The 115,343-nt window shown below is 73.0% G+C and carries 85 protein-coding genes, 4 pseudogenes and 1 CRISPR repeat array (1 of these 90 running past the window's edge); of the genes and pseudogenes, 34 read left to right on the top strand and 55 right to left on the bottom strand.

The genetic code is table 11. The annotated features are described in order from the left end of the window. Positions 1-8 precede the first annotated feature (8 nt). Positions 9-4,160 (bottom strand): hypothetical protein, encoded by a 4,152-nt coding sequence (locus AC3ERT_RS14725; protein ID WP_435174456.1) that lies wholly within the window; start codon positions 4,158-4,160, stop codon positions 9-11. A gap of 125 nt (positions 4,161-4,285) precedes the next feature. Here AC3ERT_RS14725 and AC3ERT_RS14730 point away from each other — a divergent pair, with 125 nt between their 5' ends. Beyond that, positions 4,286-5,431 (top strand): helix-turn-helix domain-containing protein, encoded by a 1,146-nt coding sequence (locus AC3ERT_RS14730; RefSeq protein ID WP_488180734.1) that lies wholly within the window; start codon positions 4,286-4,288, stop codon positions 5,429-5,431. A 34-nt stretch (positions 5,432-5,465) separates the two neighbouring features. Here AC3ERT_RS14730 and AC3ERT_RS14735 read toward each other — a convergent pair whose 3' ends face one another. The 7 genes from AC3ERT_RS14735 to AC3ERT_RS14765 form a co-directional block, all read right to left on the bottom strand. Beyond that, positions 5,466-6,515 (bottom strand): SDR family oxidoreductase, encoded by a 1,050-nt coding sequence (locus tag AC3ERT_RS14735; RefSeq protein ID WP_435174461.1) that lies wholly within the window; start codon positions 6,513-6,515, stop codon positions 5,466-5,468. Next, entirely contained in the window at positions 6,512-7,882 is a 1,371-nt protein-coding gene (locus tag AC3ERT_RS14740) for a cytochrome P450 (RefSeq protein WP_435135508.1), read from the bottom strand. Before AC3ERT_RS14740 ends, AC3ERT_RS14735 begins: the two co-directional genes overlap by 4 nt. 98 nt (positions 7,883-7,980) lie before the next feature. After that, positions 7,981-9,132: an alpha/beta hydrolase gene (locus AC3ERT_RS14745; protein WP_435174464.1), complete on the bottom strand. Its 1,152-nt coding sequence runs from the start codon at positions 9,130-9,132 to the stop codon at positions 7,981-7,983. Further along, a complete protein-coding gene (locus AC3ERT_RS14750; RefSeq protein ID WP_435174467.1) occupies positions 9,129-11,489 on the bottom strand; it encodes a thioester reductase domain-containing protein in 2,361 nt (786 codons plus the stop codon). The genes AC3ERT_RS14745 and AC3ERT_RS14750 overlap by 4 nt, the downstream gene beginning before the upstream one ends. Before the next feature lie 9 nt (positions 11,490-11,498). Beyond that, positions 11,499-26,054: an SDR family NAD(P)-dependent oxidoreductase gene (locus tag AC3ERT_RS14755; protein WP_435174469.1), complete on the bottom strand. Its 14,556-nt coding sequence runs from the start codon at positions 26,052-26,054 to the stop codon at positions 11,499-11,501. Positions 26,055-26,204: 150 nt separating this feature from the next. Further along, complete coding sequence (locus tag AC3ERT_RS14760; protein ID WP_435174471.1) at positions 26,205-27,908, bottom strand: fatty acyl-AMP ligase; 1,704 nt, start codon at positions 27,906-27,908, stop codon at positions 26,205-26,207. Positions 27,909-28,351: 443 nt separating this feature from the next. Continuing rightward, complete coding sequence (locus tag AC3ERT_RS14765; protein ID WP_335980577.1) at positions 28,352-28,972, bottom strand: L-threonylcarbamoyladenylate synthase; 621 nt, start codon at positions 28,970-28,972, stop codon at positions 28,352-28,354. 195 nt (positions 28,973-29,167) lie between these two features. Between AC3ERT_RS14765 and AC3ERT_RS14770 the strand changes: the two genes are divergently transcribed. Continuing rightward, positions 29,168-30,505 carry a hypothetical protein gene (locus tag AC3ERT_RS14770; RefSeq protein WP_435174473.1) on the top strand — a complete coding sequence of 446 codons (1,338 nt, stop codon included), beginning with the start codon at positions 29,168-29,170 and terminating at the stop codon, positions 30,503-30,505. Between the two features lie 86 nt (positions 30,506-30,591). Here the strand turns inward: AC3ERT_RS14770 and AC3ERT_RS14775 are convergent, their stop codons facing one another. The 5 genes and pseudogenes from AC3ERT_RS14775 to AC3ERT_RS14795 all read right to left on the bottom strand — a co-directional run. Beyond that, entirely contained in the window at positions 30,592-32,397 is a 1,806-nt protein-coding gene (locus AC3ERT_RS14775) for an adenylyl cyclase (RefSeq protein ID WP_435174668.1), read from the bottom strand. A 227-nt stretch (positions 32,398-32,624) separates the two neighbouring features. After that, on the bottom strand, positions 32,625-33,944 hold the full coding sequence (locus AC3ERT_RS14780) for a PP2C family protein-serine/threonine phosphatase (RefSeq protein ID WP_435174477.1): 1,320 nt from the start codon (positions 33,942-33,944) through the stop codon (positions 32,625-32,627). A 192-nt stretch (positions 33,945-34,136) separates the two neighbouring features. Further along, the gene (locus AC3ERT_RS14785; protein WP_335980585.1) at positions 34,137-38,120 is read right to left on the bottom strand and encodes a GH92 family glycosyl hydrolase; all 3,984 of its coding nucleotides are present in this window, start codon (positions 38,118-38,120) and stop codon (positions 34,137-34,139) included. 194 nt (positions 38,121-38,314) lie between these two features. After that, on the bottom strand, positions 38,315-39,220 hold the full coding sequence (locus tag AC3ERT_RS14790) for a hypothetical protein (RefSeq protein WP_488179835.1): 906 nt from the start codon (positions 39,218-39,220) through the stop codon (positions 38,315-38,317). A gap of 6 nt (positions 39,221-39,226) precedes the next feature. Further along, positions 39,227-41,575: pseudogene (locus tag AC3ERT_RS14795) on the bottom strand (GH92 family glycosyl hydrolase); the annotation flags it as partial. 437 nt (positions 41,576-42,012) lie between these two features. On the opposite strand from AC3ERT_RS14795, the gene AC3ERT_RS14800 reads away from it, so the two are divergent. Further along, a complete protein-coding gene (locus AC3ERT_RS14800) occupies positions 42,013-42,408 on the top strand; it encodes a RidA family protein (protein WP_435135523.1) in 396 nt (131 codons plus the stop codon). Positions 42,409-42,533: 125 nt separating this feature from the next. Here AC3ERT_RS14800 and AC3ERT_RS14805 read toward each other — a convergent pair whose 3' ends face one another. The 7 genes and pseudogenes from AC3ERT_RS14805 to AC3ERT_RS14835 form a co-directional block, all read right to left on the bottom strand. Continuing rightward, positions 42,534-43,142, bottom strand: a complete 609-nt coding sequence (locus AC3ERT_RS14805; protein ID WP_435174480.1) for a YdcF family protein — start codon at positions 43,140-43,142, stop codon at positions 42,534-42,536. Between the two features lie 220 nt (positions 43,143-43,362). Next, positions 43,363-43,782, bottom strand: a pseudogene (locus AC3ERT_RS14810) (transposase); the annotation flags it as partial. A 16-nt stretch (positions 43,783-43,798) separates the two neighbouring features. Further along, complete coding sequence (locus tag AC3ERT_RS14815; protein ID WP_435174483.1) at positions 43,799-44,365, bottom strand: DUF6924 domain-containing protein; 567 nt, start codon at positions 44,363-44,365, stop codon at positions 43,799-43,801. A 75-nt stretch (positions 44,366-44,440) separates the two neighbouring features. Beyond that, positions 44,441-44,617: pseudogene (locus AC3ERT_RS14820) on the bottom strand (IS5/IS1182 family transposase); the annotation flags it as partial. A gap of 150 nt (positions 44,618-44,767) precedes the next feature. Then, entirely contained in the window at positions 44,768-45,427 is a 660-nt protein-coding gene (locus tag AC3ERT_RS14825; protein WP_435174671.1) for an NADPH-dependent F420 reductase, read from the bottom strand. An 80-nt stretch (positions 45,428-45,507) separates the two neighbouring features. Then, positions 45,508-46,446, bottom strand: a complete 939-nt coding sequence (locus AC3ERT_RS14830; RefSeq protein WP_435174486.1) for an SDR family oxidoreductase — start codon at positions 46,444-46,446, stop codon at positions 45,508-45,510. Between the two features lie 60 nt (positions 46,447-46,506). Next, complete coding sequence (locus AC3ERT_RS14835; RefSeq protein WP_435174489.1) at positions 46,507-47,127, bottom strand: NADPH-dependent F420 reductase; 621 nt, start codon at positions 47,125-47,127, stop codon at positions 46,507-46,509. A gap of 232 nt (positions 47,128-47,359) precedes the next feature. On the opposite strand from AC3ERT_RS14835, the gene AC3ERT_RS14840 reads away from it, so the two are divergent. Further along, positions 47,360-48,271, top strand: coding sequence for a LysR family transcriptional regulator (locus AC3ERT_RS14840; RefSeq protein ID WP_435174492.1), 912 nt, complete (start codon positions 47,360-47,362; stop codon positions 48,269-48,271). Between the two features lie 152 nt (positions 48,272-48,423). On the opposite strand, the gene AC3ERT_RS14845 is transcribed toward AC3ERT_RS14840, so the two are convergent. Continuing rightward, positions 48,424-49,104, bottom strand: coding sequence for a TetR/AcrR family transcriptional regulator (locus tag AC3ERT_RS14845; protein ID WP_335980597.1), 681 nt, complete (start codon positions 49,102-49,104; stop codon positions 48,424-48,426). Between the two features lie 101 nt (positions 49,105-49,205). Between AC3ERT_RS14845 and AC3ERT_RS14850 the strand changes: the two genes are divergently transcribed. After that, positions 49,206-50,171, top strand: coding sequence for an NAD(P)-dependent alcohol dehydrogenase (locus AC3ERT_RS14850; RefSeq protein WP_435174495.1), 966 nt, complete (start codon positions 49,206-49,208; stop codon positions 50,169-50,171). A gap of 77 nt (positions 50,172-50,248) precedes the next feature. Here AC3ERT_RS14850 and AC3ERT_RS14855 read toward each other — a convergent pair whose 3' ends face one another. After that, a complete protein-coding gene (locus AC3ERT_RS14855; RefSeq protein ID WP_335980600.1) occupies positions 50,249-50,662 on the bottom strand; it encodes a DUF2267 domain-containing protein in 414 nt (137 codons plus the stop codon). A gap of 468 nt (positions 50,663-51,130) precedes the next feature. Between AC3ERT_RS14855 and AC3ERT_RS14860 the strand changes: the two genes are divergently transcribed. The 6 genes from AC3ERT_RS14860 (at position 51,131) to iolE (ending at position 57,251) form a co-directional block, all read left to right on the top strand. Next, positions 51,131-51,721 (top strand): DUF421 domain-containing protein, encoded by a 591-nt coding sequence (locus AC3ERT_RS14860; RefSeq protein WP_435174498.1) that lies wholly within the window; start codon positions 51,131-51,133, stop codon positions 51,719-51,721. Between the two features lie 157 nt (positions 51,722-51,878). After that, positions 51,879-52,256, top strand: a complete 378-nt coding sequence (locus tag AC3ERT_RS14865) for a nuclear transport factor 2 family protein (protein WP_335980605.1) — start codon at positions 51,879-51,881, stop codon at positions 52,254-52,256. A 430-nt stretch (positions 52,257-52,686) separates the two neighbouring features. Further along, positions 52,687-54,612, top strand: a complete 1,926-nt coding sequence (locus AC3ERT_RS14870) for a GMC family oxidoreductase (protein ID WP_435135540.1) — start codon at positions 52,687-52,689, stop codon at positions 54,610-54,612. Between the two features lie 58 nt (positions 54,613-54,670). Next, positions 54,671-55,813: a ferritin-like domain-containing protein gene (locus tag AC3ERT_RS14875; protein WP_435174501.1), complete on the top strand. Its 1,143-nt coding sequence runs from the start codon at positions 54,671-54,673 to the stop codon at positions 55,811-55,813. Positions 55,814-55,836: 23 nt separating this feature from the next. Then, positions 55,837-56,334 carry a hypothetical protein gene (locus AC3ERT_RS14880; protein WP_435135544.1) on the top strand — a complete coding sequence of 166 codons (498 nt, stop codon included), beginning with the start codon at positions 55,837-55,839 and terminating at the stop codon, positions 56,332-56,334. Next, the gene (iolE, locus tag AC3ERT_RS14885) at positions 56,331-57,251 is read left to right on the top strand and encodes a myo-inosose-2 dehydratase (protein ID WP_435174504.1); all 921 of its coding nucleotides are present in this window, start codon (positions 56,331-56,333) and stop codon (positions 57,249-57,251) included. The genes AC3ERT_RS14880 and iolE overlap by 4 nt, the downstream gene beginning before the upstream one ends. Before the next feature lie 268 nt (positions 57,252-57,519). Here iolE and AC3ERT_RS14890 read toward each other — a convergent pair whose 3' ends face one another. From AC3ERT_RS14890 to AC3ERT_RS14935, 10 genes are read right to left on the bottom strand one after another with little or no spacing between them, the layout of a single operon-like run. After that, entirely contained in the window at positions 57,520-58,797 is a 1,278-nt protein-coding gene (locus AC3ERT_RS14890; RefSeq protein ID WP_435174507.1) for a 2-hydroxyacyl-CoA dehydratase, read from the bottom strand. After that, positions 58,794-59,918, bottom strand: coding sequence for a 2-hydroxyacyl-CoA dehydratase (locus AC3ERT_RS14895; protein ID WP_435174510.1), 1,125 nt, complete (start codon positions 59,916-59,918; stop codon positions 58,794-58,796). Before AC3ERT_RS14895 ends, AC3ERT_RS14890 begins: the two co-directional genes overlap by 4 nt. Continuing rightward, entirely contained in the window at positions 59,918-61,165 is a 1,248-nt protein-coding gene (locus AC3ERT_RS14900) for a CaiB/BaiF CoA transferase family protein (protein ID WP_435174674.1), read from the bottom strand. Before AC3ERT_RS14900 ends, AC3ERT_RS14895 begins: the two co-directional genes overlap by 1 nt. A gap of 5 nt (positions 61,166-61,170) precedes the next feature. Further along, the gene (locus AC3ERT_RS14905; RefSeq protein WP_435135552.1) at positions 61,171-62,307 is read right to left on the bottom strand and encodes a CapA family protein; all 1,137 of its coding nucleotides are present in this window, start codon (positions 62,305-62,307) and stop codon (positions 61,171-61,173) included. Then, entirely contained in the window at positions 62,304-63,152 is an 849-nt protein-coding gene (locus tag AC3ERT_RS14910) for an alpha/beta fold hydrolase (RefSeq protein WP_435135554.1), read from the bottom strand. The genes AC3ERT_RS14905 and AC3ERT_RS14910 overlap by 4 nt, the downstream gene beginning before the upstream one ends. Next, positions 63,149-64,663, bottom strand: a complete 1,515-nt coding sequence (locus AC3ERT_RS14915; protein WP_435174512.1) for an alpha/beta hydrolase domain-containing protein — start codon at positions 64,661-64,663, stop codon at positions 63,149-63,151. Before AC3ERT_RS14915 ends, AC3ERT_RS14910 begins: the two co-directional genes overlap by 4 nt. After that, positions 64,660-65,712, bottom strand: a complete 1,053-nt coding sequence (locus tag AC3ERT_RS14920) for an oligopeptide/dipeptide ABC transporter ATP-binding protein (protein ID WP_435135558.1) — start codon at positions 65,710-65,712, stop codon at positions 64,660-64,662. Before AC3ERT_RS14920 ends, AC3ERT_RS14915 begins: the two co-directional genes overlap by 4 nt. Next, positions 65,709-67,625, bottom strand: a complete 1,917-nt coding sequence (locus AC3ERT_RS14925; protein ID WP_435135560.1) for a dipeptide/oligopeptide/nickel ABC transporter permease/ATP-binding protein — start codon at positions 67,623-67,625, stop codon at positions 65,709-65,711. The genes AC3ERT_RS14920 and AC3ERT_RS14925 overlap by 4 nt, the downstream gene beginning before the upstream one ends. Beyond that, a complete protein-coding gene (locus AC3ERT_RS14930; protein ID WP_335981848.1) occupies positions 67,622-68,563 on the bottom strand; it encodes an ABC transporter permease in 942 nt (313 codons plus the stop codon). The genes AC3ERT_RS14925 and AC3ERT_RS14930 overlap by 4 nt, the downstream gene beginning before the upstream one ends. Positions 68,564-68,603: 40 nt before the next feature. Beyond that, positions 68,604-70,187: an ABC transporter substrate-binding protein gene (locus AC3ERT_RS14935; RefSeq protein ID WP_435174514.1), complete on the bottom strand. Its 1,584-nt coding sequence runs from the start codon at positions 70,185-70,187 to the stop codon at positions 68,604-68,606. A 310-nt stretch (positions 70,188-70,497) separates the two neighbouring features. Here AC3ERT_RS14935 and AC3ERT_RS14940 point away from each other — a divergent pair, with 310 nt between their 5' ends. Then, on the top strand, positions 70,498-71,361 hold the full coding sequence (locus tag AC3ERT_RS14940; protein WP_488180735.1) for a PaaX family transcriptional regulator: 864 nt from the start codon (positions 70,498-70,500) through the stop codon (positions 71,359-71,361). Here AC3ERT_RS14940 and AC3ERT_RS14945 read toward each other — a convergent pair. Continuing rightward, the gene (locus tag AC3ERT_RS14945) at positions 71,355-72,290 is read right to left on the bottom strand and encodes a PaaX family transcriptional regulator (protein ID WP_435135567.1); all 936 of its coding nucleotides are present in this window, start codon (positions 72,288-72,290) and stop codon (positions 71,355-71,357) included. The two genes, AC3ERT_RS14940 and AC3ERT_RS14945, sit on opposite strands and share 7 nt — an antisense overlap. 271 nt (positions 72,291-72,561) lie before the next feature. Between AC3ERT_RS14945 and AC3ERT_RS14950 the strand changes: the two genes are divergently transcribed. Then, positions 72,562-73,764 (top strand): 4-hydroxybenzoate 3-monooxygenase, encoded by a 1,203-nt coding sequence (locus AC3ERT_RS14950; RefSeq protein WP_435174520.1) that lies wholly within the window; start codon positions 72,562-72,564, stop codon positions 73,762-73,764. Between the two features lie 19 nt (positions 73,765-73,783). On the opposite strand, the gene AC3ERT_RS14955 is transcribed toward AC3ERT_RS14950, so the two are convergent. From AC3ERT_RS14955 to AC3ERT_RS14975, 5 genes are read right to left on the bottom strand one after another with little or no spacing between them, the layout of a single operon-like run. Continuing rightward, positions 73,784-74,719 (bottom strand): PDR/VanB family oxidoreductase, encoded by a 936-nt coding sequence (locus AC3ERT_RS14955; protein WP_435174523.1) that lies wholly within the window; start codon positions 74,717-74,719, stop codon positions 73,784-73,786. Beyond that, a complete protein-coding gene (locus AC3ERT_RS14960; RefSeq protein ID WP_435174526.1) occupies positions 74,716-74,865 on the bottom strand; it encodes a hypothetical protein in 150 nt (49 codons plus the stop codon). Before AC3ERT_RS14960 ends, AC3ERT_RS14955 begins: the two co-directional genes overlap by 4 nt. 29 nt (positions 74,866-74,894) lie before the next feature. Further along, on the bottom strand, positions 74,895-75,908 hold the full coding sequence (locus AC3ERT_RS14965) for an aromatic ring-hydroxylating dioxygenase subunit alpha (RefSeq protein WP_335981863.1): 1,014 nt from the start codon (positions 75,906-75,908) through the stop codon (positions 74,895-74,897). 18 nt (positions 75,909-75,926) lie between these two features. Continuing rightward, the gene (locus tag AC3ERT_RS14970; RefSeq protein WP_435174529.1) at positions 75,927-76,784 is read right to left on the bottom strand and encodes an IclR family transcriptional regulator; all 858 of its coding nucleotides are present in this window, start codon (positions 76,782-76,784) and stop codon (positions 75,927-75,929) included. A gap of 17 nt (positions 76,785-76,801) precedes the next feature. Further along, entirely contained in the window at positions 76,802-77,260 is a 459-nt protein-coding gene (locus AC3ERT_RS14975; RefSeq protein ID WP_435174532.1) for a MarR family winged helix-turn-helix transcriptional regulator, read from the bottom strand. Positions 77,261-77,336: 76 nt separating this feature from the next. Between AC3ERT_RS14975 and AC3ERT_RS14980 the strand changes: the two genes are divergently transcribed. From AC3ERT_RS14980 to AC3ERT_RS14995, 4 genes are read left to right on the top strand one after another with little or no spacing between them, the layout of a single operon-like run. After that, positions 77,337-78,284, top strand: a complete 948-nt coding sequence (locus tag AC3ERT_RS14980) for an SDR family NAD(P)-dependent oxidoreductase (protein ID WP_435174534.1) — start codon at positions 77,337-77,339, stop codon at positions 78,282-78,284. Beyond that, positions 78,281-79,168 carry an amidohydrolase family protein gene (locus tag AC3ERT_RS14985; protein ID WP_435174537.1) on the top strand — a complete coding sequence of 296 codons (888 nt, stop codon included), beginning with the start codon at positions 78,281-78,283 and terminating at the stop codon, positions 79,166-79,168. Before AC3ERT_RS14980 ends, AC3ERT_RS14985 begins: the two co-directional genes overlap by 4 nt. A gap of 11 nt (positions 79,169-79,179) precedes the next feature. After that, complete coding sequence (locus tag AC3ERT_RS14990; RefSeq protein WP_435174539.1) at positions 79,180-80,661, top strand: acyl-CoA synthetase; 1,482 nt, start codon at positions 79,180-79,182, stop codon at positions 80,659-80,661. Positions 80,662-80,713: 52 nt separating this feature from the next. Next, entirely contained in the window at positions 80,714-81,175 is a 462-nt protein-coding gene (locus AC3ERT_RS14995) for a MaoC family dehydratase (protein WP_435174677.1), read from the top strand. 134 nt (positions 81,176-81,309) lie between these two features. Here the strand turns inward: AC3ERT_RS14995 and AC3ERT_RS15000 are convergent, their stop codons facing one another. Genes AC3ERT_RS15000 through AC3ERT_RS15010 form a run of 3 tightly spaced genes read right to left on the bottom strand, consistent with a single transcriptional unit; the run spans position 81,310 to position 83,613 of the window. Further along, positions 81,310-82,230 carry an NAD-dependent epimerase/dehydratase family protein gene (locus AC3ERT_RS15000; protein ID WP_435174541.1) on the bottom strand — a complete coding sequence of 307 codons (921 nt, stop codon included), beginning with the start codon at positions 82,228-82,230 and terminating at the stop codon, positions 81,310-81,312. A 52-nt stretch (positions 82,231-82,282) separates the two neighbouring features. Next, a complete protein-coding gene (locus AC3ERT_RS15005; protein ID WP_435174544.1) occupies positions 82,283-82,969 on the bottom strand; it encodes a type 1 glutamine amidotransferase domain-containing protein in 687 nt (228 codons plus the stop codon). Further along, positions 82,966-83,613, bottom strand: coding sequence for a TetR/AcrR family transcriptional regulator (locus AC3ERT_RS15010; RefSeq protein WP_435174547.1), 648 nt, complete (start codon positions 83,611-83,613; stop codon positions 82,966-82,968). Before AC3ERT_RS15010 ends, AC3ERT_RS15005 begins: the two co-directional genes overlap by 4 nt. A 200-nt stretch (positions 83,614-83,813) precedes the next feature. Between AC3ERT_RS15010 and AC3ERT_RS15015 the strand changes: the two genes are divergently transcribed. Then, positions 83,814-84,635: a MerR family transcriptional regulator gene (locus AC3ERT_RS15015; protein WP_435174549.1), complete on the top strand. Its 822-nt coding sequence runs from the start codon at positions 83,814-83,816 to the stop codon at positions 84,633-84,635. Positions 84,636-84,773: 138 nt separating this feature from the next. On the opposite strand, the gene AC3ERT_RS15020 is transcribed toward AC3ERT_RS15015, so the two are convergent. Beyond that, complete coding sequence (locus tag AC3ERT_RS15020) at positions 84,774-85,151, bottom strand: DUF2255 family protein (RefSeq protein ID WP_435174552.1); 378 nt, start codon at positions 85,149-85,151, stop codon at positions 84,774-84,776. A 155-nt stretch (positions 85,152-85,306) separates the two neighbouring features. After that, positions 85,307-85,882, bottom strand: coding sequence for a TetR/AcrR family transcriptional regulator (locus AC3ERT_RS15025; protein WP_435174554.1), 576 nt, complete (start codon positions 85,880-85,882; stop codon positions 85,307-85,309). Positions 85,883-85,945: 63 nt separating this feature from the next. Between AC3ERT_RS15025 and AC3ERT_RS15030 the strand changes: the two genes are divergently transcribed. Further along, positions 85,946-86,974, top strand: coding sequence for an SDR family NAD(P)-dependent oxidoreductase (locus tag AC3ERT_RS15030; RefSeq protein WP_435174557.1), 1,029 nt, complete (start codon positions 85,946-85,948; stop codon positions 86,972-86,974). A gap of 50 nt (positions 86,975-87,024) precedes the next feature. On the opposite strand, the gene AC3ERT_RS15035 is transcribed toward AC3ERT_RS15030, so the two are convergent. Continuing rightward, positions 87,025-88,518, bottom strand: coding sequence for an MFS transporter (locus tag AC3ERT_RS15035; protein WP_435174560.1), 1,494 nt, complete (start codon positions 88,516-88,518; stop codon positions 87,025-87,027). Next, positions 88,515-89,360, bottom strand: coding sequence for an alpha/beta fold hydrolase (locus tag AC3ERT_RS15040; RefSeq protein WP_435174562.1), 846 nt, complete (start codon positions 89,358-89,360; stop codon positions 88,515-88,517). Before AC3ERT_RS15040 ends, AC3ERT_RS15035 begins: the two co-directional genes overlap by 4 nt. 118 nt (positions 89,361-89,478) lie before the next feature. Between AC3ERT_RS15040 and AC3ERT_RS15045 the strand changes: the two genes are divergently transcribed. Both AC3ERT_RS15045 and AC3ERT_RS15050 read left to right on the top strand, forming a co-directional pair. Continuing rightward, positions 89,479-90,447, top strand: coding sequence for a LysR family transcriptional regulator (locus AC3ERT_RS15045; RefSeq protein ID WP_435174565.1), 969 nt, complete (start codon positions 89,479-89,481; stop codon positions 90,445-90,447). A 12-nt stretch (positions 90,448-90,459) separates the two neighbouring features. After that, positions 90,460-91,005, top strand: a complete 546-nt coding sequence (locus tag AC3ERT_RS15050; RefSeq protein WP_435174568.1) for a 2'-5' RNA ligase family protein — start codon at positions 90,460-90,462, stop codon at positions 91,003-91,005. A 33-nt stretch (positions 91,006-91,038) separates the two neighbouring features. Here the strand turns inward: AC3ERT_RS15050 and AC3ERT_RS15055 are convergent, their stop codons facing one another. The 3 genes from AC3ERT_RS15055 to AC3ERT_RS15065 form a co-directional block, all read right to left on the bottom strand. Beyond that, the gene (locus tag AC3ERT_RS15055; protein ID WP_435174571.1) at positions 91,039-91,944 is read right to left on the bottom strand and encodes an NADP-dependent oxidoreductase; all 906 of its coding nucleotides are present in this window, start codon (positions 91,942-91,944) and stop codon (positions 91,039-91,041) included. 198 nt (positions 91,945-92,142) lie between these two features. After that, complete coding sequence (locus tag AC3ERT_RS15060) at positions 92,143-93,075, bottom strand: P-loop nucleotide/nucleoside kinase family protein (RefSeq protein WP_435174574.1); 933 nt, start codon at positions 93,073-93,075, stop codon at positions 92,143-92,145. Between the two features lie 16 nt (positions 93,076-93,091). Further along, positions 93,092-93,301, bottom strand: coding sequence for a DUF397 domain-containing protein (locus tag AC3ERT_RS15065; RefSeq protein ID WP_435174577.1), 210 nt, complete (start codon positions 93,299-93,301; stop codon positions 93,092-93,094). 127 nt (positions 93,302-93,428) lie between these two features. Between AC3ERT_RS15065 and AC3ERT_RS15070 the strand changes: the two are divergent. Next, positions 93,429-93,919 (top strand): annotated as a pseudogene (locus AC3ERT_RS15070) (GNAT family N-acetyltransferase). Here AC3ERT_RS15070 and AC3ERT_RS15075 read toward each other — a convergent pair. The 3 genes from AC3ERT_RS15075 to AC3ERT_RS15085 form a co-directional block, all read right to left on the bottom strand. Continuing rightward, positions 93,909-94,124, bottom strand: coding sequence for a DUF397 domain-containing protein (locus tag AC3ERT_RS15075; protein ID WP_435174579.1), 216 nt, complete (start codon positions 94,122-94,124; stop codon positions 93,909-93,911). The pseudogene AC3ERT_RS15070 and the gene AC3ERT_RS15075 overlap by 11 nt on opposite strands. A gap of 67 nt (positions 94,125-94,191) precedes the next feature. Then, complete coding sequence (locus tag AC3ERT_RS15080) at positions 94,192-94,401, bottom strand: DUF397 domain-containing protein (protein WP_435174581.1); 210 nt, start codon at positions 94,399-94,401, stop codon at positions 94,192-94,194. Beyond that, a complete protein-coding gene (locus tag AC3ERT_RS15085; protein WP_435174583.1) occupies positions 94,398-95,231 on the bottom strand; it encodes a helix-turn-helix domain-containing protein in 834 nt (277 codons plus the stop codon). Before AC3ERT_RS15085 ends, AC3ERT_RS15080 begins: the two co-directional genes overlap by 4 nt. Positions 95,232-95,621: 390 nt before the next feature. Here AC3ERT_RS15085 and AC3ERT_RS15090 point away from each other — a divergent pair, with 390 nt between their 5' ends. From AC3ERT_RS15090 to AC3ERT_RS15125, 8 genes are all read left to right on the top strand, one after another. Continuing rightward, positions 95,622-96,473 (top strand): helix-turn-helix domain-containing protein, encoded by an 852-nt coding sequence (locus AC3ERT_RS15090; RefSeq protein ID WP_435174585.1) that lies wholly within the window; start codon positions 95,622-95,624, stop codon positions 96,471-96,473. Next, positions 96,470-98,053: a S9 family peptidase gene (locus tag AC3ERT_RS15095; RefSeq protein WP_435174587.1), complete on the top strand. Its 1,584-nt coding sequence runs from the start codon at positions 96,470-96,472 to the stop codon at positions 98,051-98,053. The genes AC3ERT_RS15090 and AC3ERT_RS15095 overlap by 4 nt, the downstream gene beginning before the upstream one ends. Positions 98,054-98,399: 346 nt before the next feature. Further along, entirely contained in the window at positions 98,400-99,131 is a 732-nt protein-coding gene (locus tag AC3ERT_RS15100) for a DUF1684 domain-containing protein (RefSeq protein WP_435174589.1), read from the top strand. A gap of 55 nt (positions 99,132-99,186) precedes the next feature. After that, entirely contained in the window at positions 99,187-100,704 is a 1,518-nt protein-coding gene (locus tag AC3ERT_RS15105) for an ABC transporter substrate-binding protein (RefSeq protein ID WP_435134811.1), read from the top strand. Next, positions 100,704-101,669 carry an ABC transporter permease gene (locus tag AC3ERT_RS15110; protein WP_435134809.1) on the top strand — a complete coding sequence of 322 codons (966 nt, stop codon included), beginning with the start codon at positions 100,704-100,706 and terminating at the stop codon, positions 101,667-101,669. Before AC3ERT_RS15105 ends, AC3ERT_RS15110 begins: the two co-directional genes overlap by 1 nt. Continuing rightward, the gene (locus AC3ERT_RS15115) at positions 101,666-102,535 is read left to right on the top strand and encodes an ABC transporter permease (RefSeq protein ID WP_435134806.1); all 870 of its coding nucleotides are present in this window, start codon (positions 101,666-101,668) and stop codon (positions 102,533-102,535) included. The genes AC3ERT_RS15110 and AC3ERT_RS15115 overlap by 4 nt, the downstream gene beginning before the upstream one ends. Beyond that, positions 102,532-103,332, top strand: a complete 801-nt coding sequence (locus AC3ERT_RS15120) for an ATP-binding cassette domain-containing protein (RefSeq protein ID WP_335981917.1) — start codon at positions 102,532-102,534, stop codon at positions 103,330-103,332. The genes AC3ERT_RS15115 and AC3ERT_RS15120 overlap by 4 nt, the downstream gene beginning before the upstream one ends. Further along, complete coding sequence (locus AC3ERT_RS15125) at positions 103,329-104,135, top strand: ABC transporter ATP-binding protein (RefSeq protein ID WP_435174591.1); 807 nt, start codon at positions 103,329-103,331, stop codon at positions 104,133-104,135. Before AC3ERT_RS15120 ends, AC3ERT_RS15125 begins: the two co-directional genes overlap by 4 nt. Positions 104,136-104,163: 28 nt before the next feature. Here AC3ERT_RS15125 and AC3ERT_RS15130 read toward each other — a convergent pair whose 3' ends face one another. Beyond that, positions 104,164-104,457 (bottom strand): hypothetical protein, encoded by a 294-nt coding sequence (locus AC3ERT_RS15130; protein WP_435134799.1) that lies wholly within the window; start codon positions 104,455-104,457, stop codon positions 104,164-104,166. Between the two features lie 134 nt (positions 104,458-104,591). Here AC3ERT_RS15130 and AC3ERT_RS15135 point away from each other — a divergent pair, with 134 nt between their 5' ends. Then, a complete protein-coding gene (locus tag AC3ERT_RS15135) occupies positions 104,592-107,252 on the top strand; it encodes an alpha-L-rhamnosidase-related protein (RefSeq protein WP_435174594.1) in 2,661 nt (886 codons plus the stop codon). Positions 107,253-107,339: 87 nt separating this feature from the next. Here AC3ERT_RS15135 and AC3ERT_RS15140 read toward each other — a convergent pair whose 3' ends face one another. Continuing rightward, complete coding sequence (locus AC3ERT_RS15140; RefSeq protein WP_435174596.1) at positions 107,340-110,729, bottom strand: GH92 family glycosyl hydrolase; 3,390 nt, start codon at positions 110,727-110,729, stop codon at positions 107,340-107,342. A gap of 416 nt (positions 110,730-111,145) precedes the next feature. Between AC3ERT_RS15140 and AC3ERT_RS15145 the strand changes: the two genes are divergently transcribed. After that, positions 111,146-111,493, top strand: a complete 348-nt coding sequence (locus AC3ERT_RS15145) for a hypothetical protein (protein WP_435174597.1) — start codon at positions 111,146-111,148, stop codon at positions 111,491-111,493. Positions 111,494-111,566: 73 nt separating this feature from the next. On the opposite strand, the gene AC3ERT_RS15150 is transcribed toward AC3ERT_RS15145, so the two are convergent. Further along, complete coding sequence (locus AC3ERT_RS15150; protein WP_435174599.1) at positions 111,567-112,484, bottom strand: LLM class flavin-dependent oxidoreductase; 918 nt, start codon at positions 112,482-112,484, stop codon at positions 111,567-111,569. Positions 112,485-112,540: 56 nt separating this feature from the next. Here AC3ERT_RS15150 and AC3ERT_RS15155 point away from each other — a divergent pair, with 56 nt between their 5' ends. Continuing rightward, on the top strand, positions 112,541-113,002 hold the full coding sequence (locus tag AC3ERT_RS15155; RefSeq protein WP_435174601.1) for a MarR family winged helix-turn-helix transcriptional regulator: 462 nt from the start codon (positions 112,541-112,543) through the stop codon (positions 113,000-113,002). Between the two features lie 102 nt (positions 113,003-113,104). Here AC3ERT_RS15155 and AC3ERT_RS15160 read toward each other — a convergent pair whose 3' ends face one another. Beyond that, a complete protein-coding gene (locus tag AC3ERT_RS15160) occupies positions 113,105-113,986 on the bottom strand; it encodes an NAD(P)H-binding protein (RefSeq protein ID WP_435174603.1) in 882 nt (293 codons plus the stop codon). 79 nt (positions 113,987-114,065) lie between these two features. Here AC3ERT_RS15160 and AC3ERT_RS15165 point away from each other — a divergent pair, with 79 nt between their 5' ends. Continuing rightward, positions 114,066-114,683 (top strand): TetR/AcrR family transcriptional regulator, encoded by a 618-nt coding sequence (locus AC3ERT_RS15165; RefSeq protein WP_435174605.1) that lies wholly within the window; start codon positions 114,066-114,068, stop codon positions 114,681-114,683. Between the two features lie 55 nt (positions 114,684-114,738). Next, positions 114,739-115,343: direct repeats of the CRISPR family, unit length 29 nt; unit sequence GGGACCAACCCCGCACGCGCGGGGAGCAC (it continues 37 nt past the right edge of the window).

Consider the following 115,343-nt stretch of genomic DNA (forward strand, 5'->3'; position numbering starts at 1 on the left):
GCCCCGGGTCAGTACGAGAACTGCTGGATCTGCTCGTCGTACGCCCCGTAGGTCCAGCCGGTCCGGGTGGCCGGGTCGAGCTGGATCGTGTCGTTCGGCGCGGAGTGCCCGCCGAGCGTGACGCCGGTGACGGTGCGCAGCACCTTGCCGGTGGTCAGGTCCACCACGACCAGTTGCCCGGTCGCGTTGTTGTCCGGCACGTACATGCCCGCGCCGAAGTACGCGGTGCCCGCGGGTGAGGCGTAGGAGACCACGGCGATCTTGAGGGTGCCGTCGACCGCGAGGGAGGCCGGCTTGCCCAGGCGTACGCTCGCCGAGCCGTCGGTGCCGACGGCGGCGCTCGCGCCGGTGGCCTCGTCGATGCCGGAGATGACGCCGGTGGGCACGATGTTCACGCTGATCTCGGTGGCCGACAGGTTGTACAGGGTGCCGGCGCCGTCGGAGGCGATGCCGTGGCTGCACGCCGAGGTGCTGCCGTCCGCGGTGACCGTGCGTGCGGTCAGGTCGACGCGGGCGACGGTGGCGCTGCCCAGGCAGTTGAACGCGCCGGCCTGGCGGGCGAGCAGCACCGCGCCGGTGGAGCGGTCCACGGTCAGCAGCCCGTAGGACCCGGCGGAGACCCCGGCCGGGTCGGCGGGGATGGGGGCGGCCGCGGTGCCGTCGGCCAGGTCGACCGGCAGGACGAGGTCGCCGCCGGCGCCGTGCAGCAGCAGGGCGCCGCGCCGGTGGGCGGCGTCCACGCGGCCGGTGACGTAGGAGCCGTCGGCCGTGGTCAGCGCGGTGCTGCCCAGGAGCGTGTCGGCCGCGGTGTTCCACGTCTCCACCCGCACCGTGCCGTCGGCGGTGCGGTGCATCAGCAGCGCGCGGTCGTCGGTGGCGCCGACGACCTGGTAGGCGGAGCCGGCCGCGGGGTCGGCGGCGAAGGCGGCGCCGTAGCGGCCGGTGGCCGTCGCGTAGTGCCGGACCTCGCTGCCGCCGGCGGCGGTGGCCAGCGCGGCCACCGAGTGGGCGCCGTCGGCGGCGAAGCCGGTCACCGAGGAGCCGGCGGGGGCCAGGCCGTCGTCGAAGGCGAGCGTGGACAGCGCGGACGCCTGGCCGACGACGTGCCCGGAGCGGTCCAGCGCCAGGACCCGCACCCCGTAGCTGTCGGAGCCGGTCAGGCCGAGCGCGGCGGCGTCCAGGTGGGCGGTGCCGGAGGTGCCCGGCACCGCGCGGTGAGCGGCGGAGGGGGCGTCCACGCCGTCGTCGTCCAGGCCGGTGCCGTTGGCGTTGGTGAACGTGTTCAGCGCACCGTAGGAGGTGGGGCCGGGGGCGGAGAACTCCAGCTCGGCGCTGTGCGCGCCCGGCACCGCGCGCACGTCGTAGCGCACGTCGAACCCGGGGGCGGCGCGGGTGGGTTCGGCGCTGTGGCCGGGGGCGGTGGCGGCGGTGGACAGCAGCGGCGCGCCGGGGCGCTGCGCGGCGGTGGCGCCGGCCACCCGGATCGGGGCGAACTCGCCGTAGCCGGTCTGCTGGGGGTTGCCGCCGTAGCCGTACTGGACCACGCCGATGCCGTAGATCCCGCCGCCGGAGGCGAAGGCGGCGGCGGGGATGGTGACGGTGCCCTTGTCCGCGGTCAGCGCCTGGTGCCAGGCGGCGGTGAACAGCGGGGCCAGCTGCGGGTTCCAGTGGCCCGCGGTGGACACGACCAGTTGCGGGTCGGACGTCTTCGCGACGCCGGTCAGGTCGTAGGAGACCTTCACCGCCTGCCCGGCGGCGACCACCGAGGGCGCGGTGGGGGCGGCCGCCTCGGCGTAACGCCCGTCGCTCGGGCCGACGGTGAGGGTACGGCGCTCGCTGGCGACGGTGTGGCCGCCGGTGGCCACCGCGTAGGTGACGGTGACCTGGCGGTCCGCGGTGGCGGCCACGGGCAGCCCGGCAGCGGCCAGCAGCCGGGTCGGGGTGACGCGGATCGCGGGCGTGGCGGAGCGGAAGACGGTTTTGCCGACGGTGAGGGTGTACGAGGTGCCGGGGCCGGTCCGGCCGGTGACGTCGCCGGCGAAGGTGACCGGGCCGGCCAGGCCCTCGCCGTCGCCGCCCGCGGCCATGTCGTCCAGGTCGATCCGGTTGGGGTCGGTGCCCTCCAGGAAGTCGCCGCCCAGGCCGCCCTGGGTGACGCGGTGGGCGACCGAGACCCGGACCAGCGCCGGGTGTGCGGGTGCCTTGCCGCCGAGCGCGCGCTCGGCGGCGGCGGTCACGTCGATCTGCGGGCCGACGTGCAGGGTGCGGTCGATCTGCGGCGGGGTCGGCACCGCGCGGCCGGTCTGCTCCAGCACGTCGCGGACCTGCTGCGGGGTCAGCGCGCGGCCGCCGAGCCGCCCGGCCTGGAGCACCACGGCGGCGGCCGCGGCGATCTCGGGCGCGGAGGCGGAGGTGCCGCCGTTGAGCGAGACGTCGACGTCCTGGGCGGAGCCGCCGGCCGGGTGGGAGAAGGCGAGGATGTTGTCGCTGGGCGCGGACAGGTCGACCCGGGTGCCGAAGCCGGAGGAGAAGCTGCCGAAGCCGCTGAGGCGGGTCTCGGCGGTGGTGGCGGGGCCGTCGGCGCCCTGGGCCAGCGTGTCGTCCAGGGTGCTGCCGCCGGCGGCGATGGCGCCGGTGTCGGGCACGCGGGTCGGTGTGGTGGACAGCGCGTCGTCGTCGATGGTGGTCGGCTGCTCCCGGCCGGTCGCGGTGTCGGTCGGGGTGCTGCCGCCGTCCGGGCCGACCGAGGCCGGGGTGTAGAGGCGGGTGCCGTCGTTGGAGGAGATCGTCACCACGATGTGGTCGTGCTGCACGATCGACGCGACGACCGAGCGGATCACCGGGTCGTCCTCCAGGTAGCGGCCGGGCAGGCCCTGCGCGTCGGTGCCGAAGCCGAGGCTCGCGGTGATCACGTCCGGCCGGGGCGTCTGGTCGGCCGCCGCCAGCAGCGCGCCGGCGATCCGGTCGGTGGTGGGCTGCTCGGGCACCACCAGCCGGTAGTTCGCGCCGGGGGCGATGCCGAGCAGGTCGGTGTAGCCGCTGCCGGTGGCCGAGGCTCGCTGCTGGTCGTGCGGCAGCGGCGCCATCACGCCGAAGTCGAGCATCACCTCGTCGAGGGTGGCGTCCTGCTGCTCGGTGGCGGCCGCGCCGTCCAGGCCGCCGGCGTCCTTCGCGACGTACGCCGGAATCAGCGGCATCGACGGCAGGTCGAGGTAGCGCTGCCCGTCGCGGAGCACGGTGGTCGGACCGTTCTCCTGGACGTAGGTGTCCCCGGCGTCGGCCATCGCCTGGTCGGTGAGGTCGCCCACCGACACGTTGGTGATGGTCTCGCCGGTACCGGGCTGCTGGCCGAACTCCCCCTTCAGCACCGCGTAGGCGCCGACCGCGTCGACGCCGCCCGCGTTGAGGAACGCCTGCGCGGAGTCGGCGAGGGTGGCGTTGGCGGGCACTGCGGCGGCGGCCTGAGTGCCGGTGCCCGGCGCCGCCTTCGTGGCGGGGGTGTGCGCGGTGGCGGGCGCGGTGGCGGACGCGGGCAGGCGCTGGGCGCCGGTGTTCATGGTGTTGACGTAGCGGTCGGGTTCGGCCGCGGCCACGCCCGGGCTCTTCGCCAACTGGCGGGCCACGGCGGCCGTGTCCTGGGTGGAGGTCCGCAGCACGTAGGTGCGGCCGAGGTCGGGGGCGCTCGCGCCGAGCCGGTCGCGGGCGGCGCCGGTCAGCGTCGCGGCCGCGGATGCCGAGACGCCCGGCAGCAGCGGGCTCAGGGACTGCGCGCCCGCGGCCTTCAGCTGCGCGTCGAGCGTGGTGTTGCTGGTGAGGGGGCGGCGCGCGGCGATCCGGGTGCCGGGCACGGCGGCGCCGGTCACGGAGGTGCCGGCGTCGAGCGTCACCAGGACCTGCCCGGGCACGGCGCCTTGGCGCTGGGCGGTGGGCGGGGTGGGCGCGGAGGAGGTGCCGAGCGGCGAACCGGCGGCGGTGGGCAGGGAGTTGCCGGACGCCGCCGCGGAGGCGGGCGCGGCCGGGGCGGAGAACGCGTGCGCCCGCGGCGTCGCCGCTGACACCGTTGTCGGAACGGCCGCGGCGGTGGCGACGGCCGCGAGGACCGCCACCACGGCGGTACGGGCGCGGCCTCTTGCCCTGCCGGGCGGTGTGGAGCGGCGCATGGGACACCTTCCGACGAAGGGAGTGCGGGTGCGGGCGCACAGGGAAGTGGGCGGGCGCGTCTTCGGCGGCCTCGTCGCCGCGGGGAAGCGCCCTGTGCGGTGGAAGATGCCAACCGGCGCCGATCATGCGCAAGATGTTCACGCTGGCCGGGTTGTGCCAGGTGGCGGGGGTCCGCCAGACGACCTGCGGGGAGACCATGAAACTTGACGTGCTGGGACTCGGTGGCGAAACAGAGCGCGTCTACACCGTGCTCGTCGGCCTGCCGCGGTGCAGCGCCTCGGAGTTGGCGCACGCCTGCGGCGCGAGCACCGCGGCGGTCGCGAAGACGCTCGGGACGCTGGTCGCCAAGGGCCTTGCCACCCGCGCCGGGAGCCGGCCGCCGCGCTTCACCGCCGCCCCGCCCGACGTCGCGGTGACCGCGCTGATCCAGGACCGGCAGCGGCAGTTGGACGCGGCGCGCTCGCTGGTGCAGCGGCTGGCCGAGACGCACCGCGAGGCGCTGCGGATCAACGACCCGGACATCGCGGTGGAGTTGCTGACCCGCCGTGAGGACATCAGCGCGGCCGCGGGCCGGTTGATCAACGAGGCCGAGCGCGAGGTGCGCGCGTTCGACCTGCCGCCGTACATCGACCGTCCCGGCAGCAACCTCCAGCACCAGCTCCAGCGCCAGCGCGTCGGCGTGGTGCACCGCGTGATCTACTCGCGGGACGCGGTGGCCTGGCCAGGGCGGCTGCTCGACGACATCCTGCCGAGCGTGGCGGCCGGCGAACAGGCCCGGGTGCGCGGCGAGTTGCCGCTGAAGCTGGTGATACGCGACACGGTGGCCGCGCTCATACCCTTCAGCCTGTCGGCCGGCGGGCACGCGGCGGCGTACCTGGTGCACCCGTCGCCGATCCTGGCCGCGCTGGAGGCGCTGTTCGAGGCGGAGTGGGACCGGGCGGTGCCGCTCGCCGCGGCCGGGGTCCCGGGTGCGGCCTCGGGTGCGGGCGCGGCATCGGGTGCGGCACCGGTCCCCCGTACGGTGCCGGTCTCACGTACGGCCGAGGCCGCCACCCCGGGCGAGGCCGCGGCGGTGTCGGCGGCGCCGGGCGAGGAGACCCGCACCCTGCTGATGCTGCTGGCCTCGGGGCTGACGGACGCGGCGATCGCCCGGACGCAGGGCTGGAGCACGCGCACCACGCAGCGCCGGGTCCATGACCTGATGACCGCGCTCGGCGCGACCACTCGCTTCCAGGCCGCCCTGGCGGCCGCCCGCCGCGGCTGGGTGTGACCCCGCGGCGGGCGGGCGCGGCCGGCCCGGCAGGTCAGGCGCGGACCTTGCGCCGGTCGGGGGCCAGGCCGAAGGCGATCAAGCTCTCCGCGGCGTCCAGTATGGTGGCCGCCGGGTCGCGGCGGGTCCAGCCCAGTTCGCGGAACGCCTTGTTGGACGTGGTGCGTTCCAGGGGGCCGAGGTAGGTGGCGGCGAGGCGGACGGCGGGGTCGAACAGGCCCGCGGCCCGCACGACGAAGTCCGGCAGCTGCCCGGTGGGGACCTTGGCGTAACGGGTGGCGAGCACCCGCGCGATGTCCCGCATCCACAGGTTCTCGCCGGCGCACAGGTAGCGGTTGCCGGGCGCCGCCGGGGACTCCATGGCCAGGCGGTGCGCGGCGGCGACGTCCCGTACGTCGGTGACGGCGAACGCCATCCGGGGCGACGCCGGCACCTCGCGCCGCAGCAGCCGCCCGAGCACCTCCATCGTCGTGTTGACCCGCGGGGTCAGCAGCGGCCCGATCACCATCCCGGGGTTCACCGCGACGAGGTCGAACCGCTGCTCGGGCGGCAGCGCCTCCACCAGGTCCCAGGCCGCGCGCTCGGCGAGCGTCTTGCTCTTCTGGTAGGCGTCGCAGCCGTCCGGGTTCGACCACACCGTCTCGTCCAGCCGCTGGTCGGAGCGGGTGGCATGGCCGAAGATGACCGCCGCCGCGGAGGACGTCAGCACCACCCGGCGCACGCCGCCGTCCCGCGCGCAGGCCGTGAGCACCCCGCGGGTGCCGTCGACGGCGGCGGCGAGCAGGTCGTCCACGTGCTCGGGGATGCTGGCCGGGAAGGGCGACGCCACGTGCTGCACATAGGCGCAGCCCGCGACCGCCGCGGCCCAGCCCTTGTCGTCGGTGAGGTCGGCCTCCACCAGTTCCAGCCGGCCGCCGGCGCTGGGCGCGAGCGCCTTCTCCAGGGTCTCCGTCGCCGGGTCCGCCAGGCTGCGCACGGTGCCGCGGACGCTGTAGCCGCGGTCGAGCAGGTGCTTGGCGCAGTGCCCGGCGACGAACCCGGTCACGCCGGTGACCAGGACGCGTTCCCCGCCCGCCCCGCTCACGCCGTGCCCTCCGCGCCCGGGGCGGCAGCGGTGCCCGGCCGGCCCGCCGCCACCAGCCGCACCCGCAGCCCGTCCTTCGGCCGGGGCACCGTCGTACGGTCCCAGGACACCTCGTAGCCCTCGTCCGTCGACCAGGCGAAGCGGTTGAGCACCTGGTGCATGATCGCCTTGATCTGCATGCCGGCGAAGTGCTGGCCGATGCACTTGTGCAGGCCCGCCCCGAAGGGCGACCACGCCTGCTTGTGCACCTTGTCCTCGCGGCGCTCGGCGGTGAACCGCAGCGGGTCGAAGCGCTCCGGCTCGTCCCACCACTCGGGCATGTGGTGGGTGAACTGCGGCAGTGCCAGCACGAAGGAGCCGCGCGGCAGCCGGTGGCCGAGCACCTCGGTGTCGGCGACCGCGACCCGGGGCAGCGCCGGCACCGGGGCGTCGATCCGCAGCGTCTCCTTCATGACCAGGTCGGTGCTCGGCAGCCGGTCGAGCTGGTCGAAGGTCAGGCCCGCGGTGCCCAGGGCCCGGCTCTCGGCCCGGCAGCGCTCCTGCCAGTCGGGCCGCTGGACCAGCCGGTACATCATCGACGTGACGGTGGACGTCGTCGTGTCGTGGGCGGCCTGGAGCAGCGCGATCATGTGGCAGACGACCTGGTCGTCGGTGAAGACGTTGCCCTCGTCGTCCCGGGCGCCGCACAGCACGCTGAGGAAGTCGTCGCCCGGCTCCGCGCGCCGGGCCGGGATCTGCGCGCGCAGGGTCTGTTCCAGGACCCGGCGGGCGCGCAGCCCGCGCGACCAGCTCAGCCCGGGGACCGGGCGCCGGACGAACGCGGTGCTGGCCCGCAGGCAGTCGGTGAAGGCGTCGTTGACGCGCGCCGCGTCGGCACCGAGCCGGATGCCGGCGAAGGTGCGCGAGGCGATGGCGAGGGTGAGCTGCTTCATCGCCGGGTAGACCCTGGTCTCCGGCTGCCCGGCCCAGCCGTCGATCTGCTCGGCGATCGTCTCGTTGATCCCGTCGAGGTAGGACAGCAGGTGGGTGCGGGTGAAGGCGCCGCCCATGATGCGCCGCTGCCGGAAGTGCGCCTCCGCGTCGAGGTAGGCCAGTCCGCCGCGGAAGAAGGCGCCGTTGATGTAGCCCCAGGCCGGTCCGGCCTCGAACGCCTTGTCCCGGTCGACGATCGCCACGTCGAGCGCCTCGGGCCCCAGCAGCACATGCCACCTGCGGCCGATGAGGTGTGCCTCGGAGACCGGGCCGAACCGGTCGTAGCGTTCGCGTGCCCACTTCTGCTGGTCGCGCAGGAAGGGAATGGTCTCGCCGATCAGCGGCAGACCCCTGCGGCCGGGGGTCTGCGGCGTGGTGACGGCTGGTGCGGTCACGGTGCTTCCTCTCTCGATGCCGTGGTGGCGGGTGCGGGGGGGCGGGGGGGCGGGGGGCGCGGGGGCACGGTCGCCGGGGGGCGCGGGGGCCGGGCTCCTCAGCTCCGTGCGCCGAGGAAGTCGACGACGTGCCCGAACACGTCGAGCGCGGCCCCCCGGCCGATGAAGGAGTCCAGGTGGCCGTAGCCGGGGATCTCGACGTACGCCACGTCCAGTTGCGGCTGCCGCCGGGCCAGGACGTCGCGGCACAGCCGCTGGGAGTCCAGCCACAGGCCGTTGTCACTGCCGGCCAGCAGCAGGACGGGCGTGTCGATGCGGGCGGCGGCGTCCAGCGCGTTGGGCGGCAGGGCCCGGTAGCGGTGGTCGGTGTCGTGCCAGCGCACGACCGTACGGGCCTGCGCGATGCGCCGCAGGTGGGGCACGATCCACAGCGGCGCCGGGCCGAGGAGTTCGGCGAGGCGGCCGTGGGTGGCGTCGGCCAGGTGCTCGTGGACGAAGAGCGAGGCTCCCGACCCCCAGGCGGAGTGGTGCAGCATCTGGCAGGTCGGGTCCGGGCAGTCCGCCCGGCGGCCGGCGAGCGCGAACAGCGGCGTGTACTTCGACCACAGCCCGACCGTGCGGAAGTCCACCGGGATGTGGTCGATCCGGGACCTCAGCAGCTCCCACCCGACCGACATCCGCAGCGAGGTGCTGCCGGCGAGCTTCGGGGTGAGGAAGACGCCCTGGGACACCACGCCCGCCAGCCCCGGCACCAGTCCGGCGGTCATGCTCAGCGACAGCGCGAGGGCGCCGATGCAGTGCGCGACCACGAACAGCGGGCGCCCGCCGATCCGGTCGCGGACCCGGCGGACGGCCTCGGGGAGGTCGTACAGGGCGACGTCGTCGTACGTGTACCTGCGGCCGGTCGCGTTGTAGGGCAGCCGGCAGCTGCCGCGCCAGTCCAGCAGCCAGGGCTCGTAGCCCTCGTCGAGCAGGACGTCGACGAGGTTACGGGTCTCGGGCAGCAGGAACATGTCGGCGGACGCGGTGTGCCCGTGCAGCAGCAGTACCGCGGGGCGGCCGGCCTCGCCGGTGTCCACCCGGGTCAGGCCCAGCCGGACGCCGTCGGCGGTGTGGAAGGGGATCTCCTCCACCCGGGCGGGGTCGAGGCGGTGGTGGAGCGGCCTCAGGGCGGGGGCGCTCCTGACCGTGCGGACCGCGGGCCGGGCAGCGGCGGCGGCGCGGGAGGTCGTCCTGGTCCGGAAGGTCATCGGCGGCGCTCCGTGGGGGTGGTGGTACGGCGCAGGTCGAGCAGTTCGGCGGCGGCGCGGGTGAACGGGCCGAGCAGGCCGCGGCCCATCTCCAGGCCGAACCAGCCCAGCCAGCCCAGCTTGGCAGCGCGCTGCTCGGCTGCGGTCAAGCGCGGGTCGAACCGGATGCCGTCGATCTGGTCGCGGACGTAGGAGCCGGCGGGGACGACGATCTCGCCGGCGAGCAGGGCGGGTTCGCCCGCGCGGCCGATCTCGACGGTCAGCGCCCGCGTCTGCCGCCACACGTCGCGGCGGGCCCGGGCGTGCTTGCAGCCCGTGAGCCACCAACGGCCGCCGCCGGCGTCGGCCAACTCCAGCCGGTAGGCGAGCAACGGGTGCCGCGAGCCGTGCTGTTCGGGGATGCCCTCGTCGGGGCGTACGACGATGGCGCCGCGCGTCACCGTGACCGGCTCGGGGTGCAGGGCCGGGCAGTTCAGCTCGCCGCGCACGTCCACCCGGCGCTCGGCGACCAGTTGGTGCATGCTCGCGATCGACAGGGTCAGCTCGGTCGAGCAGGGGGTGTCGGCGGGGCCGCCGGGCGGCCCGACGCGGCCCTCGGCGTGCTCGGTGAACCACAGGTAGGGCGGGTCGTCCCTATCCGGCAGCCGGGCCAGGCCGTCGGCGGCGAGCTTCTCGAACGTCTTCAGCTGGGCCCGGGCGTCGTACCGGGCGGCGGGTGGCAGCCCGAGTGCCGCGACGAGCGCGGCGGTGCGGTCGTCGGTGGCCGCCGGGCCTTCGAGGGTGGCCTCGCACAGCCTGAGCGCGGTGGGGCTGCGCAGCAGCCGGGTGAGGAAGTCCAGTTCGGGGACCGGGTCGGCCGCCAGCCGCGCGAGGGCGTCGGCCCGCCAGGTGTCCCAGTCCTGCACCCGCACGTGCATGCCGCCCAGCGCCATGTCCCGTACGACGTCGTCGAGCGTGTTGGGGACGCCGGTCAGGTGGTAGTCGTAGCCCCACGCGTCGGGCTCGCACACCACCGCCACCGCGGTACGGCTCACCCAGTCCACGGGCGCCGCGTTGAGGTGGCGGAAGGCCGGGACGGTGCGGAAGCGGCTGAAGGCGGCGAGCAGGCCGCTGCTGAGGTCGCGCGGGTTGTGGGCGCCGGTCCTGGTGTGCCCGCCGATGCCGCCCGGGCGCAGCGCGGTGACGACCAGGCCGTGGTCGCGGGCACGCCGCAGTGCCACCTCCGCCGCCCACTTCGACTGGTCGTAGCCGGCCACGAGGCGGTCGACACGGGCCAGCGGGTCGTCCTCGCCCATGGCGGTGATGCCGACCTCGTTGAAGACCGCGACGGAGGAGACGTGGTGCAGCGGTTTGGGCCGGCCGGCCGCCGCGAACTCGGCCAGGGCCAGGGTGCCCAGGACGTTGCTGCCGCGCAGCGAGGGGTAGCCGCGCAGGAAGTCCACGGCCGCGCCCACGCCGACGACCGCGTCCACCTCGTCGGCGAGCGCGGTCCACCGCTCGCCGGTCAGGCCCAGCCGCGGGCGGCGCAGGTCGCCCGGCAGCACGCTGACGCGGCGGCGGACCTCCGAGGACCAGGGCAGCCGGTAGCTGGTGAGGGCCGCGCCGAGGCGGGCGGCGGCCTGCTCCTCGTCCTCGGCCCGCACCAGGCAGTGGACGTGGGCGTCGCTGTGCCGCAACAGGTCCAGGAGCATGTGGCCGCCGAGGAAGCCGGTGGCGCCGGTGAGCAGGATGCGGCGCGGCGGCACCGGCTCGGGCGGCCCGGTGAACGGCAGGCGGTCGGCGAGGGCGAGGTCGGCCAGGATCTGGGCGAGGTCCTCCGGGCGCGCGGCGGTCCGCGGGTCGTGGGCGGTGGCGGGCGCCGGGGGCGGGGGCGCGGCCCGAAGGGGTACGGGCGCGGGCAAGGGTGCGGGCGCGGGCGCGGGCGCCGCACCTGCTTGGGCCAGCCGGCGCCGGGCGATGCTCAGCGGGCGGGCGTCGGCGAAGACCTCGTCCAGGTCGAACCGGACGCCGAGCGTGCTCTCCAACTCCGCGACCAGTTCCACCGCGTGGACCGACGTCCCGCCCGCGTCGAAGAAGTCGGCGTCCGGCGCGAGGTGCCCGCCGGGCAGGCGGCGCCCGGCCGCGGCGGCGATCGTCGCGGCCAGCGCGTCGAGTTCGGTGCCGCCCGAGGCCGCGGGCGCGGGGCCCGGGACGGTGGCGGGGGCCGGTTCCGGCGGGGCGGGCTGCGGGGGCGGTGCCGTCCTGACCTTGGCCAGCAGGTCGGACACGGTCAGCCCGCTGCCGCCGCCGCGTTCGATCGACTCGGCAGCGGCCCGGGTCCGGGCGTACGCCGCGGCGGCGTCGTCCACGTCAGCCATGAGTCCCCTTCACGATGTGCGCTCCTCTCCTCGCTGCCGCCACGACCGGAACCCCCGGAGGTGTTCCGGCGTGGCCATGACCGTCAGGTGCTCGTCGTCGGGGTCGCCGCCGCCGAGCGCGGCGAGCAGGCGGCGGGCCGGTGCGTTGCGGGCCGTGCGCTCGGCCGTCAGGCGGACCTTGGTGCAGCCGGCCGCCTCCGCGCGGTCGGCGAGCCACGCCAGCAGCCGCTCCTCGACGCCACGGCCCAGCGCCCGGCAGCTCATCACCCAGGCCAGGACGTCGAGCACGTCGCCGTCCGCGCGCACCGCGACCAGGCCGATCTGGCCGTAGTCGCCGAACCGGTCGCGGGCCGCGGCCGTCCACACCTCGCCGCGGGCCCGCCACCGGGCCACGTCGCCGCCGTCGGCCGAACGGGCGCGCAGCGTGAACTGGTTGGTCCGGTGCACCAGTTGCTCGGCCCGCGGGACGTCGGTGTCCGTCAGGGCCCGTACGTCCACCGCCAGCCGCAGGCCGGCGAGGAACTCCTCGAAGCCCTCCTGCTCACGTACGGCGTCGCGCTCCCGCTCCTGCGCGTAGAACCGCGCGCGCAGCGCGTCCTCGGCGGTGGCCGCCGGCGGCACGAACGGCCACAGCACGTCCAGGAACCGGTCGAGTCCGGCCGCGGGCGGGCAGGTCACCGACAGCACCTCCGGCCGGGCGGCGCGCATCGCGGCGATCTCGGCCGGGTTGTCGTCGAGGAAGAGGAAGCTGTCCAGACCGAGGTTCAGCGTGCGGGCGACGGCCGCCAGGCGCCGGGACTTGGGCTCCCAGGCCGTGGACAGCGCGCTGAAGTGCTCGGCGCGCAGCAGGCTTTCGGGGCGGTCCAGGACGGCGCGGACGGTGTCCTCGTCGTTGTTGCTGACCAGGACGAGCAGGACGCCCGCCGCCCGCCAGCGCAGCAGCCGGCGGGCGAGCGCCGCGCGCGGGCCGCCCAGGTCCACCGCGGCCGGGCCGATCTCGCCGGCGACCCCGCCCCACAGCGTCTCGTCGCCGTCCACCGCGATCACCTTCGGCGCGGGGCGCAGCGCCACCGCGGCGACGCCGGCCAGGCGCAGTGCGACCGCCGCCTGGAACTGCGGGGTGAACGGCAGGTGGGCCAGCCGCTCCGTGGCGGCGTCGAAGGGCAGGTCGACGGCGTGGTCTCGGGTCCACTCCTCGGGGCCGAGGACCGCGATGCCGGGCGCGTCGGCGAGGTCTGCGGCGACGGCGCGTTCCCAGCCGGTCAGGCGGTCGTCGTCGCGGGCGGCGGGCAGGAAGCCGACGACCAGGGGGGTGCGGGTGCGCTCGGCCAGGGACCGCAGCGCGGCCGGGTAGGCGGTGCGCAGTTCGGCGAGGAGGTCGTCGCCGACCGGGCCGAAGCGTTCGAGGTCGGCGGCCCGCAACAGCACCGCGCCCATCGACACGGCGGGGTCGGCGAAGACGCCGGACGGGTCGCGCAGCGCCGCGAGCACCTGGTGGTAGGGGGCTTCGGTCACGGTCGGGGCCGGGCCCTGCGGGTCGGCGCCACCGGTCGCGGCCGCCAGCATCGCGGGCAGGTCGCCGAGGGCAAAGGTGGCGGCGAGGGCGAGGGTGGGCGGGGCGGCGGCACCGACTTCCCTGGCGGCGGGCGCCGCTGCGGCTGTGGCTGCGGTGGGCGGCTCGGGTGCGGTGGGCGGTTCGGGGCCCGCGGCCGGATCGGGCGCAACGGCCAATCCAAGACCCACCGCCGGATCGGGTTCCGCCGCGGGCACGGTGTCCACCGCCGGCGCCGAAGACGCCGCGCGGACCGGCGCCGCCGGGTCGTCCGCCGTTTCGGCGAGCAGCCGCAGGAACTCCTCGCCCAGCCGCCCCGCGGACGCCGCGTCGAGGATGTCGAGGTTGTGGTCGAGCCGTATGCGGCCCGCGTCCGGGGTCATGGTGACCATCAGGTCGAGGTCGGAGTGGCCGGTCCCGGCCGGGAGCACTTCCAGGCCGGTGAGCCGGCCCGCCCCGGAGCGGACGTAGTTGAAGTACACCTCGACCAGCGGCGCGTCCGGCCGGTGCAGGCCCTGCCGGGTGAGCGTCGCCAGCACGTCGGAGAACATCGCGCCCTTGGCGAGCAGCCGCTCCAGCCGGCCGCCGGTGCGCCGCAGCACCTCCTCGACCCGCTCCCCCGCCCGCGCCTCCGCCGGAAAAGGCACCGGCACGCCGAAGAAGCCCACCGCGCCGTAGGCGTCGGCGTGAACGCGGGTGTCGACGGGCACGGCCAGCACGAAGCGCTCGCGTTCCCGCAGCCGGGCCAGCAGCACCGTCAGGGCGCCGAGGCAGAAGGCGGCGGGGGTGACCGCGAGGCCGCTCGCGGTCGCGGCCACCCGGTCCATGAGGCCGTCGGGGATCTGCACGGTGACGCTGCCCGCGCGGTAGGTGCGCCGCGCCGGGCGCGGCCGGTCGAGGGTCAGATCGAGGCGGGCGCTGCCCTGGAAGAGCGCGCGCCACTCGGCGGCGCCCGGGTCGTTTGTGCTGCCGGCCGGCTGCGGCTGGGCCGCGGCCAGCAGGTCCGCGTCGCGGTTGGTGACGGTGCCGCCGAGCTGGGTGCCGGACAGTTCGGTGTCGATCTCCGCGGCCACCAGCAGCAGCGACTGGAGGTCGCTGACGGCGTGGTGGGCGCCGAAGACGAGGAGTTGGTCCCGGTCCGGTCCGCCGCCGTGCAGCGCGAAGCGCCACAGCGGGGTCGCCGCCAGGTCGAACGGCGGTTCCAGCAGCGCGCGCAGCGACGCGGCGGCGTCGGGGCCGGGGCCGGGGCCGGTGTCGGGGGGCGCGCTCGTCACGTGCAGGAGCGGTCCCGCCGGACGGCGGTCCACCCGCAGTCGGCGGCCGCCGCCGGGGCCGGACTCGACCGCGGTGCGCAGAGCCGCGTGCCGCGCGGCCAGCCGTTCGAGGATGCCCGTGAGCACCTCGCGGGTGGTCGGTGCGGCCAGCCGCACGGCCAGGCCGATGGCGTGGGCCGCCCCGGGCATCCCCGGGCGGGCGCTGCGCAGCAGCCGGACGACGTCGCGGGTGGCCGGCCGCACCTCGTGCTCGGGAACCTCCGGCTCGGGCGTCGCGCGCCCGGGTTCCTCGGCAGTGGTCCCGGGTGCGGCGGACGGCCGTTCGCGCAGGGCCGTGGCGAGGGCTTCGGCGAGGCCGCGGACATCGGCGGCGGACATCACCGCGGCCGTGGGGAGGTCCACGCCCAGCTCGCGGGAGAAGGCGGTGCGCAGCCGGACGAACATCAGGGAGTCCAGGCCGAGTTCGGTCAGGGACGCGTGCGCCGGGATGCCGCCGGGGGCCGTTGCGCCGCCGGAGACGTCCCGTACGCGGGCCCGTACGTAGGTCTCCAGTTGTGCGGCGCGGTCGGTGTCGGTGGCCGCCGCGAGCACCCGCCGGGCCAAGCCGTCACCGTCGCCGTTGCCGTCGCCGTTGCCGTTGCCGTTGCCGGGCAGCAGGGTGACGAGGTCGGCGAGCAGCGGGCGGGTGCGGGCCGCGTCCGGGTCGAGGGCGAGGGCTTCCAGGTCCAGGGCGGCGGGCGCGAGTTGGCGCCGTCCGGTGGGCAGCACCCGGTCGAACAGCTCGCCGCCCTCCTGCGCGGTGAAGGCCGCCAGGCCGGAGCGGTGCGCCCCGGCGGCGCCCGGGCCGGTCCCCGCGGCCATGCCCACCTCCGTCCAGGCGCCCCAGTCCAGGCTGAGGGCGCGGCGGCCGGCCAGGGCGAGGTGGTGGGCCCAGGCGTCGAGGAAAGCGTTGGCGGCCGCGTAGGGGCTCTGGCCGGCCGAGCCGAGGAGCCCGGCCACGGAGGCGAACAGCACGATGTCCTGTGCCTCGGGGACCAGTTCGGTGAGCAGCGCGGTGCCGAGCACCTTGGGGGCGAGGACGCGCAGGACGCGCGGACCGGTCAGATTCTCCAGAACGGCGTCGTCGAGGACTCCGGCGGCGTGCACGATGCCCGTGACTGGTCCGGCGTCGCGCCGGAGGGCGTCGAGTGCGGCGGTGAGGCTGTCCCGGTCGGCGACGTCGGCGCGGACCAGGTGCACGCGCGCGCCCCGCGCGGCGAGTTCGCCGATCCAGGCGGCGGCCTCCGGGCCGGGGGCGCCGCGGCCGAGCAGGGCGAGGTGGCGGGCGCCGCGCGCAGCCAGCCGTTCGGCGACGACCCGGCCGAGGCCGCCGAGGCCGCCGGTGACCAGGTACACCCCGTCGGGCGCGACCCGGCCGTGGCCGCCGTCGTCGGGCCGGGTACGCGCCAGGCGGGGCACCAGGCGGCCGGTCTCGCGCAGCGCGACGAGGTGTTCGCCGTCGGCGCACCGCAGCTGGGTCCACAGGGCGTCGGTTCCGCCGGCGGGCGGCAGGTCGATCAGGGTGGCCGACAGCTCGGGGTGCTCCTGCGCCACCGCGAGCCCGAAGCCCCAGGCGAGCGCCTGCTCGGGACGGGTCACCTGGGTGCTGCCCCCGGCGGCCTGGCTGCCGCGGACGACCACGAACAGGCGCGGCGGCCCGCCCTGCCAGGTGCGGCCGGCCAGCGCCCGCACCAGGTGCAGAGTGGTCAGGCAGGCCAGGCCGGCGGCGTCCTCGGCCGTGGGCGCGGAGACGATCGCCGGGGCGTCGAGGGCCGTCAACTGGACCACCTGCGCGGGCGGCCGGTCCGGGTACGCCTCGTCGAGCAGCCGGGCCCACTGGCCGGGGTCGGCCGGGTCGAGGACGTACCGGCCGGGGCCCTCGGCGGCGAACTGCGGGCCCCGGCGGGCGATCACGTGCGGGACGCGGGCGGCGGCGAGCTTCTCGCCGAGCGCGGCGGCCACTTCAGTGCCGTCGGCGAGCAGGAGCCAGCTGCCCTCGGCGGGCCGGGCCGAGGCGTCCGGGCGCGGCTGCCAGCGGGTCTCGAAGAGGGCCGCGTCGAGCGGGGAGCGCGGGGCGAGCGCGGCGAGCCGGAACTCCTCGGCGTACAGCACGAGGTGCTCGTCCTCGTCGTAGACCGCCAGGTCGGCCGTCGCGGTGTCGCCGGCCGCGGAGCGCAGGCGACAGGTCGCCCAGGCGGGCGGGGTGCGCCGGCCGGTGAAGTGCAGCCGGCCGACCTCGGCGGGCACGAACGCCCGGCCCGCGGGCGCGTCGCTGGGAAGGGCGGCGGTGGTGAAGGCGGCGTCGAGGACGGCGGGGTGCAGCAGGTGGCCGGCGGCGGGGCGCGGGGCCAGCCGTCCGAGCGCCGCACCGCCGCTGAAACGGCCCTGTTCCAGAGCGCGGAAGGCGGGGCCGTGGTCGATGCCCAGGGCGCTCAGTGCGGCGCGCACGGCGGTCAGGTCGGCGTGCCCGGTGCACTCCTCGCGCAGGTCGGCCAGGCGGCCGGCGGCCGCGGGGATCGGCTGGGTGCCGGCGCCGGGGGCGGCGCGCCCGGTGACGTGCTGCTCCCACACCGCGGGGCCGCCGCCCGCGGGCGCGGAGGCGATGGTGAAGTCCCGGTGGCCGTCCGCGGCCGGGTGCAGGACGAGTTGCAGGCGTACGGGTCTGCCGGGCTCCAGGCGCAGCGGCCGGTGGAAGCGGACGCCGGTGAGGTGGAGCGGGCCCGCTGCCGGGCTGGTGCCGCGCTCGTCGGGGCCGCCGGGGTCGCCCACGGCGTGGGCGGCCTCCAGCGCCATGTCCAGGAACGCGGCGGCCGGCAGCCACATCTCGCCGCCGACCCGGTGGTCCGCGAGGTAGGCGAAGCGGCTGTCGCCCAGGTCGATGTCGGTCTGGAAGAGGTGGCGGCCGGGTGCGTCGCTGCTCTCCAGGTGGGTGCCGAGCAGGCCCGCGCCGGTGGCGGTGCGGGCCGGGGTCCGCCAGTGGCGTTCCCGGGCGTAGGGGTAGGTGGGCAGGTCGGCGCGGCGGCCGGCGGGGAACAACTCCCGCCAGTCCGGGGTGTGTCCGGCGCCGTACAGCTCCGCGAGCCGGTGCAGCAGGGCGCGCGGGCCGTCGTCCGCGGAGGGCGGCGCGATACCGGCCACGTCGATCCCGGCTTCGGCGGCCACTTCCTCGATCGGGGCGCCGAGCGAGGGGTGCGGGCCGATCTCCACGAAGGAGCGGTAGCCGTCGTGGAGCATCCGGCGGATCGTGTCCGCGAACCGTACGGGCTCGCCGAGGTTGGCGTACCAGTACGCGGCGTCCAACTGCTCCCCGGCGATGGGTGCGGCGCGCACCGTCGAGTACATCGCGAGCCGGCCCGGCCCGCCCCGGACGGCGCCGAGGCGGGTGAGGAGTTCACCGCGGGCCGATGCCATCAGGGGGGTGTGGGAGGCGAAGGGCGTGGCCAACGGCCGGTTCGGGGTGCCCAGTTCGTCAAGTTGCCGCCGCAGCGCGGCCAGGGCCGCGGCCTCGCCCGAAACGGCGGCGGCCTCGGCGCTGTTGACGGCGGCGACGAACAGCCGTCCCGCGTAGGGTGCGAGCAGGTCCTCGACGCGCGCGGGGGGCAGCCGGACGGCGAGCATGCCGCCCTGGCCGACCAGGGGCGCGGCGGCCGCGGCCCGGCCGGTCACCACGCGCACGGCGTCGTCCAGTGTCAGGGCCCCGGCCACGTAGGCGGCGGCGACCTCGCCCAGGCTGTGCCCGACGACGGCGTCCGGGGTGACGCCCAGGCCCCGCCAGGCGGCTGCCTGCGCCGCACCGAGGGCGAACAGCACCGGCTGTAAGACGTCGGTCCGCTGGCTGCTCGGGGCGTCGCCGGTCCCGGCGAGCACGTCGCGGACCGACCATCCGGTGCGGCGGCGGACGGCCTCGTCGACGCGGGCCAACTCCTCCCGGAAAGCCGCCGATCCGGCCGCCGCCTCCGCCACGCCCGCCGGTGGCCAGGGGCCGCCGTGCCCGGTGAGGACGAAGGCCGTCCTGCCGTTCTGCTCCGCGCGCGGGGCCGCGAGGGGCCGGCGGCCGTCCGCCAACGCGTCGAGCCCCGCGAGCAGTTCCTCCCGGCCCGCCGCCACCAGCGCGGCACGCCACTCGAAGTGGCTGCGGTGCCGGGCCAGGGTGTGGGCGATGTCCGGCAGGGCGGCGGGCGCGCCGTCGCGCAGGTGCGCGGCCAGCCGCGCGGCCTGGGCGCGCACCGCGTCGTCGCTGCGGCCGGACAGCATGAACAGCCGTGGGTCCGGGGCGGGTTCGGCCCCAGCCGCGGGCGCGGCGTACGGGGCCTCCTCCAGGATCACATGGGCGTTGGTGCCGCTGATCCCGAAGGCGCTCACCCCGGCCCGCCGGGTGCGGCCGGGGTCCTGCGGCCAGGCGACCTCGTCGTGCAGCAGGCGCAGGCCGCTGCCGTCCCAGTCGACGTGGCGGCTGGGCGGATCGGCGTGCAGGGTGCGCGGGAGGGTCCGGTGGCGCAGCGACTGGACGACCTTGATCAGCCCGAGGACGCCCGAAGCGGCCTGCGTGTGGCCGACGTTGGACTTCAGCGAGCCGAGGTGCAGGGGGCGCCCGGGCGGCCGGGAGCCGCCGAAGACCTCGGCGAGGGCGTGCGCCTCGATCGGGTCGCCGAGGGTGGTGCCGGTGCCGTGCGCCTCGACGTGGTCGATGTCCGCGGGCGCCAGCCCGGACCGCGCCAGCGCCTGCCGGACCACCTGTTCCTGGGCGGGGCCGTTGGGCGCGGACAGGCCCTGGCTGCGGCCGTCCTGGTTGACGGCGGTGCCGCGCAGCACCGCGAGGACCTCGTCGCCGTCGCGGCGGGCGTCGCGCAGGCGCTTGAGGACGACCAGTCCCGCGCCCTCGGCCCAGACCGCGCCGTCGGCCGCGTCCGCGAAGGAACGGCAGCGGCCCGTGGGCGACAGGCCGCGCAGCCGGCTGAACTCGACGAAGGTCTGCGGGGTCACCATCAGCGTGACGCCGCCGGTGAGCGCGAGGTCGCACTCGCCGGCGCGCAGCGCCTGCGCCGCCAGGTGCACGGCGACCAGCGACGACGAGCAGGCGGTGTCCACGGTCAGCGCGGGCCCGTTGAGGCCGAGGGCGTAGGCGAGCCTCCCCGAGGCGACGCTCGGCGCTGCGCCGGTGCCGACGTAGCCGTCGAGCTGGTCGAGGCGGGCGCCGGCCAGGTAGTCGCTGCCGAACATGCCGACGTACACGCCGGTGGAGCTGCCGGCGAGCTCGGCGGGGACGATCCCGGCGCGCTCCAGCGCCTCCCAGGCGGTCTCCAGCAGCAGGCGCTGCTGGGGGTCCATCGCGGCCGCCTCCTTCGGGGTGATCCCGAAGAAGCCCGCGTCGAAGGAGGCGATGTCCTCCAGGAAGCCGCCTTCGCGGGCGTAGGTCGTGCCCAGGGCGTCCGGGTCGGGGTCGTAGAGGGACGCCACGTCCCAGCGGTCGGCCGGGAAGGGGCCCACGGCGTCCCGGCCCTCGGCGACCAGCCGCCACAGGCCCTCGGGGTCCTTGACGCCGCCGGGCAGGCGGCAGGCCATGGCGACGACGGCCACGGGCTCGTCAGCCGCGAGTGCCGGGGTGGCGGGGGCGGCCGGGGCGGTGGCGTGCGGCGCCGCGGTGCGCTCGGCCGCCGCGAGCGGGTGGGCCAGCAGGTATCCGGCCAGGCGGGCCGGGGTGGGGTGGTCGAACAGGAGGGTGGCGGGCAGGCGCGCGCCGACCCGGGAGCTGATGCGGTTGCGCAGTTCCAGTGCTGTCACCGAGTCCATGCCGAGTTCGCGCAGCGGCTGATCGGGGCGGACGGTCTGCCCCGGGCCGAGGCCGAGGGAGCGGGTCGCCTCCTCCCGGACCAGGGCGAGGACGCGCTCGGCGCGGTCGGCCTCGGGGAGCCGGGCGAGGCGTTCGGCCAGGCTGTCGCCACCGCGGCGGGCGGCGCGGGCCGGAGGCAGCAGGGTGCGCCACAGGGCGCCCGCGTCCTCGGCCGCACCGGCCTGGCCGGCGCGCAGCCGCGGCAGGTCCAACGCCGAGGCCACGAGGTGCGGGGCGCCTGCGCGCAGGGACAGCTCGGCCAGTTCGCAGCCCTGGTCGGCCGTCAGCGGGCGGTGGCCGAGGCGGGCCATCCGTGCCAGGTCCGCGTGCCGCGCGGCCAGTCCCTCCCCCGCCCAGGCGCCGAACGACACCGACGCGGCGGGAAGTCCCAACGCCCGCCGGTGGTGGGCGAGCTGGTCGAGGAAGACGTTCGCCGCCGCGTAGTTGGCCTGGCCCGGCGCGCCGAACACCCCGGCCGCCGAGGACACCAGCAGGAACAGCCGCAACGGCAACTCAGCGGTGAGCCGGTGCAGATGGGCGGCGCCGTCCACCTTCGGACGCAGCACCCGCGCGAGGCGCTCCGCGGTCAGCTCGGCGGCCACCCCGTCCGCCAGCACGCCCGCGCAGTGCACGATCCCCCGCAGCGGCAGGTCCCCGCGCCCGGCCCGCCGCACCGCCTCCGCCACGTCCGCCGCGTCCGCGACATCGCACGCGACGATCTCGACCTCGGCACCGAGCGCGGCGAGTTCCGCCCCGATGCCCGCGGCACGCGGGTCCGCCCCGCCCCGCCGCGATGTCAACACCAGCCGCGGCACCCCGCGTTCGGCCATCCGCCGCGCCAACCGCCGCCCGACGGCCCCCAACCCACCGGTGACCAGCACGGCCCCGTCCATGGGAAAGCCGTCACCTGAATCCCCAACGGTGCGCGCACCCGCCGCCCCCGCGGCCGCCGACCCCCCGCCGCCCGTCGCGAAGTCGAACCCGCCCCCCGCCACCCCGGGCACGCCCGGCGAACCGAAGTCCCCCCGCGCGGCCGGCGGACCACCAGCCGCAACGCCACCCACCGAACCCGCGCTGCCCTGCCGGGAGTTGCCCCCGACCTCGCCCGCGGCACGGGCATCCCCTCCCGCGAGCACACCCGACGAAGCCGCGCCGCCCTTCGCGGCGGATGGACCAGCGGCCGCGCGGGTCAGGCGCGGGGTCAGCAGTATGCCGTCGCGGGCGGCGAGTTCGGGTTCGCCGGGGTGGCCGAGCGCGGGTATGAGGCCGGCCGGGGTGTCGAGGTCGAGCAAGGTGAGGGTGACGTCGGGGTGTTCGGCGCGTGTGCTGCGCGCCAGGCCCCACAGCAGGGAGTTCGGCAGGTCCGGGACGGTGTCGCCGTCGGCGGCGGCCACCGCCCCGCGGGTGACCCAGACGACGCGGTCGGGGGCCTCCTCGCGCGGGAGGGCGAGCAGCTCCTGGAGTTCGCGCAGCGCGGCGGCGGCCACCGCGTGGGCCGCGGAGGCCACGTCGGCACCGGGCCGGGGGCGCGGCCACCAGCGCAGAAGGACGTCCGCGCGCGCGTCGGTCAACTCCGCGCCGGCCGCTTGCAGGGCCCGTACGGCCGCCGCGGCATCCGGGTCGCCCGGGTCGCCGCGAACGGCCCAGGTGCCGCCGGCCAGGGCGGAGGTCCCGCCGGTGGCGGGCGTCCACGCCACCTCGTACAGGTGCCGGGCGCTGTCCGGGGCCCGGAGCAGGTCGTCCGGGTCGGCGGCCCGCAGCCGTACGCCTTCCAGCCGCCCCGCGGGGAGCCCGTCGGCGTCCCAGAGGTGCACGTCCAGCGTGACGTCGGCGCCGGAGTCGGTACGGGGGCCGCCGAGGCGCCGCACATGGGCCGTCAGCTCGGTCGCGCCGCCGGGCGGCAGGACGCAGCGGCCCACCGCGACGGGCAGCAGGACGCGGCCGTCGGCGGCGTCGAGGCAGGAGGTCGCCTGGAGTGCGGCGTCGAGCAGGGCCGGGTGGAGGGGGTACGCGTCGGCGGTGGCGTGCGCGGCGGCGGGCAGCGACAGCCGGGCCAGCACTTCGCCGGGGGCGAGGACGACCGCGTCCCGCACGCCTTGGAACGCCGGTCCGTAGCCGAGCCCTCGGCCGGCCAGCGCCTCGTACGCGTCCGGGGCCCAGGCCGTGGCGGCGTCCTGCGGCCACGCCGGGGGCGCCCCCGCGGCGGCGGGGTCCGCGGCAGTGGTGGCCGTGGCGGTGACGTGCAGCGTCCACCCGGCGCTCGCGTCGCCGCGCGGCCGGCTGTGCACGGTGATCTCCGCGGCCGCAGCCGCACCCGCGCCCGTTTCCGCACCCGCGCCGGCACCCGTTTCCGCGCCCGCCGTGACGACGTCGACCGACACCTCCACGGTGCCGCCGTCGGTGAGGACGAGAGGCGCGAGCAGCAGCAGGTCCGCGACGTCGCACGGGTCGGCGGGCCGGGCGACGTCGAGGGCCGCGCGGCACAGCTCCGCCAGGGTCGTGCCGGACACCACCGTCCGCCCGAACACGGCGTGGTCGGGCAGCCAGTCGGCGGTCGCCGCCTGCCACTCGGACCGGAAGGTCCAGCGGCTCTCGTCCGCCGACTGGAGCTGGACCCCGAGCAGCGGGTGCGCGGCGCGGTCGAGCAGGCCGGTCGCCCCGCCGGCGGCGTCCGGTTCGGTCCAGTGCCGCCGCGCGTCCCAGGCGTACGTGGGCAGGTCGGCCGGCGGGCCGTCGGGCACCAGGCGGCGCCAGTCGAGCTGCCGTCCGTGGACGTGGAGTTCGGCGGCCGCCAGGTCCAGGCAGGCCGGGCCGTCCTCGTCGCGGCGCAGCGACCCGACGGCGGTCAGGTCCTCCTGGCCGGTCTCCTCGGCGACCGTGCGCAGCGCGGTGAGCAGCGAGGGGTGCGGGCTCAGCTCGACGAAGCAGCGGTAGCCGTCGGCGGCCATGCGGGCCACGGCCGGTGCGAAGCGGACGGGTTCGCGCAGGTTCGTGTACCAGTACCCGGCGTCGAGTTCCGCGGTGACGGGCTCGCCGGTGACGGTGGAATACCAGGCGACGGGTGCGGGTACGGCGGTGACGCCGTCCAACTCGTCGAGGATCTCGGCGCGGACCGGTTCGACCCCGGCGCTGTGGGAGGCGTAGTCGACGTCGAGCAGCCGGACGAAGACCTGTTCGCGTTCGAGCCCGGCGAGCAGGTCCAGCAGGGGTTCGGCCGCGCCCGAGACCACCGTCGAGCGGCCGCTGTTGACGGCGGCGACCGACACCCGGCCGCCCGAGGCGGGCAGCAGCGCCTCGACCTCGTCGCGGGGCAGGGCGACGACGGCCATGGTGCCGCTGCCGGCCAGCCGGGTCAGGGCGCGGCTGCGCAGGGCCACGACCGCGGCGGCGTCGTTGAGGCTGAGGGCACCGGCGACGCAGGCGGCGGCCACCTCGCCCTGGCTGTGCCCGACCACCGCGTCCGGGTGGACGCCGCGGGCCCGCCACACCGCGGCGAGGGAGACCATGACGGCGAACAGGACGGGCTGGACCACGTCCACCCGGTCCGGCGGCGGGGCGTGGGCGTCGCCGCGCAGCACCGCCGTCACCGACCAGCCGGTGAACGGGCGCAGCGCCGCGTCGCAGCGGTCGATCATGTCGGTGAAGACCGGGTCGCGGCCGAGCAGGTCGCGGGCCATGCCGGGCCACTGCGCGCCCTGGCCGGGGAAGACGAACGCGACCTTCCCGGCCGCGCGGCGGCCGGGGCCTTCGACGAGGTCCGCGGGTCCGGGGCGGCCGTCGGCGAGGGCGCGCAGCGCGGTGCGCAGGCCGTCGCGGTCGGCGGCGCGGATGACGGCGCGGTGCTCGAAGTGCGTGCGGTGGTGGGCCAGTGCGGCGGCCACCGCGGGCAGTTCGGGCGCAGGCGCGGCCGTGAGGCGGTCGAGCAGGCGGGCGGCCTGGCCGCGCAGGGCGGGTTCGGTGCGGGCGGAGAGCGGGAAGAGCAGCGGGGCGGCGGGGCCGGGGTCCGGCGCCGGTGCCTCGGCGGAGGCTTCGCGCCGCACCGCGCCCGCCGGTTGCCGCACCGCGCCTGCCGGTTGCCGCGGTGGGTCCGCCGGTTGCCGCACCGCGCCCGCCGGGTGCCGCACCGCGCCCGCCGAATGCCGCGGCGGGTCCGCCGGTTGCCGCACCGCGCCCCCCGGGTGCCGCACCGCGCCCGCCGGGTGCCGCGGTGGGTCCGCCGCAGCGGGCCCGGCCAGTTCCCCGGGCGGCTCCTCCAGCACCACGTGCGCGTTCGTGCCGCTGATCCCGAACGCGCTGACACCCGCCCGGCGCACCCGGTCGGCGTCGCGCGGCCACGGCCGGGCGGCGGTCTGGACCCGCAGCCCGCCCGCCTCCCAGTCGACGAGCGGGGTGGGGGTCTCGGCGTGCAGCGAGGCGGGTAGGCGTTCGTGGCCGAGGGCGAGCACCGTCTTGATGACGCCGCCGATGCCCGCGGCGGCCTGGGTGTGGCCGATGTTGGACTTCAGCGAGCCGACGGCCAGCGGCCGGTGGGCCGGTCGGCCGGGGCCGAAGACGGCGGCCAGGGCGCGGCCCTCGACGGGATCGCCCAGTTCGGTGCCGGTGCCGTGGGCCTCCACGTGGTCCAGGTCGTCCGGGCGCAGCCCCGCGGCGGCCAGCGCGGCGCGCACCACCCGCTCCTGGGCGAGGCCGCTGGGCGCGGACAGGCCCTGGCTGCGGCCGTCCTGGTTGACCGCCGAGCCCTTGACGACCGCCAGCACCCGGTCGCCGTCGCGGCGGGCGTCCTGGAGCCGCTTGAGGAGCACCACGCCGCAGCCCTCGGCCCACACCACGCCGTCGGCGCCGGCGCCGAACGGGCTGCACCGCCCGGTGGGCGACAGGCCGCGCAGCCGGCTGAACTCGACGTGGCCGCGCGGGGTGACCAGCAGTGTGGCGCCGCCGGCCAGCGCGAGGTCGCACTCGCCCGCCGCGAGCGCCCTGGCCGCCAGGTGCAGGGCGACCAGCGAGGACGAGCAGGCGGTGTCCACGGTGACGGCCGGGCCCTGGAGGCCGAGGGTGTAGGCGATCCGGCCGGACGCGACGCTGGGGGCCGTGCCGGTGCCCACGTGGCCGTCGAGCCGGTCGAGCGGCGCGCTGCCGAGGTAGCCGCTGTCGTACAGGCCGACGTAGACGCCGGTGGAGGTGCCGTCGAGGGTGCCGGGGACGATCCCGGCGCGTTCGACGGTCTCCCATGCGGTCGCCAGGAGCAGGCGCTGCTGCGGGTCCATCGCGGCGGCCTCGCGGGGCGAGATGCCGAAGAAGGCCGCGTCGAAGCGGTCGATGGCGGCGAGGTAGCCGCCGCGCAGGGTGTAGGCGGTGCCGGCCGCCTCGGGGTCGGGGTCGTGGAGTCCGGCGGTGTCCCAACGGCCGGGCGGCACCTCGGTGACGGCGTCGCGGCCGGCGTCCAGCAGCCGCCACAGCGCCTCGGGGTCGTCGGCGCCGCCGGGGTAGCGGCAGGCCATGGAGAGGATCGCGATGTCGTCGCCGCCCGGCTGCCGTTCGGGCCCGGGCGGCGCCCCGGCGGCCGCAGCCGGCGGCTCGTCGTCGAGGACCGCCGCGGCGATCGCGGCGATGGTGGGGTGGTTGTAGACGAGGGACGGGTCCAGGGTGCGGCCGGTCAGCGCCGCCAGCTCCACCGACAGTGCCACCAACTGACGGGAGCCCAGGCCGAGTTCGGCGACGGGCCGGTGCGGGTCGACGGCCGACGGGTCGAGCCCGGCGGCTTCGGCGACGGCGGTCACCAGCCAGTCGCGCACGCCCGCCGCGGTGGTGGGGCGCGCCTGGGGGGCGCCGGGTGTCTCGGAGGTCGGCTTCGGGGGCTCGTTCGCAGGCATCTGGGCAGGTGTCCTCGTGCGCTCGGTGCTCGGGCGGTGTCCTCGCGGATGCGGTGCGGTCGGTACGGTCGGCGCGGCCGGTGCGACCGGTTCAGTGGGGGCGCCTCGGGCGAGGCTGCGCGGGGCGGTCGGGAGACCGCGGCGGGGCGGTCAGCCGGCGGACGCGCCGGACAGGGAGAGGGTGCCGCCGAGGTAGGCGGCGCGGGTGGCGTGGCGCTGGATCTTGCCGCTGGACGTCTTGGGGATGGTGCCGGGCCGTATCAGCACGACGTCGTGCAGCGGCAGGCCGTGGGCCTCGCCGATCGCGCCCCGGACGAGGTCGGCGATCTTCTCGGCCTCGCCGGCGGCGTCCGCGGACACCTCGGCGACCAGGACGGGTTGCTCGCCGTCGGCTCCCCCGTCCACGCAGAAGGCCGCGGTGCAGCCCGGGCGGACCGCCGGATGGGCCGACTCGGCGGACAGTTCGAGGTCCTGCGGATAGCGGTTGCGCCCGTCGACGACCATGAGGTCCTTCAGGCGGCCGGCGATGAACAGCTCGCCGTCGCGCAGGAATCCGAGGTCGCCGGTGCGCAGGAAGCGCCCCTCGCGGCCGGGCAGGGTGGCGCGGAAGGCCGCGCGGGTGGCGAGGGCGTTGCGCCAGTAGCCGCCGGCGACGCTTGCGCTGCGCACCCAGATCTCGCCGGTCTCGCCGTCGGGGAGTTCCGCGCCGCGCTCCGGGTCGACGATGACGACGGTCATGTCCGGCCCCGGCCGCCCGGAGCCGACGGCCTCCGGGCCGCTCCCGCCGTCGCCGGCGGCCACCACCGGCGGGGTGCCGGCGGCGTTGCCGCTGACCATGAGCGTGGCCTCGGCCAGCCCGTAGCAGGGGCAGTGGGCGTCGTCGCGGAAGCCGGCCGGCGCGAAGGTCGCGGTGAAGCGCCGCAGGGTGGCGGCGCGGACCGGTTCGGCGCCGTTGAAGGCGACCCGCCAGCTGCTCAGGTCCAGGCCGGCGACGAAGTCGGGGGTGGCGTGCTTGACGCTCAGCTCGTACCCGAAGTTGGGGCCTCCGCTGGTGTGCGGGCGGTAGCGGCTGACGGCCGCCGCCCAGCGCCGGGGCTGCTGGAGGAAGTGCAGCGGCGAGAAGAGGGTGGCGGTCGCCCCGAGGTAGACGGTGTTCAGCACCGGGCCGATGAGCCCCATGTCGTGGTACAGCGGCAGCCAGCTCACGAAGAGTTCGTGGCCGTGCCGCTCGAGCGCCTCCGGGGTGTGGCCCATCCGCTCGGTGATGAACCGCTCGTTGTGCATCAGGTTCCCGTGCGTGACCATCACACCGCGCGGCGCCGAGGTGGAGCCGGAGGTGTACTGGAGGAAGGCGACGGAGTCGGCGGTCAGGTCCGGTGCGCGCCAGGTGGCGGCGAGCCCGTCGGGGACGTCCTCGGTGGCCAGGCAGGTGATCCGGTCGAGTCCGGGCAGTTGGTCGGCCATCGTGCGCAGCGCGGCGATGACCTCCCGCCCGCCCAGGACCGCCCGGGCGTCGGCGTCCGCGAGCAGCCGCTCGGTACGGGCCAGGGCGCGGTGGTTCTGCGCGCGCCCCTGCGGGGGGACGGCGGGCACGGCGACGACCCCGGCCGCCAGGCAGCCGAGGTAGCCGCAGATGAACTCCACACCCGGCGGGTAGAGCAGGACGGCCCGGGACCCGGCCAGCCCGTGGTCCTGGAGCCAGGCGGCGATCGCCCGGGCGCGCTCGGCCAGCCGCCCGTACGTGATCTCCTCGACCCCGCCGTCCACGTCGCCCGTGACGAGGTACCGGTACGCGGTACGGCCCGGGTTTCGCGCGGCGTGCTCGGTCAGCAGATCGACCAGGGAACGTGCCATCTGACGTGTCCTACCTGTCGGGAATAGGCGGCGCGGGACAACTTCACAGGAATCCCACGGCGTACCCGGTGCGCGCGCACGCCGTGAAAGGGAGAAACCCGATACGAAGTCCCGGCAAAGCGTCCTCCGTCCCGTTCGCCCATGTCCCGGCCCTCGCGGAATCGAGGTCCGGGTGGAAATGCGCGCACGGGAACACCTGCATCCCGGGTCCGGGCGCGGTCGGCCGACCCCAGGTCAGGGGTGGGCCGGAGCACGTGGGGGCGCTCCTGGCGTCCGGAACGAATTCCCGCGGATGCGGGCGGAATTCGAGTCGCCTCAACGGTAGGGCGGACGCAGCAGGAAAATCCCCACTGCATCGAGCGGAATGGCGTCCGCCGGTTTTCGCCGCCGCCGGTCCGGGGCTGCGGCGCGGGCGGGAAAACGCGCGCCGCGCCGCGGTCCGGCTACTCGAAGCGCGCGGGGTCGCCGGCGCCGCGGCGGACGATCTCGGCGGCGCCGTCGGAGAAGTCGACGACGGTGGTGGGCTCGGTGCCGCAGTCGCCGGAGTCCACCACGGCGTCCACGACGTGGTCGAGCCGCTCCTTGATCTCCCAGCCCTGCGTGAGCGGTTCGGCCTCGTCGGGAAGCAGCAGGGTGCTGGAGACCAGCGGCTCGTCGAGTTCCGCGAGCAGCGCCTGCGTGACGACGTGGTCGGGGATGCGCACGCCGACCGTCCGCTTCTTGGGGTGCAGCAGTTGCCGCGGCACCTCCCGCGTGGCCGGCAGGATGAAGGTGTAGCTGCCGGGCGTGGCCGCCTTGATCGCCCGGAACACGTCGTTGTCGATCTGCACCAACTGGCCGAGCTGGGCGAAGTTCCGGCACATCAGGGTGAAGTGGTGGCGGTCGTCGAGGTTGCGGATGGACCGGATGCGGTCGAGCCCGTCGCGGTTGCCGACCCGGCAGCCCAGCGCGTAGCAGGAGTCCGTCGGGTAGGCGACGAGCGCGCCGGACCGGATGCTCTCGGCCACGCCGCCGATGATGCGCGGCTGGGGGTTCTCAGGGTGTACGTCGAGGTATCGCGCCATCGGCCCAGCGTAGTACCCCGGTTGCGATCCGCTGTCGCACCTGGTCAGCCGGTTTGCCCGGGCGTGGCGGTGCGGCGGAGGGGGCGCGGGCGGGGCGGAGTGGCGTAGTTCACGAAAAGAGCGCAAAAGGAACTTTACGCCGCGGGCCGTCCGTCTGTCCTTGCGGTTGACCGCGAGAGGAGGGCCGGGTCCGGGATGGGGCTGGGAGACGAGCGGGCCGGCGGGCCCGCGCAAGAGCGGCCGGACGAGGCCGCACCGGAGCAGCCGGAGGGCGGCGAGCCCGCGGGCAGGGGCGGCCGTGCCACGCTCGACCTGAGCGTGCCGCAGGTGGCGGGCAGCGCCGTGGCCGCGGTCGTGGCCGCCAAGCTCGCCTCCAACCTCGGGGTGTACGGCACGATCATGGGCGCCGGCGTGGTCAGCGTGCTCGGCACCTGCGGCGGCTCGATCCTCCAGCACGTCTTCCGCCGCACCGGCCGGCACGTCCACGAGGTGGCCGGCCACGTCCACGGCGCCGCGTTCCAGGGCCGGGCGAAGCCGTCCCTGACGGCCACCGCGACCGAGACCGCCGCGCGCACCGGCCTGCTGTCGGCCCCCAGCCTCCGCAAGGACCCGCGGCCGCGTACGGACCCCGACCCCGCCACCGCGCACACCGTCTTCGCACCGCCGACGGACACCCCGCCGGACGCCCCTGGCCAGGCCCCGCAACCGCACCCGGACCCCGCCACCGCGCACACCGTCTTCGCACCACCGACGCCCACCCCGCCCGACGCCCCTGGCCAGGCCCCGGCCACCGCCCTGCACGGGGCCGCGCAGCCGCAGCCGAGTACGGGCCCCGACCCCGCCGACGGCGACGGCGACGGCGAACCGGGCGGCGAGCGTACGGACGGCGCGACGCGGGTGTACGGCACCCTGGACGCCACCGCGGCCGCCTCGCTCGAAGCCCTCTCCACCGGCCACCTGGACCCGCCGGCGGACACCGCCTACTCCGAGGGCACCGTCCACCGCGCCGGCGGGGGGCGCGGGCGGCGCTGGAAGCGGCCGGCCGTCGCGGTGGCGCTCGCCTTCGGCCTGACCATGGGCGGCATCACCGTGGTCGAGCTCGCCTCGGGCCAGAACATCAGCGGCCACGGCAGCGGCACCACGATCGGAAACGCCTTCACCGGCGGCAGCTCGTCGCACTCCACCACCACCCCGACCCCCTCCACCACCGGCAGCCCGAGCACCAGCGGCTCCGGCGGCGGCCAGGACACCACCAGCCCGGCGCCGACCGCCACCGACCCGGCCACCGGCGGCACCTCGACCACCGCCCCGTCCTCCCCCACCCCGTCGGCGACGCCCTCCACCGGCAGCACCAGGACCGGCGGCAACGCTTCCGGCTCCGGCGGCAGCACCGCGACCACGCAACCCACCCCGTCGGCGACCACGTCGCCCCCCACCTCGTCCTCCACCGACAGCGGTGGCGGCAGCGGCAGCGGCAGCAGCAGCGGCGGCAGCGCCATGGACCGCGCCGCCGCCCCGCAGCAGACGCCCTGACGCCCGCGGGCCGCCGGCGCGGAGCGCACCGGCGGCCCGGAACCACACGGATCACACGGATCACACGGATCACACGGCGGCGACCGTCACACGGTCGCGACCCCGTTCGCGTACTGCTTCATGTTGTACGTGCCGAACCCGTTCTCGACCGGGTCCCCGCTGGCGTTGATGCAGTGCAGGATGCCGCCGCCGGCCGCGTCGTTGAGGCAGACCGTCATCAGGTCGGTGAAGACCACCCCGGGGGTGTCGGGTACCTCGTAGGCGCGGTCGGTGTAGATGTTCGCCTCGAGGTTGAAGAAGCAGTAGCTGCCCAGTCCCCAGGCGTGGTGCTCGGTGACCGCGTCGCCGACCTTGTAGGCGGCGTAGCCGTTGGTCCCGCCGTGCACCCAGGCGGACTGGGTGGGCACGTCGTAGGGGTGCTCGTTCTGGAAGAAGTAGGTGCGGCCGTGGTTGCCGTTCCACACCACTTCGTACTTCTGGTAGTGCTCCACGGCCAGCGCGTAGGCGGTGACGTGGTCGCCGTTCACGAGGAAGCCGGTGTCGGCCGGGTTGACCGTCCAGCCGACGGTGCCGTCCAGGCCGTGGTCGGCGCGCCACAGCCACAGGTTGTCGCAGATCACGTCATTGCTGTCGACCTGGACGCTGACGCTCGCGCCGCCGGGCAGCGACCCGCCGATCCGGGCGTAGACGTCGAACAGCGCGGTGGGGTCGGCGTCGTGGCGCAGGCGGCTGCGGCCGTGGCCGACCCGCAGCAGCAGCGGCGCGTGGTCGGAGGCGGCCTCCAGGAGCACCCCGGCCACGGTGACGCCGCCGACGTCGGCGACCTCCACCAGGGAGTTGCCGTGCGTGGAGCGCAGGGTGGCCAGGCCCAGGCCGAGCACCACGGTGCCGGGGCGGTCGATCTTCAGCGGCGCGGACAGGGCGTAGATGCCGGGGGTGAGCAGCAGGTGCTGGCCGCGGGAAAGCGCCCGGTTGAGGTCGGCTGCGGTGTCGCCGGGGGTGGCCACGTGGAAGCCGGACAGCGGGATGCTGTGGCCGCAGGCCGGGCCGTGCGCCCAGGTGGTGCCGGTGCTGTCGCGGCGCAGCGCGGGCACGAAGACGTGGTAGCCGCCGTGCCGGTCCACGGTCAGGAACGGCTTCTCCCGCACGGTCGGGGTGCGGTCCACGGTGGTGTAGGGCGGCGTGGGGAAGGACTGGGCGGGGGCGCCCTGGGTGCCGACGAAGACCATGTTCCAGTTGGAGCCGGTCCAGCTGCCGAAGGTGTCATTGCGCGAGAGCCACTGCTGCTGCGAGCCGGACTCCACCTGGCCGTCCACGACGCTGTCGGCGAGGAAGCCGCCGCTCGACCACTGGTTGCCGGGCGGGCTGGGCCACAGCGTCATGTCGCCCTTGACGTGCACCCGGCGCATCGGGCCGGCCTGGGCCACCGCCCAGCGCTCCAGGCCGTCCGGGGGCGCGATGCTGAGGTTCTCCGCGGCCCGCCAGAAGTTCTGGGTGCCGTTGCCGTCCAGCCACTGGGCGTCCACGGTGACATGGCCGTTGATCAGCACGTCGTCGGGGCTGTCGCCCAGGCCGAGCACATGGGTGTAGAAGCCCACGTTGACGTCGACGTTGTAGGTGCCGGGCTTGAACGCCAGGGCGTAGCGCTCGGTGCCGAACTGGTTGGACTGCTGGGTGGCGAACACCGCGTCGAGTTGCTGCTGGATCGCCGCGTCGCCCATCGACGGGTCGAAGACCAGGACGTTCGCGCCCAGGTCGGTGCCGCCGTGGTGCGCGGCACCCCCTTGCGTGCCGGGGCCGCTGCCGCGCCCGGGCTGCGCGGCGTGGGCTGATCCGGTGGAGATGCCGCCGGCCAGCGGCACCGCGGCGGCGGCTGCCGCCCCGCGGAGCATGGCACGGCGCGTGGGAATGACGGACACGGCTCTCCCTGAAGTGGTGGGAAAAGACGGGCAGGTACGGCACGCCCTGGCCCCGGGCTGCATGAGAGCGCTCTCAGGACGGAAGTGAATCATCGCGGCCATGCAGCGTCAATAAAGCGGACACCACAACTCGACGGGGTGAACCGGGCGTTGGACCAGCCCCCGGAGCGCGCTGGTCAGCGGCGCGGTCGGGCGGGGCGTCAGAGCCGGGTGATCAGCAGGGAGATGTCGTCCTGCTGGCCGGCCGGGTCGGCCATCACGCGCAGCAGGCCGTCGGCGACCTCCTCCGGCGGCAGGGCGCGCAGCGTGCGCACGCCCTCGATCAGGCGGCCGATCCCGGCGTCGATGTCCTCGCCGCGCCGCTCGATGAGGCCGTCGGTGTAGAGCACCAGCAGGTCGCCGTCGCGGTAGTCGGCGGTGGCCTGCGGGCGCGGCACGTGCTCCATGCGCACCCCCAGCGGCGGGTCGGTGGCCTGGTCGAGCAGTTCGCAGCTGCCGTCGGAGTGCACCAGCAGCGGCGGCGGGTGGCCGGCGCTGCTGTACATCAGCAGCCGGCTGCCGGGGAAGAGCTGGCAGGTGAAGGTGGTGGTGGCGACCGCGCCGTCCTGGGCGCGCGCGTAGCGGCCCAGCGTCTCCAGGGCACCGCTGGGGCTGTCGGCGACGCGGATGGCGGCGCTGAGCGCGGCGCGCAGCATGCCCATGACGCTGGCGGCGTCCACGCCGTGGCCGACCACGTCGCCGACCGACAGCGCGAGGCGCCCCTCGGGCAGGTCGACGACGTCGTACCAGTCGCCGCAGGCGTTCATGCCGGTCAGCGCCGGCAGGTAGCGCACGGCGACCTCGGGGTGCGCGGCGAGGTCGGGGGTGGCGAGCATGGCCCGCTGGAGGGTGAGCGCGACGTCCTGGGTGCGTACCGCGGACTCCTGGAGGCGGGCGTTGGCCTGCTGGAGTTCGCGGGCCCGGGTGAACAGTTCGGCGCGCGGCGCCTGCACGGCCGCGTCGTCCGGCGGGGCCTCCCCCCGCGGCGCGGTGTCCTCCCGCGGCGCGGTCTCCTCCCGCGGCGCGGCGCCCTCGCCGTGTGCGGTGTCGGCCGCCCGCTCGGCCCGGACGTACTCGGTGACGTCGTCGACCTGGTGGATGAGCAGGTGGACCTGCCCGGCGGCGTCCCTGACCGGCCGGTTCACCACGTTCCACCAGTGCGGTGCGAACGGGCCGGAGCGGTCGGGATCGGGGATGGTGAAGCGGTGCAGCAGCAGTATGTTGGTGCGGCCGGTGGCGAGCGCGGCTTCCAGGGACTTGCGCTGGACCTCGGCGCCGTGCGAGGCGGGGTCGGCGGGGTCGGGCGGGTAGGCGTCGAAGAAGCGCACCCCCAGCAGGTCGGCCGGGTCGCGGCCGGTGGCGGCGAGGTAGGCGTCGTTGCACGCGACGATCGTCAACTGCCGGTCCAGCACGATGCAGGCCGAAGGCATCGCCGCGAACAGGGCCGCGTAGTCCAGTTCGGCGCCCGCGTCCTCGGCCACCCGCGCCCACCCGCCCTTCCCCGTCCGGCCTGTGTCGTGCCCGCCCGGGCCCGGGCGGCTGCGACGCCAGTCAACCCGGGGGCGGCCCGGCCCGGGTTCAGGCGCACGGGCGGCTCGCCCGGACAGCCGAACGCACAGCGCGGCGCCCCCGCCACGGTCGTGGCGGGGGCGCCGGCTGTCAGCGGGTCCGGGTCAGTGGCCGGTGCCCGTGGAGGTGGCGAGCAGTTCCACCTCGGAGAGCGTGGTGGAGCTGCCGCCGTTGTTCGCGGTCACCACCAGGCGGTAGGACGAGTAGGCGCCGGGGTGGGCGATCTCGAACGGACGGGTCTGCGAGCGGTCGTCGAAGGTCTGGCCGCTGCGGGTGTCCACGGTCTTCCAGTGCTTGCCGCCGTCGGTGGAGCCCTGGAGCTGCCAGCTCTTCGGGTCCTGCGCGGCGGTGCTGCCGGAGGTGAGGGTGTAGAAGGTGGCCTTCTGCTCGGCCGACTTGCCGCTGCCCTGGTAGGCGTAGGTGATCTGCGGCGTCGCGGACGGGAAGGTGACCGCGGTCTTGGAGGTGTTGTCGAACAGGCCGCTGACGTTGGTGCCGTCGGCCGCCGAGGCGGTGCCGAGGTCGGTACCGGTGGTGTCCGCGAGCGGCTTCGGGGTGCTGCCGGCCGCGGTCAGCGAGGTCTGCACGGCGTTGCTGCCGGTGCCCCACGTCGACGGCTTGGCGCCCATGGTGAAGTCGAGCACGGCACCGCCTGAGAGCTGGTCCTGCGTCAGGTACACCTTGTTGTACGGCTTGCCGTTGACCTTCAGCGACTGCACGTAGACGTTGCTGCGGCTGTTGTTCGGGGCGTTGACCGTGATGGTCTTGCCGTTGTCGAGGTGGATCGTCGCCTTGGTGAACAGCGGCGAGCCGATCTCGTAGTTGCCGCTGCCGGTCTGGAGCGGGTAGAAGCCGAGCGCGCTGAAGATCTGCCAGGTCGAGGTGGCGCCGTTGTCCTCGTCGCCGGGGTAGCCCTGGCCGATCGAGCTGCCGGTGAACAGGCGCTGCTCGATCTCGCGGACGGCTGCCTGGGTCTTGGCCGGCGCGCCCGCGTAGTCGTACATGTACGGGATGGCGTAGGAGGGCTGGTTGCTCATGCCCAGCTCGCCCATGCGCACGTCACGGGCCTCGATCATCTCGTGGATGGTGCCGCCGTAGGAGCCGGTGTCGCCCTGGGCGGTCTCCTGCGTGGAGAAGAACGTGTCGAGCTTCTTCTCCATGCTCTTCTGGCCGCCGTACAGCGAGGTCAGGCCGGCCGGGTCCTGCGGGACGGTGAAGGCGTAGTTCCAGCCGTTGGACTCGGTGTACTCGTAGCCCCAGGTCTTGGGGTCGTAGGCGTCGTCCGCGACGCGCCAGGAGCCGTCGGCGTTGCGGCCCTCGAAGAAGCCCACGTTCTTGTTGAAGATCGTGGTGTAGTTCTGCGCGCGGGCCAGGAAGTACGCGGACTCCTCCTGGTAGCGCTCGCGGTCGGCCTTGGAGGTGCCGGGCTGCTTGGCGAGCTTGGCCGCCATGGTGCCGATGCCATAGTCGTTGACGTAGCCGTCCAGCGACCAGGAGACGCTGCCGTCCACCGAGGTGTTGGTGTAGCCGGTGAAGACGGAGGTGTCGATGCCCTTGCGGCCGGTGCCGGAGTTCGGCGAGACGGTGGTGGCGTTCTTCACCGCGGCCTCGTAGGCGGCCTTGACGTCGAAGTTCGTGACGCCCTTGGCGTAGGCGTCGGCGAAGGCGACGTCGGAGCTGGTGCCGGTCATCAGGTCGGCGTAGCCGGGCGAGGACCAGCGGGCGGTCCAGCCGCCGTCCTTGTACTGCTGCACGAAGCCGTCTGCGAGCTTGCCCGCGGTGTCGGACTCCAGCAGCGAGTAGGCCGGCCACTCGGTGCGGTAGGTGTCCCAGAAGCCGTTGTTGACGTACACCTGCCCGTCGACGACCTTGGCGCCGGTCTGGGTGGCGGTGCTGCTGCCCTGCGCGGAGAACGAGCTGGCGTACTGCCACACCGGCTTGGCGTTCGTCCCGGTGTTCTCCGAGGCGGAGTTCGGGTACAGGTTCATCCGATACAGGTCGGAGTAGAGCGTGGTCAGCTGGTCGTCGCTGGCGCCCTGCACCTCGACCTTGCCGAGCTTGGCGTTCCACGCCTGCGCGGCGCGGTTCTTGACCGTGTCGAAGGAGGTGCCCTGCGGGATCTCCAGGTCCAGGTTCTTCTTCGCCTGCGCGGCGCTGATGAACGAGGTGGCCACGCGCATGGTCACCACCTTGTTGCCGGAGGTGTCGAACTGCGCGTACCCGGTGACGTTGTCGCGGCCCTGGCCGGTGGTCTTGGTGGCTGTGCCGGGCGTCTGATCGAACTCGGCGTGGATGTACATCCGGCTGGCGCCGGTGGACAGCCCGCTCTTGTGGTCGGCGTAGCCGTCGAGGGTGCCCTTGGCGGCGTCGAAGGTCAGGCCGCCGCTGTTGTCGATGTTGTCGAAGAGCAGGTCGCCGGTGTCACCGGGGAAGGTGAAGCGCATGATCGCCGAGTGGTCGGCGGGCGCGATCTCGGCCTTGAGGCCGTTGGTGAACGTCACACCGTAGTAGTCGGGCTGCGCCACCTCGTCGGAGTGCTTGAAGGGCAGCGCGCGCTTGGTGCGGTCCAGGTCCGGGGTGCCGGTCGCGGTGGACGGCATCACCTGGAACAGGTCCCGGTCGCCCATCCACGGGCTGGGCTCGTGGCTGATGCCGAACGCCTGGAGCGTGGGCAGGTTGTCGGAGTTGTTCTGCGCGGCGTAGCTGTACTCCCAGCTGTCCGAGCCCGCGTCGGTGACCGGCGTGAAGAAGTTGAAGCCGTTGGGCACCGCGGTCAGCGGCAGGTTGTTGCCGCGGGAGAACGACCCGGAGGAGTTGGTGCCGCGCCGGGTGTCGACGTGGTCGACGTAGCTCTTGGAGGTGTTCGCCGCGGGGGCCGCGCCGATCGTCAGGTCGTCGATCCAGCCCTTGAACTGGGTGGCGGCGCCTTCGGCGTTGCTGCCGGCCGGGTCGTCGTAGCCGAGCAGGATGCGGTCGATGGTCTTGCCCGCGGCGACCTTGCCGACGGTCGCGGCGACCGCGTTCCACTGCGAGGCGTACAGGATCTTCGAGTCGCCCTGCGCGCGCGGGGTGAGCGCCACGCCGTTGACGTCCTGCGCGCTCTTCTTCAGCTGGCTCAGGTAGGTGCCGTCGGTGAAGTGCAGGTCGATCGAGGCGTACGTGCTGGGGTACTTCAGGTCCCCGCCGGTCAGCTCCGGGAAGATGTCGTACGACAGCTGCGTGTCACGCTGCACCGGGATGTGCACGTCGTACAGCTTGTTCCAGGCGTGCACCGCGCCCGAGGCGGTGTGCGTGCCGGCGTACTCCAGCGCCTTGGCACCGGTGAAGCCGACGTTCGCCTTGATGTCCGGGCCGGAGGACGGGCCGCTGCCCACCTCGGTGGTCATGCCGGAGACCGGGGTCGGCGCGGCCGAGCCGTCGGAGAGGATCAGGTCGGCGAGCTGCGTGGCGCCGGTGGCACCGTTGTTGGCCGTGACGTTCAGCCGGTAGTAGCTGTAGCTACCGGGGTTCGCGACCGTGTAGATCTCGGACTGGTAGCGGTTGGCGAACTTCTGGCCGGTCTCGCTGTCGACGGTGGTCCAGGTGGAGCCGTCGTCGGAGCCCTGGAGCTGGAAGTCCTTCGGGTCGCGGTCGTCGCTGTCGTTCGCCGAGGTGAGGGCGTACTTCTTGACGGTCACCGCGCCCGTCAGCTGGTACTGGAGCCAGCCGGTGGGGGCGAACGTCAGCCACTTGGTGTTGGAGTCCTCGTCGGCGGCCTTGTCGGCCGTCTCGTTGGGCGGGTTGTCGGAGTTCGCCGTGACCTTGGCGATCTTGTCCTTGATGCTGCCGGCCAGCACCGGCACGGTGCCGGCGGTCACACCGGACACCCACGCCTTGCCCTTGGCGTCGGTCTCCGCGGTGCTCGTCCAGGTCGGCTGCGCCTGCCCGGACTCGAAGGACGTGGTGAAGGCCGGGTCGGAGGTGTCGCCCGCGCCGTGCCCGCCGCTGGCGGCGTGCGCGAGGCCGGCGGCCGGCACGGTCAGGGCCATGGACACCGCGGCTGCCAGCAGTGATCTGGCGAGCGTGCGGCGGGATCGGCCACTTCTCATGAGGGTGCTGCCTTTCTGGTTACGGCTCCAGGTGCGTGACCGGCGCCCCGCCCGCTTGCACGGGGGTCGCGGGCGGGCGGGGCACCGGCGGTGGGTGACGGCCGGCCAGGCGTCCTACGGCCGTCGGGTCATGCGGAGCGGAGGGCGGGTGCCCGGCCCGGCGTGGTGACGCCGGGCCGGGCACCGCGCCCCGGTCAGGCGTTGCGGCCGCTGATCGCGTACAGCGCCAGGTTCGTGTTGTCGGGAAGGGTGACGGACTGCGCGGTCCGGCCGCTGTCCAGCGGGACGGTGATGTGCCAGAGGTTGACCGCGACGCCGTCCGGCGCGCCGCTGCTGTTGTAGCGGCTGTCGGCGTGCACCGCGGTGTCCTCGCCCAACCGCGGGGAGGAGGCCGCCCAGTCGGTGGCGTTCAGCGCGAACTGGGCGCTGGTGCCGTCGGAGTAGTGCACGGTCGCGGTCGAGGTGACGTCCCCGCCGTGCGCGGAGAGCAGCACGTCCAGCCCGGAGTAGGCGCGCGCGGTCAGGTCGATGGTCTGGCCGTGCGCGGTGACGAAGTTCTTCGCGGTGCCGGAGGTGTCGGGGAAGTCGTAGGCACGGCCGGCCAGCACCCCGGTGCCGGGCGCGGGCATGTCCTCGGCCGGGTAGCTGGTGCCGGTGCCGTCGAAGTCCGCGCCGGGGCCGCCGGAGACGCTGACGCCGTCCACGTCGTACTGCCCGGACAGGTCCTGCGCGCAGTAGCCGCTGGTGCCCTGGCAGGTCGCGCTCGTCACCGACACCGGGATGGTCCGGGTCGCGGTCGGGCCGCCGGCCTGCTTGACCTTCACCGTCACCGGGTAGGTGCCGTCGGGCGTGCCGGCGGGCGCGGAGACGTGCAGCGGCACCACGTGGGTGGCCGGCAGCGACTTCGACACGACCGTGAAGCGGGCGCTCGCCGGGTCGACCTTGAGCGGCTTAGCGGCCGTCACGCTCACCGAGCCGGACACCGTGCCGGGCCCGGACAGCACCGCGGACAGGTCCACCTCGGTGGCGTCGGCGCCGGCGAGGATGCCGGGCGCGGCCGGGGTGGCCGCCGCCGCGGTGTGCCGCCGGTTGTCCTGCACGTGGTCCAGCGCCGGCGGGGCGTCGGAGGCGGCGGTGCCCCAGGACGAGGGCGAGGTGCCGAGCGTGAGGGCGATGTTCTTGCCGGCCTTGATGTCGGCGGTGGTGATGTAGGTGTGCGCCAGCTTCTTGCCGCCGAGGCTGGCGGACTGGATGTAGCGGTTGCTGTCGCTGCTGCCGGGCGCGGTGATGGTCAGCTTCCCGGTCGGGTACGCCGACCGGTCCAGGCTGAGGTCCACCCGGTCGAACAGCGGCGTGGACACGCCCCACTCGTCGGTGCCCGGCGCCATCGGGTAGATGCCGATCGCGGAGAGCACCTGCCAGGCGGACATCGTGCCGAGGTCGTCGTTGCCGGTGACGCCGTTGGGCGCGTTCGTGAACAGCGTCAGCGCGGCGTGCACCACGTCGGTGGTCTTCCACGGCTGCCCGGTGGACAGGTACGTGTACGGCGCGCTCAGGTCGGGCTCGTTCTGCGGGTTGTACTTGTCCTGGTTGTAGTACGAGTAGGGGCCGTTGACCCACACGTCCCGCGCGGTGCCGGCCGGGTCCTTGAGCAGCTGGTCGTAGGCGAAGAACGAGTCCAGCCGGGAGTTGGCGGCGTCGGTGCCGCCGATCTGGTCGACCAGGCCGGGCAGGTCCTGCGGCACCAGCCACATGTACTGCCAGGACGTGCCCTCGTGGAAGCCGACGCTGGAGGCGGGGTCGGTCGGGCCGACGAACGCGCCGTCGGTGTCGCGCGCCTGGAAGAAGCCGGTCGCCGGGTTGAGGATGCTGCGGTAGTTCTGGCCGCGGGTCAGGTACTTCTTCGCGTCGGCGGTGTGCCCGAGGTCGCGTGCCATGCCGCCGAGGGCGGCGTCGGCCAGCGCGTACTCCAAGGTCGCGGACGGGCCGTGCTGGTAGTCGTCGTCACCGGGCTTGGTCTGCGGCCGGGTCGGGTCGTAGGGCACGTAGCCGCTGGCCAGGTACTCCGCGTCGGCCTGGCGGTCGGCCGACGGCGAGGAGTCGGGCGCCGCGTGGTCGACGTGCTGCTTCAGCACCCGGTACGCCTCCTCCTCATGGCCCTTCAGCAGGCCCTGCCGGTAGGCGTCCACCAGGAACGGGGTGACCGGGTCGCCGGTCATGATGTTCGTCTCGACGGTGCCGTAGCCCCAGCGCGGCAGCTGGCCGCTCTCGTCGGCCACCCGCAGCAGCGACAGCGCCATGTCCCGGGACTCGCGCGGCGCCAGCAGCGACAGCAACTGCTCCTGGGTGCGGTAGGTGTCCCACAGCGACCAGTTCTGGTAGTAGGTGATGCCGTTCGCGGCGTGCACCTTGCCGTCCCAGCCGGTGTAGCGGCCGTCCACGTCGTCGCCGACGTTCGGCGCGAGGAAGGACCGGTACAGCGACGAGTAGAAGGTGCGCTGCTGCTCGTCGGTGCCGCCGCTCACCCGGATCTGCGCGAGCCGGTCCTGCCACGCCTGCTGGGCGGCGTCGCGGGCGTGGTCGAAGCTGCCGCCGCCCTCGGCGGCGAGGTTCTTCGCGGCGCCGGCCGCCCCGGTCCACGACAGCGAGGTCACCGCGGTGACGCTGCGGTCCTTGGTGGTGTCGAACCGCACGTAGGCGCCGCCGCGGCCGGTGGAGGTGGACTTGGCGCTGCCCGCGGTGACGGTGGCGCCGTTCCAGGTGCCGTAGGAGGCGAAGGGCCGGTCGAAGCGGGTCTCGGTGTAGAGGGTGTACGGCTTGGTGTCCTGGCAGAAGCCGCTGCCGGTGATGGCGGTCAGGACGGTGTGGTCGTCCAGCACGGTCACGGTGCTGGAGGTCACCTTGTGCAGCGCCTGGCCGCTGTTGAGCAGGACGTTGGCCTTGTCGGTGGCCGGGAAGGTGTAGCGCTGCCAGCCGGTGCGGGTGGTCGCGGTCAGCTCGGCGGTGATGCCGGTGCCCAGCTTCACCTGGTAGGAGCCGGGCGACGCGCTCTCGTCGTCGTGGCTGAAGGGGGCCGCGTACACCGCGTCGTCGGTGCTGGTGATGTCGCCGGTGGTGGGCAGCACCGGCAGGTCGCCGCCGAGGCCGCAGCCGACGCCGGACAGGTGCACCGAGCTGAAGCCGAGGATGTGGTTCTGGTTGTAGTCGTAGCCGGTGTTGTGGCCGGTGTCCGGGGAGAGCTGGACCATGCCGAAGGGCACGGCCGCGCCGGGGTAGGTGTTGCCGTCGTCCTGGCTGCCGATGAACGGGTTCACCAGGTGGGTCAGGTCGCCGCCCGCGCTCGTGCTCGCGGTGCCGGCCGACGCCGCCTGGGCCGGGAGGGCCGCCGCGCAGGCCGCGGCGAGCGCGAACACCATCGCGGTGGCCGCTCTTCGCAGCCGCGTCCGTCGGGTCATCGTGTACTCCACTTCTCTGACAACGTTGTCAGCTCTCCATACAGGCCGAGCCTGAGTGAATCCGCGGCGCGGGGCATGCCAAGAATGACTGGAATCCTGGCGACGAAGGGGCGCCGCGTCAAGCGTTCGGGGCCTGACGGGGCTTCAGGAAGGGGGTGTGGGGGTGGCGTCGATAGCGTTTCAGGTCCTCCTGTGAAGGGTTTTCGGCCCTGTTGGGGGGTGGCGGCAGAGCCGTTGGGGAGCGGGGGTTGTGGGGGCCGGGGGTAGGGAAGGGCGGGGGCGCGGGAGGCGCGGCGGCGCGGAAGGCCCAAGGTGCGGGGGCGCCGGAGGCCGCAACTCGGGTCTGCCCGGGGCGCTCTGGGTCTCCCCTGGCCTCCCCGGAGTCGAGGGGGCCGTTTCCCGGACGCCGTCGAGCGGCCGTGGCATGATCGTGAGGCATGGAGCACTTCACCCGCCCCGACGGTGCACCGCCCGTCAACGGCTACAGCCACGCGGTCGCCTTCTCCGGCACGATGGTCGCCGTATCGGGCCAGGTCCCGGCGGACGGCGACGGCAATCCGGTCGGCAAGGGGGACGCCGAGGCGCAGGTCCGGCAGGTCTACGCGAACCTGGCCACCGCGCTGGAGGCGGCGGGCTCCGGCCTGGAGCACGTGGTCAAACTGACGGTCTACCTCACCGACCTGGCCGACCTGGCCGCGTTCCGCAAGGTCCGGGACGAGCACCAGAACGCGGAACACCCGCCCGCCTCCTCCCTGGTGAAGGTCGCCGGCCTGGTGCACCCGGACTTCCGGGTCGAGATCGACGCGCTGGCCGTCGTACCGGGCACGGCCTGACGGACCGTATCCCCGGGCCGCGCCGCGGGGTTCGCCGCGGCCGCACCTGCGCGGAGGGGCTCGCGGGGGGGGCGCCGCACAGGACCGGGGCGTCGTAGGCCCGGCGGCGACCTAGCAGCGGCTTCCTACGGCGCGGCCTTCCGCTCCTCGGCCGTGAGTCCGCGAAGTGCCCACAGCCCGTACAGGCCCAGCAGCGGTTTGCCGAGCAGCCACTCGCCGGGCCGGTAGTCATCCGCCCGCACGAGCCGCTCGGCGAGATCGGGGCGCCGGCGTCGCAGATACGCCCGCGCCTTGAGCGCGTGCGCCGGCTGGGAGACGATCTTGATGCGGTCGGCATCCTCCAGCAGCGGGATCACGTTCGTGATGTTCTCCCAGGTCGTCGTGCTCCGGTCTTCGAGGAGCACCGTGCCGTCGAACCCGAGCACCGAGGTCGCGTAGTCGGCCATCAACTGGGCCTCCGCGGTGGGGCCGACGGCCGCACCACCGCTGAAGATGACGCGCGTTTCCCGCGCACCGCCCGCGTCGACGGAGCGAATTCCGGCGCGAACGCGCCAGCGGTTGACGAAGTTCGCCGTCGGCCGCCGGTTCCGGTAACCCAGCACGACCACGGCTTCGGCCCCGCCCCCGCCCCCGCCGACCCCCACCAGGGCCCGCGACCAGCGCCAGTTCACCCACTCACCCCAAGCCAGCACCGCAGCGGCCCCGCCCAGCGCGAGCCCCGTCCTCCCTCGCATGCGCCGACTCTAGTACTCCAGCCCGTAGATCAAGGTCTTCGTAGTGGGGGTCTGCCGGGCGACGGCAGCGGTCGGCCTGGGCTGGCTGGCTGAGGCGAGTTGGCGCGAGAGGAGTTCGCCGAGCCGCCCGGCGACCCCACCAACTCGTCGCCGTCCCCGACATCCGCCAGGGTCGACGGCTGAACCCGCTCCAGCAACATCGCGGACCGCTCGTCGTCGCGCTCACCATCGGGACGCCCTGGCGTTCGCAGATCCGGATGATCTTGTGGGTGCGGCCGGCTGTCAGGTCGTGGGTCCGGCCCGGCAGTGGCGGCGACAGCCAGAGGATCTCCCCGGCCTGGTCGGTGACGACCTGCACATTCACCCCATGCCGTCGGTGTTTCGAGGAGTAGTCCGCCTTGCCGTCGTGGACGCGATCACACTCTGCGAGGGTGCCGTCCAGGAGGACGAAGTCCGGGTCCCTCCCGCGCAGCGTCTTCAGCAGACCCGGTGCCTGCTCGGCGAGCAGGGTGGCGACCGCGGCGACGTAGGCGTGGGTGGTGCCGACGGATATCCCGAAGACTCTGGCGATCCGGGCGAGAGTCTCGTGACGACGCAGGTACACGAGTGCGACCAGGGCACGTTCGTGCGGCGGGACTTTGAATCAGCCCTGGGTACTACGACTGCCAGGGCGCGGCACGGTCAGTTGGCGCCCCCTTTGCTCTGTTGATCTGACGGAACTTCTCAAATATCTCCGTGCCTGGCCCCGCCGCATGTATCCCGATTTCCGACCAAGGGATATCACTGAACTCGACGAAAGACAGATTGCCCAGCTGATCGTTTACTTCAATGTTGGCCACTTGTAGGGCCGGAACGCGGAACGGTGCGAAGCGATCGAATCCGTACACGCTGATGTCAATGCCGAGCAGACGCAGATCGTCAGAGGCGTAGGTTTCTGCGTCGACCAGGTAGAGGTGGTCGTACGGCAGGTCATGGCCTGTATCGGGGGCGGCGGCGAGTACCGCATCAGGCAGTATTCCTTGATACTCGGCCTGGTCGATCAGGGTGATGTGTGAAATAGCCTGCTCGTAGTCGGAAACTTTCTGTGAGTCCTCGGTGTAGGTGATGGGCGTTTCCATGGCTTGCATCAAAAGCGCCCAGCCGGCAGCATCGTTGAATTCGGTCCGGATGACAGGGGCGGTCTCAGTTCGGGGCAGGTGCACCGATCGCCGGTTATGATCCACGCCCCCACTCTACGGGCGTGCAGTGCGACCGTAAAGGGAATTGACTATTTGCTCAACATTGAGCGTTTTCAGCGTTGCTTCCTGGGCGTACGGATGGCCGTTGCGAAGGTAGGCGAGGGTGAGCAGAGCTTGCCGCCCCGGGCTCAGACGCCTCCACCGAGTGCCGAGCTCCCGGCGGTGCTGGCGGAGCCTGGCGGACAAGAAGCGAAGGGCAGAGCTGGACACGTCGACGCCCGACAGGTAGACAAGCACACGAAGCCCCTGGTGGAGACGGATTTCTTGGTCGAAAACCCATCTACCAGGGGCTTCACCTGTCTGCCAGCCCAACTGACGTGCTCAGCTGCCAGGTTGGAAAGGACTCCGTGTCGGGTTCGATGTTGTCGGGCCCGCGCCGACTTGCGGTTACCGCGTCGCGGTGGCCAGTGCCGCGCGGATGGCGTCCTCTCTGACCGGCCGGCCCTTCTCGTTCGAGGCCGGCCCGTACGGAGTCCCCCACACCGGCGTGTCCGTCGCCTGCCGCCAGCTGTCGGCCAGCGGTCCCGCGTCCACCACGCTGTACCCGATGGATTCGATGAATTCGGTCACCGCCGCCTTCGCCGGCGCGCAGTCCCCGGCGATCGGCAGGTAGGAGCGGTCGGCCGCCCCCGCCGGGCGGGCGAGTGACAGCAGGTGCTTGAAGAAGATGTTGTTGAACGCTTTCACGAGCATGGCGTCCGGGATGTACCGCAGAAGCAGCTCGCTCGAGGTGAGCGACTTGCTGTCGAGCTCGGGGATATGCCCGTCACGCTCGGGGCCGTAGTTGCACGTGTCGACGACCGTCTTCCCGGCCAGTGGCGCGGCAGGCACGTTGGGGAAGGCCTTGACCGGCACCGAGACCACGACGATGTCACCGGCCGCCGCGGCCTCCCCGCTCGTCGCCGCGGACGCCCGCGGCCCCAGTTCCGCGGCCGTGTCCGCGAGCGTTTCGGGACCGCGCGAGTTGCTGAGCACGACCTGGTGCCCGGCCTCGACGGCGAGCCGCGCGATGGTACTGCCGATGTATCCGCTTCCGATGAATCCCACCGTCGTCATATTCTCAGCGTCCCTCCAGAAGAGCCGAACCCTTGTTATTTTCCGGCTCGTTGCGATTCGCGTACCCGCCGTCAGCCGGCGGAGAAGTAATGTCCGTTGTCCAAATCGGCGAGCAGGCTGGGTTGAGCGGGTTCCCAGCCCAGGGACCGGCGGGTGATGTGGTTGGACGCCGGGTAGTTCTGCGTGACGATGTTCGCGAGGAACCCGAAATATCCTGGCACCATCAGGACGTCCGCGGGAATGCTCACGGCGGGCAGGCCCAGACGGCCTCCGATGGCCTCGGCGATCTCGCGGAACGGGATGGCCCCGTCCCCGACCGCGTGCCAGTACTTGCCGGCGGGCCCCTTCTCCAGCGCCAAGCGGAACAAGGAGGCGACGTCGCGGATGTGCACGGCGTTCCACAGGTTCGCGCCGTCGCCGGGGTAGCCGACGACGCCCTTCTCCTTCGCGAGCGCGATCAGCGTGGGGAGGAAGCCGGTACGGTCGGTCGTGCTGTGCGCGATGTTGGCAATCCGCACGACCGAAGACCGCACTCCCCGCTCGGCGAGGCCGATTACGGCGGTTTCCACGACGTTACGAACCCGCAGGGTGCCCTTGTACTCATCGCCGCCGGGAAGGGCCGGGTCCTCCTCGGTGGCCGGCCAGCCCAGGTGCTGCCCGGGCGAGCCGATGCTCCCCGCTGCGACCAGCGGCTTTCCGGTTCCCGCCAGTGCCTCGCCGTACGCGAGCATGATCGGGAGCTCCGCGGCGGCCACGGCGTCGATCCCGCCGGACGGAAGCAGGTCCTGCCTGTGCGCGACGTGGATGACGCCGTCGGAGTCCGCGGCCGCCTCCTTGAGCCCGTCGAGATCCTGGAGGTCGCCGCGGCGCACCTTCGCGCCGAGCGCGGACAGCGCCGCCGCTGCTGTGTCCGATCGGGCCAGGCCGGTGACCTCGTGCCCGGCGGCGATGAGCTCGGGGACGATGTACGAACCGGAATGGCCGGTCCCGCCAGTGACGAAAACGCGCATGCTACTGGTCCTTGTGATTGATATATCGATAGGGCGCGAGAAGTGGTGGTGCGGGCGCGCTCAGGCAGACGTGTTGACGCCGAGGGTGAAGTCGAAGCTCCCCACGCCGTTGCGGCCCAGGCCGATCATCACCAGGCCCGTTCCCTCCAGCCAGCGCGCCATGGCCAGGGGGCCGGTGTCCATCGGCTTCAACCCGAGGCTCTTGATGAACGCCGACACCGTCGCCTTGGCCTCGGCGTCGTCGCCGGCGATGAGCACGTCCAGCGGGCTGCCCTGCGCCAGCATGTGGCCGAAGACGGTGTTGAACGCCTTCACGACGTGCGCGCCGGCCGGGGCGGCCTTCGCGATCTCCTGCGCGCCGGAAGTGCCGTCCGGGGTGACAAGGCCCTGGGAATCCGGGGAGACGGGGTTGGTGATGTCGATGATGACCTTGCCCTGTAGTGCGTCCCCGTACTCGCTCACCACCGCCACCGCGCTGGCGTACGGCACGGCAAGGACAACGATGTCCCCGGCCGGGGAGGCGCCGGCTGTCCCGACAGTGGCGCCGCCGAGCGCTGCGGCCGTTTCCTTGGCTTTGACCGGGTCGCGGCCGATGATCTCGACGGCGTTGCCGCCGGCGAGCGCCCGGCCGGCCAGGGCGCCGGCCATGTTCCCCAGACCGATAATGCTGATACTGCTCACTGGTGTGCCTGCTTTCCGAAGCCGGATAAAACGCGATGGACGCCACTCAGTTCCCGATGCGACCATTCCGAGCCTGCGCCCTGCTACCAATCCCCCGTATCGAATTCTTGCGCCGAATTCGCTTCGCCCCCCATCGGGTACGTATTCAGGCTGCCATTGGCCTGAGTAGGTGTCCAATACTTCCTTCAGTCGGGGTGATACCTTGGAGGCATCACCGGACCAGGAGGGCGCCATGGATCTGGATCTGCGCAAACTGCGCTACTTCGTCGCCGTGGCCGACCAGTTGCACTTCGGCCGCGCCGCCGATGAACTCCATATCGCGCAGCCGGTGCTCAGTCGACAGATCCGCGCGCTCGAGCAGGACCTCGGCGCCTCGCTGTTCACCAGGAATCGCCACGGCGTAACGCTGACCGACGCGGGCCGACAACTACTGACCGACGCCGGTCCGCTACTGGCCTCCGCGCACGCCGCCCGCCGCCGGGTGACCGTGGCCGCGCGGGGCAGCCAGCGGCTGATGGTCGGCTTCCGGGCCGGCATCGCGGTCGCCCCGGCGGTACAACTGTTCGCCGCCCGGCACCCGGACGTTCTGGTGGACGTGCAGCGGATCGAATGGGACGACCAGGCCCCGATGCTGCTCGACGGCCGCATCGACGTCGGCTATGTGCGGCTTCCCATAGACGAGGCCGGCCTGCGCGTCGCCCCGCTCTACGCCGAGCCGCGGGTGGCGGTGCTGCCCGCCGGCCACCGATTGGCCGGCAAGGAAAAAATATCCGAGACCGACCTGGCCGGTGAGCCGCTGGTATGGCATGCCGACCCGAGCACGCAGCCCACCAGGCGCCCGCACCCTGACGCCGGGTACCTGGCGCGCGGGGTGGACGAGACGCTCGAGCATGTCGCGGCCGGCCGGGGCATCTCGTACCTGGCCCGTTCGGCGACCGTGTTCTACTCGCATCCGGACGTCACGTATGTGCCCGTCCCGGATCTGGCGCCCGACCAGGTGTGCCTCGCGGTCGCGGCATCACGCGTCTCGCCGGTGGTCAACGACTTCTTCACCGCGGCTCAGGCGGCAGCCGAGATCACGGCAGAATGTGGGAACTATGAAATGTGGCAGCGCAGGGGCGATGCCGTTGCCGAGCACGGTTGACGAGCACGGTTGAGCAGTTCGGCTGACAACAGCAGGCGCCCTCGTTCAGCAATCGGTCGGCGATCGCGGCGTCGCGTCGCGCGGGACGGGATCACCGCGGCGGACGGCCCGGGCAGGGCCCCGATGTGCCCTGCCGCAGGCAGCGCTTCCTGTCAGGCCCTGCGGGACCGCTGCCCCTGGGGACTGTCAGCTGCCATCGGGAAGCTGCGCAGGGTCAGCGCACTCGGCGGGGGCAGCGGTTCGCCGGCCGGGTCGGCGCGGAACGACTGGAGCACATACGCCACCAGGCGCCGGGACGCCGCACCGTCATCCGGTAGCGCGGTCACCAGACCGCAGTGCGCCAACAGGACCACGGCGAGGTCGGACGGGTGGAAATCGGCCCGCAGCGCGCCCGACGCCTGGGCCCTGCGTACCAGGGTCGTGAAGTCCCGCTCGGCGCGTTGCCGGTACTGCGCGTGTTCCGACGTGCTGTCCGGGAAGGCCGCGACGAACGCGGCCGGGAACCCGCGTTCCTCCCGTTGCAGGGCGCAGACCGTCTCGACCAGGTGCTGGAAACCCTGCCACGGGTCGGGGGCGGCCAGCGCCTCGGTGAGCGCCCGCGCGCAGGTCTCCATCTGCTGCGCGAACGCGCCTCTCACCAGGGCGTCCCGGGTCGGGAAATGCCGGTACAGCGTCGCCACGCCGACCCCGGCCCGCCGGGCCACGGTCGCCATCGGGGCGTCGATCCCGTGCTCGGCGAAGACCGCACGGGCGGCGACGAGGACCCGCTCCCGGTTGCGCCGGGCGTCCGCCCGCACCCCGTCCCGGGCTGTGATCCGAGAGGATTCCGCCATCACTGTCTCTCGCTTCCGGTCCAAGCGGACGATTGCGTCCACTTGAGAGCTTACGGTCGGTGCCACATCCCCGTACGGCCCCCGGCGGCAAAGGCAGAACGATGACCGACCGCATGATGAAGGCAGTGCTCTACGACCGCTACGGCGGCCCCGACGTGCTCTACACGGGGCGCGTGCCCATCCCTGAGCCGGCCCCCGGGGAGGTCCTGGTGAAGGTGCGCGCGTTCAGCGTCAACGGCGGCGAACTGGCGGTCCGCGCCGGCCGCCTCCGCCTCCTGAGCGGCCGGAAGTTCCCCAAGCGCGTCGGCCTGGACTTCACCGGCGAGGCCGCCGCGATGGGGGCCGGGGTCACACGGTTCGCGGCCGGCGACCGCGTATGGGGGGTCTTGGGCCGCGCCTCCGGGTTCGGCAGCGCCGCCGAGTACGTGACCGTACCCGCCGAGCGGGTCGGCCGGGTCCCCGACGGCCTTGACCTGGTGGATGCCGCCGCGCTGCCGGTGGCCACCACGGCCGTCACCGCGCTGCGGGACAAAGCCCGGCTGCGCCCCGGCGAACGGCTCCTCGTCCGGGGCGCGGCGGGCGGTGTCGGCAACGCCGCCGTCCAGCTCGGACGGGCGTACGGCGCAGAGGTCACGGCGCTGGCCCGCGCGGCCAACCTCGACTTCGTCCGCGGGCTCGGCGCGCACAAGGCCGTCGACCACCGGACCGTGCGGCCGGCGGAGTTGGGCCGCTTCGACGTGGTCGTGGACACCGCGGGGACCGACCTGGGGGCCTTCCGGCGGCTGCTGAGTCCCGGCGGGCGCATGGTCACCATCGCCTTCGACCTGGAACGGCCCGCCGCGTCGCTCGGCTACCTCGCGGCCAGCACGGTCCACGGACACGGCCGGGTGCGCTTCTTCAGCGGCAACCCCACGCAGGCGGACTTCGACGACCTCGCCCGCCATGTGGTCGAGGGCAGGCTGCGCCCCGCGGTGGACACGGTCTTCCCCCTGGAGGAGACGGCAGCGGCACACCAGGCGCTGGAGGCGGGCGGCGTCCAGGGCAAGTACGTGGTCAGGGTCGCGTAGGGCGATTTACGGGCCCGCGGTCCCCACGACGGGTTCGGACCGCGGCGGGCCCCCGCTTGCGGGCCCCGGCCCCGTGCTCAGGCGCGGCCCGAGGGGAGGAGCGGTGCGAAGTCCGCTGACAGGTCGGCGGTCACCTTGTCCATCAGCTCCGGGGACAGCGCGCCGTCCAGCACCTCCAGGACGGCGCCCGTGTCGCGCAGCGCCGCGTCGTCCGGCACGCCGGCCCGCCCCGCCACCCGTCCGGCGAAGACCGGCAGGTCGAACTTCTCCCCCGAGCCGCGGTCGCGCCCTTCCCCGACCGCGTCCTGCGCGGCCGTCCGCAGGCAGACCGCCAGGTCGGGCGGCAGTTGCGCGGCGACGTGCCGGGCCAGTCCCGGCGAGACGCGTTCGCCGAGGGTGCGCAGGACCGCCGTGGCCGCGCGTTCGGCGGACCCCCGGTCCGGCAGCTGGGCGAGCGCCTGCACCTTGCCGATGATCTGGTCGTGCTGCATCGATCCTCCCTCGGTCGCCGGGTGCGGGCCCCGCCCCGATCCGCAGGGCGTACGGGCACCCGCGGTGCCGACCCGCACGGGGGGCACGGACCGGACGTACGTACACCCTGCGGGTACCCATACCGCGGGGACCTATCACGCGCGTACCGACGGTCCCGCCGGGGCGACCCGCGCGCACCGGGCGAAGTCGCGTGTCCCGGCGCCGGGCGGAGGTACCCGCAGGGGGTACGGGGCCGGCCCCCGCCGGTGCCGCGGGTGGGGTCGTACGGCCCGGACCCGCGCCGCATGGCCGCACGGGTCGCCCGGACCGGCCCCGCCGGCGGCTGGTGGAGCCTGGCGGACCCGCGCCTGCGGCGCTGACCGCCGCGCGGTCGTTGCCCGCCCGCGCGGGGTGCAGCAAGCTGTCCACCCCGGGGGCGCCCTGCTCCCGGGGCGGACACGGCCCAACCGGCGCGAGGGGACACGGCGTTGATCTGGCACGACCTGTGGAACATGCAGATCCCGGCCTCGGAGAAGGTCCTGCGCACCGTGCTGGTCTACATCGGGCTGGCGGTGCTGCTGCGGGTCGCCGGCAAGCGCGACCTCGCCCAGCTCAACAGCTTCGACCTGGTCGTGATGCTGCTGCTGTCCAACGTGGTGCAGAACGCGGTCATCGGCAGCGACAACAGCCTCGCGGGCGGCCTGCTCGGCGCGGTCGTCCTGGTCGCGCTCAACTCCCTCATGGTCCGTCTGGTCAACTGCTTCCCGCGGCTGGTCCGGATCTTCGAGGGACGCTCCACCGCGCTGATCCGCGACGGCCAGGTGATCTCGAAGTCCCTGCACCGGCTCGGGCTGCGCCGGGCCGACGTCGTGGCCGCCTGCCGCCGTCAGGGTGCCGACGACATCGGCGAGATCACCGACGCCACCCTCTCCCCCGGCGGCGCGCTGGTGGTCACGCTCGACAAGAAGTACCGCGACGCCACGATCGACGACGTGCGGCGCGAGAACGACCTGCTGCTCACCCGGATAAGGGCCGAACTCGCCGCGTTGGAGGCCCGGATCACCACCCAGGGCTCCTAAGGCCGGGCCGTGCGCGGCGGGTTCGCTCGACCGACTCGACCGACTCGGCCGACCTGGGGCCCCGCCGCGGCGAAGGCCGTGCTTCCGCGACGCGGGTGGGTGATCGGAAAGCGGCTCGCGGGTCGAGCGGGCGCGAGGGGTCTGGTATCACTGGGGCATGCAGGAAGAGACCGCATGCTCCGCGATCGACACGTTCATCTCGGCGTTCAACGCCTCGGACGACAACTATGTGGCGGACCTGCTCTCCCAGGCCCTGACCTCGGACGTGGTCTTCTGGGGGCCGTTGGGTCGCAGCGAGGGGATCGAGGCGGTCGAGCGGTTCGTGCTGGACATCCGGCGCCACCCGGCGGGGACCGGCACGATGGTGCGCTGCTCGGCGGTGGACATGCCGGACGAGTGGGCCCGGTACCAGTGGGTCTTCACCACGCCTGACGGAGGCCCGCGGCTGGCGGGAACGGACGTCGTCCATCTGCGGCGCAGCCTCATCGACCAGGTCATCGTCTTCGCGGGCGAGATCGAGACGTTCGCCTCCTGAACCGTCCCTCGGCCGGGGTCCTTTCGGAGCCGACCCGGAGAACGCCTCGCCGATTACGCCCGAAAGGTGGGTTTGCCGGCAAGACCCGCTGTGGCGGCCCGGAATGACAGCGACATATGCAACCCTCGGCATGGAGGCCATTCCCGCGATCCCCGGGGGAACCATGCGATAAGCGGCCGCAGTTGGCGGCGGGACCCACCGGGGAACACGGGAAGCCCTCAGCGGCTCATCGGTGGGCGCCGCGATGCCTTCTTGCGTCGGTTCGCCGGCCCGAACCCGGATTTCGGGCTGGTTCCCTTTTGCCAGTGGCGGCGGTGCCCCTTCGACAGTCGCGAAACCGCCATCCGTTCCGGCGGCCGGTGGAATCTGCCATCGGGCTGTTCGGCCCGTAATCGGGGTGCGGCCACCCCAGACGCGACAAGGGGCATCAATGACGTCTTACGACGATACGGATTCGGTGATCTTCCCCGCCGGTGCCGCGACGCAGACCAGCGCCGCAGAGGCGGCGCAAGGCGAGTGGGATGCCGTTGTCGTCGGTGGCGGCATGGCAGGTTCCATCGTCGCCGAGCAGTTGGGCCAGGCGGGCTACCGGGTGGTGATCCTGGAAGCCGGCCCCGGCAAGGACCTGGACCTCGCCGAGTACGAGTCGTACCTGTCGCGGTTCTACGGCGCGGTCGTCAAGGACAACCAGTCTCCGTACCCGTTCAACCCGAACGCCCGGATGCCCAGGAGCACCGACACCATGCCGGTGGGGCCGGAGACGCCCCAGGACGAGTTCTACCTCGTGCAGGAGGACCCGTACTGCACGGACACCACCTTCACCCGGGTCCTCGGCGGCACCTCCATGCACTGGGAGGGGAAGGCGCTGCGCATGCTGCCCGAGGACTTCGACCTGCGCACCAAGTACGGCCAGGGCCTCAACTGGCCGCTCAGCTATGACGACCTGGAACCGTACTACCGGCAGGCCGAGGCCGAACTGGGCGTCGCCGCCGAAGTCGAGGACCAGGCCTACCTGGGGATGCACTTCCCGAAGGGATACGTGTTCCCGATGCACCGCATGCCGCTGTCCTATCTCGACCAGACGGTCGCCCGGGGTGTGGACGGCATGCGGGTCACTCTGGCGGACGACGAGTACGCCCTGCGGGTGCGGAGCTTTCCCCAGGCCCGCAACGGCGTGCCGAACCCGGCGTACGACGGCGGCAAGGGCTTCGTCCCGGTCGGCGCGGTGAGCACGAACCAGGTGGAAGAGGGCGAGCGCTGCCAGGGCAACACCAACTGCGTGCCGATCTGCCCCGTGCAGGCCAAGTACCACGCGGGCAAGACGCTGGCCAAGGCGCTCCGCAAGGGCAACGTCACGATCGTGACGCAGGCCGTCGCCTCCAAGGTCGAGGTCGACGGGGATGACCAGCGGGTCACCGGGATCACCATCAAGAACTACGACGCGCTCGATTCCGGGGAGTACACGGAGTACACGGTGAAGGGCGCCGTCTACATCCTGTGCGCGCACGCCATCGAGAACGCCCGGCTCATGCTCGCCTCCGACATGCAGCGGATGAGCCGCAGCAAGCTGATCGGCCGCAACCTGATGGACCACGCGTACCTGCTGTCCTGGGGCCTGCTGCCCAAGCCCGCCGGCACCATGCGGGGCACCTCCTGCACGGGTGGGATCACCGACCTGCGCGGCGGGCGGTTCCGCGGCACCCAGGCCGGATTCGGCGTGGACATCCACAACGACGGCTGGGGCTGGGCGACCGGCTCGCCCTACACGGACCTGGTCGAGTTCGTGGATCAACGGGGTCTGCGCGGAGCGGAGTTGCGCAGGACCCTCGGGGACCGGATCTCCCGGCAGCTGCTGCTGGCCTTCATGATCGACCTGCTGCCCGACAGGAACAACACGGTCACCGTGGACGAGCGGTACAAGGACGCCATCGGCAACCTGAAGCCGGTCGTGTCGTTCACGATCCCGCCCTACACCATGCGGGGCGCCGCGTTCGCCCGCAAGCTCGCGACCGACATCTTCGACAAGCTCGGCGCCGAGGACCGGACCGTCTACCACAAGGACCGCTACAGCGCCGTCGAGCACGAGGGCCAGTGGTACAACATCGTGGGCGGCAACCACCTGGCAGGCACCCACATCATGGGGACCGACCCGGCGAACTCCGTGGTCGACCACACCCAGCACTCGTGGGACCACGACAACCTCTACCTGGTCGGACCCGGCAGCCTGCCCTCGATCGGGACGTCCAACATCAGCCTGACCATGGCGGCGCTCGCCTTCCGCAGCGCGGGCCACATCGTCAGGTACCTGCGTGCCGCGAAGGCGCCGGCCGTCGTCGGCAGCCGGACGGCTCGCTGACCGGCGTACCGAACGCGGCACCGCGTACCACCCACCCACCGCCCACGATCGGGGGAACATGTCCGTTCCAGAACCAGAGCCTGCTCCAGAGCCCAAGATCCAGACCATCGAGGAGCTGCGCAGGTACCTCCACGACGGGCTCCAGTTGGAGCACGCGACGCTGCCGCCCTACCTGATCGCGCTCTACTCGCTGCATCCGGGGAAGAACTCGGACGCCTGGCACGTCATCAGGGTCGTGGCCGTCGAGGAGATGCTGCACCTCACCCTGGTCGCGAACGTCCTGAACGCCGTGGGCGGGACACCGGACCTCACCAGGACGAACTTCGTACCGGACTACCCGTCATACCTGCCGTGCGGTCCCGACTACTTCAAGGTGCACCTCCGGCCCTTCTCGCCCGAGGCGCTCGACACGTTCCTGAAGATCGAGAAGCCCGCGCAGGCACCGACCGAGGAGGACAGGTTCGTCCCGGTGGACTGGGCGGCCCTCGGGCTGACGTCCGACGGAGCGGCGCCACCGGCGGCGAAACTGGCGGAGCTCGAGGAGTCCGGGACGGTCCTCGGCCTCGTCCCCGGAGAACCCACCACGCGTTTCCTGAGCATCGGTGAGTTCTACGAGGAGATCATCCGGGGCATCAACCACCTGGAGGACCAGGCCCGTAAGGCAGGGAAGACGATTTTCACCGGCGACCCCGCTCGCCAGGTGACTCCCGAGTACTTCTACTCCGGTGGCGGCGACGTGATCGTGGTGACCGGCCGCGACACCGCGGTCGCGGCGCTCACCCTCGTCGCGGAGCAGGGCGAAGGGCTGTACGGCGGCATCTACGACAGCCAGGACGAGATCGCCCACTACTACCGGTTCCAGCAGCTGGAACTGGGGAGGTACTACCAGAAGGGCGATGATCCGGGCGATCCTTCCGGCCCGGAGGTGAACGTCGACTGGGATGCCGTCTATCCGGTGAAGCCGGACATCAAGCTGGCGGACCTCACGGATGACCCGCAGATCCACGCGGCGGCCACGGAGTTCAACCAGAGCTACGCCACCTTCCTGACCAACGTCAATCTGGCCTACAACGGCCAGCCCGACCTTCTGCTGAAGGCGGTCTGGGAGATGTTCCGCATCCGCGACAGCATGAACCGGCTCATCCGCAATCCGCTCACCGGGCATCCGGGGGCGAACGCCGGCCCGACATTCGAGCTGTAAGACCGTCGACGGAGGTGGGAATCATGACGCAAGGAACGAACGCGGAAGAGAAGCTGCGCGCGTTTGTGAAGTTCTCTGCCGCTGCGACCGGGTTCAGCGAGTTCGACCTGTGGGGAACCGGTCAGGCGGAGGTGTACTACGAGACGGCGGTGGAGCAGGAAGGGCAGGATGCGATCGAGAAGGCGATGACTTCCGATCCCTCTGCCACCCCCGCCGATCCGGTGGTGGGAAGCATCGTCAAGCTCTGGTACGTCGGTGTCTGGTACGGCCCGGAACTGGCGGGGCGCATGGACGTGGCGGCCTGGACGGCGCCCGGGCGGAGCGGAGCGAAGCCCGCCGTCCCGGATGGCAGCGAGCCCGCGGAGGGACGCGTACCCCTGTTCGTCGTCTCCCCCGACGCCTACACCGAGGGCCTGTTGTGGCGCGCCATCGGCGCCCACCCATCCGGCGCGAAGGCGCCGGGCTACGGCTCGTGGGCCACTCCGCCCACGTTCGAGGACCGCCAGAAGGAGGAAGTGTGACGACCAGCATCATCCCGAACCTGGGCCGCGACAAGGTGTCACTCGGCGTGACGCCGACGCTGTGGTGGAACGACGACTTCCCGCTGATCGACATCGGGGTCCCGTTCGAGCAGTGCGTGAGCGAGATGGCGCTCGCGGGATTCCAGGGTTGCAGCATCGGCCACAAGTACCCGACCGACGCCGCCGTGTTGAAGAAAGCGCTGGAGCTGCGCGGCCTGAAGGTCTCCGAGCCGTGGGTGAGCACCTACTTCACCATCGGCGAGAAGGACCGGACCGTCGAGAACTTCAGGAGGCAGCTGAAGTTCCTCGAAGAAGTGGGCGGTCGGGACATCGTGGTCGCGGAGTTCGGGCAGTCGTCGCACCTCCAGCCCATTCCGGTATTCAAGCACCGCCCCGAGTTCTCCGACCAGGAATGGCACCTCCTGACCAGCGGGCTCGACGAGATCGGGAAGCTGGCCGCGGACAGGGGGATGCGGCTGTGCTACCACCACCACATGGGCACCGGCGTGCAGTCGGCCGAGGACATCGACAGGCTGATGGCGGGCACCAGCGCGGAGTACGTGCATCTGCTGTTCGACACCGGGCATCTCCGGTTCGCCGGCGACGACCCGCTCACGGCCGTGGAGAAGCACAAGCAGCGGATCAAGCACGTTCACCTCAAGAACGTCCGCCAGCCCGTGGCCGACAAGGTGCGGAGCGACCACCTGTCCTTCGAGGAGGGAATCCGCCAGGGCGTCTTCACCGTGCCCGGAGACCCGGAGGGCGCGATCGACTTCAGGCCCGTCCTCTCGGCGCTGGCCGAAGCCGACTACGAGGGATGGCTGGTGGTCGAGGCCGAGCAGGACCCGGCGACGGCGGAACCGCTGAAGTACGCCACGATGGCCCGCCGCTACCTCCGTGAAGTCCTGGGATGGTGAGAGGGACCCGGTTCAGGTGCCCGGGTCGACGTCGGGGTGCGTGAACCGCACAGGCTTGCCCAGCGGACGACCCCCGGGAGGGCGAGCCGCCTTTTCGCATCGGCAAGCGCCTCCTCGGGGGTCGGGTGAGGTCCGGCCCGACCGGTCGCGGCGACCACGTCTCGCGCGATGTCCCCGACCGGCTGTGCGTCCGCGTGGTCCATGGGGACAGCGTGACAGGGCGCGGCCCCCCGCGCGATCCGATATCGATCGGCCCCCGTGGAGCGGCTCAGCCGTGATCGGGCAGCGACTCCGTCCAGCGCGCGACCTGGGCGTGCAGGGCCGCGGGGTCGAGGGAACGGCCGTCCGCGTTGTCCGCCCGGATCTCCGTCACCGGGATGCCCGCCTCCCGCAGGGCACGTGTGGTGAACCAACTGCTGCGGCTGTCGGGGCTGATGAGGTGGACCACGCCGTCGACCCGGTGCGCACGGGCTTCCTTCACGTACCACTCCACCGACCACGGCGGTGTGTACATCTGGTCGCGGAAGGCGCAGAACCTGGCCGCCAGGGCGCGCAGCGGGTCGTCGCCGTAGCGGGCGTAGGCGTCGGCGGCGAGGGCGAGGTACATGGACCAGACGAACACCGCGCCGTGCGACTGCTCGAAGGAACGGTAGAAGTCCATGTCGAACCAGAGGCCGCGTCCGATCCACATCAGCCGGCGCCGCTCCCGCGGGACGACCGCGCGCCCCTGGGCCACGAGCGCACTGACCTCGTGGTACAGGGATTCGGCCGCCGAGGTCGCCCACGGTGTGCCGCGGTGCCACTGCGGGATCATCACCGCCGGGATGACGTCGTTGACCGGGACAGGGCACTGCGGGGCGGAGGCCAGCAGGTCCCGGGTTCTGCGGTTCCACTCGGCCTGCTCGTTGGACAGCGCCATGATCCGAGCGAGGCGTTCGGTACTGAAGCGTGCTCCGGTGAGCTGTTCGAGCCGGGGGACGAGCACCCGGAGTTCCTGGTGGAGCAGATCGATGCGCGGGGAGCCGATGGCCGTCTCCCAGTCGTGGCGCATCAACTCCCACCAGTTCGCCGGCACGGTCTCCGCCGCGGCGCCCTCCAGCGGGAGGAAGGGCACGCCCAGTTCGCTCTCCCACAGCTGGAACATGCGGTGCATGGTGTCGCCCGTGCAGTCCGCGAGGACGACCGACGGCAGCGGCAGCCCGCCCCAGGGCGCGTCGTCGCCGCGCGGGGACAGCGCCTCGGCCAGGGGCAGGGCGCTGTACTGCTCGACGTCGTCGGGCAGCCCGCGTTCGCGCAGCGCCTCCAGGTACCGGCCCGACATCCGCTTGGCTGAGATGATGGACGCCCACCACTGGTTGACGACGTACGGGACGTCCATGGCGCGCAGCAGTTCCTGCGGGAAGTCGGCGTTGACGAGGGCCAGCGGGCGCCCCCGCTCCGTCTGGCCCCGCAGGCTCGCGAACCATTTGCGCTGGTGGCGCAACGCGTCCCCGGTCGCTTCGAGGCGCGGGCCGGTTCCCCTGCGGGTGGGTGTGCGGTCGGTCATGGTGTCGTCTGCGCTTCCTGCGTGAGGAGCCGGCGGCTCAGTTCGGGCAGGTCGATGCCGGCGTAGGGCTGGTCGCGCAGGAGCGTGGTGGGCACTCCCGCCGCTGCCGCGCGTGCGGGCTGGCCCCACCGGTGGGCGTCGTCGTACCTGCGGCAGTAGGTGAGGACGTACCGCGCGCCGCTGCTGCCGACCGCGTCGCGGAGGGCGGATGCCGTCTGCCGCGGGGGCCGGGCCGTGGCCGGCAGCACCGCGCGGGTGTAGTGGTCCGTGAGGGCCTTCAGGGTCGGTTCGCCGACGGGCGGCTGGTCGCCGCCGTCGCCCCAGTCGTGGTCCTCGCCCACCACCCGCCAGCCGTCGCCTTCGAGCGCGTCGTAGACGTCGGCGGTGTCATGGGTGCTTCCGGAGACGTACAGCGGACGGCCCGCGGGCCGGGCGGCGGTACCGGCCAGCGCGGTGGTGAGGACGGCGGCGTACTCCCGGGCCGGCATGGCCGTGCCGGCGGCGTACCACCGCAGCGCCTCGCCTCCCGGCAGAAGGCCGGCGCGGCGGCGGCGCAGCTCGGTGCGCGCGGCCCGTGCGGCGTCGTGGTCGGCGACCGCCTCCGCCAGTTCGGCCGCGTCGACAGCGCGTCCCCGCCAGGCCGCCAACTGGTCGGCGAAGCGGCGCAGACGGCCCAGGTTGTAGCGCCGCGTGGGCTCCCCGGGCAGGTGGAGCAGATCGACGAAGTGGACCGGGGGGAGGGTCTGCGCCCCGATCCGGCGCAACTCCCGCAGTGTGTAGAACAGTTGGAGTGAGGCGTCGCAGTCGTGGGTGATGACGATCAGGTCGGGCACGGGGTCGTGGTCCTCGGGTGTGAGGATCGCCGCGAGGACGTTCACCGTCTGCGGGTCTACGGCGCCGTCCAGATAGGTCCCGGCCAGGGTGGTGTCCCGCCCCGTGCGTCCGGCCAGCCGTACGGGCAGGGCACCGGCGGCGGTGATCAGTTCGACCGGGGTGTCGCAGCCGACGTAGCCGACCACCGGCCGGCCGTGCGCCGCGTGCCGCCGGGCGCTCAGTCCCCGGTCGTCGTGCGCGGCGCGCAGGGCGGCGGCCGCCCGCTGTGCCTCGGGGGGCGCCGTCATCACACCACCCCCGCCTGCCGGAGTTCGGCTATCTCCTGAACCGACAGGCCACCGATGGTCGCGAGCAACTCCTCCGTGTGCTCCCCGAGATGGGGTGCGGGAGTGTCCAGGCGGACGTCGGCGTGGGAGAAGCGGATGGGGACGCCCGGACCCATCAGGCCGGTCGGGCCGTGCTGGGGGTGGCCGAGTTCGACGACCTCCTCCCGGCGCAGCACGTCGGGGTTGCGCAACGCGTCCGCCGGCTCCAGGACCTCGGCCGCGGGCGTGCCCTGCGCGACGAGGGCCGCGACGGCCTCGGCACGCGGCCGGCCCTGCGACCAGGCCGCGACCATCTCGTGGAGCTCGGAGGCGTGGCGCACGCGCTGGTCGCGGGTGGCGAACCGTTCGTCGTCCATCAGCTCCGGACGGCCCATCGCCCGGAAGACGCCCCGGGCGAAGGTGTCGGTCGGCCCGCAGAGCGCGATCTGCCCGTCCTTGGCGGGGAAGATCCCGAACGGGGCAAGGCGCGGCACCGAGTTGCCGGTCCGCAGCGGCATCCCGACCTGTTCGAGGGCGTCGAAGGGCTCCGTGGACAGCAGCGAGGTCAGCGCGCCGAGCATGGAGACGTCGACATGCTGGCCCACACCGTCCTGGTCGCGCTGGACCTTGGCCGCGAGGGTGCCGATGACCGCGTACAGCGGTGCCAGCAGGTCGCCCACCGGCAGGCCGAAGCGGACCGGGTCGGTACCCGGCTCTCCGGCCGTGTACATCACCCCGCTCAGCGCTTGGATGATGGAGTCCATCGCCTTGCCCGTTCCGCCCCCGGCACCGAATCCGCTGATCGAGGTGTAGATCACGGACGGGTTGACGGCCCGCACGTCGTCGTATCCGACGCCGAGGCGGTCCGCGGTGCCGGCGGCGTAGTTCTCCACGACGATGTCCGCGTTGCGGGCCAGCCGCAGGAAGGCCGCGCGTCCCCTCGCGTCCTTCAGGTTCATGGTGATGCTCTTCTTGTTGCGTCCGCGGCCCATCATCGACACCGACATGTCGGTGTCGGAGGTCCGCCCGGTGCTCAGCCCGTGCGGCCCGTAGTAGGGCGAGTTGGTACGTGCGCTGTCGCCGCCGGTCGCGGGGTTCTCGACCTTCACGACGGTGGCGCCGAGCCCGCCGAGCAGGAGTGTGGCGTAGGGCCCGGACAGGGCGGTGGTCAGGTCGAGCACCACGGTGCCCGCCAGCGGACGGCTCGGCGTACGGGCCTGGTGCGGCATGTCGGTCACCGTTGCTCTCCCTGGGTGATGGTCACGATGTCGTCGCCGCTCCAGTCGAAGCGGGTGGACAGGCCGGCCCTGCGGCTGATGTCACGGACGTAGGCGACGACCTCCTCGCCGCCCGTGGCCCGGGTCAGGGGTACCGGCCGGCCCGCGTCGTCGATGCGGCACGGCCGCAGCCGGGCGTGCACCTCCCCGTCGTCGTCGACCTCGACGCAGGCGACGACGGTGTTCCTGGACTCGGGGTGGAAGGGGTAGTAGGGCATGTCCGGGTCGGGGGCGAAGCCGTAGAGTTCGACCCGGCGCAGCGCCCATGCCCGGCGTTCCGGGCTGTCGTTGCCGTCGGCGGGGGTGAGGGCGCGGGTGACGGTCACGAAGTTGCCCAGGCCGTGGTAGATGGGGCGGCCGCGGTGGATCTCGATGCCGCGCATGATGTGCGCGTGGTGGGCGAAGACCGCGTGTGCGCCGGCGTCGATCGCGGCCTGCGCCACGGGCCGCTCGTACATGGCGAGCACCGCCGGGGTGTGCCCGATTCCCTTGTGGAGTCCGACCACCACGATGTCCGCCTGCTCCCGGGCGGCCGCGATGTCCTGGCGCATCGCGTCGAGGCTGCCGGGTTCGGCGAAGGTGTAGGTGCTGGGCGGGCCGCCCGGGCTCGCGTGGTCGAGTTCGTAGTGGGTCAGCACGTGTACGTAGGCGCAGCCGGGCTTCGACGAGGTCGCCCAACTCTCGCGCGGGCCGACGCAGTTGTAGCTGAGCACCGCCACTTTGCGGTTTCCGGCGCGGACCACGGCCGGCTTCCTGGCCTCGGCGAGGGTCGCGCCCGCCCCGGCGCTGGCGAGGCCGTGCTCGTGGGCGTGCCGCACGGTGTCGAGCACGCCGTCGGGTCCGGTGTCGGAGATGTGGTTGCCGGCGAGGGTCACCACGGAGAAGCCGGCCCGGGCCAGGGCGCCCAGGGCCGCCGGATCGGCCGGCGGCGCCGGGACGTCCGTGCTGGTCTGCGCGGTGGTGGTCGAGTGCGGCACCTCGACGTGGCCGATGACGGTGTCCGCGCCCAGCAGGGTGCGGCGGCTGGGCTCGAAGAAGGAGTCCGGGTCGGGCTCGTCGAGGATGATGTCGCCGACGGCGAGGAGCGTCGTCATCGCCACTCACCCCCGTTGGTCTCGTAGTCGGCCAGTTCGCCGAGGAAGACCCCCACCTCGCGGGCCAGTCGCCGCGGGCGTTCCTCCGCCATGAAGTGGCCCTCGTCCTCGAACAGCACGGTCTTGCTGTGGGGGACGGCGGCCGCGGCGCGCAGCGCGGACCGCGGGGAGATGACGCCGTCGCGCAGGCCGGCCAGGGACAGCACGGGAACCTCGATGGTGCGCAGGATCTTGCTGAGTTCCTCGTCGTCGGCGGCCTCGGGGAAGGGCATTCCCTGGTTCACCAGGGCCTCCTGCTCGGTGTAGCCGAGGTGGTGTTCCACCAGCCTGCGCAGGGTGCGCTCCCGCGTCCTGAGCCGTTCCTCGCCCTCGGTCCTGCCGCCGAGGATGCCGAACTGCTCCCTGAGGACCGCCGGGTCGCGGCGTCCTTCGACGACGCGTCTGCGGCCGGCCGAGGAGGAGGTGTCGCCGGACCGGTCGTGCGGTGTGCCGACGACGCTGATCAGGGCCCGCAGCCGCTCGGGGTGGCTTCGGGCGAGGTGCCAGCCGATGCCGGCGCCGTGCGAGACGCCGGTGTAGACGAAGCTGTCGATGCCGAGGTGGTCGGCGACGGCCAGCACGTCGGCGCCCCACTGGTCCAGCCAGCCGGCGGCCGGCGGCCGGGCCAGATGCGTGGAGCGGCCGAAGCCGCGGGCCTGCACCGTGACGACCGTGCAGCCGTACGGCTCCTCGGCGAGGATCGCCGGATACGGTCCGAAGCCGGAGGCACTGGAGATGACGACGTCACCGCCGGCACCGTGCTGTTCGAACCAGATGTCGGCGCCCTCGAGGGCCAGGATGGTCACGGGCGGGTTCCTTTCTCCCGGGCCGCCGCGGTGCGGGCGGTCCTGTCGTGCGGGTGGGGCGCGGGGGACGCGGGTTCGCCGGCCAGGTGGGGCAGGGACCGGCGGTGCGCGGCGTCCAGCAGTTGCCGTGCGTCGCGTTCCAGGAGCAGGCCCTGGCCGGTGAGCCGTGCGCACGCGGCCTCGTACCGGTCCAGGTACTCCTGCCGGGTGGGGTAGAGCGCGCGCAGCTCCGCGACGGGCAGCGGCTCGGCGTGGCCGATCATCCGGGCGACCATCTCCGCGGTGCCCATGGGCGCCCAGGGCGAGGGAGCGCAGTATCCGGGAACCGGTGTGCTGTGCGGGCGGTAGGCCGCCACCGGTGCCTCGACCCAGGGGGTGCGGACGCCGCCTCGTACGTTGCCCCTGCTGTCGCGTACCAGTTCCTGTACGCCTGCGGTGCTCCCGGGGCCGGCGAAGGCGAATCGCTCGGCGCGCGGGGGAACCGCGCCGGTGGCCGCCCAGCGGTGCAGCAGGGCGTACGCGGCACGTGCCACGGCGTCCAGGCGGGCGTCGCTGGTCTGCTCGTTGATGCGCCGGTCGGACACGTCGTGGCCGCGCCGGCGGAACTGGGTGCGGTTGGTCAGCACCGTCCACAGGTGCGGGTTGTCGTGCGAGGTGCCGGCGACCTGGTAGAGGCGGTAGCGGTCGTTCGGGGCGTCGCTGTCCTCGCGCAGCGCCGGGCCGTGGGTTTCGCTCTCCAGCTCGCTGAGCACCTCGAAGACGGGGACGTCGGCGGGGCCGATGACGCGCCGCGGGTCGTCGGCCGGCAGGACCGGGGAGCCGTCGCCCAGCGGCGGGTAGCCGGCGTCGCCGGCGGCCCCGGAGGAGATGCCGATGAGGTAGCCGTCCACGGCCGGCGCCCCGCCGGCCAGGCGGTGCCGCTGGTGGAAGCCGTCGCGCAGGAAGACCCGGCAGAAGCTGCCGGTGTTCGACCAGCCGGACAGGTACACGTACCGCACCTGGTCGGCGAGTTCGCCCAGCGCGCTGCGGCCGGGGGTGCGCAGCGCGGCGAGGATGCCGCCGACGATGTCCCAGCGCAGGCCGGCGGCGGGGATCGACAGCTCGCCGTAGCGCTGCGGGTCGAACGCCTCCCGCATCGTGGCCGCCATGCGGTGGTCCTGGGTGATGCCGACCCAGGCGGCGCCGGTGTCGGTGATCCACGGATGCGCCGTCTGCCAGGTGCTCGCGGTGTCGTAGTCGGGATGCAGGGGTTCGGCCAGGACGACGCCGTTGAAGCGTCGGGCGGTCGGGAACCGCACCAGGACGCGGGTGACGTAGGGCTGTTCGCCGGTCTGTTCCCGCACTCCGTCGCGGTGGCGGTGTTCCCCCGCCGTGCCGGTGGCGAGGAGTTCGCGCTCCTGGTAGCCCAGCGGCCCGAGGTCGACGCCGACGCCGTCTGCGGGCAGATGGCTGGTGCCGAGCGGTGGCGATGGCGCGGCGGCGTCCACTTCGCGCAGGTGGCGCAGCGTCATGGTGTGGTGCTCCCGGGGGTCTCGTGGGAAGGGGTGAGGTCCTCGGACCAGGGCGGCAGTTCGTCGGCGCGGTGGCAGGCGACCTGGCCGCCCAGGGGCGCGGGCCGCAGCAGGGGCCGTTCGCTGTGGCACCGGTCGACGGCGAAGGGGCAGCGGTGTGCGAAGGGGCAGGCGTCACCCAGCGGGGCCTGCCTGGCCGGCGGCAGCGCCAGTGCCTCGCGCCGCTCGCGGCGGGCCCGCTGCCGGTCGAGGTCCTGCAGCGGCGCGGACACGACCAGTTGCCGCGTGTAGGGGTGCTGCGGCTGCCGGTGGACGTGCTCGGCGGGCCCGGTCTCCATGACCCGGCCGCGGAAGAGGACGACGAGGTCCTCGGCGATGTGGTCGACGACGGCCAGGTCGTGGCTGATGAACAGCAGGGACAGGCCGAGGTCCTGCTGGAGTTCCAGGAGCAGGTTGAGGATCTGTGCCTGGATCGACAGGTCGAGGGCGCTGACGGCTTCGTCGCAGATCAGCAGCCGGGGCCGCAGGACGAGTGCGCGGGCGATGGAGATGCGCTGCCGCTGCCCGCCGGAGAACTGGGCCGGATAGCGGTCCGCCGCCTCCTCGGGCAGCCCGACCCTGGCCAGCATGGCCCGGACGCGTTCCTCGCGGGCGGCCGCCGTCAGCGGGCCCCCGGTGCGGGCGACGTGCGCCCGCAGCGGCTCCTGGAGGGTGTAGCCGATGGTCTTGGTGGGGTCCAGCGAGCTGTACGGGTCCTGGAAGACGACCTGGATGTCCTGCGGCCGGTCCCCCCGGCGCAGATCGTTCAGCACCTGCGTGCCGTAGGAGATCCGGCCGACGCTGAGCGGGGCCATGCCGAGAACGGCCTTGGCGACGGTGGACTTGCCCGATCCGGACTCGCCGACCAGGCCGACGACGCGGCCCGCGGGGACGCTCAGGCTCACCCCGTCCACCGCCCGGCGCTTGCGCCGCCGACCGGTCGGGTAGTCCACGACGAGGTCGGTGACGGTGAGTTCGGCGGCCTCGTCGGCCGCCGTGGCGCCCTTCACTGCCGCGCCTGGAGGAGCTTGGTGTGGATGCATCGGCTGGCACGTTCCTCGTTCAGTCGGATCAGCGGAATGACGTCGCCCGCGCAGTCGGCCGAGGACAGGGCGCACCGGTCCTTGAAGCGGCAGCCGTCGAACCGGCTGCCCGGCGGCGGCACGGCCCCGGCGACGGCGTCGATCGGGGTGCGCCGCGGGGCGTTGTCGGGGCTGGATGCCATGAGCGCGGCGGTGTACGGGTGGCAGGCGGCGCCGAAGACCTGCTCGACCGGGGCGCGTTCGACGACCTGGCCCGCGTACATGACCGCCACGTGGGTGCAGATGTCCGCGACGACGCCCCAGTCGTGGGTCACGAGCAGGACGGCCATGCCGGTCTCCCGCTGGAGGCGGCGCAGCAGGGCCAGGATGTCCGCCTGCACGGTGACGTCCAGGGCGGTGGTGGGCTCGTCGGCGATGAGCAGGTCGGGAGAGCCGGCCAGGGCGGCCGCGATGGCGACGCGCTGGGCCATGCCGCCGGAGATCTGGAACGGGTAGCGCCTCGCCATCTCCTCGGGGTCGGGGAGTTCGACCAGTTCCATGAGTTCGATCACCCGGCGCCGCGCCGCCTCGCGGGACATCTTGGCGTGGGACCGCACGATCTCCGACAGTTGTGCCCCGATCCGGAAGGAGGGGTCCAGGGCGACCATGGGTTCCTGCGAGATGAGGGCGATCCGGGTGCCGCGCAGGGCGGCCATCTCCTTGCGGCTCGCCCGGGTCAGGTCCTGGCCGTCGAAGACCACGGAGCCGCCGGTCACGGCGCCGTTGGCCTCCAGCAGGCCGAGGACCGCCCGTGCGGTGACGGACTTGCCGCTGCCGGACTCGCCGACGAGCCCGAGGGTCTGCCCTGCGGCCAGGTCGAAGCCGACGCCGGCGAGTACCTCCACCTCGCCGCCGGGGGTGAGGAAGGAGACGCTCAGGTCCCGTACGGACAGCAGGGCGGTCCCCTCGGGGGCGGGAGCCGGGGCCGCAGCCGGGGCGGGGTCGGGGCGACGCTTCGCGGGTTTGACGCGCAGGCCGCCGGAAGAGGTGTGGTTCTGCGCGGTGACATCCCGCACGGTGTCGCCCAGGATGCCCAGGGCGAGCACGGTCACAGCGATCAGGCCGCCTGACGGGACCAGCAGCCAGGGCGCCGTGCTCAAGGTCGTGGCCGCCTCGTTGACCATGCCGCCCCAGGTCGCGGCGGGCGGGGGCGGGCCGAGCCCGAGGAAGGTCAGACCGGTCTGGATGCCGATGCCGAGCGCGGCGAAGAGCGAGGTCTGGACGATGATGACGCCGCGGCTGCGGGGCAGGATGTGCCGGAAGATGATCTGGGTGCGGCTCAGCCCGAGCAACTCGGCGGCGGAGACGTACAGTTCCTGCCGGACCGTCATCGCGGCGCTGCGGATGATGCGCATCGTGCCCGAGGCGCCGAGCACGCCGAGGGTGATCATCGCGGCCGCGATGGAGTGGTCGAAGATGGAGAGGATGGCCAGCAGGATCACGATGACCGGCACCGACAGCACGATGTCGGCGGCCCGCATGACGAACCGGTCGAACCTGCCGCCCAGGTAGCCGGTGGCGACGCCGAGCGGCACGGCGACGAGCAGGTGCGCGGCTACGCCTTCCAGGATGCCGATGATGGATGACCGGCCGCCGTACAGCAGCCGGCTCAGCACGTCCCGCCCGAGGCTGTCGGTCCCCAGCCAGTGGGCGCCGGAGGGTTTCTGGAGGATCTGCTGGAGGTTCTGGTGGAGCGGGTCGGCCGGTGAGATGACCGGGGCGAGCAGGCAGCAGACGAACAGCAGCAGCAGGAAGCCCGCGGTGATCCGGCCGCGCCAGGTGGCCAGTACGGAGCGCAGGACGCCGCGCCTCTTGGCGGGAGAGTTGGTTGCCGTGGTCATGAGACGCGGACCTTCGGGTTGAGGAGGCCGTAGGCGAAGTCGATCAGGAGGTTGATGACGATCACGGAGAGGGTGAAGAAGACGCCGACGCCGAGGATCACGGGCACGTCGTGGTCGAGCGTGGCCTGGGTGGCCAGGGAGCCGAGGCCGGGGAGGACGAAGACGTTCTCGATGAAGACCGCCCCGCTGAGCATGCCGACCGATACCAGCCCGAGCGAGGTCACCACCGGGATGGCGGCGTTGCGCAGCACGTGCCGGTAGCGCACGGACCGTTCGGGGACGCCGTTGGCCCGCAGGAACTTCACGTAGTCGGCCTCCAGCACCTCCATCACGGTGTCGCGGGTCTGCTTGGCGACGGAGGTGATGCCCTGCAGGCTCAGCGCCAGTACGGGCAGGATGATCGACTTCAGCCATCCGGTAGGAGACGCCGCGAAGTCCTGGTAGCCGGTGGCCGGCAGCAGGTTGAGGTGCACGGCGAAGAAGGTGACCAGGATCAGCGCGATCCAGAAGCTGGGCAGGGCGAAGCCGAGCAGGGACACCACGTCGATGAACCGGCCCAGCGCGCCGCCGCGCACCGCGCTGGCGAAGCCGAGCGCGACCCCTGCGACAGCGCTCAGCAGCATGCTCGGCACCAGCAGCGACAGGGTGACGCCGAGCCGGCTGTTCAGGCTGGACATCACGTCCACGCCGCTGATGATCGACGTTCCCAGGTCTCCGTGGACGGCGCCGAGCAGCCAGTGGCCGTAGCGGACGGCCCACGGGTCGTTCAGCCCGAGTTGGCCGCGCAACGCCGCCAGGCTCTGGGGCGTCGCGTTCTCCCCGAGGATGGTGCGGGCCGCGTCTCCCGGCACGACGGCCTCCAGGCCGAAGATGATCAGGGAGACGATCAGCAGGAGGGGGATGGACATCACGAGGCGATGGACTATCAGCCGCCACACGGCGTGCCTCCGCTTCTTGCGTGCCGTACGGCCGCGCCGGTCACTTCAGCCGCCAGGACAGATCGGCGGTGGGGCCTACGGGCATGGGGTTGGGGTTCAGGACCGACAGCTGGACGTTCTGCAGCCCGGCCGCGGTGTAGTAGACGTTCTGGGTGGCGAAGATCGGCACGGTCCAGGCGAGATCCTGCAGCCGCTTCGAGGCCTTCTGGTACTGCGCGGTACGGGTGCGGGCGTCGGTCGCGGTCGCGGCCTGCTGGAGGATCGAGTCGAGCCGGGCGTCGGAGGAGCCGAAGGGGTTGAACAGGCCGGTGGTGATCTGCGAGTCGAGATCGGACATGGTGGTGCCGGCGGTGGGGAAGATGACCGCGGCGTACTTCTTCGACAGGGCGTCCGCGGTGAACTGGGCGATGCCGGTGGTCTGCACCTGGAGCGTGGCGTCGATGCCGATGTCCTTCAGGGTGCTGACGATGGCCTGGGAGTAGGTGTTGTTGACGTCGAGGACGGACTCCGTCAGGACCTTGAGCTTGAATCCGTTCGGGTAGCCGGCCTGGGCGAGCAGGGCCTTGGCCTTCGCCACGTCGTGGCCGTAGCCGATGCCCTTGTCGTAGCCGTCGGTCCCGGGGAGCAGCACCTGGTTGCTGCCGGAGGCGTAGGCGCCGGCCAGTGCCTTGGCGATGGCGGGGCGGTCGAAGGCCAGCGCGATCGCCTGGCGTACCCGTGTGTCGGCGAGGGCGGGGGCGATGGCGCCCTGGCGGTCGACCAGGTTGAGCGACCAGTTGAAGAACGGTGCGGTGTCGACGGTCAGCCCCGACCGCTTCGCGGCGGCCGCGGTGGTGGAACTGCCGGCGGCGAACTGGACCTGGCCGGTCTGGGTCGCGGACAGCACGGCGTTCGGGTTGTTGATGACGCGGACGATCGTGGAGTCGAAGTGCTGTGCCGCGGGCTGGAAGTAGTGCGGGTTCTTCTTGTACACGTACCGGTTGCCCGCGACCGAGGTGGTGCCGTCGTAGACGAACTGGCCGGTGCCGTCGCTGGAGGTCAGCAGCGACTGGGGGTCGGCGAGTGCTTTGGGCCCGATGAGGTTGCCCATCCCGTTGTACTGGGTCAGCGTGGACGCCGCCTCCGGGGTCGGCTTCTTGTAGGTGATGCGCACCTTGGCGGGTGCGACGGCCTCGACCTTCGCGACCGGGCCGACCTTTCCGACCAGGCCGCCGCCGGCGCCCAGGAAGTAGTTCATGGAAGCGGCAGCCGCCTTGGCGTCCAGCACCGAGCCGTCGGAGAACTTCACACCCGGGCGCAGCGTCAGCTCGAACACCTTGTTGGCGTGGTCGGTGAAGCCCCACTTCACGGCCAGGTCCGGTACCAACTCGCCCTTGCCGTCCAGGTAGATCAGCGGATCGTAGGCCAGTGACACGAAGACCGCGGACTCGCCGTTCCCGGCCTTCGCCGGGTCCAGGCTCACCGGCGGTCCGGGGAACTGGAGGGAGAGTTGGGAACCCGACTGCGAACCGGTCCCGCCGCCGGAGCAGCCTGCCAGCGCAAGGGCGCAGGCCGCGGCCGCGACCGCCAGACGGGGACGGGTGGCTCCTGGGTGGCGCCCGGAGGCGGAGGTGAAGCCGTACATTGCGCTCCTCAGCGACTGTGATGGGGACCACGGGACGGGGCGAACGTATCCACGTAGATAACGAGCGTCAATAGAAGTGCAACGTATCTTTCCTGCCCGCGTGACGGATGGGGCGCAGGAAGATCCCGGTTGACGTTGACATTCGTCGAGGCGGTCTCGATGATTCGAGCAGGATCTGTGACGTCCGGCATCGAATGTGTGATCAGTTGGAGGAGTGTCGCCGTTGGACACGAAGGCTCGCTCGGCTTCGGCCCAGGACTCCGCGGAACAGGCGATGCCCCGCATGCAGGAAGGCCCGTCCCCCCAGCACGTGTTAGTCACCCTGCTGGGCGACTACTGGCTCCTCCACGACCGCCACCTCTCCTCGGCCGGACTCATCGACCTGCTCTCCGAGTTCGGCATCAGCAGGTCCAGCGCCCGCGCGGCGATGAGCCGGCTGCTGCGGCGCGGCGTCGTGGAGGTCCGCAAAGTGGGGCGCCAGACCTTCTACCGCCTGGCCGACCAGGCGGCCGAGCGCGTGCGCGAGGGGGGCCTGCGCATCGCCGGCTTCGGCCTGGACGGCGACTGGGACGGCCACTGGACCGTCGTCGCCTTCTCGGTGCCCGAGGACCGGCGCGACAGCAGGCACCTGCTGCGCTCGCGGCTGCGCTGGTTCGGCTTCGCCCCGCTCTACGACGCGGTGTGGGTGTCCGCCTCCGCGACCGCCGCCGACGCGCAGACCGTGCTGGAGGAACTGGACATCTTCACCGCGACGGTCCTGCGCGGCACCACCGTCCTGACGGCCGACCGCTCACCGCTGGCCGCCTGGGACCTGGACGCCGTGGCCGAGGTGTACGCCTCCTTCATCGACGGGACCCGCCCGCTGCTGGAAGAGGCACTCGCCGGCCGGGTCACACCACGGCACGCTCTGATCGCGCGCACCCGCCTCATGGACACCTACCGGCGCTTCCCCGGCATCGACCCCGGCCTCCCCAGTGCCCACATGCCGGCCGGGTGGCCTCGCGACCAGGCCCGCTCACTGTTCATCCAGGCGTACAACGCCCTCGGCCCGCTCGCCGAGGCGCGGATCAAGCAGATCATGGCCCTGCACGACGAGGACGCCGCCGCGCAGGCGCGCTTCCGGTCCGCGGACTGGGCCCCGACTCCCCCGCGGGGGCGCCGGTGCGGTCAGTAGGCCGCCCACACCGCGACGGTGCGCTGTTCGGTCAGCTCGGCCAGGCCGCTGTCATGGACGGCGATGATCTGCCGGAACCGCAGTGCCGCGAGCGGCGCCAGTCCGTCGTGGAGCGCGGTGAACAGCCGGCGGGCCCGCGCCCGTGGCCAGTCGGGCGGCAGGAGCTTGTCCGGCAGGCTCGGATCGAGTCCGGGGAAGACCCGCCAGGCGTCGAAGACCCTGGTACGGGTGACCAGCGCGTCGCTCGGGCTGACGGTCCCGGCGTCCATCCGCGCCAGCGATTCCCGGTGATCGGCGAGGAAGCGCTCATAGGACGCGGCGACGTCGTCCAGGTCCCATGCCTTCAGCGGGGAGTTGCCGCCGGCCTCCGAAGCCCTCAGCACGGTCAGGTTCCCGACACCGGCGGCCCGGAAGATCGGCCCGAGCGTCGCGGGGTCGGCGTGCGCCGACACCCACAGCCCGTCGAAGAGGGGGGCGAACCCCAGCCACCGCAGGTAGCTGCGCACACGGTGGCGCACGTGCCGCTCCTGCTCGGGCACGCTGAAGGCCGCGACCGTCCACAGGCCGTCCCAGTCCTGGGAGTCGGCACCGAACCGCATGATGCTGGCGGTCCGCTGCCGGTTGTCCTCCCGGCCGTCGTCGCTCAGCCGCAGATACGACTGCCGCCCGGACTTCTCGGCCGCCAGGACGCCGCGCTTGACCAGCCGGTTCGCGGTCGCGCGCGCACTCGTCTCACTGATGCCGAACTCGGCCAGCAGCGCGATGAGTGCGCTCATCGGCAGGGCCGCGGCGGTGTCCAGCCAGTACTCCCCCAGCAGCGTCGTCAGGAGTCGCTGCGGCGAGGCCCCCGTCTGCTGGCGCGGGAGGACGCTGCCTTCTTCGGCACGTCGCAGTACCAGCGCCTCCAGGGACGGCTTCTCCAGTGACATGGCGCCAGCCTATCGGGGCCGCCCGGCTCTCGGCCCGGGCGCCGCGTCCGTACCGGCACCCGGTATCCGCCGGGTCGCCGGCTGCTGTTGACAAGGGGCGCGACCCGACACAGACTCATGCTGGCCAATTACGAATAATAGTTCACCAGGCGAACACGATCGAGTGGATGGGCGGACGGAGCTCGGCCCGGTCCGCCGTCCACGGCCGAGAGCCCGCGGCGAACGCGACCTCCGCCCTCGCCGACCGCATCCTCCAAGAAGAGACCTCGCCATGACCTCGCTCACCGCGCCCCTGCCCGCCCGTACCACCGTCGGCATCGTGGGCGGCGGCCCCGCCGGCCTCCTGCTCGCCCGCCTCCTCCATCAGGCGGGCGTCGACTGCGTCGTACTCGAGTCCCGCAGCCGTGCCTACGTGGAACAGCGCCAGCGCGCCGGAATCCTGGAGCAGGGAACCGTCGACGCGTTGCGCTCCAGCGGCGCCGCCGAGCGGCTGGACCGCGAGGGCCTGGTCCACGACGGCGTCGAACTGCGCTGGAACCGGCGCGGCCACCGCATCGACTTCCCGTCGCTCACCGGCGGCCGCAAGGTCTGGGTCTACGCCCAGACCGAGGTCGTCAAGGACCTCATCGCCCTCCAACTCCGCGACGGCGCGCCGCTGCTCTTCGACGCCGAGGTCTCGCAGGTGACCGCCGCCGACACCGACCAGCCGACCGTCCACTACACCCACGGAGGAGTCGAGCACACCGTCGTCTGCGACTACGTCGTCGGCTGCGACGGTTTCCACGGCGCCACCCGCAAGGCCATCCCGGCAGCCGCCCTGAGCACCTTCGAACGGGTCTACCCCTACTCGTGGTTCGGCATCCTCGCCGACGTGCCGCCCTCCAGCGACGAGCTGGTCTACGCGCACTCGCCGCGCGGATTCGCACTGCTCAGCATGCGCTCCCCGACCGTCAGCAGGCTGTACCTCCAGGTGCCCAACGGCACCGACGCCGCCACCTGGACGGACGGGCGGATCTGGGACGAACTCGACGCCCGCTTCGCTGTCGACGGGGACTGGAAGCTGGCCAGGGGGCCGATCACGCAGCGGTCCGTCCTGCCGATGCGCAGCTCCGTCACCGAGCCGATGCGCTGGGGCCGGGTGATACTCGCGGGCGACGCCGCGCACATCGTCCCGCCCACGGGCGCGAAGGGCCTCAACCTCGCCGCCTCCGACGTCATCGTCCTGGCCCGCGCCTTCGAGGAGTTGGCCGCGACCGGCTCCACGGCAGGGCTCGACTCCTACTCGGACACCTGCCTGCGGCGGGTGTGGCGCGCGGAGCACTTCTCCTGGTTCATGACGACGACCCTGCACACCGCCCCGGACCAGTCCCCGTTCGACACCCGTCTCCAGCTCTCGCAGCTCGACCGCATCGCCGCCTCGCCGCATGCCGCCGCCGAACTGGCGCAGAACTACGCGGGCCTGCCGGTCGGCTGAGATGCGGTGCCGGCCGAAGTCACAGGTCCAGGGTCAGCCGGCCGCCAGGTGTGCGGCAGCGGGAGACGCAGATCATCATCGTCTCGCCGGCGGCACGTTCCTCGTCGGTGAGGACGGTGTCGCGGTGGTCGGCCTCGCCCGACAGGACATCGGTCTCGCAGGTGCCGCAGGTGCCCTCCGCGCAGGAGTAGAGGACGGTGATGCCCGCCTGCTGAACGGTGTGCAGGATGCTGCGGTCCGGCGGGACGGTCAGGACGACGCCGGACCGGGCGAGTTCGACGTCGAACGCCGTGTCGCCCGAGGTGTCGGTGGTGGCGGCGGCGGTGAAGCGTTCCAGGCGCAGGGTGGAGGCCGGCACACGGGACTCGACGGCCGCCAGCAGTGACGCCGGGCCGCAGGCGTAGACGAGTTCACCCGGGCGCAGGCCGTCGAGGTAGCCGTCCAGATCGAGGTGGCCGGTGGTGAGGGTGACGCGTCCGGCCGGGTGCTCTTCCGCCAGTTCCTCGACGAAGGCCATGGAGGAGCGGGAGCGGCCGCCGTACAGCAGCGACCAGTCCGAGGCGGACGCCGTGGCCGCGGCCAGCATCGGGAGGATCGGTGTGATGCCGATGCCTCCGGCGACGAAGCGGTGGCGCGGCGCCGGCTCCAGCGGGAAGTGGTTGCGAGGGCCGCGGGCCAGCACCCGGGCGCCCGGCCACAGGGAGGTGTGGACGAAGTCCGAGCCGCCGCGCCCGTCCGCCCTCCGCAGCACGGCGATCCGCCACCCCTCGCCGCGGGGCGGTCCGCACAAGGAGAACGGGCGCTCCAGGCCGTCGGCCAGCAGCAGGTCCACGTGCGCGCCGGGCTGCCAGTCGGGCAGCGCCCGGCCGTCGGCGCGGCGCAGCGTCAGGGACACCACGCCGACCGCCTCGTCGCGGCGGTCGGCGACGACCAGGTCCAGGGTGGTGTCGTTCACCGGGCGGCGTCCTCGGCGGTGGGGTGGTCGGGGTGGGTCAGCAGCCAGTCCCACATCGCGACGGGGTCCTGGCACGCGTGTTCCGCGCCGCAGTGGCAGCGGCCGAGCAGCACATCGGTGCCGGGCAGCCAGCGAATGCGGAACACACCGGATTCGGCGGATCGCGGCCCCGGGGTCATCGCGCGGCCAGCCGGGCCAGGATGCGCCGCGCGGCCAGGCCGCCGGTGTCGATGTTGATGCTGAGTTCCTGGTAGCCCTCGGTCTCCGTGTCGAGGCAGCGCTGCAACACGTTGAGCGCGTCCACGTCCTGCATGACCACGGTGTGGTTGAAGTCCCGCAGGAAGGTGGTGACCTCGGCGTCCTGGACCGCGAAGTCCCTTGAGACGGCCCAGAAGTCGTAGACCTGGCCGGGCGCCGAGGGGGTGATCGCATAGGTGATCTCGGTGCGGAACACGGGGGAATCCTGCCCGGTGGGGCTGATCCGGCTGTGCAGCAGGTAGAGGCAGGGCGCGCGGTACTCGATGTCCTGGAGGCGCTGGATGCGTCCCTCGATGCCGGTCGAGCGCGCGTAGAAGGGCGGGCACTCGGCGTCGGGCATGTGACGGGAGACCCGGACGACCCCGGCCTCCTCGTCGACCTCGGTGGTGATCGGGGTCTGCGCCACCTCCGGCGTGCCGATGTAGCCGCCGTGCAGGTAGGTCTCGTGGGAGAGGTCCAGCAGGTTGTCGACCAGCAGGCCGTAGTCGCAGTCGATGGGCTCCATGCCGCTGACGGTGACCCAGCCGTCGTCCACCAGGTGCGGGGCGCGCGGGATCGCGGCGGTGTCGGCCGCCTCGGGGTCGCCGATCCAGACCCAGACGAAGGAGTCGACCTCCGCCACGGGATAGGAGCGCACCCGCGCGGTACGGGGGACGCGCTTCTGGCCCGGGACGAAGACGCAGGTGCCGGTGGTGTCGTAGGTGAAGCCGTGGTAGCCGCAGACCACCTGGTCGCCGTCCAGGCGGCTTGCCGACAGCGGGAATCGGCGGTGTACGCAGCGGTCGGCGAGGGCGACGGCCCCGCCCGCCTCGGTGCGGTACAGCGCGATGGGCTCGCCCAGGACGGTGCGGCCCAGCAGGTCGCGGCCGACCTCGGCGGACCAGGCGGCGACGTACCACTGGTTGCGGGCGAAGGCTGAGTGCGTGGCCATGGCAGGAGTCCCGTCCCTCTACGGCGGAGCGCCGGTGCTCCGCGTGCCGCCAGGCTCCGGCCTGCGTCCGGCCTGGGACAAGGGGACTTCCGCCCGGCGGAAGTCCCGGGGCCGATGCGACGCGGGTTGCCAGCCCAGCGCCCGTGAGATGCCACGGCCGGCCACCCGCACGACGGGGACGAGCGCCGCGGTCCGCGCGCCCGCGAACGGCACGACGACCGAGACGGCCGCGACCACCTCGCCGCGGGAACCGAGCACCGGCGCCGCCACGGACAGCGCGTCGTCGGTGATCTGGCGGTCGCTCACCGCGCATCCGCTGCGTCGCACCTCGGCCAGCATGCGGCGCAGCCGCACCGGATCGGTGACCGTGAAGGAGGTGAACGCGGCCAGGTTCCCGGCGCAGTAGCGGTCTTGTAGCGGGGCGCCGCCGTGGGCGAGCAGCACCAGGCCGACGCCGGTGGCGTGCAGTGGCCAGCGGGCGCCGACCCGGCTGCGGACGCCGACGGCCGAGCGGCCCGCGATGTGCTCGGTGTAGAGGACCTCCATGCCGTCGCGCACCGCGAGTTGCACGTTCTCGTGGGTGGTCTCGTAGAGATCCTCCAGGAAGGGCATCGCCGCCTGGCGCAATCCCACCCCGCGCGGGGCCAGCGCGGCGACCTCCCACAGGCGCAGCCCCACGTGGTAGCGGCCGTCCTCGGTGCGTTCGAGCGCGCCCCAGCCGGTGAGCACGCCGACCAGACGGTGCGCCGTGGGCAGCGGAAGGTCGGCGCGCTGGGCGATCTGGGTCAGCGTCAGGGCGGGATGCGACTGCTCGAAGGAGCCGAGCACGGCGAGCAGGCGGTCGGCCGCCGAACGGGCGGGGGGTGGGCCGGGCACGCGGCCGGGATGTGGGGTCAGTCGCCGCCGGCGGTGGAGTCCGCCGGTTCGGCGATCCGCAGCAGCAGGGCGTGCAGGGTCCGGCGGTCCTCGGCGCCGAGGGGTGCCAGCAGGTCGTCGGTGACGCGGGCGCCGTCCTGTTCGCTGTCCCGGAGCAGCTGCTCTCCGTCCTTCGTCAGCACGACGATCCGGTTGCGCCGGTCGCCGGGGTCGGGGCGGCGTTCGACCAGTTCGAGTCGCTGCAGGTCGTCGACGAGGCTGACGATGGCGCTGGGGTCGTAGCCGAGCCGGTCGCTCAACTCCCGCTGCCGGGCGCCCTCGACGGCGGAGAGATAGCGGAGCAACGCGTAGTGCCGCAGTCGCAGGCCGTGCTGTTCCAGGCCCGCGTTGAACAGACTGCCCGAGCGCAGGCCCAGGCGGTACAGCAGGTATCCGGTGTCGGCGTGCAGGCCGCGCATCCAGGGTGCGTCGCTCATGGCGGCATCATTCCGCAAAGCGACGGTCGATCGCAACTATTGACATCAACAATGGTTGCTCTTAACTTCGTTCCCCATGAGCGATGAACCCACTCCTCACCCCTCCCTCGATCTGGCCGGCAAGGTCGCCGTCGTCACCGGCAGCGGACGGGGACTCGGCCTCGCCTACGCCACCGCACTCGCCGGTGCCGGAGCGGCCGTCGTCGTCAACGACCTCGACGCGGAAGTCGCCGAGCGGGCCGCCAGGACCATCACCGACGCCGGTGGCCGAGCCGTCGCCGAGGCCGTCGCCGTCGGCGGCAGCGAAGCCGCGGACCGCCTGGTCGCCCGCGCCGTCAGCGAGTTCGGACGCCTCGACGTCATGGTCACCAACGCCGGGATACTGCGCGACCGGGTGCTGTGGAAGATGACCGACGAGGACTTCGACGCCGTCATCGGCACCCACCTGCGCGGCACCTTCACCTGCGCCCGCGCGGCCACGGTCCGCATGCGCGAGCAGGGCGACGGCGGCACCCTCGTCATGGTCGGCTCCCCGGCCGGGCAGCGCGGGAACTTCGGCCAGACCAACTACGCCGCCGCCAAGGCCGGCATCGCCGCCATGGTCCGGACCTGGTCCATGGAGCTGGCCCGCGCCGGCATCACCGTCAACGCGATCGTGCCGGTCGCCGCCACCGCCATGACCGAGACCATCCCCGCCTTCGCGCCCTACGTCGAACGCCTCCGGCAGGGGCAGCCGCTGCCCGACTTCCTGCGCAAGGGGGAGGGCTTCGGCACGCCCGAGGACTGTGCCGCCCTGCTGCCCTTCCTCGCCTCCGACGCCGCCCGGGACGTCACCGGCCAGTGCATCGGCATCGGCGGCGACCGGCTCACGCTCTGGTCGCACCCGCAGGAGAGCGCCGTCGCCTACGCCGACGGCGGCTGGACCCCGCAGGCACTGGCCGCCGGCTGGCACGGTTCGGTCGGCCGCGAGCCGCAGTCGGTCGGCATCCCCGCTCCGCGCATCCCCGAGGGGCAGCAGGCATGACCACCGGCCGGCCCCTCGATCCCGAAGAGCTCACCGCCATCGACGTCCACACCCACGCCGAGGTCTCCGCACGGGGGAACGCCTCGCTCTCGGCCGAACTCGACACGGCCTCGGAGGCGTACTTCAAGGTCGAGGGCAAGCGCAAGCCCACCCTCCCGGAGATGGCCGCCTACTACCGCGAGCGGAACATGGCCGCGGTCGTCTTCACCGTCGACGCCGAGCACGCCACCGGCACACCGCCGGTCCCCAACGAGGAAGTGGCCGAGGCCGCCGCGGCCAACCCCGACGTGCTCATACCCTTCGCCTCCATCGACCCCTTCCGCGGCAAGGCGGGCATCCGTCAGGCGCGGCGGCTGGTAGAGGAGTACGGAGTGCGCGGGTTCAAGTTCCACCCCAGCATCCAGGGCTTCTACCCCGACGACCGGATGGTGTACGGACTCTACGAGGTCATCGAGGAGACCGGCACCGTCGCCCTCTTCCACACCGGCCAGACCGGCATCGGCGCGGGTGTCCCCGGCGGAGGCGGAATCCGGCTGAAGTACTCCAACCCGATGCGTGTGGACGACGTCGCCGTCGACTTCCCGCATCTGAAGATCATCCTCGCGCACCCCTCCTTCCCCTGGCAGGACGAGGCGCTCGCGGTCGCCACCCACAAACCCGGCGTGCACATCGACCTCTCCGGCTGGTCGCCCAAGTACTTCCCGCCGCAACTGGTCCAGTACGCCAACTCCCTGCTCCAGGACAAGGTTCTCTTCGGTTCCGACTACCCCGTGCTGACCCCGGACCGCTGGCTCGCCGACTTCGAGAAGCTGCCCATCAAGGACAGCGTCAGGCCCAAGATCCTCAAGGACAACGCGGCTCGGCTGCTGGGACTCACCTCCTGAAGGAGCCTCACATGCGCAACGAGGGCATCGGGTCCTGGCCCGCCCGCCGAGCCCGGAAGACCCCGCACCGCACCGCGCTCATCCACGGCGAGCACCATCACAGCTACGCCGACCTGCACGAGCGCACCACCCGCCTCGCGCACGCGCTGCGCGCCGCCGGCATCCGCCGCGGCGACCGCGTCGCCTACCTGGGACCGAACCACCCCGCCTATCTGGAAACCCTCTTCGCCACGGGCATCCTCGGCGCGGTCTTCGTCCCCCTCAACACCCGCCTCGCCGCAGCCGAGATCGCCTACCAACTCCAGGACAGCGGCGTCCGGGCCCTGCTCCACGCGTCCTCGCTCGCCGGCCTCGTACCCGCCGAGGTCCCCTGGACCGTGGAGATCGGTCCGGTCTACGAGGACCTGCTGGCCGCGGCCGCCACCGAGCCGATCGACGAGACCGTCGCCCCGGACGAGCTCTGCCTCATCATGTACACCTCGGGGACCACCGGTCGCCCCAAGGGCGCCATGCTCACCCACGGCAACCTCACCTGGAACGCCGTCAACGTCCTGGTCGACCACGACCTCACCGCAGACGAGCGGGCCCTCGTCTCCGCCCCGCTCTTCCACACCGCCGGGCTGAACATGCTCACCCTGCCCGTCCTGCTCAAGGGCGGCGCCTGCGTCCTGGTGGAGTCCTTCGACCCGGCAGCCACGCTGGCGCTGATCGAGCGGCACCAGATCAGCTTCATGTTCGGCGTCCCGACCATGTTCGACCTCGTCGCGCGGCAGTCGGGCTGGGAGCAGGCGGACCTCTCCTCACTCCGCCTGCTCACCTGCGGCGGCGCTCCGGTGCCGGCCGCGCTCATCCACACCTACCAGCAGCGGGGCCTCACCTTCCTCCAGGGATACGGCATGACCGAGGCGGCCCCCGGCACGCTCTTCCTCGACGCCGAGCACGCCGTCAGCAAGGCCGGCTCGGCCGGCGTCCCGCACTTCTTCAGCGACGTCCGGGTGCTGGGGCCCGGGGGGCGGCCCGTGCCGGCGGGCGAGTTGGGCGAGGTCGTCGTCCGCGGACCGCACGTCGGCCCCGGCTACTGGGGTCTTCCGGAGGAGACCGCCGCCGCCCTCCACGACGGCTGGTTCCACAGCGGCGACGCCGCGCGGGTGGACGCCGACGGCTACGTCACCATCGCCGACCGGATCAAGGACATGTACATCTCGGGCGGCGAGAACGTCTACCCCGCGGAGGTCGAGGACGCCCTGCTCGCGCTGCCCGGCGTGGCCGAGTGCGCGGTGATCGGCGTCGCCGACGAGCGGTGGGGCGAGTCCGGGCGGGCCTTCGTGGTCCCGGCGCAGGGCGCGGCACCCGCTCCCCGGGAGCTGCTTGCCGCGCTGGACGGCAGGCTGGCCAGGTACAAGATCCCCAAATCGGTGGTGCTCGTGGACAGCCTCCCGCGCACCGCCTCAGGAAAGATCCTCAAGCGCCGGCTGCGCGAAGAACACCAGTAGCCGCACGGCAGCCGGCGCCCCCCTCCAAGAGCAAGGACCACCCGTCATGACCATGCCCTCCACCCTCACCGTGCACGGACTCGACGAGCTCAAGGCGCTCGCCGGCGCCGAGTTGGGCACCAGCGACTGGATCGAGGTCACCCAGGACCGTATCAACGGCTTCGCCGACGCGACCGGCGACCACCAGTGGATACACACGGACGTCGAGCGCGCCGCGGCGGGCCCCTTCGGCGCCCCGATCGCCCACGGATACCTGACGTTGGCGCTGTTCATCCCGCTGTTCACCGGCCTGCTGGAGGTCGAGGGCGTCAGTACCAAGGTCAACTACGGCCTCAACAAGGTCCGTTTCCCCTCGCCGGTCCGCGTCGGTTCCCGCATCCGCCTCGCCGCGCGCCTGGCGGCGGTCGACGAGGTCCCCGGCGGCCTGCAGATCACCGTCGACGGCACCATCGAGATCGAGGGCGCCCCCAAGCCGGCAGCGGTCCTCCAGAGCGTGTCCCGCTTCTACGCCTGAGCCCGCGGCCGACGCGGTGGCCGTCAGGGTGGCCGCCAGGGTCGTCTTGCCCGCACCGGGTCCGCCGGTCAGCGTCACCAGGACGGGACGGCCGCTCCCCCGGCTGTGCGGCTGCGGCTGCTCGCTCTGGAGGGTCATGCGCGGAGGAGGCGGGCGATGCCGTCGGGATAGCTGGTGACCTGGAAGTCGGGGAAGCGGGCCGCGAACTTCGACGCGTCGAAGATGTTGTCCTGCCGGTAGCGCGGCAGGAGTTCCTCCGCTTCCCGGACCGCCGGGTTGACCAGCCCGCCGATCCGGAACGCCCACCCGGGGACGGTGGAGTAGCGGACGCGCCGCCCCAGGGTCCGCGCGGCGACGTCGATCATGCCCTGGTAGGTCAGGCGGTCCGGGTCGACCGGCAGATGCCAGGTCTGCCCGTAGGCGTCGGGCGTGTTGCCGATGAGGGCCATCGCCCGGGACGCGTCCGGGGTCCAGATCAGGCTGCGCCGGGCGTGGGCGTTCAGCGGCACCATCGCCCGCTTGCCGTGCCGGATGCGGTCGAAGACGGCCGAGTTGGTCAGGCTCTGGGTCTTCCCGGGCCCGTAGAACTCGGGGGCGCGGCAGATCACGGCCTCGACGGTGCCCGAGTCCATCGCGGCCAGCAGCTCCGTCGCGATCCGCGCACGCACCGCGGACTTGCGCCCGACCGGCGCGAACGCGGTGTCCTCGGTCTGCGGGCTCGACGTCCGCGGGTACATGTAGGTGTTGTCGAAGAAGACGAGTCTGCTGCCGTGCTTGCGGCAGGCGGCGATCGTGTGCGCCATCATCGCCGGGAACCGCTGCTCCCACAGTCCGGAGTCCATCGGCAGCCCGACGGTGAGGTAGACGACGTCGCTCCCCGCCACCGCCGCGTCGGTGGCCTCGGCGTCCGTGAGGTCGGCGGCCACGAGCTGGTCGCTCTCGTGCACCTTGGCGGGGTTCCTGCTCACGAGCCGGATGTCGTGCGTGACGTTCCGGTACAGCTCGCGGGTGAGCTCTTCGGCGATCTGGCCGCCTGATCCGAGCACGGTCTGCATGGGGCGCAGCCTTTCAGGTCGATTTCCAGGGTGGCGGTGGCGGTGCCCGCCGTCAGAGCAGCGCGGCGACCTTGGCCGCCGTCGCCTTGGCCGATCCGGGGTTCTGCCCGGTGACCAACCGGCCGTCGACGACGGTGTAGGAGGCGAACGGCAGGAGCGCCTTCGAGTAACGCGCGCCGCGCTCCTTCATCCGCTGCTCGACGTTGTAGGGCACGAGTCCGCCGACGCGGGCGAGGACCTCCTCCCGCCAGGAGAACCCGGTCAGCTTGCGGCCGGCGACGAGGTGGCTCCCGTCGGACAGAGTGGTGTCGAGCAGCCCGCAGTAGCCGTGGCAGACCGCGCCGACGACCCCGCCGCGCTCGAAGATCTCGCGGGTGATCCGTTGCAGGCCCGCGCTGCCGGGGAAGTCGAACATCACCGCGTGGCCGCCGGTGAAGTAGATCGCGTCGTAGTCGGCCGAGTCGATCTGTCCGGGGGCGGCCGTGTCGTCGAGCAGGGCCATCCGGGCCGGGTCGCCGTGCCAGGACCTGGCGGACGCGTCGTAGCTGGGGAACTTCAACGACCGCGGCTCCAGCGGGGACTTCCCGCCCGCGGGGCTGACGATCGTCTGCTCCAGACCGTGCTGCTCGAAGGTGTCGCAGGCGTGGGTGAGCTCGGACAGCCAGAGCCCGGTCGGGTGCGACGGATCGGCCTCGTAGTGGTCGACATTGCTGACGACGATCAGGATGCGGCGGCTCATGGGCCCTCGATTCCGGGCGGCGGGACGGGTCGGACGACAGGCGGGGCGGAAGGTGGGACGGCAGGCGGGGTGACCGGCGGGAGGACGGCGGCGAATGCCGCACGCACGCGCGCGTCGACAGCGGCGGGATCGGCCCGGGACAGCTTGCCGTCGAGGTGGAGGAAGGCCAGACCGTGGGCGAGCGACCACCCGGCGGTGGCCAGGACGGCCGGATCGGACGCGGGGAAGACCCCGGCCATGACCGCTTCGAGGTGGTCGTGCAGCGCACCGGCCGCGCGCACCCTCGCGTCGTCCTGGTCGTCGCACGCCTGCCCGAACATCAGCCGGAACAGCGCCGGCCTGCGCAGGGCGAAACGCACGTACCCGACGGCGAGTTCACCGACGTCGGCGGCCGACGTCGGGGCCGGCCCGCCCGAGGTGAGGTCGCTCAGCAGTTCACGCAGTCCGTGGACGGCCAGCGCCGATTCCAGCTCCTCGCGGTCGGCGAAGTGCCGGTACGGGGCTGCCGTGGACACACCCGCCCGGCGGGCGAGCGCGCGCAAGGAGAACGGCTCGCCCGCCTCGAGCATCTCCAGGGCGGCCAGGACCAGCGCCGCCCGCAGGTCGCCGTGGTGGTAGCCGGGTCTGGCCGGATTCGTCTCCATCGCCACCTCACAAAGTAAGCGCTGCTTACATTACCACAGCGGCGCAAGCGAAAGGGACATACACGGAAGAATCCGTCGGCATGGGTGAGCGCACGGACGTGCGTCCCCCGAGCCCGACACCGCGCTCGCCGATGTCGTCGCAGACGGTCCCGTAGCTTCTTGACCCTCACACCGTGTCAGGCGGTCAACTCGGAGACATCATGTTCACCATCGGAGACTTCGCCCGCCACGGCCGTGTCTCGGTCCGGATGCTGCGGCACTACGACGCGACCGGGCTGCTGCACCCGGCCCACGTCGACCCCGCCAGCGGCTACCGCCACTACACCGCGGCCCAACTCGCCCGCCTCAACCGGATCGTCGCGCTGAAGGACCTCGGGTTCACCCTCCAGCAGGTCCGGGACATCGTGGACGAGAAGGTCGGTGTCGCGGAGCTGCACGGCATGCTGCGGCTGCGGCGGGCCGAACTGGAGACCGCGGTGGCTGCCGCGGCCGCGCGGTTGGTCCAGGTCGAGGCGAGGCTCCGAGCGATCGAGAGTGAGGGGCACATGCCCACGAACGACGTCGTCATCAAGACCGTCCCCGCCGTCCGCGTGGCGGAACTGACCGCGACCGCCGCGAGTTTCGCGCCCGAGGACATCGGGCCGGTGATCGGTCCGCTCTACGACGAGCTGCTCCGGTGCCTGGGCGCGGCGGGCATCGCGCCGACCGGTCCGGGCATCGCGTACTACGAGGACGCACCGCAGGGCGGTGGCGGGATCGCCGTCCACGCGGCCGTCCAGGTCTCGGCGCCGCTCCAGGACGGGACGTTCCGCGTCCTGGACCTGCCGGCCCTCGACCAGGCGGCGACCATCGTGCACCGGGGCTCGATGGACCGCGTGGTCCCCACCGCCCAGACCCTGGCCCGCTGGATCGACGCCAACGGCTACCGGTCGACGGGATACCCGCGTGAGATCACCCTGGAGTGCCCGGAGAACCGCGCCGAGTGGGTGACGGAACTCCAGACCCCGGTGGTCCGGGACTGATCCGGCGCACCCCGGCCCGGCCGTAGTTGACCGGCAGGCACTCCTGAGCGGTGGTCGGATGCGGGCGGCGGTGTCCGGCGGGACGGCAAGCGCGGGTCGGCAAGCGGTGTCCGGCGGGCCGGCGGAGGCCGGATCGGGCTACGGCTGCGGGGTCAGGCGCAGGGTGGTGGCCCGGGCCTGGTCGGCGACCATCGGCTCGACGTAGCCGGTGTAGCGGCCGTACTTGGCCCGGTAGGCGGCATCGACCTGTGCGTTGACCGTGTCGTCGGTGGTCGGGGTGAAGGCGACATCGGCCTCCTCGCCCCCGGCAGCGATGTGCCCGGTGCCGCTTTCCCGGGCGGTGTTCCACCAGGAGCCGGCCGCACCGCGCCAGGAGCGGACGTACAGGTCGTCGCCGTCCCGTACGACCCAGATGGTGGTGGCTTTGCGCAGGGAGCCGTCGCCGCGGCGGGGTGCGATGCGCAGTTCGTCGGCTGCGGCGATCCGCTCCAGCGTCCGGGGGTTCCAGGTGCTCACGGGCTGCTCTCCTTCACGGCGCGGGGCGTGGTGGGGCTACGACCGTCATCATTCCGTCCACCCGGTCGCGGGCGTGGGAAGCGGTGCGGGGCCGCTCAGGTGACGGGCCGCTCAGGTGACGGTCGGCGGGGTCACCCGTTTCCTCCGGTGCGTCTTCAGCGCAGCAGCAGGTCGATCGCGATCCCCATCCGTTCGCGGTAGAAGTCCCGTGCCGCGGCCTGGTGCTTGAGGCCGATCGACACGCTGATCATCGTCCGGGCGATACGGCGGGCCGCCGCCCGCCCCGCGGTGGCGGCGATCGCGTCGGTGATCAGTTGCTCGAAACGGCGCGGTGCGGTCTCGGCGATCTCCCCCAGCAGGCCGGGGTTGGCCTCGATGACCCCCGCCACGTCGCGTGCCAGCGGGCCGATGTAGCGGCCCGCCCAGTGGTCGAACGCGTCGAGGAGGCGCTCCGCGAGGGGCCGCCCGGTGGCGGCCAGGGCATGGTCGACGGCCGCGATGTCGCGTTCCAGCGCCTGGGTGGCGGCGGCGCGGAACAGGCTCTCCTTGGAGGAGAAGAGGAAGTACAGCCCGGGCCGGGAGATGTCGGCGGCCCGCGCCACCTCCTCCATCGAGGTCTTCCGGTAGCCGAATCGCGCGAACGTGGCCATGGCGGAGTCCAGGACCTTCGTTCGCCGGTCGGTGTCGGCGGCCGACGGCGAGGGGTGGCCGCCGGCGGTGGGGCTGTTCATGGGCCGAGCATACGAGTGGGCGCCGCACTATACAAATAATGGCTAGTGCGTATAGTCGCCGCCATGACGACACGCGAACCCCTGTCCACGCCCTTCACCGCCACCAGCACCGCGGACGACGTCCTGCGGGGCATCGACCTCGGCGGCGTCCGCGCGATCGTGACAGGAGCGTCATCCGGGATCGGGGTCGAGACGGCCCGCGCGCTGACCGCTGCCGGGGCGGAAGTGACGCTCGCCGTCCGGAACACGGCGGCGGGGGAAGCCGTCGCCGAGGCGATCGCGAAGTCGACCGCGGAAAGCGGGGGAAGCGGGGAAAGCGGGGGAACCGGCGGAAGCGGCGGCGCAACCGCGGGGACACGGCCCCGGGTCGTCCGGCTCGACCTCGCCGACCGGACGTCCGTCGCACGCTGCGTCGACGCGTGGGACGGCCCGCTCCACCTGCTGATCAACAACGCGGGCGTGGTCACCGGCGGCCTCGAACGCACCCGCGAGGGCTGGGAGTTGCAGTTCGCGACGAACCACCTGGGCCATCTCGCCCTCGCGACCGGTCTCCACGACGCCCTGGCGCTGGGCGCGGCCGACCGCGGCGGAGCACGGATCGTCGCGGTCAGTTCGACGGCCCACATGCGTGCCGGCATCGACTTCGACGACCTGCACTTCGAGCGCCGCGGCTACGATCCGCAGATCGCCTACGCCCAGTCGAAGACGGCGAACTCCCTCTTCGCCGTCGAGGCGAGCCGGCGCTGGGCCTCCGACGGCATCGTGGCCAACGCGGTGAACCCCGGCGGCGTCGCGACCGGACTGCAACGGAACTTCACAGCGCGGCAGCGGGAGTCCCTCGACGCGGCCGAGGCCGCCGGGGTCTTCACCTACAAAACGGTCGAGCAGGGCGCAGCCACCACCATCGTCGCGGCCGTCGCCCCGCAGTTCGCCCACTCCGGCGGCCACTACCTCGACGACTGCCGCGAGGCGTACACCGTGCCGAACGACGCCGACCTGGCGCAACACCCGCACGGCGTCAAAGAATGGGCCCTCGACCCCGCCACCGCCCACCACCTCTGGACCGTCTCGACCGCCCTGCTCCACCTCTGACCGCAAGGGCCCGCGCTTCTGCACCGCGTCGGCCTGCCCGGTCGGCGGGCTCACACTCCGGGGGTTCCGGACGTCGCCGTGGCGCGCGCCGCGTCTGTCCGCTCCGTGGGCGGGTGGGGGCGGGGGTGCATGCGGAGGCTGATCAGCGCGGTGAGGGCGAAGACGGCGGCCTCGTAGATCATGGCGTGGCGGAACGCGGTGCCCGGGGAGGCCGCGGGGGCGAAGTAGACGAGGCCCGCCACCGCCACCCCGATCGAGCCGCCCAGTTGCTGGGCGGTGGGCAGCAGCCCGGAGACCGAACCGGCGGCGGAGCCGTCCACCCGTGCCAGCACCAGCGCGAACACCGAGGCGGTGAACGCGCCGAACGCGGCGCCTCCGAACGCCAGGACCGGCAGCGCGGCCCAGCGCCCGGCCGCTGTGCCGATGAGCGGCGCGAGAGCCAGGGACGTGGTCGCCAGCACCAGCGCCGACGCCGTGAGCACGGCCGACCCGTGCCTGCGGGCCAGCGCGGGTGCGGCACGGCTGCCCAGGACGGCCGCGGCCGCGAAGGGCGCCGACGTCAGTGCGGCGGTGAGCGCGGAGTACCCGATGGCCGACTGGAGGTGCAGGGACAGCAGATACGTGAAGGACGGCACCCCGGCGTTGAACACGAACACCAGCAGCACCCCCGCACGCGCCCCGCGGTCGCGGAAGAGCGACGGCTGCACCAGGGGGTCCGGCCGGTGCGGGAGCGTCAGGGCGAAGCAGCCCAGCACGGCGACGGACAGGGCCAGCAGGGCCCAGGTCCACCAGGGCCAGCCGACTTGGCCGCCCAGCGCCAGCGGCAGCACCAGCGCGCCGAAGCCCACGGTGGTCAGCAACACGCCCGCAGTGTCGACGCGTTGCCCGGCCGCGCCGCGCGTACGGGGCAGTACGGTCGCCCCCGCGAGTGAGACGAGCGCCACGGGCACCGTGACCAGGAACACCGAACGCCAGCCGAGGCCGAAGAGGTCGGCGCCGACGAGGAGTCCGCCGATCAGCGGCCCGGCCAGCGACGCCAGACCCATCGTGGCGCCGAACAGGCCGAGAGCCCGCGGGCGCCGGGCAGCGGGGACGGCGACCTGGATGATCGACAGCACCTGCGGGGCGACGAGGCCGCTGCCCGCGCCCTGGACCAGCCGGGCCGCGATGAGGGTCGCGGCGTCGGGAGCGCACGCGGCGGCGACCGACCCGGCCATGAAGACGATCGTGCCCAGCACGAACAGCCGGTGGTAGCCGTACCGGTCGCCGAGGCGCGCGGCCGTGATGAGCAGGCAGGCGTAGGTCAGGGTGTACCCGGCCAGGATCAGCTGCACGGCGCCCGAGCCGGCGCCCAGGTCGGTCCGGATCGCCGGGGCGGCGATCTGCGCGATGGTGACGTTGAGCAGCTGCACGAAGGTCGCGCTCAGCACGACCGGCAGGACGAGCCGCGAGCCGCCACCGGCCGCGATCTGCCCGCCGCCGCCCGCCGCGAGCCGTCCTCCGTTCGGCGACAGGACGGCCGCCACGAACCGCTGCCGGCTCACGACGCCAGGGCCGCGGCGAGCTCGCTCGGCCGGGCGGCGAACGGGCTGTGGCTGCCGGGCAGGGTGCGCACCGTGAACGGGTTGTCGGGGAAGGCCCGGTCGGCCTCCGCGATCATCAGGTCCTGCGCGGCCGGTGCCAGGGCCTGGTCCTCGGCGCAGCGCAGGAACGTCCGTGGGATGCGTCCCCACCGTGCCGCGGTCAAGGTGACCGGCGCGGTCGGGATCGCCAGGGGCAGGTCGGGGCTCAGCGCGGTCCGCCACCGGTCGAAGCGGTCCGGCGGGGTGTCGTGGTAGTGGGTCTGCCGCAGCTCGTCGACGTACGCGGGGTCCGTCGAGAGCGGGTTGATCCGTACGGCACCCAGGGCCGCGGCGTCGCCGAGGTTGAGGTGTTGGCCCAGCGCGGTGGCGTTCTCGGGTGAGCCCAGGTAGTCGAAGAACCGCGGCCGCCCGCCCGGGACGAAGGCGGACAGGTACACGATCCGGTCCACCAGCTCGGGCGCCCGCTCCGCGGCCAGGGACGCGGGACCGCCGCCCGCGCTGTGCGCGACGAGCACGGTGGTGCGGTGGTGGCGCACCTGGCGCAGGACGTTCAGTACGGCCTCGGCGCAGTCGTCCATCGTCACGGCGGCGAGCGGAGACTTCTCGGTCAGCAGGCCCGGCTGGCCGGGCAGCAGGTATCCGGTGGGCAGGGGCGCGTCGAAGCCGTGCCCCGGCAGGTCGACGGCCACGCTCGCGGTGCCCGGTCCCGCCAGCGCGCGCTGCGTCGCCGCCCACTGCGCGGAGCTGTGCCAGGCGCCGTGCACGAGGACGAAGACGGTGTCGGTCGCAGATGCGTTCTTCATGGCTCCATTCCAGGCGGGAACCGGGGCGCCATCCATGCGTAGATCTGGCAAGTGGCGTGGCGATACCTTCGAGGTATGGTCGGCAGTGGGATGGGGTCGAGGGAACGGAGGGCGGGACGTGGAGGCGCGGCACCTGCGGTACGCGGTCGCTCTGGCCGAGCACGCGCACTTCGGCCGGGCGGCCGGCGAGTTGGGCATCGCCCAGCCGCCGCTGTCCAAGCAGATCGCCGACCTGGAGCGCGAGGTCGGGGTCCGGCTGTTCGACCGCACACGCCAGGGCGTGTTCCCGACCGCCGCCGGCGAGGCGTTCCTCGCGCGGGCCCGCCGGGCGCTCGACGAGATCGCGGCGGCCACCGTCGACGCCGGCCGGGCCGCGCGCGGCGAGACGGGGCGGCTGCGCCTGGGGTTCGTCGCCTCGGCGCTGCTCGACCCGCTGCCGGGCGTGCTGAGCCGGTTCGGCCGCGACCGGCCCGACGTGAGACTGGAACTGCACGAGATGGCGACCAGCCGCAGCAGCCCCGCCCTCGTCGCCGGGGAGTTGGACGTGGCCTTCACCCTCGGCCCGCCCCGCGGTGCCGGAGCCGAGCATCTCGTGTCTGTCCCGGTCGGACGCGACCACGTGATCGCCGTGATCAGTACGGCGCACCCGTACGCGGGTCAACGGGCGGTCAGCGCCGACCAGTTGCGGCGGCAGCCGCTGATCGTGTCGGCCGGCGAGGACGAGCCCGCGGTGGTCGCCGGACTGCGCGCCCTGCTGGGTGCGGACTCCCCGGCTCTCGGCGGCGCGACCGTCGCGCGGGACGTGCACACGATCATCGGCCTGGCCGCCTCCGGTGTGGGCGTCGGGCTGGGGCCGTCCCGCATGAGGGCGGTCCCGCGGCCGGGAGTGCGGTTCTGCGAGGTGACCCCGCGCACTGGCCTGCCCGACCTCGTCCTGTCCTTCGCGGCCCGCGACCACTCCCCGGTACTGCGCGCCTTCCTCGACACGATCCGGTCGAACTGCCCCGAGGTCGGGGCCGCGCTGGACGACCGGCTCCGGCCGTCCGGCCCGGCCTCCCCCGGGTCGCCACCCGTCGGACCCCGCTGATAGACAGACACGATGGCCGATGACGAGGCGCAAGGACCCCGGGCACCCCGGGCAGGACAGTCAGGGCTGATCGTGCGGGTTCCGGAGGCGGAGCCCCTGGTAGGCGCGTGGCGGGACCGGCTCGACCCCTCGGCCCGCGCCGGAGTTCCCGCGCACGTCACCGTGCTCTTCCCGTTTCTCGACGCGAGCCGCATCGATGAGGATGTCCGCGCCGCCATCGGCGAGGTGCTCGGCCGACAGGAGCCCTTCGAGGCCCGGTTCGACCACTGCGGCCGGTTCCCCGGAGTGCTGTATCTCGCCCTTGAACCGGACACCGGATTCAGGCGCCTCACCGGGGCGATCGTGCGGCGGTGGCCGGAACACCCGCCGTTCGGCGGGGAGTTCGAGGATGCCGTGCCGCATCTGACCGTCGCCCAGGGCCAGGACGAGGCGGTCGTGGAGCAGGTCGAGGCCGACCTGCGCACCGGCCTTCCCGTCGTCGCCCGGGTCTCGGCCGTCGACCTGCTGGTTTACGACGGGACGCGGTGGCGGCAGCGGGCCTCCTTCCCGCTGGGGTAGCCGCGCACGCTCGTCTGTCGGAAGTGGACCGGGTCAGAGGCGGATCACGATCTTTCCCCGGGTGTGGCCGCCCTCGGAGGAGGTGTGCGCTTCCGCGATCTGTTCGAGCGGGTAGGTCTGCTCGATGTACGGTGCGTAGCGGCCCCGGCGGCCGAGTTCGGCTGCTTCGGCGAGGAGCGCGGAGTCGTTCGTCGCGTGTGCCACCACGACGCCCAGGCCCTGCGCGTTGGTGTGGTCGGCGACCGTCGCCACGCGCGCGGGGTCCCCGACGATCGCGACGAGGTCGGCCAGCGACCCGGAACCCGCGGTGTCGAGCGCGACGTCGACGCCGTCGGGCGCCAGGTCGGCGAGGCGCTCCGCGAGGCCGGCACCGTAGGTGGTCGCCACGGCTCCCAGGGAGGTGAGGAACTCGTGGTTGCGCTCACTGGCCGTCCCGATCACCTTCGCTCCCCTGGCCACCGCGATCTCGACCGCGGCACTGCCCACGCCACCGGCGGCGCCCTCGATGAGCAGGGTCCGGCCCGACAGGGGGCCGAGCGCGTTGAGCCCGCCGAGCGCGGTCACGGACGCCAGTGCGGCACCTGCGGCCTGCTCATCGCTCCATGAGATGGGCGCGAGGGTCCAGGCCGAGAGCACGGCCAGCTCCGCCGTCGTGCCCGTGAGGCCGCCCAGCCCGAAGACGCGGTCGCCGACGGCCACCCCCTCCACGCCCGCACCGATCTCGTCGACCACACCGGCGGCCTCGCGCCCGGGAATCGCGGGCAGGTCCAGGGGGAACACCTCGCGCACGGCACCCGAGTGCAGTTTCCAGTCCACCGGGTTGACGCCGGCTGCCGCGACGCGGATACGGATCTCGCCCGGCCCGGGATGCGGGTCCGGCACCTCCTCGACCACGAGGGTGTCCACGCCGCCGTACTCGTGATAGCGGGCTGCACGCATGATGTTCTGCCTTTCCACACGGCCGCGGCGGGCCGCTGCTCAAGATCGCCGCGATAACTGCCGGCGAACGCCGACACCCACTACGCTAGAACCTCACATCAGTGTCAGATGCAAGTCGGGCGGACCACGACCCCGGCTCAGGGGCGGTGGCGGCGCACCCGGGGGCGTGTCCGCGGCAGTCCGGTTCCGCCGCCGGCGTTACGCCAACCGGGCGAGTACGGCGGCCACGTTCTCCTCGTGCGGCCCCGTGGTGTCGACGGTCAGCGTGCCCTCGGGCCAGGGCGGAAAGCGCGCCATGCGCTGCTCGACGTTCGGCCAGAGCCCGGCATCATGCCACCCGGGGATGCCGCGCGTACGCCCTTCCAGCCGGGCCCGGTGGACGACCGGATCGGAGCACACGCAGTGCACCGCGACGAACTCCGCGCCCGCGCGGCCCGCCAGACTCGCCCAGCGCTCACGGTCGGCGACGCCCTCCGCGGGGTGGTCCAGCACTACCGACCGGCCCGACGCCAACTGCCGTACGGCGAGCGTGGTGAGCAGTTCGCCGCCGATGCCCAGCAGGTCGTCGAAGTGCCGGCCGCCGAACGGCGTCAAGGCACCCAGCAGCCAGTCCACCGCGAACACCGGAACACCCAGGCGCGCCCCGACGGCATCCGCCAGCGTGCTCTTGCCGACCCCCGGCACCCCCGAGAACACGATCAGCCGAGCCCCCGGCGCCCGGTCCAGCGGATAGCGGGAGAAGTCCGCCGGAAGCCGCGGCGTCACATGGTCGGGTACCAGGGCCGTGGTGTACGCCGCGACGATGCGGTGCGGCTCGTCGGGCTCGATCGTGCAGGTGACGACATCGACGGAAGGGCCCGCCGTCCCGTCGGCGTGCCGCCGCACGCGCGCCCGGGCGGTGGTGGCACCGCCCTCCAACGCGACGACGGTCAAAGGGGCGTACGCGCCCGCGCGGCCGCGGAACCGTTCGACGAAGACGTCCGGCGCCACCCGAGCCGTGAAAGCCGGTGCCAGGACCTCGGCCGCGTCCTTCCCCCAGTCCGCCCGACCGTCGAGTCCGTCGAGCAACCACTCCAGCCGGGCCATCGCCGGACCGCCGATCCGGTGCTGCGCGCTGCTGTCGCGTGCCATGGTGCGGGGGTGGCGGTCAGGCGAGCGGGAACTCCCCGGACTTCACGGCCGCGACGAACGTCGCGAACGCGTCGGCCGGGAAGTCCAGCACGGGACCGGACGGGTCCTTGGAGTCGCGGACCGGGACGATGCCGCGCGAGGCGACGAGGTTGGCGGCGACCTCGACGCAGGCGCCGCCGTTCTCGCTGTACGAGGACGTGAACCAGCGGGGGGACTCGGTCGTCATGGGGTGCCCTTTCGCAACCGGTTGAGCACGGCCACCGACGCCGCCTACGACCGCGCGTCGGCCTGGAGTCGATGGTAGGCCGTCAAATCGGTTGGAGGGGGAAGCACGTGGCGGTTATAGAAGTCGTATGAGCGCATGGCAGCTGGCCCCCGAGGCCGTCGGCACGGCGGACGCGACCCGTCTGCGGCGGGACTACTACGACGAGGTCGCCAGCCGCTACTGGAAGCGCCCCGCCACCTCCGCGGAGATCGACCAGGGCTTGGCGGACGACGGCGCGGAACTGCTCACCCCGCCCACCGGGCAGTTCGTCGTGGGCCGCTTCGACGGCGAGGCGGCCGCGTGCGGCGGACTGCTGATGCTGGACACGGAGCGCGCCGAGCTCACGCGCATCTACCTGTCCCCCCCTTCCGCGGCAGGAAGGGCGCCGACCTCCTGCTGGAGCTGCTGGAGAGCGAGGCACGGCTGCTCGGCGCCTCCCGTACGGTCCTCAACACCCGCCTCGACCTGGTCGAGGCCCGCGGGCTGTACGTCCGCCACGGCTACCGCGAGATTCCGGCCTACTGCACCGGGCCGTACATGGAGATCTGGTACGGCAAGGACCTCAGCCCTACCGACTGACGGTGCCGAACTCCCCTGCCTTCACAGCCGCGACGAACGACGTGAACGCGTCGGCCGGGAAGTCCAGCACGGGCCCGGACGGGTCCTTGGAGTCACGCACCGGAACCACGCCGCACAAGGCAACGAGGTTGGCGGCCACCTCGACGCACGCGCCGCCGTTGTTGCTGTAGGAGGACGTGAACCAACGCGGAGTTTCGGTCGTCACGGGGTGCCCTTTCGCGGTTGGCTGCCTGTGCCGCCGCCGTGGACGGCACAGGACATACCTACCCGTGTCAGACGGTGCCGAACTCGCCCGACTTCACACCTGCGACGAATGACGCGAATGCGTCGGTCGAGAAGTCCAGCACGGGGCCGGACGGGTCCTTGGAGTCACGGACAGGGACCACGCCGCGCGAGGCGACGAGGTTCGCCGCGACCTCGACACACTGGCCGCCGTTCTCACTGTATGACGACTTGAGCCAACGCGGAGTTTCGGTTGTCACGGGGTGCCGCCCTTTCGTAGCTGGTCGATCATGGCCACTGACGCCGCCTGCGACAGTGCTTCGGCCTGTAGCTGATGGTAAGACGTCAGCATGGGCAGCACGAACGGGGTTTCGCGTTCCAAGTGGCCTCGATGGGCGGACTCGGCGTACGACCGGATCGAGCGATCAGGCATTGTCACGATGGTCACCGGCAGGCTCAGCGGCCGACGCGCTCCCATGCTGAACGGTGCCACTTGGACCACCGTATTCGGCAACTCCGCGAACTCAAGCAGCCGTTGGAACTGGGCGTCCATGACCGCGTCGTCGCCGATCGGTCGTCTGAGGCAGCTCTCGTCCAGCACGACGAACACCAAGGGCAACGGCTCCCGGATCAGGGACGCCTGGCGCTGCGCGACGAGCTTCTGACGTTCTTGCCGCTGCTCCGACGTGATTGCGCCGCGCTTGACGGCTCCTTCCATCAGTGCCGCCGCGTACTCCGGGGTTTGGAGCAGGCCCGGCACGACGCCGACCTCGTACAGCCTGATCTCCGCCGCCTTGGCCTCCTGGCGGACGAACTCCGGGAAGCCTTCCAGCAGCGCCGGGTTCTTCAGGGAGGACACCATCCGCTGGAACTTGTCACCGGTGCCGAATGCCCTGTCAGCACTGAACGCGAAGCGACTAGTTGGAGGGCGACGACCGGTTTCCACCGCAGAGATATGCGTCCCGGTGCACCCCATGCGCGCGCCCAACTCGTCCTGTGTCCAGCCGCGTTGGTCGCGCAACCTGCGCAGATGTTCGCCGAAGGCGGCTTCGGGCGAGCTGTCGGGGTCCAGCGACTTTCGGTTCACCATGTGAGGCTCCTAACTCTCCGAGCGAAGCACGCAAGTTGATGACGCCTGGACTCTAGGCCACGCTGGCCTTTCCGGTAGCGGCGCGGCTACGGAAAGGAACAGGCTATGGGAATGACGCTTGCCGTGTACAGGATTGATCCGAAGACCGGCAACCGCATCACCGTCCGGAAGCGCTACAACGTTGCCCCCGGAAGAGTTCCGGACTCCACGCGTGGGGCGTTGCCGCCGTGCACGTGCAAGCGGTGTCACAATACCGCACGCACCGGGGCCAGTTAGCCGCGGGGGCTTTTTCGTCGGACGGCTTCCGGCGAATTCGAAAGCGCCACGGAATTTCCGCTACGCACAACTACGCGTCAGCCGTAATGGGTGGCCGGGGGAAAGGGAAATCGTATGTCCGACAGGGTCGGGGTCAACGAGGCAGTGATCGCCTCGGACCCGCATTCGGCGCGGGCGTTGTACGCACGTCAGCTCGGCGCGCTCCGCGAGAAGGCGGGGATGAGCTACATGCAGTTGGGCGCGTTGTGCATGTACGAGCAGTCGTACCTGCACCGGTTGGAACGCGGGCAGCGCCTGGGCACGCTGGAGGTGGCCCGGATGCTGGACAAGGTGTACGGGACCGGGGACCTGCTGGAGCGGCTGTGGCGCCTGGCGAAGCGTGAGACGACGGACCAGCTCGTACGGAGTCCGGCGCCGTTCGAGGTGAACGCGGCCCGTATCCGTGAGTACGCCGGCCACGCGATTCCCGACCTGCTCCAGATCCGGGCGTATGCCCTGGAGCAGCTGGAGGGGGCGCAGTTGCCCGAGGAGCAGGTGGCGGCCGAAATCGCGGAGCGGTTGGGGCGCCAAACGGCTTTGGCCGGGCCGGAGCCGGTGTATTACCGGGCGTTGATCGACGAGGCGGCGCTGCGGCGCAAGGCGCGGGACCCGCAGACGTGGACGGCCCAGCTGGAGCACCTGATCGAGGCCGCGCAGTGGCCGGGGATCGCGCTGCACGTCGTGCCGTTCGCGGCCGGACCGCACCACCTGCGCGGCTCCCTGGAGCTGATCTCCCTGCGCGACGGCTCCACCGTGGCCTACACCCAGGGCAGTTGGAGCGGCCACCTCACCGACGACCCGGAAGACATCGAAGCCCTACGCGTCGCCTTCGACGCCCTACGCGACACCGCCCTCCTCCCCGCCGAATCCCTCACCTTCCTCCGCACCCTGCTGGAGGAGCACATGGGGAACGGGCCGCAGCATTGACCGCCGCTCCGCCTCTGCGCGCCGAGCTGCTGGTGGACGGCGCCGTGCCGCACTCCCCCGCGGTCTCGCCGGACGGGCGCCTGGTCGCGTACTGCGTGGAGGCGTTCGACGCGGACGGCGGGCGTACGAGCAGGTTGTGGGTGGGCCCGAGCGACGGTTCCGCTCCTCCCGCGCCGGTCGTTGCCGGGTTCACGGCCTGCGAACGCCCGTGCTGGGGCCCCGACTCGGCCTCGCTGGTCTTCCGTTCGGGCGGCCAGCTGCACCAGGTGCCGGTGAACGGTACGGCGGTGGGCGCCCCGCGACCGCTGACCGACCGTCCGGGCGGCATCGTGGACCACTGGCCGTCGGCCGACGGCGCCACCGTCGCCGTATCGGCGCTGGACGAGCCGGGCGGGGCCGGGGAGGACAGCGCGGGTGACCCGATCCTGTGGGGGCGCGGCCCCAGCGCCCGGCTCCGGCTGCTCGACCTCGGCACGCGCACGCTGCGGACCGTGGACGGGCTGGGCGACCGGCATGTGGTCGACGTGTCCCAACGGCCGGACGGCGGACCGCTCGCCGTCGTCAGCTGGGCCCAACCGGAGACCGATCCGGGCGTCTTCACCGCCGAACTGCACCTGGTCGATCCCGGCAGCGGCGCGGTACGCGGCCTCGGGCCCGTCGCCGCGCTGGTCAGCACCGCGCCGCACCCCATGGACGTCTTCGCCGGGGCGGCGCGGAGACCATTGACCCGGCTCACGGACACCAGGCCCGAGCTGCGCCGGATCGCCTGGGGCACCCAGGAGCGCCTGTCCTACCGGGCCGGTGACGGGCTCGGGCTCGACGGCCTGCTGATCCTGCCGCCCGGCCGGACGCGCGGGGACGGCCCGTTCCCGCTGGTCGCCTTCGTGCACGGCGGCCCGTACCACCGCTGGGCCGACGAGCTGACCAGCGGCTGGTTCGATCCGGGCCAGTGGCTCGCGGCGGCCGGCCTCGCCGTGTTCCTGCCCAACCCGCGCGGCGGCCAGGGTCACGGCCACGCGTTCGCGGCGGCCGTCGCGGGCCGGCTGGGCGCGGAGGAGTTCACGGACATCCTGGCCGGGATCGACCTGCTGGTGGAGGCGGGCATCGCGGACCCGGGCCGGCTGGGGATCGGCGGGTGGAGCCACGGCGGGTTCATGGCGGCCTGGGCCGTCGGGCAGACCGACCGGTTCGGGGCCGCCATGATGGGCGCCGGGATCAGCGACTGGGGCATGCAGGCCGCGATCGGCGAGGAAGGCGCCCTGGAGGGCGCGCTCGGCGGCAGCCGCGGCTGGGAGGGGCCGGGGCCGCACCGCCACGACGCGCACAGCCCGATCAGCTTCGCCGCCCGCGTCCGTACCCCCGTCCTCATCCTCCACGGCCAGGACGACACCAACGTGCCGCTGGGCCAGTCGCTCTCCTTCCACCGCGCCCTGCGCCACTTCGGCGTCCCGCACGAGTTCGCCGTCTACCCCCGCGAGGGGCACGGCCTCACCGAACGCGCCCACCAGCTCGACGCCCTCCACCGCGTCCGCACCTGGTTCACCCACCACCTCGCCGCACCCGCACCCCACACCTCCTGACCGGCAGCAGGCGGTTGCGGGCCCTCCGGTCCGCGCGGCAAGACCGCGCTCCTGCCGTGCCAGGACCACCGCGGTCGGCGGCCGGGTACTTCGCCATGGAACCCGAAGCCGTCTGACCGATCGACGGGCACGGGCCCCGGACCGGAGGCCCGACCCCTTCTGCTCGACCACGGTTTCCGGCCCCGGCGGCGGGCGCACGCCCGGCGGTGAGACAGGTTGTTCCGCATGGCGAGACGACGGTTTGACATTAGGAGACCTTATGTCCGATAAAGTACTTGCTTTGGCCATCCCCTCACGGTCCGTGACGGGCGTCACGTTCACCACCCTCTAGCCGAATGAGTACGCCGTGTCCCAGCTCCCCGCCTCGCCCTCGCCCTCCGCCGGCCCCGAGGAGCAGTGGAACACCTGGCGTGCCGAGCGCGTGCGCGCCCTCACCGCGCCCACCGGGAACCTCGCCCTCGTCGAGACCCGATGGCTGCCCGCCGGTGAGGAGGCGGACGCCGACGCCGTCCGCGCGGGACTTCCCGACACGGTGACGGTCACCACCCTCAGCCGTACCGACCTGGTCACCGGCGCCCCCGAGCACGGCCTGCGCCTGTGGGACGCGGACTCGCCGGCCATCGCGCACTTCGAGGGCGTCGAGACCTTCCCGTACGACCCCTCCTGGGTCCTGGAAGCCGACTACACGCCCGTCCCCGGCGCCCGCCGCGTCGCCTTCGAGCACCTGCGCGACAACGGCGGCACCCGCGACCTGGTCGTCCCCGGCGACATCACGCTCACCGTGGACGGCCGCGCCTACACCCTCAGCGCCTTCGATGACGACGGCACCCTCCTGCTCGTCTTCGGCGACCCCACCAACGGGGACACCACCTATGGCGCGGGCCGCTTCCTGTTCGTCCAGCGCACCGACGACGACAGCCGTGTCGTCCTCGACTTCAACCGGGCCTTCGTGCCGCCCTGCGGATTCTCCGATCAGTACAACTGTCCGATGCCGCCGCGGCAGAACCGCTTCCACCTGCCGGTCCACGCCGGCGAGAAGCGCCCTGTCTTCCGCGACGGCTTCGCCGCACAGCACTGATCGACCCCCTCCGCAGCACCCCTCGCACCTTCCGCACGAAAGCGCTCTGGACACCATGAGAATCCACAAGACCGCCCGCTACGCCGTCGCCGCCTCCGCCGTCCTCGGGATCACCCTCACCGCCTGCGGCGGCTCCGGTGGCAGCAGCGCCTCCTCGTCCGGCGGCTGGAACAAGGACGCCACCGTCAACATCGGCTCCCTGTACGAACCGCAGAACCTCGACAACACCGCGGGCGGCGGCCAGGGCGTCACCGAGGCCCTCAACGGCAACGTCTACGAGGGCCTGTTCAAGCTCACCGACGACGGCAAGGTCGAGAACCTCCTCGCCAGGAGCTACACCAAGAGCGCCGACGGCCTCACCTACACCTTCACCCTGCGCGACGGCGTGAAGTTCCACAGCGGCAGGGAACTCACCAGCGCCGACGTCAAGTACAGCCTGCGCAAGGTCCTCGCCGACGACTCGCAGTCCGCCCGCAAGAGCAACCTCGAAGTCGTCAAGGACATCGCCACCCCCGATGCGCACACCGTCAAGGTCACGCTGTCGCAGAAGTCGATCTCCTTCGTCTACAACCTCTCCTACGTCTGGATCATCGACTCCCAGGCGAAGAACCTGAAGACGACCGAGGACGGCACCGGCCCGTACGAGCTCGGCAAGTGGACCCGCGGCTCCGCACTGAGCCTGAAGCGGTTCGCCGGCTACTGGGGCACCCCGGCCACCAACGCGCAGGTCGTCTTCCACTACTTCAAGGACGCCACCGCCCTCAACAACGCCCTGCTGACCAACGCCGTGGACGTGGTCACCAGCGAGCAGTCCCCCGACGCCCTCGACCAGTTCAAGAGCAACCAGAACTACAAGGTCAACGACGGCAACTCCACCACCAAGCTGCTGCTGGCCTTCAACGACAAGGCGAAGCCCTTCACCGACGTCAAGGTCCGCAAGGCCGTCTCCGAGGCCATCGACGACAAGAAGCTCCTGGAGTCCATCTGGGGCGGCTACGGCAAGCTCATCGGCTCGATGGTGCCGCCCACCGACCCCTGGTACGAGGACCTCACCGGCGTCAACGCCTACAACGTCGCCGACGCCAAGAAGCTCCTCGCCGCCGCCGGCTACGCCAAGGGCTTCAGCTTCACCCTCGACACACCCAACTACGACCCGCACCCCACCGTCGCGACCTTCGTCAAGTCGCAACTGGCCAAGGTCGGCATCACCGTCAAGATCAACACGGTCACGCCCGACGAGTGGTACACGAAGGTCTACAAGAACCACGACTTCACCGCCACCCTCCAGGAGCACGTCAACGACCGCGACCTGACCTGGTACGGCAACCCGGACTTCTACTGGGGCTACGACAACAAGCAGGTCACCGCGTGGGTCAAGGAGGCCGAGGAAGCCTCCACCACCGGCGAGCAGACCGCGCTGCTGAAGAAGGTCAACGAGCAGACCGCGAAGGACGCGGCCAGCGACTGGCTCTACCTCTACCCGCAGATCGTCGTGGCCAGCACCAAGGTGTCCGGCTACCCGCTCAACGGCCTCAACTCCCAGTTCTACGCCTACGCCATCAAGAAGGGCTGATGGGGCGCTACCTGCTGCGCCGCCTGGCGTTCCTGCTGGTGTCGCTGGCGCTGGCGAGCGTGGTGCTGTTCGTCCTGCTGCGCCTGCTGCCCGGCGACCCGGCCAACGCGCTCACCTCGGTGGGCGCCAGCCCGGAGCAGATCGCCGCGGCCCGCCACTCCATCGGCTCCGACCGGCCGCTGCTCGGACAGTTCACCCACTGGATCGGGCAGCTGGCCCGCGGCGACCTCGGCACGTCCTTCGTCAGCTCGCTGCCGGTCCGCCCCGAGGTCACCTCCCGCCTGGACGTCACGCTGCCGCTGACGCTGGCCGCGTTCGTGCTGGCCGTCGTCATCGCGGTGCCCGTCGGCTTCGTCGCCGCCCACAAACGCCACCGCTGGTACGGCGCACTGCTCAGCGGGATATCCCAACTGGGCATCGCCGTCCCGGTGTTCTGGCTCGGCATGATCCTCATCTCGGTGTTCGCGCTCAACGCGCGCTGGCTGCCCGCCGGCGGGTTCCCCCCGGACGGCTGGTCCGCGCCGGGCGACGCCGTCCGCTCACTCGTCCTGCCGGTGCTCACCATCGCCCTGGTGATGAGCGCCTCCCTGACCCGCTACGTCCGCTCCGCCGTCCTCGACGTCCTCGGCAGCGACCACCTGCGCACCGCGCGGGCCCTCGGCGAGTCCTTCGCCGGCGCGATGTGGCGCCACGGGCTGCGCAGCGCTTCCGTGCCGGTGATCTCCGTCCTCGGCATCGAACTGGCCTCCACCCTGCTGGGCGCCGTCGTCGTCGAGTCGGTCTACGCGCTGCCCGGCCTCGGCTCCCTGCTCGCCACCGGCATCTCGGAGCACGACTACCCGGTCATCCAGGGCGTCCTGTTCGTCTCCACCCTCGCCGTGCTGCTGATCGGCTTCGCCGCCGACCTGGTGCAGCGGCTCATCGACCCACGGCTACGCGGACGGCTCTCCGGAGGTGCCCGATGACCGCCGCCCCCGACCTGCTCACCGAGGAGGTCGAGCCCGTCCCCGCCGGGCGGCGCCGCTCTGCCACCCTGGTGTCCGGTGTGACCCTGACCGGCCTGATCGTGCTGCTCGCCCTGGTCTCCGCGTTCTGGACGCCCTACGCCACCGACGACACCTCCGGCGGACGGCTCGCCGGGCCCGGCGGCGGGCATCTGCTGGGCACCGACAAGCTCGGCCGCGACCTGTTCACCCAGCTGATGACCGGCTCCCGTATCGCCGTCGAGGCCGGACTCGGCTCGGTGGCCATCGCCGCGCTCATCGGCGTCACCCTCGGGGTGCTCGCCGCGTTCGCCCAGGGCTGGCTCGACGACACGCTCGCCGCGTTCCTCGACATCCTCATCGCGTTCCCGACGCTGCTGCTGGCGATGCTCGTCGTCACCGCCCGCTCCGCCACCCTCAGCTCCGCGATCATCGCCATCGGCCTCGCGCAGAGCGCCGTGGTCGCCCGGCTGGTCCGCATCCTGGTCAAGCGGGTCCTCACCCAGGACTACATCACCGCGGCACGGACCTCCGGCACCTCCTGGCCGCGTACGGTGCTCGGGCACGTCCTGCCGAACATCTGGCCCACCCTCGTGGTGAACCTCGCCCTCCAGTTCGGCCTCGCGGTCCTCGCCGAAGCCGGACTGTCCTACCTCGGCCTCGGCGCTCCCCCGCCCAACGCCTCGTGGGGGCGGATGCTCCAGGAGGCCCAGGCCACCTTCACCACGGCCCCCGCGGGCGCGCTCGCCCCCGGCATCCTGCTCGTCGTGCTCGTCGTGGGCGTCAACCTCGTCGCCGACGGGCTGCGCGACACCCTCGACCCGGCCGGCCGCGGGAGGCGGGCATGACCCTCCTCGACGTACGCGACCTGACCATCCGCACCGCCGCGGGACGTACCCTCGTCGACGGCCTGACCTTCTCCGTCGACCGGGGCGGGCGGCTCGGCCTGATCGGCGAGTCCGGCTCCGGCAAGTCGCTGACCACGCTTGCCGTCCTCGGTCTGCTGCCCGAGGGCATGACCGCCTCCGGCAGCGTGGAGCTCGCCGGCACCCAGATCGTCGGCGCCCCCGAAAGGCGCCTCAACGCCGTACGCGGCAAGGACGCGGCCGTCGTCTTCCAGGAACCGCTGACCGCCCTGGACCCGCTGATGCGGCTGGGCCGCCAGATCGCCGGTCCGCTCGGTCGCCGCACCGGCCTGAAGGGCGCCGCCCTGCGCGCCGCCGTGCTCGAAGGGCTCGACCGCGTCCGGCTGCCCGAACCCCGGCGCATCGCGCGCGCCTTCCCGCACGAGATCTCCGGCGGCCAGCGCCAGCGCGTCGCCCTCGCCATGGCACTGGCCTGCGAACCGAGCCTGCTCATCGCCGACGAGCCCACCACCGCGCTCGACGTGTCCGTGCAGGCCGAGATGCTCGACCTCCTCGACACCCTCGTCCGGGAACGCGACATGGCCGTCCTGTTCGTCAGCCACGACCTCGCCGTGGTCTCCCGCATCACCGACCGCGCCCTCGTCCTCAAGGACGGCCGCGCCGTCGAGGAGGGCGCCGTGCTCGACGTCGTCACCGCGCCCCGCGCGCAGTACACCCGGGAACTCATCGCGGGCGCACGGAAGTTGCAGGACGCGCTGGACCGAAGGAGCGCACGATGACCCCGGCCCGGGCCCACGCGAAGACGGCGGAGCGGCCGGGGACGCCGCTGCTGGAACTCGACGACGTGGCAGTGCGCTACCGGGGAGGCGCCATCGACGTGGTCCGGGACGTCTCCTTCGCCGTCCAACCCGGCCGCTCCCTCGCCCTCGTCGGCGAGTCCGGCGCCGGCAAGACGACCCTGCTGCGGCTCCTGTCGGGGCTGCTGCGGCCCACCGCGGGCACCGTCCGCTTCGACGGCGACCCCTTCACCGCGCGCGACCGGCAGCAGCTGCGCCGCTTCCGCCGCAGCGTCCAGGTGGTCTTCCAGGACCCCTACTCCTCCCTCGACCCCCGGCGCCGCGTCGCCGCGATCGTCGCCGAACCGCTGCGCTCCCTCGGCATCGACAGCCGGAGCACCGCCGCCCCCAAGGTCGCCGCCGCCCTCGAACGGGTCGGGCTGCCCGCGGATGCCGCGAGCCGCTACCCGCACGAGTTCTCCGGCGGCCAGCGCCAGCGCATCGCGATCGCGCGGGCCGTGGTCTGCGACCCGCGCGTCCTGCTCGCCGACGAACCGGTCAGCGCGCTCGACGTCACCACCCGTGTCAAGGTCGTCGACCTCCTCGCCGAACTGAAGGAGGAGTACGACCTGACGATCGTGATGGTCTCCCACGACCTGTCCGTCGTCGCGTCCCTCTGCGAGCACACCGCGGTCCTCGAACGGGGCCGTGTCGTCGAACAGGGCGACACCGGCCAGGTGCTGGGCGCCCCTGCCCACCCCTACACCCGCCGGCTGCTGGACAGCGTCCCGCGCCTGCCGGCGTAGCAGGAAGCGAAGGCCGCACCGCGGCCGGCTAGTAGCCCGGGACCGTGTAGGTGGGCACCGTCAGGCCGGAGCAGGAGGCGGGGGCGGTGCCGCCGGAGACGACGTCGGCCGTCAGCCCGGCGGGCACGGTCACCGGCACCGACTGGCCGGTGTCGCCGTAGGTGTTGGTGGTGGAGACCGCGATGCCGTCGAGGATGCGGCCCTCGGCCGTGGCGCGTTGGCGGTGCCGCAGTTCCAGTACGGCGCTCGGCATTTCGGCGGTGCTGGTGGCGAACGCCGTGAGCCGCAGGCCGTCGGCGTCGGCGATCCGCGGCCGGGTCACACGGACGAAGCACCCGGCCGCACCCGATTCGGCACCGCGCGAGATCTGGACGCCGTCCGCACCCGCTTGTAGCCTCAAGCCGCACTGCGTCATTGAATCGTTTCATATGACCAACCCCCGTCTGGAGCCGCCCCATGCCCCACTCCCCCGCCGACTCCCCCGCCGGCGAACCCCGCCCCCGCGGACCCCAGCGCCGCACCGTGATGAGAGCCGGACTCGGCGGCGCCGCCCTCGCAGCCGCCGGGCTCACCTTCGGCTCCGCCGGAACCGCCGCCGCCGACCCCGCCCGCACCGGCACGCAAGGCCCGGCGGCGCCCCAAAGCCCCGAAGCCGACTGGCACCGCTACCTCCAGGGCCCCACCGACCGCACCGTCCGCCCGGTGGGCATCCTGCGCAGCAGCGGCGCTGTCACCGACCCCGACGCGCTGCTCGCGCCCGGCGGCGGCAGCACCACGCTGAGCCGCCCGCAGCCCCCGCAGCCGCCGAGCTGGCCGGACGGCACCACCGCCACCGCCTCCTCCGCCCACGCCCCCAACAACGGCGACGACGGCCAGCCGCGCACCTACGACGCGGCCAACGCGATCGACGGCGACCCGGGCACCTTCTGGAACGACGACACCCTCGCGGCGTATCCGGACACCCTCACGGTCACCACGACCGCGCCCCTGTCGCTGCCGGGCATCACCCTGCTCTCCAACGCCGACGGCGTACCGAGCGACTTCACCGTGGAGACGTGGGACGGCGCCGCCTGGCAGCCGGCCGCCACCGTCAGCGGCAACACCCAGGTCCAGCGGGCCGTGCCCTTCGCCGCCACCGTATCCACCACCCAGGTGCGGATCAGCGTCACCGCCGACCAGAGCACGCCCCAGGGCGAGTTCACCCGGATCAACGAGGTCTATCCCGGCCTGCTGCCTGACAACGATGTCCCCCGCGTCGTGGTGGACTTCGGCAAGGTCGTGGTGGGCTACCCGCACATCAGGTTCAGCTCCGCGTCGGACAACTCCCCCGGCGTGCGGCTGGCGTTCTCCGAGACCGTCGAATACCTCACCGAGCGCAGCGACTTCACCCGGGCCGACCAGTCCGGGGTGGCCTCCCAAGGCACCGACCAGGTCGCGGTGCCGGCCGGCGGCGCGGACTGGAAGGACACCAAGGGCTACCAGAGCGGCGACCAGGTCTACGCCGACGGCCTGCACGGCTTCCGCTACCTCCAGATCAGCCTGGACGCCCTCGCCTCCGACGCCCCGGCCGCCCAGCCGTGGGGCGAGGTGTCCATCGACGAGGTGTGGCTGGAGTTCACCGCCTACCTGGGCACGCCCGAGTCGTACAGCGGCTGGTTCCTCAGCTCCGACGACGACCTCAACCGCTACTGGTACGGGGCCGCGTACACCAACGAGCTGGTCACCGACACCTTCCGGTCCGACGACATCGACCCGCGCGGCGCCGACAGCCCGTCCCTGGACGGCAAGTCGGTCCTCCAGGACGGCGCCAAGCGCGACCGGGACCCGTACGTCGGGGACCTCGCGGTCTCCGCCCGCACGCTGTACCTCACCCACGACGACGCGGCCGAGGCCGCCCGCAACGTGCTCGCCGACCTCGCCGACCACCAGCGCTCCGACGGCTGGATACCGCCCGCGTCGATCAACGGCTACACCCTCCCGCTCTTCGACTACCCGCTGTGGTGGGTCACTTGCAGCTGGGACTACGTCCTGCACACCGGCGACCGCGGCTACGCCACCGGCTACTACCCGCAGCTGACGAAGGTGCTCGACTCCTGGTACCCGTCGGTGACCGACGGGGACGGGCTGCTCAGTAAGGGCCTCAACGGCACATCCGGGTACGGCGACTACGCCTTCCTCGGCCGCTCCGGGCAGATCACGTACTACAACGCCAACTACGTCCAGGCGCTCAACGACGCCGCCTCGCTCGCCGGCTGGCTCGGCAACTCCGCCGACGCGGCGCGCTGGACGGCCCGCGCGGCCACCGTCGCCAACGCGGTCAACGCCCACCTGTGGGACGCGGCCGCCGGCGCCTACCTGGACTCCGCCACCGGCCCGGCCCGGCACGCCCAGGACGGCAACGCCATCGCGATCACCGCCGGGGTCGCCGACGCGAGCCGCGCCGCCTCCGCGCTGGCCCACCTGGACGCCACCACGGTGCTGCCCTACGGCAACGCGTTCATGGACAACGACACGATCTTCGACGGCGCCTCGCAGCGGGTCTACGCCTTCACCTCCTACCCGGAGCTGGTCGCGCGCTTCCGCACCGGCCGCGCGGACTCCGCGCTGGACCAGATCCGCCGCACCTACGGCTGGATGGACCGCCACGACCCGGGCATCACCAACTGGGAGGGCATCGGCCCGGACGGCTCGCTGTACGAGGGCGCCTACACGAGCATGGCGCACGGCTGGTCCACCGGCGTCGTCCCGGCGCTCACCAACGAACTGCTCGGCGCCCGGCCGACCGCTCCGGGCTTCACCACCTGGTCGGTACGGCCCCGGCCCGGCTCGGTGGCCTGGGCGCGCGGCCAACTGCCCACCCCGCACGGACCGTTGGGCGTGGACTGGCGCCACCCCGGCCAGGGTGCGTTCGCGCTGACACTGCGGGTGCCGGGCGGCACCCGGGGCAGCGTCGCGGTGCCCACCGACGGGAAGGCGGTCAGTGTGCGGGTGGACGGCAAGCTCGCCTGGAACGGGAAGAAGGCCAAGGCGTACGACGCCGCGGCCGAGGAGGGGTATGTGGTGCTCGACGGGCTGACCGCGGGCACCCGCACGGTGTCGGTCCGCCCGGCGGACTGATCCGGCGGACTGATCCGGCGGCGCGCGAACAGCCGCGGGCGGCCGCCCCGGGCAGGAGAGCCCGGGGACGGCCGGCCGCGGTGTGCGTTACGCCGTCGCCACCGCGAAGACGTGCATGTCGCCGCCCGAGGTGGTGGCCGGCAGCGTCACCGAGGCGAGCTGCTTGCCCGCCTGGAGCGCGATGGGCGCGGTCGCGAACACGTCCGTGCCCACCGGGTCGGTGGTGGGACTGCCCATCACGTCGCGGTAGGTGGTGTGCACCGCGGTGATGTTGCCGAAGGAGGGCTGGTCGCCGCCCCCGCCGAGGGTCCAGTCGCTGAAGCCGATGTCGGCCTGCTGGGTGGTGCCGTCGGTGTAGGTGAGGGTGGCGGTGCCGCTGGTCGGCCCGTCGTCCGCGCTGCCCAGCAGGCTGAGCCGGGTGGCGCCCGCCGACGTCTTGGAGACGTCCAGCACCTGGTCACCGCCGCCGACCTGGATGTTGTCCGGGGCGCCCGCGGTCACCTGCGGCCAGGTGAAGTCGAAGCCGTTCACGGAGACGGTGCTGCCGGGGGTGGCCCCGGCCGCGGCCAGTGCCTTCGCCGAGTAACTCCAGCCGCCGCCGTCGAAGTTGGCGGCCGGGTTGGTGTCGTCGGCGGAGATGCCGCGGTTGTTGACGTACCAGCTGATGCTGCCCTTGACCCCGACCGTCACCGACAGCCACGCCTTGGGGGCGGGGGTGCTGCCGGCCGCGGCGGTCGAGGAGGTCAGGGTGATCGGCACCTCGTAGACGCCGGACTTGGTGTCCTTGGCGACGGAGACCGACAGCTTCGCGCTGGCCGTGCCGCCTGCGGGCAGGCTGATCCGGCCGCTCGCCGGGCTGAGCGTGATCCCGTCGGGCGCGGACGCCGACCAGCGCACGTCCTGGCGGCTGTCCTGGATCGTCGAGAGGTTCAGCGTGCTGTCCGCCGACGTGCCGGGCTCGGCCTTGACCGCGTCGGGCGCGGTGCTGGCGAAGAACGGCGCCTCACCGTCGCGGAAGGACGGCGGCGCGTCCTTGGCGGCGCTGCCCCACTTGGTGTTCGGGGTGCTGCCCAGGGTGTAGTCCAGGGTGCCGCCGTGGGTGACGAAGGAGGCGGGCACCCAGGGCTGGTCGGAGCTCTTGCCGTTGGTGCGCAGGCTCTGGATGTAGACGTTCTTCGCCGAGGTCTGCGGCGCGTTGACCGTGATGGACTTGCCGTGGCCGGTGTGGATCACCGCGTGCGGGAAGACCGGCGCGGTGAGCACCAGGTCGGCGCGGCTGGGCACCTGCGGGTACATGCCGAGCGCGGAGAAGACGTACCAGGACGACATGGTGCCCGCGTCGTCGTTGCCGGGGATGCCGCCGGGGGTGTTGGTCCACAGCGTGTCGGTCTCGGCGCGGGTGGTCTCCTGCGTCTTGTACGGAGCGCCGAAGTAGTCGTACAGGTAGGCCGCGTTGATGTCGGGCTCGTTGGTCGGGTCGTTCTTCGTCGGGTCGTCGGCGGTGAAGTCGAAGCTGCCGTCGGCGTCGTGGAAGAAGGCGTCGAGGCGGTCGATGGCCGCCTTGTTCCCGCCCATCGCCTGGGCGAGGCCGGCGATGTCGGAGTAGACCATCCAGCTGTACTGCGCGCTGGTGCCCTCCACGAAGCCGTCACCGGTGGCGGGGCTGAAGTTGGTGCCGGCCCAGGAGCCGTCGGAGTTGCGGTTGCGCATCCAACCGCCCTGTGCGGTGGCGTTCGGGTCGAAGACGTTGCTCCAACTGCCGCTGCGCTGCGAGAACTTCTGCGCGTCGGAGCGGTCGCCGAGCTGGCCGGCCAGCTGCGAGATGCCGAAGTCGGCCGCGGCGTCCTCCAGCGTCTCGGCGGCGCCGCCCCAGCAGTGGCAGTTGTCGGCGGGCACGTAGCCGAGCGCCTGGTACTGGTCGAGCGCGGGGCGCTGGCCGACGCACTCGACGTTGCAGCCCGAGCTGTCGGAGTCGTTGGCGGTCGGCACCGTGGCAGCCTTGACGAGCGAGGCGAGGGCGCCCTTGGCGTCGAAGTCGGTGCCGCCGAAAGCGTAGATCCCGGCGAGCGCGGCGTCGGAGGGGTCGCCGGACATCACGCTGGTCTTGCCGTTCTCCAGCAGCCAGCGGTCCCACTCACCGCCGCGCTGCTGCGCGTAGTTGTACAGCGACTGGGCATAGTCGCTGCCGACCTTCGGCTGGAGCAGCGTCAACAGCTGCACCTGAGCGCGGTACTGGTCCCAGCCTGAGAAGGTGCCGTACTGCGCTTTTTGGCCCTTGGCGAGCCAGTGCACCTTGCGGTCGCCGCCCAGGTACTGGCCGTTGACGTCGTTGGTGAGCGTCGGCTCCAGCATCGAGTGGTAGAGCGCGGTGTAGAAGGTGCTGGTCTGATCGTCGCTGCCGCCGGAGACCTGGACCTTGCGCAGCGCGGTGTTCCAGGCTGCGACGGCCTGCGTGTGTACCGCGGCGAACGTCTTCTTCGGCGGGTTCTCCGCGCGCAGGTTCGCCTCGGCGTTGGCGGCGCTGACGTACGAGATCGCGACCTTGGCCTGCACGTGGGTGGTGCCCTTGGCGAAGGTGACGTAGGCGCCGGAGCCCTTGCCCGCGGCCGCGTTGCCGCTGGAGTTGTAGCCGGTGCCGCCCGAGGCCGAGGTGGAGCCGGGGTTCAGCGTCCCGTCGGTCCAAGTGCCGACCTTCGCGAACGGCTGGTCGAAGTGCGCGGTGAAGTACAGGGTGTACAGGTCGTGCCGGTTGTTCGCGCTCTGCGGGCCGCAGAAGTTGCCCGCGCTGACCGAGCCGGTGACGGTCTGCGTCGCCTCGTCCACGTGGACGTCGGCGGCGCTGCTGCCGCTCTCGGAGTTGGACGTGCGCAGCAGCATGCTGGCGGGCTTGTCCGCCGGGAAGCCGAACTCGCCGGTGCCGGTGCGCTCGGTGGTGGTCAGCTCGGCGCTGGCGCCGCTGTCCAGGCCGACCTTGTAGTAGCCGGGCGAGGCCGTCTCGTTGGCGTGGCTGAAGGTGCTCGCGTACGTGGCGTCCTTGGTGTCCGCGCTCGGCGAGGAGTCCACGTCGCCGACGTACGGCATGATCGGGATGTCGCCGTTCGCGCCGGAGCAGCCCACGCCGTTGAGGTGGGTGAGGCTGAAGCCGCGGATCTTCGTGGCGTCGTACCGGTAGCCGCCGGGGGCGGGCGTGGAGAACTGGTTGCCCGTCGAGTTCTGCGGGCTCCAGGCGAGCATGCCGAACGGGACCACCGAACCCGGGTACGTGTTGCCCGCGTTGGACGATCCGATCAGCGGGTTGACGGTGGCGGCCGGGTCGGCGGGCGCGCCCTTCGCCGCGGAGGTGTTCGCCGAGGCGGCGTTCGCGGTCCCGGCGCCGAGGCCGAGTCCGAGGAGTGCGGAGGCCGCGGCCAGCGCGCAGGCGGCTCTGCGCCTGCGGCGGCCTGCGACCGTCCGGTGCGGGGTTGAGTCGTGCACCAATCCTGCCCTTCGTGAAGTACGTGGCGTACGAGGCGTACAAGGTGATCGGCAGGGGAACGGCCGCTGCGCCCGGCTGGGCGGGCGACAGGGCCGAACCCGACAACGTTGTCAGGAGATTGACAGATGATGTTCCTCCGGGGGTTGGAGGGGTGTCAAGGAAGGGGGTGGGGGTGGGGTGGGCAAAGGGGGGCAAGTGGGGGGTTCGGGGGCGGGGTTGGGGACGGGGCCGGGGGTCTTCGGTGGGCGCCCGGGGTCTTCGGTGGGCACCCGGGGTTTTCGGTGGGCACCGGCCCTCTTTGACGGGCGACCGCCCTCCGCCGAAATCCCGTGGTCGGGGGGCGGGGCGCGCCGGTATCGTCCGGGAACCCGGGGGGGCGTTGCGGTGGCGGCCCGCTTACGGAGAGGGCGGTGGGGACGTGAACGGCGGGACGACGACCTTGTGGCGCCCCACCGGCCCGGAGGAGTTGGCGCTCGTCCGCGCGCTCGGGTGGCGGGCGTGGCCGCCGCGGCTGCCCGAGCAGCCGATCTTCTACCCGGTGCTCGACGAGGAGTACGCGATCCGGATCGCCCGGGACTGGAACGTGCCGCACAGCGGCGCCGGCTTCGTGACGCGCTTCGAGGTCTCCTCGGACTTCCTCACCCGCTACCCCGTACGGCAGGCCGGGGGCCGGACGATCCTCGAACTGTGGGTGCCGGCGGAGGAGTTGGACGAGTTCAACGCCCATATCGTGGGGCGGATCGAAGTGGTCCACACCTTCCGCTGACCGCGGGGGCCGCGGCCGGGTCGGGGGCGTCGGGAACGGGTGCGCGCCCTCGTGGGTTGCCGCGGAGATCCCGTCAGGCTCCCTCCTCATGGACAGGGGTGACGATCTCGTCGACGAGCCAGCGGGCGGCATGGTCCGGGTACGGGCGGGGCAGCGCGAGCACGACGTGCTGGATTCCAGCGGCCGCGAGCGCGTGGACGTGGGTGCGGGTGGCGGCGGGGTCGGCGTAGTCGACGATGATCTGCGCGGAGCGGGTGATCTCGGCGGGGTCGCGGCCGATCGCCTCGCAGTGCGCGTTCAGGACGCGGACGCGCTCGGCGATCCAGTCGGTGCCGTTGTGGGGCGGGCCGGGCACGTTCCAGATGTCGGCGTGTTCGGCGATGATGCGCAGCGTGCGGTTGCCCCATCCACCGAGCAGCAGCGGCGGGCCGCCGGGCCGGACCGGGCCGGGGCCGTTGCGGGTGGCGCGCAGCGTGGTGAAGGGCCCGTCGTGGTCGAAGACCTCCTCGGTCCACATCCGGCGCAGGATGGTGATCGTCTCGGTGAGCCGGGCCAGGCCCTCGCCGGGGCTCGGGAGCGGGAGGCCGTAGGCGGCGTACTCGGCGACGGCCGGGTTGGGGCCGTCGGGCTGTCGCGTGCCGCCGACGCCCAGGCCCATGATCAGGCGCCCACGGGAGATCACGTCCACGGTCGTGGCGATCTTTCCGAGGTGGGCCGGGGCGCGCAGCATGTTGCTGGTGACGAGAAGGCCGAGGCGGAGCCGGGTGGTCCGAGCGGCCAGTGCGGCCAGCAGCGTCCAACCTTCCAGGACGGCGCCGCCGGGCGGTCCGGCCAGCGGCATCAGGTGGTCCCACAGCCAGGCGTCGTCGAATGCGGGCAGTTCGTCGGCCTCCTCCCAGACGCGGAGGATGTCGTCGTAGGCCAAGTGCATGGGCGTCGTCTTGACTCCGAACCGGAGTCCGCGCTGGGGTGCGTCAAGAGGCATGACCATCACCTTAGTTAATCGTCAGTCTCGCTGACCATCAGCCCGGTGGTTAAGATGCCGGGATGGCGGAGAACGACGACGACGGAGCGGCGGTCGAGGAACTGCTCGGCATACGACTGGGCTACCTGCTCAAGCACGCGCAGCTTCGGCTGGCCGAGCGTGCCGGGCCCGCCCTGGCCCCGTTCGGACTGGACGCACGGGAGTTGGCGGTGCTCGCCTTGCTGGCAGCGGGCCACCCGCTGTCGCAAGTGGAGGCCGCGCGGCGGCTGGGCGTGGACCGCACGACGATGGTCGCGCTCGTCGACGTCCTGGAGGGCAAGGAGTTGGTGGAGCGGCGCCGCAGCAAGAAGGACCGCCGCCGCAACGTCGTCGAGTTGACGGAGCTGGGCAAGCGTGTGCTGGCCGATGCGGAAGACGCTCGCGAGTCGGCGGAACGCGAGTTCCTCGCCCCGCTCGGCGCGAAGGACGCGGCGCGGCTGGTCGAGGCGCTGCGGGTGCTGATCAGGACTCCGAACAGTCCCTGAGGGCCCTCATTCGGACAGAAGGCCGGCCCCGGCGGAGGTCGCGGACCCGTCCGCCGGCAACGGCGGACTGATGAGCCGACGGCGCGGCCGCGCTTCGGGGCGTCAGGGGCGGTCGCGGGTGAACGCGGGGGCGTGGTCGGCGGCCCACTGGCCGAACGTACGGGACGGCGTTCCGAGGAGGTCGGCCACCGTGGTGGTGACGTACGCGGGCGGACCGACTGCCGCGCGCCACGCGGCGAGCAGCATCTCGACGACGGGCGCGGGCGCCGTACCCTCCGACAGGCGCCGGAACTCGTCCGGCGTTATCTCCTCGAAGGTCAGGCGGCGCCCCAACGCCTCGCCGATGGCCTGTACTTGGGCGGCGTGGGTGAGTGCGTCGGGGCCGGTGAGGACGTAGTCGCCCCCGGCGTGCGCCTCGTGGCAGAGCGTACGGGCCACGACGTCCGCGACGTCGCGGTCGTCGACCGGCGCGGTCTCGGCGGCGGCGTACGGCCACCGTACGGTCTCGCCCGCCCGGAGCGCGGGCGCCCACCAGGCCAGCGCGTTCGAGGCGAGCATGCCCGGGCGGACGATGGTCGCGGACAGTCCCACAGCCGTGATGTGGCGCTCGATGTCGGCGTGCAACTCGGCCATGGGGTTGGGCTGTTGGAAGAACGGGTGCGGGGTGCGGTGCGGGGAGGAGAGGAAGACCACCCGCCGTACGCGGGCCGCCAGTTTCTCGACGACGGCGCCGACGGTCTGCGGTGAGGCGGTCCAGACGAGGAGGGCGGCGCCCGCGCCGTCCAACGCGGCGTCCAGCGAGGCCGGTTCGGTCAGGTCGCCGGTGAACACCTGGACCTGCGGCGGCAGTTGTTCCGCGGCTTCCGGTCGGCGTACGAGGGCGCGTACCGGCACGCGCGCAGCCAGGAGCCGGTCGACCACGGCGCGGCCGATCCGGCCGGTCGCGCCGGTCACGAGTACGGGGAGAGTGTCTGGCGTCTGCACCCGGCCATGAAACCGTTACCCGGTCACAAAAGCAACCCGTCCACAAACGCTACCCGGTCACAAATGCTACGGTGTGCGCGTGACCGACGAGCCGACGGGGCTGCGTGCCCGCAAGAAGGCCCGCACGCGCGACACCATCGCCGACGCGGCCATCTCCCTCTTCCTGGCGCACAGCTTCGACGCCGTGTCCGTCAACGACGTCGCCGCCGCGGCCGAGGTCTCCAAGCCGACCCTCTTCCGCTACTTCCCCACGAAGGAGGACCTCGTCCTCCACCGCTTCGCCGACCACCAGGGCGAGGCCGCCCGCGTCGTCCGCGACCGCGGCCCCGGGGTCTCCCCCGCCGCCGCCCTCCACGCCCACTTCCGCGCCGGCCTCGACCGCCGCGACCCCGTCACCGGCCTCAACGACCACCCGGCCGTCGTCGCCTTCCACCGCCTCGTCTTCGACACGCCCGCCCTCGCGGGCCGCCTCACCCGCTACCAACTCGACGACGAAGCGGCCCTGACCGACGCCCTCGGGGCCGACCTCGGCCCCGGTATCGGTGCTCACCTTCTCGCGGCCCAACTCCTCGCGACCCAGCGCGTCCTTGCGCGCACCACCTGGCACAAGATCGCGGCCGGCCGCACCGCGGACGACGTCCACCCCGAGGCTGTCGCCGACGCGACCCAGGGGTTCGCCCCCTTCTCCAACCCCTGAAGTGCCCGTCTCTTCGCGCAGAGCCGCGCTTCCGGGGTGCCGGGCACCCCACCCAGGAAGCAGCCCCGCGGGCGCGGGGAGCACGTGACCGTGAAGTTCACGGTGATCGTCGCCGCGGGACCACCCCCGCACGCGCGGGGAGCACTCGTGCGCTGACCCGGCGGTGGACGCGCGCTGGGGACCAACCCCGCATGCGCCGGGAGCACCGCGCAGGACAAGGCGTTCAAGAACTACGACCTGGGACCAACCCCGCACGCGCGGGGAGCACCCGGTCAACTGGGCCGGGGTCACTTCCATCCAGGGACCAACCCCGCACGCGCGGGGAGCACCGGCCGAGGCGGGCCGGGGCGAGGGGCACGACGGGACCAACCCCGCACGCGCGGGGAGCACCGGTGGTTCTCGACCAGTCGGGCCTTGGACGAGGGACCAACCCCGCACGCGCGGGGAGCACGACACCGGCCCGGTGTCCGCCTCCGTCTCGTGGGGACCAACCCCGCACGCGCGGGGAGCACGCCGACCCCAAGTCGATCAGAAACAGGCACGGGGGACCAACCCCGCACGCGCGGGGAGCACCCCGGGACGCCGGGTGACCGGTGGGAGACCGAGGGACCAACCCCGCACGCGCGGGGAGCACCTCGTGCTGCTCTGCCCGTACGCGAC

This window comes from Actinacidiphila sp. bgisy145 (assembly GCF_057708125.1).

What these genes read in the sequence shown, in the direction of transcription:
- AC3ERT_RS14765 (WP_335980577.1), bottom strand. Translation starts at nt 28,972, where the DNA reads ATGGCGCGATACCTCGACGTACACCCTGAGAACCCCCAGCCGCGCATC.
- AC3ERT_RS14880 (WP_435135544.1), top strand. Translation starts at nt 55,837, where the DNA reads ATGACGCAAGGAACGAACGCGGAAGAGAAGCTGCGCGCGTTTGTGAAG.
- AC3ERT_RS14845 (WP_335980597.1), bottom strand. Translation starts at nt 49,104, where the DNA reads ATGGCGGAATCCTCTCGGATCACAGCCCGGGACGGGGTGCGGGCGGAC.
- AC3ERT_RS15010 (WP_435174547.1), bottom strand. Translation starts at nt 83,613, where the DNA reads ATGGAGACGAATCCGGCCAGACCCGGCTACCACCACGGCGACCTGCGG.
- AC3ERT_RS15090 (WP_435174585.1), top strand. Translation starts at nt 95,622, where the DNA reads ATGTCCGACAGGGTCGGGGTCAACGAGGCAGTGATCGCCTCGGACCCG.
- AC3ERT_RS15125 (WP_435174591.1), top strand. Translation starts at nt 103,329, where the DNA reads ATGACCCCGGCCCGGGCCCACGCGAAGACGGCGGAGCGGCCGGGGACG.
- AC3ERT_RS14905 (WP_435135552.1), bottom strand. Translation starts at nt 62,307, where the DNA reads ATGACGACGCTCCTCGCCGTCGGCGACATCATCCTCGACGAGCCCGAC.
- AC3ERT_RS14770 (WP_435174473.1), top strand. Translation starts at nt 29,168, where the DNA reads ATGGGGCTGGGAGACGAGCGGGCCGGCGGGCCCGCGCAAGAGCGGCCG.
- AC3ERT_RS15150 (WP_435174599.1), bottom strand. Translation starts at nt 112,484, where the DNA reads ATGGTCATGCCTCTTGACGCACCCCAGCGCGGACTCCGGTTCGGAGTC.
- AC3ERT_RS15120 (WP_335981917.1), top strand. Translation starts at nt 102,532, where the DNA reads ATGACCCTCCTCGACGTACGCGACCTGACCATCCGCACCGCCGCGGGA.
- AC3ERT_RS14865 (WP_335980605.1), top strand. Translation starts at nt 51,879, where the DNA reads ATGCAGGAAGAGACCGCATGCTCCGCGATCGACACGTTCATCTCGGCG.
- AC3ERT_RS15105 (WP_435134811.1), top strand. Translation starts at nt 99,187, where the DNA reads ATGAGAATCCACAAGACCGCCCGCTACGCCGTCGCCGCCTCCGCCGTC.
- AC3ERT_RS14750 (WP_435174467.1), bottom strand. Translation starts at nt 11,489, where the DNA reads ATGGCTGACGTGGACGACGCCGCCGCGGCGTACGCCCGGACCCGGGCC.
- AC3ERT_RS15005 (WP_435174544.1), bottom strand. Translation starts at nt 82,969, where the DNA reads ATGAGCCGCCGCATCCTGATCGTCGTCAGCAATGTCGACCACTACGAG.
- AC3ERT_RS15155 (WP_435174601.1), top strand. Translation starts at nt 112,541, where the DNA reads ATGGCGGAGAACGACGACGACGGAGCGGCGGTCGAGGAACTGCTCGGC.
- AC3ERT_RS14980 (WP_435174534.1), top strand. Translation starts at nt 77,337, where the DNA reads ATGAGCGATGAACCCACTCCTCACCCCTCCCTCGATCTGGCCGGCAAG.
- AC3ERT_RS15135 (WP_435174594.1), top strand. Translation starts at nt 104,592, where the DNA reads ATGCCCCACTCCCCCGCCGACTCCCCCGCCGGCGAACCCCGCCCCCGC.
- AC3ERT_RS15025 (WP_435174554.1), bottom strand. Translation starts at nt 85,882, where the DNA reads ATGAACAGCCCCACCGCCGGCGGCCACCCCTCGCCGTCGGCCGCCGAC.
- AC3ERT_RS15040 (WP_435174562.1), bottom strand. Translation starts at nt 89,360, where the DNA reads ATGAAGAACGCATCTGCGACCGACACCGTCTTCGTCCTCGTGCACGGC.
- AC3ERT_RS14985 (WP_435174537.1), top strand. Translation starts at nt 78,281, where the DNA reads ATGACCACCGGCCGGCCCCTCGATCCCGAAGAGCTCACCGCCATCGAC.
- AC3ERT_RS15030 (WP_435174557.1), top strand. Translation starts at nt 85,946, where the DNA reads ATGACGACACGCGAACCCCTGTCCACGCCCTTCACCGCCACCAGCACC.
- AC3ERT_RS15060 (WP_435174574.1), bottom strand. Translation starts at nt 93,075, where the DNA reads ATGGCACGCGACAGCAGCGCGCAGCACCGGATCGGCGGTCCGGCGATG.
- AC3ERT_RS14830 (WP_435174486.1), bottom strand. Translation starts at nt 46,446, where the DNA reads ATGCGCGTTTTCGTCACTGGCGGGACCGGCCATTCCGGTTCGTACATC.
- AC3ERT_RS14915 (WP_435174512.1), bottom strand. Translation starts at nt 64,663, where the DNA reads ATGACGCTGCGCCACCTGCGCGAAGTGGACGCCGCCGCGCCATCGCCA.
- AC3ERT_RS14925 (WP_435135560.1), bottom strand. Translation starts at nt 67,625, where the DNA reads ATGACCACGGCAACCAACTCTCCCGCCAAGAGGCGCGGCGTCCTGCGC.
- AC3ERT_RS14875 (WP_435174501.1), top strand. Translation starts at nt 54,671, where the DNA reads ATGTCCGTTCCAGAACCAGAGCCTGCTCCAGAGCCCAAGATCCAGACC.
- AC3ERT_RS14850 (WP_435174495.1), top strand. Translation starts at nt 49,206, where the DNA reads ATGACCGACCGCATGATGAAGGCAGTGCTCTACGACCGCTACGGCGGC.
- AC3ERT_RS14870 (WP_435135540.1), top strand. Translation starts at nt 52,687, where the DNA reads ATGACGTCTTACGACGATACGGATTCGGTGATCTTCCCCGCCGGTGCC.
- AC3ERT_RS15085 (WP_435174583.1), bottom strand. Translation starts at nt 95,231, where the DNA reads ATGGTGAACCGAAAGTCGCTGGACCCCGACAGCTCGCCCGAAGCCGCC.
- AC3ERT_RS14785 (WP_335980585.1), bottom strand. Translation starts at nt 38,120, where the DNA reads ATGAGAAGTGGCCGATCCCGCCGCACGCTCGCCAGATCACTGCTGGCA.
- AC3ERT_RS14805 (WP_435174480.1), bottom strand. Translation starts at nt 43,142, where the DNA reads ATGCGAGGGAGGACGGGGCTCGCGCTGGGCGGGGCCGCTGCGGTGCTG.
- AC3ERT_RS14975 (WP_435174532.1), bottom strand. Translation starts at nt 77,260, where the DNA reads ATGAGCGACGCACCCTGGATGCGCGGCCTGCACGCCGACACCGGATAC.
- AC3ERT_RS14745 (WP_435174464.1), bottom strand. Translation starts at nt 9,132, where the DNA reads ATGACCTTCCGGACCAGGACGACCTCCCGCGCCGCCGCCGCTGCCCGG.
- AC3ERT_RS14730 (WP_488180734.1), top strand. Translation starts at nt 4,286, where the DNA reads ATGCGCAAGATGTTCACGCTGGCCGGGTTGTGCCAGGTGGCGGGGGTC.
- AC3ERT_RS14725 (WP_435174456.1), bottom strand. Translation starts at nt 4,160, where the DNA reads ATGCGCCGCTCCACACCGCCCGGCAGGGCAAGAGGCCGCGCCCGTACC.
- AC3ERT_RS14840 (WP_435174492.1), top strand. Translation starts at nt 47,360, where the DNA reads ATGGATCTGGATCTGCGCAAACTGCGCTACTTCGTCGCCGTGGCCGAC.
- AC3ERT_RS14855 (WP_335980600.1), bottom strand. Translation starts at nt 50,662, where the DNA reads ATGCAGCACGACCAGATCATCGGCAAGGTGCAGGCGCTCGCCCAGCTG.
- AC3ERT_RS14965 (WP_335981863.1), bottom strand. Translation starts at nt 75,908, where the DNA reads ATGGCCACGCACTCAGCCTTCGCCCGCAACCAGTGGTACGTCGCCGCC.
- AC3ERT_RS14775 (WP_435174668.1), bottom strand. Translation starts at nt 32,397, where the DNA reads ATGCTCCGCGGGGCGGCAGCCGCCGCCGCGGTGCCGCTGGCCGGCGGC.
- AC3ERT_RS14900 (WP_435174674.1), bottom strand. Translation starts at nt 61,165, where the DNA reads ATGCCGCACCAGGCCCGTACGCCGAGCCGTCCGCTGGCGGGCACCGTG.
- AC3ERT_RS15000 (WP_435174541.1), bottom strand. Translation starts at nt 82,230, where the DNA reads ATGCAGACCGTGCTCGGATCAGGCGGCCAGATCGCCGAAGAGCTCACC.
- AC3ERT_RS14990 (WP_435174539.1), top strand. Translation starts at nt 79,180, where the DNA reads ATGCGCAACGAGGGCATCGGGTCCTGGCCCGCCCGCCGAGCCCGGAAG.
- AC3ERT_RS14800 (WP_435135523.1), top strand. Translation starts at nt 42,013, where the DNA reads ATGGAGCACTTCACCCGCCCCGACGGTGCACCGCCCGTCAACGGCTAC.
- AC3ERT_RS14935 (WP_435174514.1), bottom strand. Translation starts at nt 70,187, where the DNA reads ATGTACGGCTTCACCTCCGCCTCCGGGCGCCACCCAGGAGCCACCCGT.
- AC3ERT_RS15050 (WP_435174568.1), top strand. Translation starts at nt 90,460, where the DNA reads ATGGCCGATGACGAGGCGCAAGGACCCCGGGCACCCCGGGCAGGACAG.
- AC3ERT_RS15055 (WP_435174571.1), bottom strand. Translation starts at nt 91,944, where the DNA reads ATGCGTGCAGCCCGCTATCACGAGTACGGCGGCGTGGACACCCTCGTG.
- AC3ERT_RS15015 (WP_435174549.1), top strand. Translation starts at nt 83,814, where the DNA reads ATGTTCACCATCGGAGACTTCGCCCGCCACGGCCGTGTCTCGGTCCGG.
- AC3ERT_RS14895 (WP_435174510.1), bottom strand. Translation starts at nt 59,918, where the DNA reads ATGACGGCGCCCCCCGAGGCACAGCGGGCGGCCGCCGCCCTGCGCGCC.
- AC3ERT_RS14755 (WP_435174469.1), bottom strand. Translation starts at nt 26,054, where the DNA reads ATGCCTGCGAACGAGCCCCCGAAGCCGACCTCCGAGACACCCGGCGCC.
- AC3ERT_RS15065 (WP_435174577.1), bottom strand. Translation starts at nt 93,301, where the DNA reads ATGACGACCGAGTCCCCCCGCTGGTTCACGTCCTCGTACAGCGAGAAC.
- AC3ERT_RS14950 (WP_435174520.1), top strand. Translation starts at nt 72,562, where the DNA reads ATGACCTCGCTCACCGCGCCCCTGCCCGCCCGTACCACCGTCGGCATC.
- AC3ERT_RS15110 (WP_435134809.1), top strand. Translation starts at nt 100,704, where the DNA reads ATGGGGCGCTACCTGCTGCGCCGCCTGGCGTTCCTGCTGGTGTCGCTG.
- AC3ERT_RS14945 (WP_435135567.1), bottom strand. Translation starts at nt 72,290, where the DNA reads ATGTCACTGGAGAAGCCGTCCCTGGAGGCGCTGGTACTGCGACGTGCC.
- AC3ERT_RS14760 (WP_435174471.1), bottom strand. Translation starts at nt 27,908, where the DNA reads ATGGCACGTTCCCTGGTCGATCTGCTGACCGAGCACGCCGCGCGAAAC.
- AC3ERT_RS14890 (WP_435174507.1), bottom strand. Translation starts at nt 58,797, where the DNA reads ATGACCGACCGCACACCCACCCGCAGGGGAACCGGCCCGCGCCTCGAA.
- AC3ERT_RS14995 (WP_435174677.1), top strand. Translation starts at nt 80,714, where the DNA reads ATGCCCTCCACCCTCACCGTGCACGGACTCGACGAGCTCAAGGCGCTC.
- AC3ERT_RS15115 (WP_435134806.1), top strand. Translation starts at nt 101,666, where the DNA reads ATGACCGCCGCCCCCGACCTGCTCACCGAGGAGGTCGAGCCCGTCCCC.